Here is a 114,395-nt window from a genome sequence, read left to right on the forward strand (position 1 = left end):
GCAACCCGCACCGTAGCGCCGTTGCGGGCATTGATGGGCTCGAGGGTGTTGTTCACAGCCTCGAGTACCGAGGGCGCGGGGTACTCGGTTTGTGCAGATCGCACTACCTTGAAAGTGAGGGGCGCAGAGGTGGACAACAGAGTGGGCACATCACGAGGGGTAGACATCGTTGGCTCCCGGGGTATGCCAAGGGAATGCCTGGAGTCTGAACCCACGGATGCGCTGGCGAAACTGACAAAAATGATAGGTGCCGCGAGGTTGGTCTTTAAGTGTGGTTGTGAAAGGGCTGGCTTGTTAACGCAATTACTGTGGGAGCGGGCTTGCCCGCGAAAGGAACACCGCGATGCATGGCACCGGCTACGCCGGTGATCGCGGGACAAGCCCGCTCCCACAGTAACACCGCAGTATTCAGAAGTTGCGGAGCTGGCCTTTAGATTTTGAGCAAGGCAGTTGCCCCTACAAGGGGCAGGCATAAGTGTCTGGTATTCCTAGCATCCGCAATGCGTGTCTCATTGGTCGAAAAATCAGAAAAGATACCTTTCCTGTAGTCCATTTCCCAAAGATACTCCTACCGCCTTTTTTCCGTTGCGGCCCCTGGGGCAGCGCTCTAGTCTCGGCGCGTCGTTGCACATCAACGACACAGCTTTGACAGGCTGTGATGGAAAATCGTATGCGGCTAGTCCTTTATGGCAGCTGTACGTGCGGGCACGCTTGCGTGCGCCGGAACTTTACGATTTTCACCGGTCTGTCAACCCACGTACGGCTGCCACCCTTCTGTTTGACAGCAGACAGGTGGATGCTCCGCAGAGGAAAATCGTAATGTTAAAGATCGTTCCCGACCCACCCCACAACAACCACTCCCTCGAAGACACCATCATCCAAGCCACCGAGTACGCACTCTGCGCACAAACCGTGGCCCATCAAGCGGTCCTCCTCCAACCCAAGTCGCCCGTCTCGCTCCTGATAATGGCTGCCATCCATGAAATGGAAGCGCTGAGGATTTTGCTGGAGTCGGCTTTGATACAGGTTCAGATGCCGGCAGAGCCGCAGACGGCTCATTAAGAGGCTTTCAGGGAGATGAAAGGATGGATACAAACGACACCACACCGAACACCACCGTCGGCAAAACACGGTTCTACCAAGGCAAGGGGCTGACCCAGCCGCTGTTCTGTATCGAGCCGGGCATCCCGTGCGAGCGGGCACGTGAGCAGGCTTCGGAGTTGATGGGGTATGTGCGCGACATGACCTTGAGCGGGGTGATGGAGGAGAACCCGCAACTGGTCTGGGCTTCGTATTACCTGAGCGCATTGGCCAAAGCATTGATGGACGATGCGGAGCTGGGGATGCGCCGGTAAAGGCGGGTTTATCGGACCTGGAGTTGAGTGGGTTGTGGGAGCGGCGGTTCGCCGCTGCGACTGGTCCCGCGATGGCAGCACCGCGGTGCATGGCACCGGCTATGCCGGTGATCGCGGGACAAGCCCGCTCCCACAGGGATTGGGCTGGTCTTTAGATTTTGATCAAGACACTTGCCCTCACAGGGATTGGGCTGGCTTTCGGATTTTTGGATAAGGCCGTTGCTCCGGCAAGCAACAGGCAAGCTGGATCTCAAGCTCTGCAACTACCACCTGAGCTGCCGCTCGCCCTTGGCCGCCTCCTGCCCTAGCCACTGGGCGCCGCGCAACAGGGGCGTCAGCGCAGCATCAGGCTGCACCTCGAATCCGACCCGGGCGCGTCGGTCCAGCAGGTCGGCGTCAAAATCGAGCTGGTGTTGGCCTTGCAGCGCCAGTGCGCCCTGTAAACGCCAGTCACCGGCACAGCGCATTTCAAGCCAGCCCTGCCCCAACCCCAACGACCACGGCGAGACCAGCGCCAGGTCGTTCACCTGCAAACGCCCCTCGGCACCGACGCACCGCTGCCACACACCCTGCACCGCGACACGCCCCTGCCAGTGCCCCGCCAGGCGATAAGCCAGCGGTACACTCGGCGCCGCTTCGAGCGCCTCGACATCCGCCCGCCAGCGCCAGGGCCAACCACTCAGCCGGGCCAACCAATCCTGCCCCTGATAACCCAAGCGGATTTGCGCCTGCTGCTGCCAGGGTTGCCACTGCCAACTCAGCGGCCCGACATCCCCCACCTGTTCAGCCTGCCCTTGCCAGAGGCTGCCGCTGACCGCCCGGCCTGGCACCAGCCAGCTCGCCGGCAACTCGACCAGCAGCGTGACCACGCACACCAGCACCGGCCACAACAGCACGCGCACACTCATGGCCGAACCTGCAGGTCGAAGCGCAGGCGCTTGCCCTGCTGCTCCATGCCCCACTGCAGCGGCTGCGCGCCCTCGCTCTGCAAAGCCTGCAACCACGCCAGCAGCACATGCTCGTCCGCGACCGAGCCGCGCACCTGCCAGCCCTCATCCTGCGGCTCGATCTCCGTCAGCTCGATATGCCGGGCCTGGGCGGACTGGCGCAGGTGCTCCAGGCTCAACGCAGGCCCGCCCTCAAGGCCGGCCGCCACTTCGGCCAGCTCGCGCCACTGGCTCATCTCGGCCCAGCGTGCACCCACCTCACGCACCAGGATGACGATCAGCAACAGCGCGATCAGCCCCCAGGCCACGCGCATGCGCTGGCGCTGCGAAAATGCGCGGATCATGAACTGCTCCCCAGATCGAACACCGCGCCCTGAGCCTGCACCTGCACCGCAGCGCCGACTGCAGCGGCCATTTCATGCCACGGCGCCAACGTGCCTTCGCCATCCAGTTGCAGATGCCAGCGCTGCCCATCGAAGCGCACAGCGCGCAAGCGCCACTGCGGATGCGCGCGCAACCAGGCCTGCAACTGCTCCTGCAAGCCGTCGAGCCGACGCAGACGCAAAGCCCGCTCGCCGTCGGTGTCACGCAGCCGTTTGAGCGCCTGCGCGGCCTGGCGCGGCGTAGCCTGCGGGCCGGTGACCGCCATCACCTGCTCGCGATACAGCTGGGCCTGACGCCATTGCTGGCTGCTCCACAGACCGCCCCAGACAGCAGCGAGTACCAGGCAAGCGGCGATCAAGCGCTTTTGCCGGCCCGTGACCTTCAATGACCGGCGCGGGCGACGCGTTTCCCGTAGCGTCGGCAAGGTATCGAGATCGGCAATCCGCTGTGGCCAGCGTCCATCGACCTGCTCAAGCGCCTGGGTATCCCACGGCGCAGGTGCGCTACCCAACACCTGTGGCCAGGCCAGCCAGTGTTCTGCGCCATCCTCGTCGACCCGTGCATACAAGGTCGATTGCTCCTGCCGCCATTGCCATCCACACCCGCGGTCGAGCACCGGCAAGAGCTGGAACTGCGCCCAGCAACGCTCCACCTCCAGGACCCATTCCACGCACTGGGCCAACCAGCCGTCGAGCCGCTCACGCGCCACCACCACCAACCGCAGTTGCCCCGCCGCACGCCCGATGCAGGCGCAGTGAACTTCATCGCTGCCTTGCAGTAGACGATCTTCCAGCAGCAGCGGCCATTCCTCACGCTTGAGCCCGGGCGGGGCGGGCAACTGGAAAAAGCTGCATGCCTCGCCCGGCACCACCACGGCAACCCTGGCGCTCAGGTTCTGCGGCGGCCGGCCCTGCCCTTCGTCACGCAGCACGCCGCTGTCCAGCAGGCACCAGTGCCAACCGCCGTCAGCCAGCGGACGCAACAGCAACCAGGGCCGCGCTGGCGAGCGCCGTCGCCATTCAAACTTCATGAGCGCCCCCAGGGCAGGACGAATGTGCAGACATAAGGTGCTCCGTCACGCTGCAGATGCAGGCGCACGCCACGACCGGGGTGCGCCGGTTGATCGGAAGGCCAGGCCAGCCAACTGCCGCCCTGGAAATACAGGATGCTCATCTCGCTGACCCGCTCCAGGCGCTCGCGGACCACCCAGCGCGGCTTGTCGGCGGCGTAGAGATCGGCGGAGGTTTCCAGCAGCACGCGCTGCTCCCGGGGCTCGAAACGCAGGCGCTGACGCTGCAAGCGCGAACCCCCTTCGGCCTGCGGCCAGGCCGCAGCAGCGACCCACAGCAACTGCTGGTTTTGCGCCTGCCAATCGAGCCAGCGCGTGGCCAGCGGCAGGCGCTGCTCGTACACCTGGCGCAGTACCGGGCTGTCGAACCGGCGCTCCAGCGCCAGGCAGAACTCCAGCACACCGGGCTCGTTCTGCTGGTCGGTGAGACGCTCGCGCACCGTGAGCCAGCCATGCACCAACGCCGCCAGCAGGATGCCCAGCACGGCGGTGAGCGCCAGCGCGACCATCAACTCGATCAGGGTCAGCCCCGCCTGGCGCCGCTTCATGGGCGCTCCAGAAACAAGGTGTACAAACCCAGCGGCACGCGCTGATCGCGGTCGGCGAACAGGCGGAGCTCGCCACGGCGCAGATCGCGCACGCCGGTGTTGCGTAGTTGCAGGTCCCAGTGACACACCTGCCCACCCTGGTGCAGCTCCCCGGCAGCGCGATTGCTGCCTGGCCAGTACTGCTCGACGGCAAACCGTGCCTGCAGCTCGCGTGCGCACAGGGCGCCAAAGCGGTGCTGTTGTACGCCGTCCTGCACCGCCAGGCGCTGGCGCAGTACCTGGCTGGTGATCACCGCCAGCACCGCGGCGATACCGAGCGCCACACTGACTTCGAGCAAGGTGAAACCACGCTGACGACGCTTCATGGCAGCACCGCGACTTGCAGCCGCCCTTCGCGGCCCCAGCTCCAGCGCTGGCCACCTTCGGCACTCCGCCAGTTCACCTTGCCGGGCCTTGCCCAGCCTTCGGGGGTGAACACCAGTTGCGGCGCTGCTGCGCCTTGCCAGTCTGGGCGCAGGTCCTGCGGCCAGTCACCCAGCGTGACCGATTCCACCACCCAGCCGGTGCCGTCATGGCGAACGAACTCAGGACGCTTGCCGTTCCAGCGCAGGCCACGCAACTGGCCGGTGTGGCGCGCCACGGCAGACTGCTCGCGGGTCGCGGCAAGCAGCCGCTGCATGGCCTGGTCCACCCGCGTACGTCCGTTGTCGAGCCAGGCCACGCTCAAGCCGGTCATCAGCCCGGCGATGGCCAGCACCACCAGCAGTTCGAGCAGGCTGAAGCCGCGCTGGGAGGGCAAGTCAGAGCTCCCAGTTGCCCAGGTCGGCATCCAGCCCTTCGCCACCGGCCACGCCATCGGCGCCGAGCGAATAGACATCGACACGACCATGCTCGCCCGGCATGCGGTACTGGTACGGCGTGCCCCACGGGTCTTCCGGCAGGCGACGGATGTAGCCATCGCTGCGCCAGGCACGCGGCACCGGCTCCTGGGCCGGTTTCTTCACCAATGCAGCGAGGCCTTGCTCGCTGCTGGGAAAGCGCAGGTTGTCGAGCCGGTACATATCCAGTGCCTGCTCGAGGGTGGCCAGGTCAGCCATCACTTTCTGGCGCATGGCCTTGTCCTGGTTGCCCAGCACGCTGGGCGCGACCACCGCGATGAGCAGGCCGATGATGAAGATCACCACCATGATCTCCATGAGGGTGAAGCCGCGCTGACGCTTGGCGCGATACTGCATGCAAAGACTCCTTTTCACAGTTGCAGACCCTGGTTGAGCTGCATGATCGGCAACAGCACCGCCAGCACGATGAACAGCACCACGCCGCCCATCACCAGGATCATCAGAGGTTCGAAGAGCGCCATGGCGGTGTCGACCTGGCGGGCGAAGCCGCGCTCCTGGTCGTCGGCCACGCGCTCGAGCATGTCGGCCAGGGTGCCGCTGGCCTCGCCGCTGCCGACCATGTTCACCAGCAGCGGTGGAAACTGGCCGCTGGCATCCAGCGCCCGATGCAGGCTGGTGCCGCCCTGGACCTGCAGGCGCACCTGCTCCAGGGCCAGGCGGATACGCTGGTTGGCAACCGTTTCGCTGGCCACCTGCAGGGCTTCGAGCAGGGCCACGCCACTGCCGCAGAGAATCGCCAGGCTGCGCGCCAGCCGTGCGCTCTCCAGCACTTGCAGCAAGCTGCCGATACGCGGCAGGCGCAGCAGCAGGTCGTCGCGGCGCAGGCGCCAGTGCGGCTTGCGCAACAGCCAGCCGCTCAACAGCGTCAGCGGGAGCGCTGCACCCAGCAGCCAGGGGCCGGCACTGGCCAGGCCCTGGCTGATGGCGATCAGCAGCGAGGTGATCAGCGGCAGCGCCTGCCCGGAATGGGCGAACTGCTCGGTCAGCTTGGGCACCACGAACGTCATCAGCCCCACCACCACCGCCAGCGACACGCCCATCAGCACGCAGGGATAGATCAGCGCAGTGCGCGCCTTGTGCTGTTGGCGCTGGACCTGCTCCAGGTGATCCGCCAGGCGCGTCAACACCTGCGCCAGGCGCCCGGAGCGCTCGCCCGCTTCGACCAGTGCGCAGTACAGCCCGGTGAACGGCGCACCTTGCCGGGCAAAGCTGCGGGCCAGCCCCAGGCCTTCGGCAAGCGCGCCGCGCACCGACACCAGCACGGCCTGCAAGGCAGGCGCGCGCAATTGCCGTTCGAGCGTGGCCAGGGCATCGACCAAGGGGATGCCAGCGCCGGTCAGCGTGGCCAGTTGGCGGGTCAGCTCGCACAGCTGGACACGGCTCAAACGCTGACGGCGCGGTTGCCGCAGGCTGCCTTCGTGGCGTTGCAGCTTGCGCGCGAACAACCCCTGCTCACGCAACAACTGGCGGGCATGGCGCTCGCTGTCGGCCTGCACGCTGGCCTTGTGCGGCTTACCTGCCAGGTCCAGGGCCTGGTAGCGATAGGTCGGCATATTCAGCCCTGCACCACGCGCAGCACTTCGGCCAGGCTGGTCTCGCCACGGGCCAGACACTCGCTGGCCATGGCCACCAGGCTCTGCCGACGCGTGGCCAGATGTGCCTGCATCGTCACTTCGCTGGCGCCCTCATAAAGCAGGGCGACCAATCCTGCATCCAGCTCGATGAATTCATACAGCCCCAGGCGCCCGACATAACCGCTGCCCTCGCAACTGTCGCAGCCCACGGGGTGGTGGGTGGCGTGCAACGCTGCCAGTTCCGGCCACAGACGCCGCTCGGCGGCGAGCAACGGGCGCGGCTCGGCACAACTGCACAGGCGTCGGACCAGGCGCTGGGCCAGCACCCCGCGCAGGCTGGAAGCGATCAGGAAGGGCTCGATGCCCATGTCACGCAGGCGCGTCACTGCGCCGACGGCGCTGTTGGTGTGCAGGGTCGAGAGCACCAGGTGACCGGTCAGGCTGGCCTGCACGGCGATCTGCGCAGTCTCCTGGTCGCGGATCTCACCGAGCATGATCACGTCCGGATCCTGGCGCAGGATCGCGCGCAGGCCGGTAGCGAAGGTCAGCCCGGCACGCGGGTTGATCGCGGTCTGGCCGATACCGGCGATGGCGTACTCCACCGGGTCTTCGACGGTAAGGATATTGCGGCTGCCGTCGTTGAGGCTGTTGAGGCTGGCGTACAGCGTGGTGGTCTTGCCGGAGCCGGTGGGCCCGGTGGACAGCACGATGCCATTGGGCCGCGCCAGGCACGCGCGCAGGCCCTGCAGCGCCGCTGCCGGCATGCCGAGGTTGTCCAGCGCCAGCAGGCTGGCCTGCTTGTCGAGCACGCGCATCACCACGCGCTCGCCGTGGATGCCGGGCAGCGTCGAGACCCGCACGTCCACCTCACGCCCGGCGGCGCGCAGGGTGATGCGTCCGTCCTGGGGCTGGCGTTTCTCGGCGATGTCCAGGCGCGCCATGACCTTGATCCGCGACACCAGCATGGCCGACAGCGCACGCGGCGGGCGCAACACTTCACGCAGGTGCCCATCGACGCGCAGGCGCACCACCAGGCTCTGCTCGAAGGTTTCGATGTGGATGTCCGAGGCACGCAGGCGCAGGGCCTGGCCGAACAGGCCGTTGATCAGGCGGATCACCGGCGCTTCGTCGTCGCTTTCGAGCAGGTCTTCGATGCGTGGCATTTCGCTCATCAGGCTGTCGAGGTCAACCTGTTCGCCGATGCCTTCGATCAATGCGGCGGTGGCCGAGTCGGCAGCCTGGTAAAGCTGGCCCAGGCGCTCGTCGAAAGCGGCGCGATCGAGGCGCTCCAGGCGCAGTGGCTGGCCATGCACGCGTAGCAGCTCTTGCACCTGATCGCTGTCGGCATCCTTGCGCAACCATAGCTGCCAGCCCTGATCGTCCTGGGCCATGGCAACGCCAGCCTGACGCGCCAGGCGGTAGCCGAGCATCACCAGTCACCGCCTTCAAGTCGCGCGCGACTGGCCGGAAACGCCTTGAGCAAGGCGCCACCTTCGGCGAGTTCCGGCATCTGCAAGGCGGTGTCCTGCTGCAGGCTGCGGTACTTTTCCTGGCTCAACCCGGCAAGGCTCGGCCCGTCGCGCATGATCCGCGGGCGGATGAATACCATCAGGTTCTGCTTCACGTTGCGGTTGCTGTCGGAGCGGAACAAGCGGCCCAGCACGGGGATGTCACCGAGCAACGGCACGCGCTGGTTGCTGGTGGTGGATTCGTCGCTGATCAGGCCACCGAGAATCACCAGGCCATTGTCATCGACCATGACCTTGGTCTTGATCTCGCGCTTGTTGGTGATCACATCGCTGGCGGCGCGCGAGTCGGCGATCGAGGACACTTCCTGGACGATGTCCAGGCGTACGCTGTTGTCGCTGTTGACCTGCGGCTTGATGCGCAGCTTCACCCCCACCTCCTTGCGTTCGATGGTCTGGTAGGGGTTGGCGTTGTTCTGGGTCACGGAGCCGGTGACGAAGGGCACCTCCTGGCCGACCAGGATCGACGCCTCGGCGTTGTCCAGGGTCAGCAGGGTCGGGGTCGACAGCAGGTTGAAACCGCTCTTGCCCTTGAGCGCATTGATCAGCATGGCGAAGTTGAAACCGCCGCCGAAATGGCCGATGCCGGCGGTGGCGCCGGTGGTGGCCGAGAGCAGTTTGCCCAGTTCCTTGTTGTCGCCGCTGGCAGCAGCGCCCGCGATGTTGGCGATGTTCACGCCGTTGCTGCCGAAGTTGACGATGCCGGCGCCGAACTTCTCGTCGGCGAACAGCCATTGCACGCCTAGCTCCTGGGCGCTGCTGTCGGACACCTCGGCGATGATCGCCTCGACCACCACCTGGGCGCGGCGGATATCGAGTTGCTCGACGATGTTGCGATAGGCCGCAAGCTCGCTGTCAGGGCCAACCATGACCACCGCGTTGGCGCCTTCTTCATACTCCAGGCGCACGCCCGAATCGCTGGCCGTACGTACCGGCACCTCCTTGCCTTCGCCTGTGGGCGCATCGGGCACCCCGCCCTCCTGGCCGAGACCGCGCAGCACCTTGACCACTTCCGCAGCATTGGCGTGACGCAGGTAGATCACCTGGGTGTTGCTGCTGTGCAGGTTGTCGCTGGGCCGGTCGAGTTGACCAAGCAGCGCACGCACGCGCTCGCGGCTGTCGGCGCTGCCGCGCACCAGCAGCGCATTGCTGCGCGGGTCGGCCACCACCTGGGCACTTTCGGCGCCCTGCTCGCGGGCCAGCAGGCGGGTGACCAGGGGCGCGGTGTCGGCGGCGCTGGCATGCTTGAGTGGCATCACCTGCAAGGGTTCGTCGCTGACCTGGTCGAGCTGGCGTAGCAGCTTGTCGATGCGCTCCAGGTTGCTGCGCCAGTCGGTGACCACCAGCAGGTTGGCGGCAGGGTATGGGGTGATCACCCCGACGCGCGGGTCGATCAGCGGCTTGAGGATGCCGAGCATCTGTTCGCTGGCGGCGTTGCGCACATTGAATACCCGGGTCGCCACGCCGTCGCTGCCCTTGCTCTGCTTGCCGGCGTTCTCCACCGGCACCGGCTCCAGGCGCGCGGCCTGGTCGGGGACGATCTTCACGCTGCCGTTGGGCAGGTCGACGGCGGCAAAGCCCTGGGCACGCAACTGGGCGAGGAAGATGTCGTAGATGGCTTCGGCGTCGTGGCGATCGACGGTGCGTACCGTGACCTTGCCGGTGACCCGCGGATCGACGATGAACGTGGTGCCGGTGATGCGCGAGACGCTGTCGATGAACTCGCCCATGTCGGTATCGACGAAGTTCACCTCGTATTGGGGCACGCCCTCTTCGTCGACTTCAGGGTCTTCGGCCCACGCCTGCGCAAAGCACAGGCCGAGGCTCAGCACGCAGGCCACAGCGTATCTTGCGATCATTGCTCATCCTTGCCGCTTGAAGCCGGTCACGGCAGGCCGTGGCGGCCAGGGCAGGCGCTCGCGCCGCCCTTGGTTGTCGAAAATCAGGCCATCGGCATCGATGTCCTGCAGCACGATCCCTGGCGCCAGGCGCTGGCCACGACCCAGGGTGCGGACCTGCTGGCCGAAGCGCAGCACCACCACGGTGGCGGACAGCGGCTCGGCCTTGAGCCCGCCGAGGTATTGCAGGGGCAGGCGTGTCAGGGGGATGCCGCCTTCTTCGGGTGGCGCCTGCCAGTGACCGGCCATCAGGCCTGGCAAGGTGGGTGTCTGTTCGCGCGGGACACTGAGCGGTTGCGGCTGGCGACTCAGTTGCAGGATGCACTGGGCAGCGAGCCAGCCGGCCAGGGTCAGCAGCAGCACGTTGGGCAGGCGCGACAGCCCGATCACGAGGCCACCTGGCGCGGATGCCACCCCGGATGCCCCTGCACATAGCGCACCTGGGGCAGTTGCAGCGGCGCCAGTTGCCAGTTCGGCTCCTGGCGCGCCAGCCAGGCCTCGACCTTCTGCCACAGCGGCTCGCCGGCCTGGGCATCGAAGTGCAGGCCGAAGGTGCGGCACAGGCCCTGCACCGTGGGCAGCCCGGCGACACGCTTGCCCATCGGGCTGTAGCTGACCTGCCAGGCATGGCCTTGCCAGCGCGGCAGGTCCTGGCTGTTGTCGAGCAGCAGCGGGTCGCCGAACAGTTGCTCGGCGGCATTCTCCAGCACCTGCTCCACCTGGCGTGCGGGGGCTTCGACCACCGGCGCCGGGTAGCCGCCGGTGAGGCTGATCAGGTGCTCGCGGGTGATCGCCTGGCCTGCTGGCAGCGGATGGTCGTAACGCAGGCCGGGCAATAGCACCGGCATGCTCGAGTCGTCGGCCAGGGCCTGGTGCAGGAGACGGTCCCAGCTGCCGCCACGGGTGTCGCGGCGCCACAGGGGCTGCGGCGCACGGGCCAGCGGCTGGTCGAGCCAGGCGGCATGACCGGCGCGTTGCTGGCGCAGCGTGCTGCGTAACTGGCTGGCACGCGCCTGGGCAGTGGGCGAAAGTTGATCGTCGAAAGCGGGCACGAAGCGCGCCTCGAATCGCCACTGCCCGGCGGTTTGCTGGCAATGCAGGCGATAGACGCCACTGGCGCGGCACCCGGCGAACAGCACCGGCACCTGGCGCCCCGACGCTTGCGTGACAGGTACCGGAGTCGGCCACAGATCCTGGCCACGGGCACACAGCAGCACATCGATTTCGTCGATCCGCTCGGCAAGCCACAGGCCGGGGCCAGTGCCGACATCCGCCAGGGCGACCACCAGATCGGCCTCGCGCCGGGCTTGTTGGAAGCTTGGCAGCAATGATTGGTACCACTGCTTGAGCGAGGCTTTCTGATCCTGGGCGTAAGGGTCAGTCACACCGACCACCGCAATGCGCACGCCGCCGCGCTCGAACACGCGCAGGGGCTCGACGCCCAGGCCCTTGGCCTGTTCAGCGCCAAGACCAGCGCCGAGCGTGATCGCAGGGGACTGGCGATAGAGGGCGGCGCAGCGTTGTGGCCACAGGACGCGCTCATCACTGCTCACGCGCACGTCGCTGGCCAGCATGCGGCTGCCTTGCACGCCGCTATCGCCTTGGGTCAGGTAGGCCAGGCCACTGCCATTCCAGTTCTGGCCGTTCTCCAGGGTCAGGCAGCGCTCGGCGCCGGCCTCGTTGCGCATCTGCTCCATCAGTGCGGCCAATACGGCATAACCGCCGAGGCGCGCCTGGCTGGCCTGGCCGGCATCGAGCAATGGCGCGAGCTCGGCATGTCCGCTACTGGCATGGCTGCCGGTCATCCACGGAGCACGCCCCAGATGGCTGACCGGCCCCAGGCGCGTGGCCGGCACCACGGGCAGGCCAGGCTCGCGGGCATCGAGGGTGTCGGCGACATAGAGCAGTTCGAGCGACGCATCGCCGCCGCGCTGACCGGGGATCGCGGAGCAGGCGCCCAACAAAGGTGCCAAGGCCCCGACGCCCATCCAGCCAATCACTTCGCGTCTGCGCACACTGCTCGCCATCGACCCCGCCATCCCTAACCTGAGTTCACGTTCGGCCCCGGATATTGGGGTGGCTGCGTGACAGTTTGATGGCAGAAATCCGACAGCCGATGCGGTAAAGCTCTGACAAATCTTGTTACTAATAGCGCTAGGTTTTAAAACCCCGTTAATATTTTTGCCAATCAATCATCACACTTGCCCCCTACAGTCGCGGTTCCTCTTACTCAGCCATTACAAGGACACCCTGATGAGTCGAGAAACCGGCGATAACCTGGACCGGAACCAGAGCGGCAACCTGCCGATGGCCAGTGTGATGGACACCTACCTGAGCCGTCGTACCGTGATGCGCGGCAGCCTCGGCGCGGCCATCGCGATGATCGCAGGCACCGGCCTGACCGCCTGTTTCGACGGTGGTGGCGGCAGCTCCCATCACGATGATCCGGTCACCGAGCCGCCTGTGACCGAACCGCCAGCCAAGCTCAAGCTGGGCTTCCAGTCCATCGCCGGTTCGCGCACCGACGCTTGCGTCATTGCCGCCGGTTACAGCGCCTACGTGATCGCGCCGTGGGGCACGCCGCTGAACAGCAACGGCAATCCGTGGAAGTCCGACGGCAGCAATACCTCGACCGACCAGGCCAACGCCATGGGCATGAACCATGACGGCATGCACTTCTTCCCCATCAACGGCAGCTCCGACGATGGTTTGCTGGCGATCAACTTCGAATACATCGAAGCCGACGCGCTGCACCCGAACGGCCCGACCACCGATGGCACTGGCAAGCGCCCGGTCGAGGAAGTGCGCAAGGAGATCAACGCCCACGGCGCCGGCGTGGTACGCCTGAGCAAGGTCAACGGCCGCTGGCAGGTGATGCAGAACGACCCGCTCAACCGCCGCTTCACCACCGCTTCGCTGATGGACATCGCCGGGCCCCTGCGCGGCACCGATCACGTCAAGACCAAGTTCTCGCCGACCGGCACCCAGGCACGCGGCACCAACAACAACTGCGGTAACGGCTATACGCCGTGGGGCACGTACCTGACGTGCGAAGAAAACTGGCCTGGCATCTTCGTCAACAAGGGCGTGCGCCCGGCAGACCAGGTGCGCATCGGCGTCAGTGCCAGCAGCGGCCAGTACAAGTGGGAGACGGCTGCCGGTGATGCCAGCGAGGTCAACGGTGAGTTCACCCGCTTCAACGTGACCCCGACCGGCGCCAGCGCCACCGACGACTACCGCAACGAAGCCAGCACTTATGGCTACATCGTCGAGATCGACCCGTACAACAGCGCCACCCTGGCAGTGAAACGCACCGCCCTTGGTCGCTTCCGCCACGAGGGCTGCTGCCCGGGCCTGGCGGTCGCTGGCAAGCCGCTGGTGTGGTACACCGGCGACGACTCGAACAACGAGTACCTGTACAAGTTCGTCTCCGACGCCGTCTGGGATCCGGCCGACGCCACCCCGGCCGACCGCCTGGCCACCGGTGCCAAATACATGGACAAGGGCAAGCTCTACGTGGCCCGCTTCAATGCCGACGGCAAGGGTGTGTGGCTGCTGCTGGACGTTGCCACCCCCACCACCGCCGGCAGCACGCTGGGTGCACTGTACGGCGACCTGCCGGGCATCATCCTCAACACCCGCGGTGCGGCTGACGCGGTCGGCGCCACGCCGATGGACCGCCCTGAGTGGACCGCCGTCAACCCGCTCAACGGCGATGTCTACCTGACGCTGACCAACAACAGCGCGCGTACCGCCGCCAAGGTGGATGCGGCCAACCCGCGCGGCCCGAACCGTCACGGCCACATCATCCGTTGGCACGACAGCGACGATCACAAGAGCTTCACCTGGGATATCTTCGTGTTCGGCGCCAACGCGGCCGGTGCACCGGATATCAACCGCTCGGGCCTGACCGAACTGAACCAGTTCGCCAGCCCCGACGGGATGAGCTTCGATAGCCGCGGGGTGTTGTGGTTCGAGACCGACAACGGTGAGACCACCTTGACCAGCTACACCAATGACCAGTTGCTGGCAGTGATCCCGACCGACCTGGTCGATGCCACTGGCAAGCAGATTCCGGTCAACGCGCAGAACCAGGTGGACCTGCGGCGCTTCTTCGTCGGCCCTAACGGCTGCGAGGTGACGGGGATCAGCTTCACGCCGGACAACAAGACGCTGTTCATCAACATCCAGCACCCGGGGAACTGGCCCTATACCGACAAGGCGACGGATGTGACACCTGCGGGGAGCCGAGTGCGACCACGGGCGTCTACCGTGGTGATTCAACGCAATGATGGCGGTGAGATCGGAACGGCCTGATCCGGAGCCTGTCGTCCGCGGTGCTCAAAGCCCGCGGATTGCCTGCCCAGCTCACCATCGCCGGGGCCGCCTTGCGGCCCCATCTGGCTTCGGCGCTTGAACGCTAGAACACTGGCTCGCGCCCGCGAATCCGAACCTGTTGCGCCGGCACCCGCGCATGCCACTGCACCACCCCCAACGCCTCGACCTGAAACTGGCTGCGCACCACTCGCCCGTCTTCCTCGAACGAAAGCTGCAACAGGAAGAACCCGCTGTTGAGTAACAATCCCTCGCTCAACCGAGCAAAGCTCTCGTCATCCAAAGCGCCCAGTGCCTGGCGTAACCCTCCCGCATCGACATAACCCGACGCCGGCCGATTGGTGATGATCCGGCTGAGCAGCGAGCGGGAAAAATGCCCCTCGTAGAGTGCCTCCAGCAACGGCAGGTGCTCCAGGTTCAAGGCATTGGCATTGAGCCGCCAACCGCTGGTCTGCGGCAATGCGCACAGCATCGGATAGCGCCCCTGGCGCCCGGCATCGGGCTCCAGCAGCAGGTTCAACTCGCTCGGGTCGAGCATCGCCTGGTTGGCTGCCAGACGTGGTGGCTGCTGGCGCAGGTACTGGCCGCTCTCGGCACCTTGCAGGCGGGGGTCGCTGTCAGCGTCCAGCCAATCGGCCAGGGCGTCGACCAGTCGCTCGGCAGCCATGTCGTCGCCGAGCAATCTACGCAACTGGCGCTCGGCACGCTCGGCATCTTCCCCCAGCAAGGCATTGACGTTGAAGCAGGTGTGCTGGTCGCGCACCTGCAGGCGCGCCTTGCCTGCACCAAAGTCATACTCCAGCGCCTGGCCGCGCAGGGCCTGCCAGAACAGGGGGCTGGCGCGCCAGGTCGGATCGCGCAGGGCCTGGCTGGCATAGGCAAGGCCAGCCTGCTCCATCGCCCGCACCTGCACGCGCTGGCGCAGCAAGCGCGTCTCATCGACCTGCCGACGCCCCTCCTCCACCAGCCAGGCCAGGCCGGCCGCAAGCATCGCCAGCGCCACCATCACCATCAGCAACGCTGCACCCTGTTGTCGTCCACCACCCATTGCACCGCGCCTCGTCATCCGTGGAGGCGCCAGTCAACACGGTGCGTGTTGCAAGCACATGGCAACGTTTCCCGACAGTCACGTTGGCGTCATCTGAAGCAGGCAGGATTGGCCTTCCTTTTCATGACCTTACAGGAGTTCTCGCACATGGGCGGTATAGGCATCTGGCAACTGGTGATCGTGCTGCTGATCGTTTTCCTGCTGTTCGGCACCAAGCGCCTCAAAGGCCTGGGCAGCGATGTCGGCGAAGCGATCCAGGGTTTTCGCAAGTCGATGGGCGGTGACGACAACAGCAGCGCATCACCCAACGCACAGGTTCAACAGCAACAGCCAACGGATCGCCAGGGCTGATGTTCGAGATCGGTTTCAGCGAACTGCTACTGGTTGGCGCCGTCGCTCTGCTGGTCCTGGGGCCCGAACGCCTGCCGGTGGCGATGCGCACCGTCGGGCGCGGTCTTGGGCAGGCGCGGCGGGCCATGAACATGCTGCGCGCCCAGGTCGAGCGGGAAATCGACATGCCAGCCCTGGACGATGCGGCGCTGCGCAAACTGGAGCAGGATATCCGCCAGGGTGTCAGCCTCGATGAAGCACCCGCCAGGGAACGTACATCATGAGCTTCGCTGTCCACGGAAGGTCGGCAATGCCGCTGACCGAACACCTGCGTGACGCGCGCAAGCGCCTGGTGCGTTGCCTGCTGGCCATCGCCCTGGCGTTCGCTGTGTTGTTCCCCTTCGCCCAGACCCTCTACACCCTGGTCTCCGAGCCGCTGCGCCGCTTCCTGCCCGAGGGCGCGAGCATGATCGCAACCAGCGTCACCTCGCCGTTTCTCACGCCCTTCAAGCTGACGGCCATGTGCGCGCTGTTCATCAGCATGCCAGTGCTGCTGCATCAGGCTTGGGGCTTCATCGCGCCGGGGCTTTATCGGCGGGAGAAACGCATCGCCCTGCCGCTGCTGGTGTCGAGCATCCTGCTGTTCTACGGCGGCATGGCGTTCGCGTTCTTCCTGGTGTTTCCGATGATGTTCGGCTTCTTCGCCAGCGTGACCCCCGAAGGCGTGGCAATGATGACCGACATCAGCCAGTACCTGGACTTCATTCTCGCCCTGTTCCTGGCGTTCGGCCTGGCATTCGAAATTCCGGTGGCAACCTTCATCGTGGTCTGGGCAGGCCTGACCGATGTCGCCAGCTTGCGCCGTAGCCGGCCCTACGTGATCGTCGGCTGTTTCGTGGCCGGTATGATCCTCACGCCTCCTGACGTGTTCTCCCAGACCATGCTCGCCATCCCGATGTGGTTGCTGTTCGAGATCGGCCTGCTGGCCTGCGGGGCCCTTCAGACGCGCACCCGCCTTTCGTAGCGCCTACAGCGGGAGGCGTTGCCTGCTCCCTCTTGCACCACGCGGCTCACATGCTGGGGACTCCGTCAATTGATGAGTCCCCAGCATGATCCCACTAAGCCTGCACACCCGCTTCGCTCTTGATCGACTCACCGAAATCAGCCGGCCACTCTCAGCACAGGCCTTCCGCGAAATGCTCATCCCTGTGTTCGGTGACGACGTGCCAGACAGTTGCTATCAGCAGCTGCAGGACGCACTACGCGACGGCACGCTGAGCAACCCTTTACACCAGGTGAACCCACAGGTGGCAGGCAAAGCCTGCTACGACAATGCCACGCGTATCATCCACCTGCACCCCGAGGTGATCGCTACCGCGCTGCTGCAGCCACAGGCGGCCTGTGAACTGGCGACCATCCTGCTGCACGAGTTCGGTCATCACCTGGACAACCTTCTGCGCCAAGACTTCGCGAAAGGCCTGGACGATGGCTTTGCCTCGATCGCCGAGGATGCAGAGCTCGAGGAAGGTGCGCGCTTCGCCTACCTGATCGGCTGCATGGAGTCAGGCCCAAGCGGTGAGCTGCAGATCGCCCAACTGACCGAAGCAGGCCGAACCATCACCCTGCGAGCCGATGACCAGGCCATGCGTCTGTTCATCCGCCAGAGCCAGGATGAACATGCGCAACGCGCCAACACCAATGAAGGCAGCACCGAGGGCTTTTCTGCGGGCAAGGGCGACAAGAAAAACCCTGAAATGTCCTGGGGGCATGAGTCGATCGAGGAAGACCTCAAGTACGCCGGGTTCAATGAGCAACAACGCAAGGCGATCTATTTCGGCAACTGGCTGCGCGACTACTCGCAGTTGCTCGATCCCAAGCTGGTCCGTGCCGAAGACGCGCCCAAAGAGTTCCCGCGCAAGCTCTCCCGGAAAGTCCTGACCCAACTCGTAGACCTGCTGGCGCTCAAGGCATTTCCCAGCCTGCAATCCACGCCGCAAGAGCGCGCGCACTACATGGTCACACCGCAGATGCTCGGGGTGTATCGTCCTACCGAGCACATCGACAATCCCTACAACCCCAACCCGTCAGCGACTGACCCAAGCACCATCGATGCAGACTTCGAGCCGCCTGTCGCACAGGACGATCCGCGGTTGCAGGTCGATCCGGATACGTCCATGAAGCGCCACATCTTCAGTTCGGTCGATTACATGTGCGAACGACTGCGCGAGGCAATGGCGGCGGGCCCGACCCCTGAGGGCCTGCGCGAATTCGGTGCAGCACTGCACGTGCTGGAAGATTACTTCGCCCACTCCAACTACGCCGAATTGAGCCTGCACAAGCAGGGTCACGACACGGTACTGACCTGGACCGCACAAGCCGACTGCAAGCACCGCTGGCCCATCGTCACCGGCATGTTCGCCGGCAGCGATGTGATAGCCAGCCTGGCCGAGCCGATGGCCAATGCACTCTTCGCCCCCTCCGGCGACTTCGAGAACATCACGCCAGGGCAGCGCTCGGACACTGAACTGGCGCTGTTGATCCTGCTTCAGGACCACCCCGATCCGCAGTGGCAGGAATACCTGAACAACGCACTCGAAGTTCGCGACACGTTGGCGGACCTGCCAGGGTTCAATATGGCGAGGCGCATTTCCTGGATCACGGGCTCACCGCTGCGCCTTGCAACCGACCTGCCCAAGGTTGGCTACCGGGCCATCCTCAACCTGATCGGCAACTCGGTCGACGATATCCAGACGTACAGAATGGGCAATCCCATGCTCACCGGCTCGACCAATCCGACCCACTCCCAGCTTGCCAAGGACCATGACGTGCATCCGCTGCATACCCTGGCCACCCTGATGGCCCGGGTTGCAGTGCGCGAAGTCGGTTTCGCCATGTTCAAATACTGGGAGGGGGGGCGGTTGCGCGATCCGATCAAGATAGCGCGCAGCTACTTTACCCACCCCAACGACAGCGAATGGCAGGACGAACTGGTCAGCAAGTGGGCAAGCGAGCACCCCAAGGAAATTCAGAAATCCAGCGACCCTGCTGTCTTCGAAGCGCTCAACCACGATCATGAGGCGCCAGCGGTGGATGAAAGCGCCTGGGAACGTCTGAAAGGGCTGTTCAGTTAAAACCTGTAGAAACGACAAGCCCCGGCAGAAGACTGCCGGGGCTTGTCGATGTGCAGCAGCAAAATTTCAGCGCACTCAGATGTCCAGCAAAGGCCAGACCTCATACGCCGGCGTTTCATAAGGGTGGCTCTGTTTCAATGCGGCGACCACCTGGCGAACCCGCTCATCGGCCACCACCAGCTCCACCTTCCACTCCTCCACCACCTCGACCTGGCCCACCTGCCCGAGGAATGGCTGGCTGCCATCCAACGGGCGGAACTGACCCTGGCCAAGTGTCTGCCAGGCACAGTGATCGTAGTCACCGATACGCCCGCCTCCGGCGGCGAACACGGCGGCCTTGACCACCTCGACGTGGCTGGCGGGGACGAAGAAGGCGAGCTTGTGCACCGCTTAGTTCACCCACACCCGCGCGTTGCGGAACATGCGCATCAGCGCGGCGTCTTCCTGCCAGTCATCCGGACGCCAGGAGTTCTGCACGGCGCGGAACACACGCTCAGGGTGCGGCATCATGATGGTGACGCGACCGTCGCGGCTGGTGAGGCCGGTGATGCCCCGTGGCGAACCGTTCGGGTTGGCCGGATACTGCTCGGTGACCTTGCCGTGGTTGTCGACGAAACGCAGGGCCACGCAACCGGACAGGTCGGCTTCCAGCAGTGCCTCTTCGCTGGCGAACTCGGCATGGCCTTCGCCGTGGGCGATGGCGATCGGCATGCGCGAACCGGCCATGCCCTGCAGGAAGATCGAGTTGGACTTCTGCACCTCGACCATGGCTACACGCGCTTCGAACTGCTCCGAGCGGTTGCGCACAAAGTGCGGCCAGTACTCGGTGCCCGGGATCAGCTCGTGCAGGTTGGACATCATCTGGCAACCGTTGCACACGCCCAGGGCGAAGCTGTCGGTACGCTCGAAGAAGGCCTGGAAGGTATCGCGGGCACGGCTGTTGAACAGCGCCGACTTCGCCCAGCCTTCACCGGCGCCCAGTACGTCGCCGTAGGAGAAGCCACCGCAGGCGACCAGGCCCTTGAAGGCTTCGAAGTCGACGCGACCGGCGAGGATGTCGCTCATGTGCACGTCGATCGCGGCAAAGCCTGCACGGTCGAAGGCTGCAGCCATCTCGACCTGGCCGTTGACGCCCTGCTCACGCAGGATCGCCACTCGCGGACGCACACCCTTCTTGATGTAGGGCGCGGCGACGTCTTCGTTGACGTCGTAGCCGAGCTTGACCGACAGGCCTGGATTGTCCTCTTCGAGCAGGACGTCGAATTCCTGGTCGGCGCAGTCGGCGTTGTCGCGCAGGCGCTGGATCTGATAGCTGGTCTCGGCCCACTGGCGCTGCAGCATGCGACGGTCATCGTCGAACAGCACTTCGCCGTTCAGGCTGATGGACACCTCACCGTTGTTGACCGGCTTGCCGATCACCGCGACGCACTCCTCGCCCAGGCCCGCGGCGCTGAACTGGGCCAGTACGTCTGGCGTAGCGTCCTGGCGAACCTGGATGACCGCACCCAGCTCTTCGTTGAAGAGGATGGCTGGCACGTCGCCCTTGCTGTCGGTCAGCGGATCGAGTTGCAGGTCGAGGCCGCAATGGCCGGCGAAGGCCATTTCCAGCACGGTGGTGACCAGGCCGCCGTCGGAACGGTCGTGGTAGGCCAGCAGATGGCCGTCGGCGTTCAGACCCTGGATCACGGCGAAGAACGCCTTGAGGTCTTCGGCGTCGTCGACGTCCGGCGCCTGGGCTGCGATCTTGCCGTAGGTCTGGGCCAGGATCGAGGCGCCCATGCGGTTCTTGCCGCGGCCCAGGTCGATCAGGATGAGGTCGGTCTCGCCCTTGTCCATGCGCAGTTGCGGGGTCAGGGTCTTGCGGATGTCAGTGACCGGGGCGAAGCCTGTGATGATCAGCGACATCGGCGAGGTGACGCTCTTCTCGACGCCCTCTTCGCTCCACTTGGTCTTCATCGACATCGAGTCTTTGCCGACCGGGATGGTGATGCCCAGCTCGGGGCACAGCTCCATGCCGACAGCCTTGACGGTGTCGTACAGGCGCGCGTCTTCGCCTGGGTGGCCGGCAGCGGACATCCAGTTGGCCGACAGCTTGATGTCGGACAGCTTGTCGATGCGCGAGGCGGCCAGGTTGGTGATGGTTTCGCCGATGGCCATGCGCCCGGATGCCGGGGCATCCAGCAGTGCCAGCGGAGTCCGCTCGCCCATGGCCATGGCTTCGCCAGTGTAGACATCGAAGCTGGTGGCGGTGACGGCGCAGTCGGCCACCGGTACCTGCCACGGGCCGACCATCTGGTCGCGGGCGACCAGGCCGGTGATGGTGCGGTCGCCGATGGTGATCAGGAAGCTCTTGCTGGCCACGGCCGGGTGGCTCAGCACGCGCTGCACGGCGGTGTCCAGGTCCAGCCCGCTCGGGTCGAAATCATCGCCCAGCTCGGCTTCGCGGGTGACCGAGCGGTGCATGCGTGGCGGTTTGCCCAGCAGCACGTCGAGCGGCATGTCGACCGGGGTGTTGTCGAAGTGGCTGTCGGTGACGGTCAGGTGCTGTTCTTCGGTGGCTTCGCCGACCACGGCGAACGGGCAGCGCTCACGCTCGCAGATGGCCTTGAAGCGCTCGAAGTCGACAGCGCTGACGGCCAGCACGTAACGCTCCTGCGATTCGTTGCTCCAGATTTCGTGCGGGGCCATGCCCGGCTCGTCGTTGGGCACGTTGCGCAGCTCGAAGCGACCACCGCGGCCACCGTCGTTGACCAGTTCCGGGAAGGCGTTGGAGATGCCGCCGGCGCCGACGTCGTGGATGAAGGCGATCGGGTTGTCGTCGCCCAGCTGCCAGCAGCGGTCGATGACTTCCTGGCAACGGCGCTCCATTTCCGGGTTTTCGCGCTGGACCGAGGCGAAGTCCAGGTCAGCCGAGCTGGCACCGGTGGCCACCGACGAGGCAGCGCCGCCGCCCAGGCCGATCAGCATGGCCGGGCCGCCGAGCACGATCAGCTTGGCGCCGACGGTGATCTCGCCCTTCTGCACGTGGTCTTCACGGATGTTGCCCATGCCGCCGGCGAGCATGATCGGCTTGTGGTAGCCGCGCACTTCTTCACCGTGCGGGGTGTTGATGCTCTGCTCGAAGGTACGGAAGTAGCCGGTCAGGGCCGGACGACCGAATTCGTTGTTGAACGCGGCGCCGCCCAGCGGGCCTTCGATCATGATGTCGAGGGCGTCGACGATGCGCTCAGGCTTGCCGTAGGCCTGCTCCCATGGCTGTTCGAAGCCCGGGATGCGCAGGTTGGATACGGTGAAGCCGGTCAGGCCGGCCTTGGGCTTGGCGCCACGGCCGGTGGCGCCTTCGTCGCGGATTTCGCCGCCGGAGCCGGTGGAGGCGCCGGAGAACGGGGCGATGGCGGTCGGGTGGTTGTGCGTCTCGACCTTCATCAGGATGTGCACCGGCTCCTGCACCGCACCGTACTGGCGGGTTTCAGGATTCGGGAAGAAGCGGCCGGCGACGTTGCCGACGATCACCGAGGCGTTGTCCTTGTAGGCCGACAGCACGCCTTCGTTGTGCATCTGGTAGGTGTTCTTGATCATGCCGAACAGGCTCTTTTCCTGAGCCTGGCCGTCGATGTCCCAACTGGCGTTGAAGATCTTGTGGCGGCAGTGCTCGGAGTTGGCCTGGGCGAACATCATCAGCTCGATGTCGTTCGGGTTGCGCTTGAGCCCCTGGAAGGCGTTGACCAGGTAGTCGATCTCGTCTTCGGCCAGGGCCAGGCCCAGGTCGACGTTGGCCTGGGCCAGGGCGGCGCGGCCACCTGCGAGAATGTCGACCGAGGTCATCGGCTTGGGCTGGGCGTGGCTGAACAGGTCTGCAGCCTGCTCCAGCTGAGTCAGCACGCGCTGGGTCATGCGATCGTGCAGTTCGGCGGACACCTGCGCGACGTCGGCGTCGCTGAGCGAGCCGGCCACGTAGTAGGCGATGCCGCGCTCCAGGCGCTGGATCGACTGCAGGCCGCAGTTATGGGCGATGTCGCTGGCCTTGGAGGCCCAGGGCGAAATGGTGCCCAGGCGCGGCACGACCAGGAACAGGCGGCCGCTCGGCTCCTGTACCGGCACGCTCGGGCCGTACTTGAGCAGACGGCCCAGCACCTGCTGCTGGTCGGCGGTCAGCTCGCCGTCGACGTCGGCGAAGTGGGCGAATTCGGCATACAAACCAGTAACAGCGGGGACTTTCTGGCTCAGTTGCTCGAGTAATTTACCGTGGCGAAAGGCAGAAAGGGCAGGAGCGCCGCGCAGGATCAACATCGTCGGGACAGCCTCAGGAAGGGGTGTGCTTAGAGGCCGTGCATTCTAGCCTAATTCGACGGCTTTCGGCACCCGCCAGAGGGCAATGCTGCCGGGCGGTGGAACCGGACCTGGGGGTCAGAATTCTGCAGGCTGGCCGGAGGGGTTTTCACTGGGCGATCCTCCGAAGGCAAGCCCCCGCAAACACACGACCCGCTACCAGACAAGCTAACGGTTGTCGAGATATGGCGCGGGCGGTCCTTTGCGTATACTGCAACCTATGTTCGCCCACACTGCTTTGCGCCAGCGCTGCGCCAGATGGCTCTTCGCAACCGGACTCTTGCTGATGCTCGGTGCCTGTGTTGAAAAACCCAGCACCCTCGAGCGCGTGAAGGAGGACGGCGTGCTGCGCGTCATAACCCGCAACAGCCCGGCCACCTACTTCCAGGACCGCAACGGCGAAACCGGCTTCGAATACGAGCTGGTCAAACGTTTCGCCGACGATCTGGGCGTCAAGCTGGAGATCGAGACCGCCGACAACCTCGACGACCTGTTCGACCAGTTGGGCAAGCCTTCCGGTCCGGTGCTGGCAGCCGCCGGCCTGGTCAGCAGCGAGCAACGCACCACCCAGGCGAAGTTCTCCCACCCGTATCTCGAAGTCACCCCCCAGGTCATCTACCGCAATGGCCGTTCCCGCCCCACCGAACCCAAGGATTTGATCGGCAAGAAGATCATGGTGCTCAAGGGCAGCAGCCATGCCGAACAGCTGGCTGAACTGAAAAAGCAGTATCCGACGCTTGAATACGAAGAGTCCGACGCTGTTGAGGTGGTCGACCTATTGCGCATGGTCGACGAAGGCCAGATCGACCTGACCCTGGTCGACTCCAACGAACTGGCGATGAACCAGGTGTACTTCTCCAACGTGCGCGTGGCCTTCGACCTGGGCGATGCCCGCGACCAGCGCTGGGCCGTGGCGGCCGGCGAAGACAACAGCCTGCTCAACGAGATCAACGAGTTTCTCGACAAGGCGCAGAAGAACGGCACGCTTCAGCGCCTGAAAGACCGTTATTACGGCCATGTCGACGTGCTTGGCTACGTCGGCGCCTACACCTTCGCCCAGCACCTGCAGCAGCGCCTGCCCAAGTATGAAAAGCACTTCAAGAGCTACGCCAAGGTCGAGCAGGTCGACTGGCGGCTGCTGGCGGCGATCGGTTACCAGGAATCGATGTGGCAGCCCGAGGTGACATCGAAGACCGGCGTACGCGGCCTGATGATGCTGACCCAGCGCACCGCCCAGGCCATGGGCGTGTCCAACCGGCTGGACCCCAGGCAAAGCATCATGGGTGGGGCGAAATACTTCATGCTCATCAAGGAGCAGCTCGACGACAGCATCCAGGAACCGGACCGCACCTGGTTCGCCCTGGCCGCCTACAACGTCGGCAGCGGCCATCTGGAAGACGCTCGTACCCTCGCCAAGCGCGAAGGCCTGAACCCGAACAAGTGGCTGGACGTGAAGAAGATGCTGCCACGCCTGTCGCAGAAGCAGTGGTACAGCAAAACCAAGTACGGCTACGCCCGCGGCGGCGAGCCTGTGCACTTCGTGGCCAACATCCGCCGCTACTACGACATCCTCACCTGGGTGACCCAGCCGCAGCTCGAGGGACAGGTGGCCGAGGGCAACCTGCATGTGCCTGCGGTCAACAAAGACAAGCCGGCGGAGCAATCACCGCCGATGTAACCCTGCAGCGGCCTCTTGGCGGGCAAGTCAGGACTTGGCCCGGCGCGCCTTGAAGAAGTCGCTGAGAATCTGCCCGCACTCCTGCGCCAGCACGCCCCCCTCCACCAACACGCGATGATTCAAAAAGCCCTGGGTGAAGAACTGCCCCTGGCTCTGCACCACCCCCGCCTTGGGCTCCAGCGCCCCATACACCACCCGCTCTATCCGCGAATGGACGATCAGGCCCGCACACATGCTGCAGGGCTCGAGGGTCACATACAGGGTGCTGCCCGGCAGCCGATAGTTGCTGACAGCCTTGGCTGCATCGCGAATGGCGACCATTTCGGCGTGGGCGCTGGGATCATTGTCGGTGATCGGTCGGTTGAAACCACGGCCGATCACCTGCCCCTGCTGCACCAGCACCGCACCTACCGGCACCTCCCCCAGCAAAGCGCCTTCAGCCGCCAGTTCCAGCGCCAACTGCATGAATGCCTGATCGCCGCTGCGATCGATGATCCGCGGACGCATCAGACCACCGCGATCGCGGCCATCAGGCCGGTTTCCATGTGGTCGATCACATGGCAGTGGAACATCCAGGTGCCTGGGTTATCCGCTACCAGCGCCACCTGGGCACGCTCGTTCCTGCCCAACAGGTAGGTGTCGGTGAACCAGGGCTCGGTGATCTTGCGGCGATTGGAGGCGATCACCTTGAAACTCATGCCATGCAGGTGGATAGGGTGCTGGTACTGGGTCATGTTCTTCAGCTCGAAGATATAGCTGTTGCCCTTTTTCAGCGTGGCAATCGGCCGGTCGGCGCAGGTCTTGTCGGTGATGTCCCAGGCCTGACCGTTGATCTGCCACAGACTCGGTGGCTTGCCGTTGTCGGTGTTCACCGAAACCTGGCCCGCCCATTCGAAATTGAAGTTCAGCTTCTCGGCCTTCTCCAGGTCCGGCTCGGCGATCGGGTTCGGCGGCAGCGCCTTGGGCCAGTCGCTCGGTGCCTCGCTGCTGGCGACCGAACGGAGGGTGCCCAGGCGCACGAAGCCGTCGCGCAGGGAAATCTCCTCGCCGGCCTCGGGAATTCGGATGGCCAGGCAGATGCGCATGCCGGGGCCAAGCCAGTAGTCGTCCTCGAGCGGCCTCGGGGTCACCGGGTTGCCATCGAGCGCATAGATCATCGCCTCGCAGTTGCCCTTGAGGTTGATGCGGTAGGTCCAGGTGTTGTCCAGGTTGAGCAGCCGCACACGCACCACTTGGCCGGCGGGCAACTCGGTGACCGCCTCGGCCTCGCCATTGATGGTGATCAAGCGCCCAGCGGTGCCATTGCGCGCGGCCTCGCGAGGCACGCTGAACGGCATGAACTCGCCCTGCTCGTCCACGTGCCAGGTCTTCAGGCTCAGGGTGCGTTCATGCAGGAAGCCGGTCGGCTCGCGCTCCTCGACGATCAGCGGCCCGACCAGCCCACGCCCCAGCTCCTCGGAACTGCTGACATGCGGGTGGTACCAGTAACTGCCGGCATCGGGCACGCGGAACTTGTAGTCGAAGAACTCACCCGGCTTGACCGGCAGTTGCGACACATAGGGCACACCGTCCATTTCCAGCGGCAGGCGGATGCCGTGCCAATGGATGGTGGTTTCAACCGGCAGGTGATTGATGAAGCGTACCCGCAACCAGGTGCCCTGGCGCACCCGCAACTCGGTGCCGGGTGCCGAGGGCCCGAAAGCCCAGGCTTCGGTCTTGAAACCGGGAACCAGCTCGACATCCAGGGGCGCCGCGATCAGCTCGTAGTCGTGCCCGGCATTGTCGTCCTCGACCTTGCCCAGCCAGTAGCGAGCCGCGCCTCCGGCGCCCAGGCCAACCACGACGAGGCCGGTCAGGCCCTTGAGCATTTGTCGACGGGTAAAGGACATACGTGCAGGTACCTCGTTTTGCGCAATCAAGCTGCCAGCACCGCTGGCAATGAAGGGCGAATACGATACACCTGCAATTGAGAAAGATTAAGTGAACTGTTGTCGCGCTGCTGCACGAGGCCGGCTTCAGCGGGACCTTCAAGGGCTGGGTGGCCTATCGTGGCTGACGCGCGGGAACGCGAGGGTGAAACAGGTCGCCCCCTCGCTGCTGTCGGCCCAGCAGCGTCCCTGGTGCAATTGCATGATCGAGCGCACGATCGACAGACCCAGCCCGCTGGACTGTGACGAATGCTGGCGCGAGGCATCGACCCTGTAGAAACGTTCGAACACGCTTTCCAGGTGCTCAGGGGCGATTGCCTGCCCACGGTTGCGCACCCGGATCAACACCTCATCGCCCTGCTCACCGGCGGTCACTTCGATGACACTGCCCGGTTCGGCAAAGCGCACCGCATTGGCCAACAGGTTGGCCAGCGCCCGGCGCAGCAACGCGGCGTCGGCCCACACCGAGCCTTCGCCATGCCACGCCAGCCGTACGTCGCGCTCGCAGGCGAGGTCTTCGAAGTAATCGCACAAACGCCCCAACTCCTGGGCCAACTCCAGGCCGGTGCGATCGATAGGGTGATCGGCATGCTCGGCGCGGGCCAGGAACAGCATGTTGTCGATCATCCGCGACAGCCGTTGCAACTCCTCGAAGTGCGAGCCCAGCAGGCGCTGGTAGTAATGCGGCTCACGCACCTGACCGAGGCCGACCTCAGTCTGGCCAAGCAGATTGTTGATGGGTGTGCGCAAGTCATGGGCCATGTCGGCACTGACCTGCTTGAGTTGTTCGAAACCGCGTTCGAGCCGCGCCAGCATGGCATTGAACTGCTCGATCAGGGCATCCAGCTCGGCGGGTGCATCGTCGCGCTGCAGCCGCTGCGACAAGGTGCCGACGCCAATGGTTGCCGTCTGGCGCGCCAACCGGCGCAGTGGCGACATGCCGCGGCGGGCAAGCAGATAGGCCAGGGCTGCCGCCAGCACGGCCATCACCGACGAGAACAGGATGATGTTGTCGCGATACTCGCGCAGGATGCGGGTGCGCTCGGTCAGCAAGCGCCCCGACAGAATTTCCAGTGCCGCACCGCCACCCGGTGGCTCGCTGAGTACTGCGGTATAGATGAAGGGCGTGCCATCGGCGGTGGTGCTGCGCTGCACCGCATCCAGCCCCAGTGCTTCCCCCGCAGGCAGAGGCGTGACCTGCGGCACCTCGCGGCGCCCTGGATTGACCTCCAGCAGCGGCGCCCCGGCGACCGGCCGGATGACCAGCAAGGATTCGGTATTGCCCAGCATGTTGGCGAACAGCTGCGGCTTGTCACGCACCAACGCGCGGGCGTCCATGTCACGCAGCAGGGTACGGATCTGCTCGACGCGGGTCAGCAGCGCGCCGTCGTCACGCAGCGCCAGTTGCTGCCCGAGTGCGACATACAGCGCGCCGCCCAGCAGAGCCAGGGCGACGAACGAAAAGGTTGCCAGCAACACCGCCAGGCGCACGGTCAGCGACAGGCGCCTCATGCCTCGAGCTCGCAGCGATAGCCGACGCCGTGCACGGTATGGATCAGGCGCACCGCGAAGGGTTCGTCGACTTTCTGCCGCAGGCGCCGCACCGCGACATCCACCACGTTGGTGTCGCTGTCGAAATTCATGTCCCACACTCGTGATGCGAGGAAGGTGCGCGACAGCACCTGCTCGGGATGCTGGAGAAAACACGCCAGCAACTTGAACTCCTTGCTGGTCAGGTCGATGCGCATACCTGCGCGTTCGCAGCGGTGCTTGCCCAGGTCCAGGCGCAGGTCACCCAGGCTGAGGATCTCTTCATCCGGCTGCGCATGGCCGCGGCGCAGGATGATGCGGATGCGCGCCAGCAGTTCGGCGAAGGAGAATGGCTTGACCAGGTATTCGTCGGCGCCCAGCTCAAGGCCACGCAGCCGATCTTCGAGCGTGCCACGGGCGCTGAGGAACAACACGGGGGTACGGGTCTGTGCGCGCAGTTTTTGCATCACGGCCCAGCCATCGAGCCCAGGCAGCATCACGTCGAGCAGGATCAGGTCGTAGGGTGTCTCGCGGGCCATGTGCAGGCCATCGATACCATTGTCGGCATGATCGACACTGTAGCCGGCCTCGCCCAGGCCACCGGCCAGATAGTCGGCGGTCTTGGCTTCGTCTTCGATGATGAGGATTTTCACTGACCCGCGTCTCCAACCCGCCTGCCGGCACCGACGCAGTATAGCGTGGTGCCAGGCCGGGCTGGCTCAGTTGCCTGGAACATGCGCGGCTTGCAGGATCAGCTTGGCCACCGCTTGCGGCTGGGAAATCAGCGAGACGTGGCTGGCATCGAGCTCGACGGTGTGGGCGTTCATGCGCTTGGCCATGAAACGCTGCTGCTCGGTGTTGATGGTACGGTCCTGGGTCGAGACGGCGTACCAGGTGGGCTTGTCTTTCCATGCCGCGACGGTGGTCTTGGCGGTCTTGATGCCAACACCGATGGGCTGCTGGACGGCGTAGTAGGTTTCGGCCTCGGCCTTGGGCAGGTCGCCGGCGAAATCGTTGACGAAGGCATTTTCGCTGAGCATGCCGTAACCGTCGGCGGACCACTGCAGGCCAGCCCCCGCCGGCGCTGCCGGGAAGCGCTTGGTCAGCGCCGGGTAGTCTTCGCCCGCTTCCGGAGCACGGGCGGCGATGTAGACCAGACCTTTGACCTTTTCCGAATCACCGGCCTGGCTGATGACCATGCCGCCGTAGGAGTGACCGACCAGGATCACCGGGCCGTCCTGCTGGGCCAGCGCCCGGTTGACAGCTGCGACGTCGTCGTCGAGCGAGGTGGTCGGGTTCTGGACTGCGGTCACGTGCAGGCCTTTGGCTTGCAGCAACGGAATCACCTTGGCCCAGCTGGACGCATCGGCGAACAGGCCGTGAACCAGCACGATGTTCTTCACTTCCTGCGGCGCGCTATCGGCGGCCCAGGTGGAAGTGGCGGCGAAGGCCGCACCGGTGAGTGACAGGGCAAGGACGAGCGAGCGGAGTTTCATGGCGGTTTCCTCTGGATGCGTACGGGAGTGAGCTCACTGTACGAAGCCAGGGGAAACCGGGGCATGACCCGGTCATTACAAAAGAATGACGGAGCTGGGCACGCCTGTGCCGGCCTCATCGCGGGACCAGCCCGCTCCCACAGAATGGACTGCCCCCAAGAAGTTGGACACCAATCCAACCTTTGGGGGCAGCTCAGAGGCACCATGATCTTGCGCCTGTGGGAGCGGCGGTTCGCCGCTGCGACTGGTCCCGCGATAGGGCCGGAACAGGCTACATAACCCCCACCAGCAGGTGCACGACCCCACCCACCAGCACCATGACCCCGGGGACCCCGGTCGCCTTCAGCGCGCCCTCGTCCAGCCGCGCCGGATCCAGCAACTGCACGCGCACGCGGGTCAATGCGACGCGCTGCTGCGACTGGAGATTTCCTGCCCCACCCAATGCCGCCGACACCTCTTCAAGTTCTACCTTTCGGATATAGCGCGGCGGTAGGCCTTGGCCTCCTGTGGCCCATCAGCGCACAAGCTGAAATAGATACCGCGGGGCACCACCTGCGCTCGGCCACGCTTGCAACCCCATTCAGCCACGAGTCGACACCCATGGGTTTGCAACTGTTGATGCCCCACGCCGAGCAGGAACTGCGCGATCTCGCCGAGTCCCTGGTCGCAGCCTGCCCCGACATGCGCCAGATGGCCCGCGATACTGCGGCATCAATCCTGCGCAAACACGGCCACCCCGATCTGGACCCCGATCACGTGCACCTCAACCGCTTCGAGGCCGCCCAGAGCAGCCCGAGAACCTTCAGCGGCTGGGAGCACCACGATGCGCCATACCAGTCGTTCACCCTGCCGCAATTGGTGATGCACCGTTTCGATGTCCATGACCAGGACAACAGTGACCTGCTCGGCTACCTGAGCGGCTTCTACTGCGACGGTCCGGGACAGGCGGTCTATGACGAGCACAACGAGATCGCGCTGCAGCCACAGGATGTACTGGAGGATTTCTGGGACATCGACTTCAGCACCCTGTTCCAGGAAAGATTGGCGACTTTCTGGCGCGACCATGCAGATGACTACCGTCTACTGGCGAAGGTCAACTTCCTGAGCAAGGTGATCGAAACCTGTGCGGCCGACCCCACCAGCGAACTGGCGGTCCGTGCCCGACGCGTGGCCAAGGCCATCACCGGGCTGAGCCTGCAGACCCCGACACTCACCCAGTTACGCCAATCCAACGTTGCAGAAAGCGGCTATCGCGTCTGTACGTTCGATATCGCAGGCTACATCGCGAGCGACTGGCTGCGCATCGAAATGGAAGATGGCCAGCAACTGCTCTATACCCCAGGTGACGAGGAGGCGCTGCACCTGTTTGCCACCCGCAAGGACTTGTACTGGTGGGTACTGAACAACACCAATCACGCCGACAACCGCACGCGTTTCATGAGCCACTTCCCGCTATCGGCCAATGACCAGTCCGGTGATTCGGTCGGTCTCAACCACATGATCGACCTGCTGTTCTACAACTGGGGTGGGGATGATCATCACTGCCTCAACCAGGTCGATCGCACCATCGCCGGTGATGCGTTCAGCCATCTGCGTGACAGTGCACGGCAACGCATGAACGACGACGCGCACTTTGCCCTGCGCTCCAATGGCGACCTGCGCAAGCAGATGTGGATCGGCTACCTGGCGGCATTCGCCAAGGTGTTCGGGCCCATAGCGGCGATTGACTGGCCGATCGCGCTGGCCGCAGTGGGGGCGGGTATCGCCGACATGGGGCTGAACATCGATCAAGCGGTCAACGGCCATACCACAGGGGAACGTCAGGCTGGGGTCAAAGGGGCAATATTTGCGGCCATCGATACACTCTTCAACGCCACCATGCTGCACAGTGCCGCCGGCAAAATCGAGTCTGTGAGCGAGTTGGCGGGTGAGGCCGAGGCAGCAAGCGGAACGGAGCCGGCAGTACAGCCGGAGCCGTCTGCTGAAACAGAACCGGTTGAAGAACTCGAAACTGCAACGGTCGAGGATGTCCAGGCCTGGGTGCCGGAATCCTTCAGGCCAGCCGAGAAGCGGGTGATGCTCGAGCCCTATGAAACCAACATCATACTGAGCGCCCCTGAAGGCAGCGGTGGTCAACCCGGCATCTATCTTCAACATGGCAATTTCTATGTACTGATCGACGACGAGCCGTATCAGGTCCGCTATGTGAACGAGATGCGCGGCTGGGTCGTGATCGATCCGCAAAACCCCTACTCCTTCTACCGCAACATCCCCATCGCCATGGATGACCAGGGGCTATGGCAGCCATTGGAGCGACCGGGCCTGAAGGGCGGGATGATGCCGCGCAAACTTCTCAAGCTCTGGGGAAGGGTGACATCCCCATCGATGCCCGAACCCCTTCCAACCTCCGCCTACGACATACCAGCCGACATGCGTCCCAGGCTCGAGAGCTCGGCGAACAGCCCCGGTGACGAGCGCGTCCTGAACGGTACGATGTTCAACCCTGACCCGGAAATCGAAAGGGCGAACGGTGTATTTCGGGAAACCAGGGATCGCCTGGCCGCCGATGCAAAGGGATACCTCGCCTCGGTGCAGACCCCACCGCGTCCCAAACTGCCCGAACTGGCACGCGAGGCGACGCCCAAGCAAATCATCCGTGGTGTTTTCGAGAACAGCCAAGGCATGGTCATCGGCGAAGCCCACTCACAGGTCGGCAGCAAGAAATTCCTGATCGACAACATGGCGCTGCTGAAGCGGGAAAAGGTGAAGGTGCTTTACCTGGAACACTTCATGACCGACTTCCAGCAGACCGACCTCGACCTGTTCAACCGCAGCGGCGAGATGCCCGCGACGTTGAAAACCTATGTGCGCAGCCTGGACCTGGGTTTTCGCCTGCACGGGTTTGAGCGATATACCTTCGAGAACCTGCTGCTCGAAGCCCAGAGAAATGGCATTCGCCTGCAGTCCATCGATTGCATGGCGAGCTACCGGCAAGCATGGGCTCAAGCACCTTCACCGGTGATCCGCCAGCAGATGATGAACTTCTATGCCCACGAGGTCATCGCCGCGGATCAAGGGCGCGCAGCCAGCAAATGGGTCGCATTGGTCGGCAATTCGCACGCCAATACTTTCGAGCAGGTGCCGGGGATGAGCGAACTCGAGGGCGTGACGGGCATGCGTGTGGAAGACATTGCCCTCGACCAGCCAGGTGGGATCGGCAATGACCCAGGGCTCACCGTGGTGCAGGATGATCTTTCGGTTCGGCGGGTAAAAAGCGACCTGCGCCTGCAGGTACCTGTTCGCCAACCCGAGCCTGCGGGCAGGAACTTCGAGCAGACATTGCGCAACATCGGCAGCTTTACCATCGATAGCCAGGACAACGTGTTGCAACTGATCCATCGCAGCAACAGCGGACAATTGCAATACACGCCGATCCTGGAGGAAGGATCCCGTTTCTACATCGACAAGCCGAACTGGCCCTGGATCAGCGGCCGTCGTCTGCGCGACCTGCAGGAACTGCGTACCGCCCTGACCAACAGAGGGCTGCGCTACGTCTGGATCTGATGCGAGGCCGTTACGGTCAGAGGCCTTAAGTACAGAAGCCCGCTATTACGCGGGCTTCTGTGCATTTAACGCGGGTTGTATTCGCGCGGGATCATTCCCACTCGATCGTCGCCGGCGGCTTGCTCGACACGTCGTAGGTCACCCGCGAGATGCCTTCGATCTCGTTGATGATACGACCGCTCACAGTCTCCAGCAGCTCGTACGGCAGGTGCGCCCAGCGTGCGGTCATGAAGTCCACCGTCTCGACGGCGCGCAGCGCGACGACCCAGGCGTAGCGACGGCCATCGCCGACCACGCCGACCGATTTGACCGGCTGGAACACCACGAACGCCTGGCTGGTCTTGTGGTACCAGTCGGCCTTGCGCAGTTCTTCGATGAAGATGTGGTCGGCGCGACGCAGGAGGTCGGCGTACTCTTTCTTCACTTCACCGAGGATGCGCACGCCCAGGCCTGGGCCCGGGAATGGGTGGCGGTAGACCATGTCGTACGGCAGGCCCAGTTCCAGGCCGATCTTGCGCACTTCGTCCTTGAACAGTTCACGCAGCGGCTCGACCAGCTTGAGGTTCATTTCCTCCGGCAGGCCACCGACGTTGTGGTGCGACTTGATCACGTGGGCCTTGCCGCTCTTGGCGCCAGCCGACTCGATCACGTCCGGGTAGATGGTGCCTTGGGCGAGGAACTGGATGTTCTCGAGCTTGCTGGCTTCGGCATCGAATACGTCGATGAAGGTGCGGCCGATGATCTTGCGCTTCTTCTCCGGATCGGCTTCGCCTTCCAGGTTGCCGAGGAACTGTGCTTCGGCATCGGCACGGATCACCTTGACGCCCATGTTCTCCTTGAACATGGCCATCACCTGGTCGCCTTCGTGCAGACGCAGCAGGCCGTTGTCGACGAATACGCAGGTCAGCTGATCGCCGATGGCGCGGTGCAGCAGCGCGGCAACCACCGAGCTGTCGACGCCGCCAGACAGGCCCAGCAGGACGTTGGCCGAACCGACTTGCTCACGCACCTGGGCGATGGCGTCTTCGACGATGTTCGATGGGGTCCACAGGGCTTCGCAGCCGCAGATGTCCTGGATGAAGCGCGAGAGGATGCGACCGCCCTGCTTGGTGTGGGTCACTTCCGGGTGGAACTGCACGCCGTAGTAGCCGCGGGCATCGTCGAACATGCCGGCGATCGGGCAGCTCGGGGTGCTGGCCAGCACGTGGAAGTCGCCCGGCATCTGGGTGACCTTGTCGCCGTGGCTCATCCACACGTCCAGGCCCAGCACGCCGTCAGCGTCGATATGATCTTCGATGCCGTCGAGCAGGCGGCTCTTGCCGACCACGTCGACGCGGGCGTAGCCGAACTCGCGCAGCTCGGAACCTTCGACCTTGCCGCCCAGTTGCTCGGCCATGGTCTGCATGCCGTAGCAGATGCCCAGCAGCGGTACGTTAAGGTCGAACACGGCCTGCGGCGCACGCGGGCTGTTGGCTTCGTGGACCGACTCGGGGCCACCGGCCAGGATGATGCCGCGCGGGTTGAAGGCGCGGATCGCTTCATCGTCCATATCGAACGGGTGCAGTTCGCAGTAGACACCGATCTCGCGCACGCGGCGGGCGATCAGCTGGGTGTACTGGGAACCGAAATCGAGGATCAGGATTCGGTGAGCGTGAATGTCGAGGGCCATGACTCAATCTCGTCAGTGGAAATCGGAAACGACGCGGGGCTGTTCGTGACAGCCCCGCTCTCGGTTGTTGCTGAAGCCTCAGCCTACGCGGTAGTTAGGGGCTTCCTTGGTGATCTGCACGTCGTGCACGTGGGACTCGGCCATGCCGGCACCGGTGATGCGCACGAACTCCGGCTTGGTGCGCATCTCTTCGATGGTCGCGCTGCCGGTGTAGCCCATGGAGGAACGCAGCCCGCCCATCAGCTGGTGGATGATCGCGGCCAGGGCACCCTTGTAAGGGACGCGGCCTTCGATACCTTCCGGAACCAGCTTCTCGGCACCGGCCGAGGAGTCCTGGAAGTAGCGGTCCGAAGAACCCTGCGCCTGTGCCATGGCACCCAGCGAACCCATGCCGCGGTAAGCCTTGTACGAACGGCCCTGGAACAGCTCGACTTCACCCGGGGCTTCTTCGGTACCGGCGAACATCGAGCCCATCATCACGCACGAAGCGCCGGCAACGATGGCCTTGGACAGGTCACCGGAGAAACGGATACCGCCGTCGGCGATCAGTGGCACACCCGTGCCTTCCAATGCTGCGGCGACGTTGGCGATGGCGCTGATCTGCGGCACGCCGACACCGGCGACGATACGGGTGGTGCAGATCGAGCCTGGGCCGATGCCGACCTTGACAGCATCGGCGCCGGCCTCGGCCAGGGCCTTGGCGGCGGCACCGGTAGCGATGTTGCCGCCGATCACCTGCACCTGCGGGTAGTTCTCCTTGACCCAGCGAACGCGGTCGATCACGCCTTTGGAGTGGCCGTGGGCGGTGTCGACCACCACCACGTCAACACCAGCGGCAACCAGGGCGGCTACGCGCTCGCCGGTGTCCTTGCCGGTGCCGACTGCAGCGCCGACGCGCAGGCGACCCTGGTCGTCCTTGCTGGCCAGTGGGTAGGCCTTGGCTTTTTCGATGTCCTTGACGGTCATCATGCCCTTGAGGGCGAACTTGTCGTCGACGATCAGGACTTTTTCCAGGCGGTGCTTGTGCAGCAGCTCGCGGACTTCGTTCTTGTCGGCGCCTTCACGGACGGTGACCAGACGCTCCTTGGGAGTCATCACGTCGCGCACTTTGGCTTCCAGACGCGTCTCGAAACGCACGTCGCGGGAGGTGACGATACCGACCAGGTCACCGTTTTCCAGCACCGGAACACCCGAGATGTTGTTCAGGCGGGTCAGGTCGAACAGGTCGCGCACGGTGGCGTCGGCATCGATGGTGATCGGATCCTTGACCACGCCAGCCTCGAACTTCTTGACCTTGCGTACTTCGCCGGCCTGCTGTTCGATGGTCATGTTCTTGTGGATGATGCCGATGCCGCCTTCCTGAGCCATGGCGATGGCCAGGCGCGCTTCGGTCACGGTATCCATGGCGGCGGAGACCAGTGGAATGTTCAGCTCGATGCCACGGGTCAAACGGGTCTTGAGACTGACTTCATTAGGCAGTACCTCGGAGTAACCAGGTACAAGGAGGATATCGTCGAAGGTCAGGGCTTCTTGGCTGATACGCAGCATCGCGGGGGCTCCCGGGCGGGAAAAATGGAAGCGCGCCATTATACTCATCCATGGCGCGCCGCTCAATGCAAAAAAGGGGCCTTCGGTCCAGTTCCTGCCGCTCAGGCCACCTTCACCTGCACCACGGCGACCGGCTGATCCAGCCAGTCGGCGAAACTGTCGAGGAACGCCTGGGTAAACCCGGCCTCGCCCCAGTTGTTGAAGATGAACCCCAGGTTGGAAAAGGCACAGGGTTGCAGATAAAGAAAGCCGTTGATGTCGTCCTCGAAGCCGCACAGGGGGCAGGTGAAGTTGTCACTGACGCCGGGCATCCACTCTTCCAGGCTTTCGAACAGCGGCTCGCCGACCTCACGCCGACACTCAGGGCACCCCGCTTCCTCGCGAAAACCGTCGGTGGGGGTATAGATGCAGCGCTTGAGCATCACCTCCAGGCCGTTGACCGGCTCGCCGAAGGGCAGTTTCTCGGGATGCAGCGCCACCTTGCGCGCGCCTTGGGCCAGGGCATGCCCCATGCGATTGCCGGTGCGCCCGCAGGTGCTCAGTTGCTCCTCGACGATCTTCTCGCGCACCAGCCAGCGCAGGATCGCCCTGGCACGGGCCTCGTGAACCGGAACGGTGGACTGCTTGGGGACGATGATGCTCTGGGTGTTCATGAACGGGACGGGCCTGAAAACTGCGGTAATCGCGTAATTCTACGCCCTGCTCAGCCGCTCAGGTAGCGACCGATCAGCGCCACCCCGCTGGCCAGCACCAGCCAGGTGACCAGCCGCACGAAGGCTTCGCGGGACAGTTTCAGGCTCAGGCGCCTGCCGACCCAGAGCCCTGCGAACATCACCGGCAGCAGGCAGGCTGCCAGCATCAACAGGCTGGCGTCGGCATAGACCCCGGCGATCAGGAACAGCGACAGGCGCACCAGGGTGCTGCAACTGATCAGCGCGCTCTGGGTAGCGCGTACCTGCTCCTTCACCTCCAGCCGGGCGCTCAAGTAGATCGCATAGAGGAAGCCACCGCTGCCGAACAGTGCCCCGAACAGCCCGCCAATCGTGCCCATCGGCACCGCCCACAGCCCGGACAGCTTCGCCGGCCGCACCTTCACCGCCAGGCTGTAGATGGCATAGGCGGTAACGAACAGGCCCATCAGCAACAACAGCAGGTCGGATTTCAGGTGCAGCAGGAACACCACGCCCAAGGTACAACCCACTGCCATGCACGGCAGCAAACGCAGCAGTTCGCCGCGAACCACATCGCGGCGCGAGGGCAGCAGGTTGCCGAAGGCGGCGACGAAGTCCAGCAGCACCAGCAGGGGGATGATCCGCGACAACGGCATGAAGTGGATCAGTACCGGGCCGGCCACCAAGGCGGTACCGAAGCCGGCGATGCCGAAGACGATGTAGGCGGCGGCGATGGCCAGCAGGATGGGGAGCCATTCCAATGGGGTGGCGGGGAGAAGTTCGAGCATCGTGCCGAGTCCTGAGGTAGTCCTTTGGGGGTGGGCGGGAAATACACTGGAGCTTACAGGATTTGACCTTGATAACCCCCCCACCCTGCCCCTTATCATGCCCGGCATGATCAGAGACCCTTTCGAACGACTCGGCCTGGACCGCGAGGTCCTCACCGTCAGCCAGCTCAACGGCCGCGCCCGTGTGCTGCTCGAAGACGTGTTCCGCAGTGTCTGGGTGGAAGGCGAGATATCCAACCTCGCCCGCCCGGCCTCCGGCCACCTGTACTTCACCCTCAAGGACAGCGGCGCCCAGATCCGCTGCGCATTGTTCCGGCAGAACGCTGTCAGGGTCCGCCAGGCCCTGCGTGACGGCCTGGCGGTCAAGGTGCGCGGCAAGGTCTCGCTGTTCGAGGGGCGCGGTGATTACCAGTTGATCGTCGATACCGTCGAGCCCGCCGGTGACGGCGCCTTGCGCCTGGCTTTCGAAGCCTTGAAGGAAAAGCTCGGCAACGAAGGGCTGTTCAGTGCCGAACGCAAGCAGCCGCTGCCGGCTCACCCGCGACGCATCGGCATCGTCACCTCGCCCACCGGCGCGGTGATCCGCGACATCATCAGTGTATTCCGCCGCCGTGCACCGCAAGTCGAACTCAACCTGATCCCCACGGCAGTGCAGGGGCGCGAAGCCATTGGCCAGATCGTGCGGGCCTTGCAGCGGGCCGACAGCCTCGGCTTCGATGCACTGATCCTGGCCCGTGGCGGCGGCTCGCTGGAAGACCTCTGGTGCTTCAACGAAGAAGCCGTCGCACGTGCCATCGCCGCCTGCGTGACACCCGTCGTCAGTGCGGTGGGCCATGAGACCGACGTGTCGATCAGCGACTTCGTGGCCGACGTGCGCGCACCGACGCCTTCGGCGGCCGCCGAACTGCTCGCGCCTGACAACAGCGGCCTGCAACAGCGTCTCGACAGCCTGCAACGCCGCCTGCTGCTGCGCATGCAGCACCGCCTGAGCCACGATCGCCTGCGCCTGGAAGGCCTGGCCCGTCGCCTGCGTCACCCCGGTGAACGCCTGCGCCAGCAGGCCCAACGCCTGGATGACCTGGACATGCGCTTGCGCCGCGCCTTCATGCTCGACATGAACCAGCGCCAGCAACGCCTGAGCCGCCTCGACATGCGCCTGGCCGCGCAGCATCCCGGGCGCACCCTCAAGCTGCTCGGACAGCGCCTGGACAGCCTCGCCGAGCGCCTGCCGCGAGCCATGCGCGAAACGCTCAAGGACCGTCGCCAGCGCTTCCAGGCGCAATTGCAGACGCTGCAAGTGGTCAGCCCGCTGGCCACCCTGGCTCGCGGCTACAGCATCCTGCTCGACGAGCGCGGCCAGGCCATCCGCAGCGCCGCCCAGACCCGCAACGGCCAGCGCCTGACCGCACGCCTGAACGAAGGCGAACTGCAGGTCCGGGTCGAAGACAACCACCAGACTCCGGTCACCCTCTCCCTACTGGACTGACACATGCCCCGCCTGCTTGCCCCCCTGCTCGCACTCTGCGCCCTGCTGCTGGCCGCCACGGCCCAGGCCAGCTACATCACCCGCACCCTCAACAAGCCAGTCCCCGGCGGCGTGGCGGTGGTCGACCTCGGCCCCGCCACCAGCGCACCGAGCGCGCGCTTCGACGGCAAGCCGGTGCTGGTGGTCAAGGAACAGGACACCTGGCTGGCCATCGTCGGTATCCCGCTGACGCAGAAACCCGGCACAGCCACCCTCAGCCAAGGCGCACGCACCCTGTCCTTCAACGTGGGCAGCAAGAAATACCCCGAGCAGCACATCACCCTGAAGAACAAGCGCCAGGTCAATCCCGAGCCGGATGACCTCAAGCGCATCGACCGTGAACTGGCCGAACAGGTCAAGGCCTACCGCAGCTTCAGCCCGGGCGTGCCGAGCAACCTGATCCTCGACAAGCCGGTCAACGGCCCACTGTCGAGCAAGTTCGGCGTGCGCCGCTTCTTCAATGGCGAAGAGCGCAACCCCCACGCCGGGCTGGACTTCGCCGTACCCGCCGGCACCCCGATCAAGACACCGGCCAACGGCAAGGTGATCCTGGTTGGCGACTACTTCTTCAATGGCCGCACGGTGTTCGTCGACCATGGCCAGGGTTTCATCAGCATGTTCTGCCACATGTCCAAGGTCGATGTGCGACCGGAACAGGTGCTGCGCCGCGGCGACGTGGTCGGCAAGGTTGGCTCCACGGGCCGGGCCACCGGGCCGCACATGCACTGGAACGTCAGCCTGAACGATGCACGGGTGGACCCGGCGATCTTCATCGGGGCGTTCCAGCCCTGAGATCGGTGACAAGCCCGCTCACACCGGGGATTTCCTGTGGGAGCGGGCTTGTCCCGCGATGGCCGCGCCGCAGACGCACCACCTTGCGCGGCAGCAAACCTCTGCACAATAAAAAATCAATAAAAACCAAGCTGCAGCCATAAAATCTCACCCAAATGCTTTTTTTAAGCATTCCTCTCAATTTTTCTTGAACACTTGCCATCTCCCACTCCCACTGGTTAGGGTTGAGGGCATGAAAACCTCGATCACCCTCATTCTGCTCCGCCAACACCGCAGCCTTTGCCTGGTCAGTGCACGACTACCTGGGTGAACCGCGTCGCCTCGCCTCTTCATCTCGTTATTGCTTGGCAGGCCCGATCAGGCCGCACATTAAAGGATTGCTCCAAATGACCATGCTCAAAGATCCGTCGAAGAAATACCGCGCCTTCCCGACCATCGATCTGCCAGACCGTACCTGGCCATCGAAGGCCATCACCCAGGCGCCAATCTGGTGCAGCTCCGACCTGCGTGACGGGAACCAGTCGCTGATCGAGCCGATGGACGCCGAGAAGAAGCTGCGTTTCTGGAAAACCCTGGTGCAGGTTGGCGTGAAAGAGATCGAGGCGTCGTTCCCGTCTGCCTCGCAGACTGACTTCGACTTCGTGCGTACCCTGATCGAAGATGGCCACATCCCCGACGACACCACCATCCAGGTACTGACCCAGGCCCGTGAAGACCTGATCGCCCGGACCTTCGAGTCCCTGCGCGGCGCGAAGAAAGCCATCGTGCACCTGTACAACGCCACCTGCCCGGCGTTCCGCCGCATCGTCTTCAACCAGGACAAGCAAGGCGTGAAGGACATCGCGGTGAACGCCGCCAAGCTGTTCGTCAAGTACGCCGCCCAGCAGCCCGAAACGCACTGGACCTTCCAGTACTCGCCAGAAACCTTCAGCGCCACCGAGCTTGAGTTCGCCAAGGAAGTGTGTGACGCGGTGATCGAGGTGTGGAACCCGACCCCTGAGCACAAGATCATCCTCAACCTGCCGGCCACCGTGGAAGTCGCCACGCCAAATGTCTACGCCGACCAGATCGAATGGTTCTGCCGCAACGTCAACCGCCGCGACAGCGTGATCATCAGCCTGCACACCCACAACGACCGTGGCACCGGCATCGCCGCCACCGAGCTGGGCCTGATGGCGGGTGCCGACCGCGCCGAAGGCTGCCTGTTCGGCAACGGTGAGCGTACCGGCAACGTCGACCTGGTCACGCTCGCGCTGAACCTCTACACCCAGGGTATCGACCCGCAACTGGACTTCTCCGACATCGACGGCGTGCGCAAGGTCGTCGAAGAGTGCAACCAGCTGCCGGTGCACCCACGCCATCCGTACGTTGGTGACCTGGTGCATACCGCTTTCTCGGGCTCGCACCAGGACGCCATCCGCAAAGGCTTCGCCAAGCAGCAGGACGGCGAGCTGTGGGAAGTTCCGTACCTGCCGATCGACCCGGCCGACATCGGCCGCAGCTACGAGGCGGTCATCCGCGTCAACAGCCAGTCCGGCAAGGGCGGTATCACCTACCTGCTCGAACAGGAATACGGCATCAGCCTGCCGCGCCGCATGCAGATCGAGTTCAGCCAGGTGGTTCAGGGCGAGACCGACCGTCTCGGCCTGGAAATGACTGCCCAGCAGATCTACAGCCTGTTGCACAAAGAGTATCTGCAGGCCAACGCCCCTTACGCCCTGGTCAGCCATCGTCTGCAGGAAGAGAACGGCAGCAGTGCCGTGGAAGTGGAAGTCGCCGGCGAAGGCGAGACCACCCTGCACTGGCGCGGCAAGGGCAACGGTGCCCTCGAAGCCCTGGTAGCTGGCCTGCCGATCGCGGTCGAGATCATGGACTACAACGAGCACGCCATCGGTGCAGGTACCAATGCCAAGGCCGCAGCCTACATCGAACTGCGTGTGGCCGGCGGTCGTCCGGTGCATGGCGTGGGTATCGATGAGAACATCACCACCGCAAGCTTCAAGGCACTGTTCAGTGCGTTGAACCGCTCGCTGAGCCAGCAGGCCGCCAAGGCGGCGTAACCGCACGCGCAGCACACGGAGCCCGCATCGGTCGATGCGGGCTTTTTCATTTCATGGTGGGCCATGATGGAGGCAAAACCTGCACATAAAAAAAGGGGCGCCGACCAAGCGCCCCACAAGCCGTACAGCACACAACGAAATTCGTATCAGTCCAGCAGTGCCATCGCCTCGGCGCTGCAGGCTTCGATCCGCGCCCAGTCACCGTTCTTGATCCAGCTGCTGTCCAGCATCCAGGTCCCGCCCACGCACATTACATTCGGCAACGCCATGTAGTTGCGCGCGTTGGCCGGATTCACACCGCCGGTGGGGCAGAAGCGGATATCGCCGAACGGGCCGCCGTAGGCCTTGATCGCTGCCACGCCGCCAACGATCTCGGCGGGGAACAGCTTGAAGCGACGATAGCCAAGTGCGTAGCCCGCCATGATTTCCGACGGCGTGCTGATTCCCGGCAGCAGCGGAATATCACTCTGCACACCGGCTTCGAGCACCTCGCGGGTAATTCCCGGAGTCACCACGAATTGCGCACCCGCCGCTTCCACGGCCGCGAACATCGCAGGATCGAGCACGGTACCGGCACCGATGCACAGCTCTGGACGCTGCTCACGCAGCACCTGGATGGCCTTGAGGCCGTGCTGCGAACGCAGGGTCACCTCCAGGGTACGGATACCACCGGCTGCCAGGGCGTCGGCCAGCGGCAGAATGTCTTCCTCGCGGGCGATGGTGATCACCGGCAGGATGCGCGCCTTGCCGCAGATCTCATCGATCCGGGCGGCTTTCTCGGCCATCGAGAGCAAAGGTTGTGGGCGTTCAAGCGTGGTCATGACAGTGGATCCTTGGCTCATGGGCACCAGTAGATGTCCAGGGGGTCGTGAAGAAAGGCGCGAATGGGCATTTGCTTGAGGTCGTCGCCAGCCAGAGCGGCGCGCAGGGTAGCGAGTTTGCCTGGCCCCTGCACGGACAGTGCGACGAAAGCAGCGCTCGACAGCAGCGCACGGGTCATCGACAAGCGCTGGTGTGGCACGCTCGGTGCCAGCAATGGCAGGCAGCGGCGCTTGCTGTCCGGATCGAGGCCCTCGGCCAGGTTCGGGCTGTCCGGGAACAGCGATGCGGTATGGCCATCGTCGCCCATGCCGAGCACCAGCACGTCGATCGGCGGCAGGTCGGCAAGCACCTGGTCGACCTGTTGGGCCGCGGCGTCGAGGTTGTCGGCGCGCTGGTACAGGCCCATGAACCGCGCCTTGGCCGCCTCACCCTTGAGCAGGTGCCGGGCCAGCAGCCCGGCATTGCTGTCGGCGTGCTCGACCGGCACCCAGCGCTCGTCGGCCAGCGACACGGTCACCTTCGACCAGTCGAGTTTTTCCAGGGCAAGTTGCTCGAGAAACGGTACGGGGCTACGCCCGCCAGAGAGCACTACGCAGGCCTGGCCCTTGCTGGCGATGGCGGCGCGCAGGCGCTCGGCCACGTCACTGGCCAGCGTCGCGGCCAGGCGCTTGGCGTCTGTCAGCGTGTGAACCTTCACGGTCGCCGGCAGTTGCAGTTCAGATATCGCCATACCAGGCTCTCCCATCGCGTGTGATCAGTGCAATCGAGCTCATCGGGCCCCAGGACCCGGCCGCATACGGCTTGGGCGCGTCACCGGCGTTCTTCCAGCCGGCGATCAACTGGTCGCACCAGGTCCAGGCGTACTCGATCTCGTCCTTGCGCACGAACAGGTTCTGGTTGCCACGCATCACTTCGAGCAGCAAACGCTCGTAGGCATCCGGAATCCGCGCGCTGCGCCAGGTGTCGGAAAAATTCAGTTGCAGCGGGCCGCTGCGCAGTTGCATGCCCTTGTCCAGCCCCTGCTCCTTGGTCATCACCCGCAGCGAGATACCTTCGTCGGGTTGCAGACGGATGATCAGCTTGTTGCCAATCTGCAAACGCTGCTCCGGCGCGAAGATGTAGTGCGGCGTCTCCTTGAAGTGGATGACGATCTGCGACAGCTTCTGCGGCATGCGCTTGCCGGTACGCAGATAGAACGGCACGCCCGACCAACGCCAGTTGCGAATGTCGGCGCGCAGGGCGACGAAGGTTTCGGTGTCGCTCTGGGCGTTGGCGTTCTCTTCTTCCAGGTAGCCCGGCACTGGCGTGCCGTCGCTGTAGCCGGCGATGTACTGGCCGCGCACGACACGGGTGCTCAGCCCCTCGCCGGTGATCGGTGCCAGCGCCTTGAGCACCTTGACCTTCTCGTCGCGGATGCTGTCGGCCGACAGATCGCTGGGCGGGTCCATGGCGATCAGGCACAGCAGTTGAAGCAAGTGGTTCTGGATCATGTCGCGCAGTTGGCCGGCCTTGTCGAAGTAGCCCCAGCGGCCTTCGATACCGACTTTCTCGGCAACGGTGATCTCCACGTGGGAGATGGAGTTCTGGTTCCACTGGGTTTCGAACAGGCTGTTGGCAAAGCGCAAGGCGATGAGGTTCTGTACCGTTTCCTTGCCCAGGTAGTGGTCGATGCGATAGACCCGGCTTTCGGGGAAGAAGCGCGCCACGGCGTCATTGACCCGACGCGACGACTCCAGGTCGTGCCCGATGGGTTTTTCCAGCACGACGCGAGTGCGCGATGCCAGGCCGGCCTTGTCGAGGTTTTCGCAGATGGCTCCGTAGACCGCCGCCGCAGTGGCGAAATAGGCGATCAGTGGCTGCCCTTCACCGGCCTGCTCGGCCAGGGCCTGGTAGCCTTCGGGCTGGACGAAGTCCAGGTGCAGGTAGTTCAGGCGGTCGAGAAACCGTTGCAGGGCCTGGGGTTCGATATCGGCCGCCGGCACGAAGCGGCGCAGCTGGGCTTCGATGTTCGCCAGGTGCTGCTCGGGAGTACCGGCTTCGCGGGCCAGGGCCAGCAGCCGGGTATCCGAATGCAGCAGGCCGGCGCGGTCCAGTTCGTAGAGGGCAGGAAACAGCTTGCGCAACGCCAGGTCGCCAAGGGCGCCAAAGAGGGCGAATGTGCAAGGTTCTACACTGATAGCAACCATGATGTTGGTTCTTTTATTAAAGTTGGCCTAGAAATACCGTTTTCGATGACAATTTTCAAGCGCGATGTAGTAAAAATAACAACATCTCGTACGGCGATTACAGACAAGTGGTACGACAATCCCACCATCAGTACGATAGACAACCGTGCAAAAAGCCGACTGTTCCCTCAGCCGGCCGTCTTTCCGACCCAAGGACATCCCATGGACCGTGTGCGAAACCTCCTGGAACAGATCCAGGGCCGCCTCGACGAGTTGAACAAGGCCGAACGCAAAGTCGCCGAAGTCATCCTCCTCAACCCGCAACAAGCCACCCGTTTCAGCATTGCCGCCCTGGCCCAGGCGGCCAAGGTCAGCGAACCGACCGTCAACCGCTTCTGCCGCTCGTTCGGCGTCAGCGGCTACCCCGAACTCAAGCTGCAACTGGCGCAGAGCCTGGCCAGTGGCGCCGCCTACGTGAGCCGCGCAGTGGAAGCCGACGACGATCCGGCGGCCTATACCCAGAAGATCTTCGCCAGCGCCATCGCTTCGCTCGACAGCGCCTGCCAGCAGATCGACCCGCAGCAGGTCAGCCGCGCCGTGGACATGATGATCCAGGCCCGGCAGATCCACTTCTTCGGCCTGGGCGCCTCGGCCCCGGTGGCCATGGACGCCCAGCACAAGTTCTTCCGCTTCAACCTGGCGGTGTCGGCGCATCCTGACGTGCTGATGCAGCGCATGCTGGCGTCGGTCGCGCACACCGGTGACCTGTTCGTGATCATTTCCTACACCGGGCGCACCCGCGAACTGGTCGAAGTGGCGAAGCAGGCCAGGGAAAACGGCGCCTCGGTGCTGGGTATCACGGCCGCCGGCTCGCCACTGGCCAAGGCCTGCAGCATGAGCCTGCACCTGCCGTTGCCGGAGGACACCGACATCTACATGCCGATGACCTCGCGCATCATCCAGTTGACGGTCCTCGATGTGCTGGCGACCGGCATGACCCTGCGCCGCGGCTCGGATTTCCAGCCACACCTGCGCAAGATCAAGGAAAGCCTCAACGCCAGCCGCTACCCTGCCGAAGACAGCTGACTCAGCCGAGCCGATGCGCCTGCAGCCGCAACTGCGCGCGCTGCCCAGGCGCCAGGCTCAGGCCCTCGCCGCTGCCACTGGCAGCCTCGACGCAGACGAAGCCCTGGCTCTCGCGCCCGCTCACTCCCATCAATGGGCGATTACCCGGGTGCCAGACCACCGTGTCGTCGCTGTCGCTGGTGTCGATGCACAGGTCACGCCCCCAGGCCGAGTCATGCAACTGCACTTTCGGTGTCCCGGGGTAGACCTTCTGGCACCCCCCGTTGAGCGTGAGCACGCCGTCTTCCCGGCAGGCCTGGCGGTTGAGGCGGTCGTAGCCGTCGATATCCTCAAGGCCTGACAAGGCAATCTGCGACACGTCGCTGATGCGCCAGAACGCGAGCAATGCGTGGCTCAGCTGGCAGGGTTCGCTGTCCTGGTGCTCGGTGCACAGGCGCAGTTCCATGCTCGAGCCCAGCCGAGCGTGCAAGTCGACTTGCCAGTCGCACAGGTCCAGGCGCCACTTGAGCGTGACGCCCTCCTCGTCCTCGCGGCTGTCGAGCAGCTTCCAGTCCAGCAAACGCCCCCAGCCGTGGGCCGGCCACAGGTCCTCGCTGGGATGACGGCCATACCAGGGCCAGCACACCGGCACGCCACCACGGATCGCACCGACCTGTGGCCATTGCTCGGCGCACCACAACCAGGGTTTCTCGCCGCTCGGCTGAAAGTGCAGCAACTGTGCGCCCTGGCGGCTGAACACCGCCTGGCAGCGCGGGTGATCGATGATCAGGACATCGCGCTGCTGGTAACGCTCCCACTCGAAAACCGGCCGGGGCCGCTGCGAAGTGAAAAAGCGATGGAGCGGATGTTCAGACATGTTCAGAAAGCTCTTGTTGTTTGAGATAGCGCTGTCTTTACCCAAGCCCGAGATCCACTGCAGAACAGTGGAACTCGGGGGGTGGGGATGAATGGCGTAAATTTACAACAATTTTTCTCAGAATGACGACTGAATCTTCAAGCCTGCGACCAACGCGTTGTCGACATCGTCCACACCGCCCGGGCTCTTGATGTACTGCAGGTTCGGCCGCACGGTCAGCCAGTTGGTGACGTGGAAGCCGTAGTACAGCTCGGCGTTGTACTCGGTGCGCTGCAGCGGTACGAAGCCAGGGTTGTCGTAGTCATTGATACCGCTCTGGGCGTTGAGCAGCTCAGCGCGCTTCTTCACGTCGTCATTGACGTGAATGCGGGCGATGCCGAAGCCGATATCATCCTTGGGCCGTGCATCGAAGGCGCCCTTGTAGACCATCCCTACCTGCTGGTAGTTGTCGACCACGTTGGTCGCCTTGTCGTGCACGGTGAAGTTGGCGAACAGGCTCAGGCCGCGGTTGGCATCGCCGTTGTGCGCGGTGACCTGCTGCTGGGCCACGACCCACCAGCCATGTTTGCTCGAGTGCGACTTGAAGGCTTGGCCAGTCAACGCCTGCGGGTTGCCGTTGATGTCGTCGTAGACGTCGTCGGCCTTGGCGGTGCTGTAGTAATAGCCCAGGCGGTATTCGCCCGGCAGGCCGTTGACCTTCGGCGACCAGACCATCTCCACCGGCAGGATCGCGCCCTTGGTCCCGCTGCCACTGAGCTTGAAGCCGTTGCCGGTCTCGAGGTTGGACGGGTTCTGCTCGTAGGCACCGACTTGGACGAAGAACTCCGGCGTGATGTTGTACTTCACCCGCAGTGCCCACTGGCTGACCGGCCAGTTGTACCAGATGCCACCCACCCAGTTACCCACCTGCGAACCGCAGAACGCCAGGTTCTGGAAGTCGCAAGGGAAGCTGTTGAAGTCCTCGCCTTCCCCGAAGCGGCCGACCTTCACGTCCAGCGCGCCGTCGAAGTACTTCTGCTTGACCCACATCTGCGTCAGGCGCCAGGTCTGGCCGCGGCCCCAGACTTCCTGTACCGAGCTGAACTGCCCGGCGCGCGGATCGCTGATGCGGTCGTTGGACAGGTTGCGACCGCTACGCTCGGTGATCGCCAGCTTGAACTCCGCATCGTGCCAGCCGAGGATCTTCTGCAGGTCCAGGTGCGCGCCGAGGGCGAACTGGTCGCTGTAGCGCGCGGTCTTGTCGTTGTTGTAGCCACCGTGCAGGTTACCGGCCACTTCACCGACATAGTCGACGGTGAAGTCATAGCCTTTTTCCAACAGCTCGGTGCGAGCCCCACCCCAGTCGCCAGTCATCCATTTCGACTCGCTGGAGAAAGCCTCGGCAGCATGCGCGCCATTGCTGCCAACGAGGGCGAGCAGGGTCAGCGAGCCTAGTGCCTTGATACGCTTGCGATGGTCCATCCCTTGTTTCCTCTTTTCTTGTTATCGATGGTTTGCTTGCTTCAACGTCCCTTGATACGTGTCACGTTGTCCTTGGCTGGAGCGTCCGCTGCCGGCAGGTCGAGGCGTTCGCCGCTGCTCGCGTCGAACAGCAGGACCCGCGCCGGATCGAACTGCAGGTTGAGGCTGTCGCCGACATTGCAGGCGACGTCCGGCGCCAACCGGCAGCAGACCTTGGTCTGGTTGAGGGTGACGAACACCAGCAGGTCCGGCCCGGTAGGTTCCAGGACCTGCACTTCTGCACGCACCGCCGGCAAGCCGTTGCCTTCGGCGCTACCAAGTGCGATCTGTTCAGGGCGCACGCCGAGGATCACTTCGCGGCCGTCCAGCGCTTCGCTGGCAGCGCCCAGGGGCAGTTCGCAGCGGGCCTGGCCGCTGTCGAGCAGGGCGAACAGGCGCCCGTCCTGCTTGCTGATGCGCACCGGGATGAAGTTCATCGGTGGCGAACCGATGAAGCTGGCGACGAACAGGTTCGCCGGATCGTTGTAGATCTGCTGGGGCGTACCGAACTGCTGGATGATGCCGTCCTTCATCACCGCAACCTTGTCACCCAGGGTCATGGCCTCGATCTGGTCGTGGGTCACGTACACCGTGGTGGTTTTCAGACGCTGGTGCATCAGTTTCATTTCGGTGCGCATCTCGACCCGCAGCTTGGCGTCGAGGTTCGACAACGGCTCGTCGAACAGGTAGATCTTCGGCCTGCGCGCCAGCGCCCGGCCCATGGCCACGCGCTGTTGCTGGCCACCGGAGAGCTGGCCAGGCTTGCGATTGAGCAGGTGCTCGATCTGCAGCAGCTTGGCCACCCGCGCGACCTCTTCGTCGATCGCCGACTGCGGCATCTTGCGGATCTTCAGGCCGAACTCGATGTTCTCGCGCACGCTCATGGTCGGGTACAGCGCGTAGGACTGGAACACCATGGCGATGTCACGATCCTTCGGGCTCATGCCGGAGACGTCCTGGTCATCGATCAGGATCGCACCCCCTGTGATGTTCTCGAGGCCAGCGATGCAGTTCATCAAGGTGGACTTGCCGCAGCCGGAAGGGCCGACCAGGATCAGGAACTCGCCATCCTTGATGGCCAGCTGGATATCCTTGAGGGTGTCCGGCAAGCCGGTGCCGTAGGTCTTGTTTACATTGCGAAGTTCGAGCGTTGCCATGACTTACCCCTTGACTGCGCCGGCGGTCAGCCCACGCACGAAATACTTGCCTGCGACCACATAGACCAGCAGGGTTGGCAGTGCGGCGATCATTGCCGCGGCCATGTCGACGTTGTATTCCTTGGCACCGGTGCTGGTGTTGACCAGGTTGTTCAGGGCCACGGTGATCGGTTGCGAATCGCCGCTGGAGAACACCACGCCGAACAGGAAGTCGTTCCAGATCTGGGTGAACTGCCAGATCAGGCAGACCATGATGATCGGCGTCGACATCGGCAGGATGATGCGGCGGAAGATGGTGAAGAACCCGGCACCATCCAGGCGTGCAGCCTTGACCAGTGCCTCGGGAATGCTCACGTAGTAGTTGCGGAAGAACAGCGTGGTGAAGGCCAGGCCATAGACCACGTGCACCAGCACCAGCCCCGAGGTGGTGCTGGCAAGTCCCAGCTTGCCAAGGGTGAACGAGGCCGGCAGCAGCACGGTCTGGAATGGCAGGAAGCAGCCGAACAGCAGCAGACCGAAGAACAGTTGCGAGCCACGGAAGCGCCACATCGACAGCACGTAGCCGTTCAGCGCGCCGATGGCCGTGGAGATCAGCACCGCCGGCACGGTGATCAGGATCGAGTTCCAGAAGTAGCCGCTGACCGTGGCCCAGGCCTTGACCCAGCCAATCGTGGTGAACAGCTCGGGCCAGCTCAACAGGTTGCCGGTGCTGATGTCTTCCGGGGTCTTGAAGCTGGTCAGCAGCATCACTACCAGCGGCACCAGGTAGAGCAGCACCGCCAGCAGCAGCACCGCGTGGATGGCGATGCGGCCCAGGCTGAGGGCCGGTTTGTCGAGGTTAGTGGTCATTGCGTTTGGTCCTCAGCTCGGAATACAGGTAAGGCACGAGGATCGCGAGGATCGCACCGAGCATCAGGATCGCGCTGGCAGAACCCATGCCCATCTGCCCGCGGCTGAAGGTGAACGAATACATGAACATCGCTGGCAGGTCCGAGGAATAGCCAGGGCCACCGGCGGTCATCGCGGCCACCAGGTCGAAGCTCTTGATGGCGATGTGCGAGAGGATCATCAGCGAGCTGAAGAACACCGGGCGCAGGCTTGGCAGCACCACGGTCCAGTAGATGCGCGGCATGCTCGCGCCGTCGATTTGCGCAGCACGGATGATCGACTGGTCGACACCGCGCAGCCCGGCAAGGAACATCGCCATGATGAAGCCCGAGGCCTGCCATACCGCGGCGATCACCAGGCAGTAGACGACCCGGTCCGGATCGATCAGCCAGTCGAGGCGAAAACCCTCCCAGCCCCAGTCGCGCAGCAGCTTGTCCAGGCCCATGCCGGGGTTGAGCAGCCACTTCCAGGCGGTACCGGTCACGATCATCGACAGTGCCATGGGGTACAGGTAGATGGTGCGGATTACCCCTTCGCGGCGGATGCGCTGGTCGAGGAACACCGCCAGCAGCACGCCGATCACCAGGGTGATGCCGATGAACATCCCGCCGAAGACCAGCAGGTTCTTGCTCGCTACCCACCAGCGGTCGTTGTCGAACAGCCGCGCGTACTGGGCCAGGCCCGCCCATTTGTAGGTGGGCAGGAAGGTCGAGGTGGTGAACGACAGGACGAAGGTCCAGAGGATGTAGCCGTAGAAGCCCACCAGCACGATGAACATGCTCGGCGCCAGTACCAGTTTCGGTAGCCAGCGCTGGAGCGCGTCCAGGGGTGAGGCCCGCAGTTGGGCGGTGGTCGTAGTCATGAGTGGGATACCCGGATGAAGTAACAGCACATCACCCTGTGGGAGCGGGCTTGCCCGCGAAGCAGACACCGCAGTGCCTGCCACCGGCTATGCCGGTGTTCGCGGGCGAGCCCGCTCCCACAGAGATCTCACCGATCTCGGCGATCGGTCATTGGGCAGCCTTGACCGCTGCGTTGAGCTTCTTCGCCGCATCGGCCGGATCGGCCTTCGGATCGTTGATGTAGTTGGTCACCACATCGAAGAACGCCCCCTGCACGGCGAGCGTGGTCGCCATGTTGTGCGCCATGCTCGGTTGCAGGCCACCCGACTTGGCGTCTGCCAGGAAGTCCTTGGCAGCGGTCTGGGCGCAACTGTCGAAGCCATACTTGCTCATGTCGGCCAGCATGTCGTTGCGCACCGGGATCGAGCCCTTGTTGATGCTGAAGGTCTTCTGGAAGTCTTCACCCAGTACACGCTTGGCGATGTCCTGCTGACCTGCGGTGGTGCCTTCGTTCTTCTGCTTGAACACCGCCAGCGAGTCGATGTTGTACAGGAAGCCCTTTTCGGTGCCAGGGAAGGGTACGCACTGGTAGTCCTTGCCCGCGGTCTTCTTGGCCAGGGTCCACTCGCTCTTGGCCCAGTCGCCCATGATCTGCATGCCGGCCTTGCCGTTGATGACCTTCGCGGCCTCGAGGTTCCAGTCCTGGCCCTTGCCGTCAGGGTCCATGTAGGTGGCGACCTTCTTGAGCTCGGTCAGCGCCTTGACCATCTCCGGGCCGGTCAGGGCTTTTTCGTCGAGGTCGACCAGGGCCTTCTTGTAGCCCTCCACGCCCATCACCGCGAGCACCACGTTCTCGAACACGGTGCTGTCCTGCCATGGCTGGCCACCGTGGGCCAGGGGAATGAAGCCTGCGGCCTTGAGCTTGTCGGCTGCGGCATAGAATTCGTCGAGGGTGGTCGGCGCCTTGTCGATACCGGCCTTCTTGAACACCTCGGGGTTGATCCACAGCCAGTTGATGCGGTGGATGTTCACCGGCACGGCGACGTAGTCACCTTCGTACTTGACGGTGTCGGCGACTTTCTTGTCGAGCAGGCTGTCCCACTTCTCCTGCTTGGCGACGTCCTTGAGCACATCGCTGTCGAGCAGGCCGGTGGCGGCCCAGTCCTGGATATCGGGGCCCTTGATCTGGGCGACGCCTGGCGGGTTGCCGGCGACGGCGCGACTCTTGAGCACGGTCATCGCGGTGGAACCACCGCCACCGGCCACAGCGCCGTCCTTCCAGGTGAAGCCGTCTTTCTCGACCTGGGCCTTGAGGACGTCGACAGCAGCTTTCTCGCCGCCGGAGGTCCACCAGTGCACCACCTCGACGCTGCCTTTGGATTCGGCGGCGAAGGCGCTGAGGGGCATGAGCGAGGCGAGGGAAATAGCGGCGGCGAGACGCAGAGTGGAATTCATCGGTATACCTTTCTTGTTGTTATGCGGTGCAAGTCGTTCGCTTGCGTTGCATGGAGTCTAATGAGCGCGCAGACCAGGGCAGGTAACGAAGCGATGCGCGAATGTCATCACTTGGTTACATTGCCCAGGGCCAGCGCAGTGGCCAGGCTGGGTGCCAACGGCAGGCGCGGCAGGAGCACCGCCTGGTAGGCGTGGTAAAGATCGGGCTTGCCGCCCCAGATGCTTGCGCCAGGGCGGTTCTGCGGGTCCAGCTCATGGTGCCAGCTGCCGTGGACGGGATCGATGAAATGGCTGTCGATGAAGTCCCAGAAACGCCGGTACCACTGCTCGTATTCACCTTCCCCGGTACGACGCAGCAACGCTGCAGCCGTCGCACAGGCTTCGGCGTGGGTCCAGTGCAGGCGCGCCCGCACTACTGGCCGGTTCTGCCAATCGAGGGTGTAGACGATGCCCGGCGCGCCATCAGCGTGCCAGGCGTGACGGCAGGCATTGGCGAACAGCCCCCGCGCGTCGTCCAGCAGCCACTGCGGGGCGGGCAGACCGGCGCGCTGGCGCGCGGCTTCCAGGTGGAGAACCAAGCGTGCCCACTCGAAGGCATGGCCGGGTGTGGTGCCGTAGGGGCGAAAACCGTCGGTGGGGTTGTCGTGGTTGTAGTCGTGCAGTGCCTGCCACTGCACGTCGAAATGCTCGATGACACCGAAGCCGTTAGCCGCGGCATGGGTATGGATGATCCGCTCGACGATGCGCAGGGCGCGGTCGAGCCAGTGCGTGTGGCCGGTGACATCGGCCAGGGCGAGGAAGGCCTCGGTGGCGTGCATGTTGCTGTTGGCGCCACGGTAGGCTTCCGGCTGCGTCCAGTCATGGGCGAAGGACTCGCGCAGGGCGCCCTCTTCCTCGCTCCAGAAGCGCGTCTCGATGACCGCGACGGCCGCCCCGAGCAACTGCTCGGCGCCAGGTGCGCCGGCGACCACCGCGGAACTGGCGGCCAAGGTGACGAAGGCATGCAGGTAGGCGGTCTTGCCGGTATCGCCCTCGCCATCGGCGCGGGCGAACCAGCCATCATGCCGCGCATCGCGCAGCGATCCTGCGAGCAGTGCCGCGACACCGTGCTCCACCAGCGGCAGGCAGCCAGGGATGCCCTGCACATGCGCCATGGCGAAGCAATGGGTCATGCGCGCAGTGTGCAGGGTTTCGGCGATTGCGCCGTCGGGCAGTCGGCCCTGGGCATCGAGGCTGCCAAAACCGCCAGGCAGGCGCGAGGCCTTGGCGAAGGTCACCAGGCGCTGGCCCTCGGCGACCAGCCAGGCGTTGTGAACCGGGGAGTCGAGCCAACTGCAGAAAGGGAAATCGACGCTGTCCATCACCTGCTCAATCCTTGCCAGGGACAGGCCGGGTGCCTGTCGTCAGCGAATTCTAGCCAGCCGTCCCGGCGGGCATGTCACGAAGGCCTGTGTGAATGTCACCGTACCGTGACAATTTCAGTGGCCTCATCGCGGGACAAGCCCGCTCCCACAGCTCCCTGTGGTAGCGGGCTTGTCCCGCGATAGGGCTGGCCCAATCAATCGATATTCCGGGGCAGGAACAAGGTCACACGCAACCCACCCTCACGCAGGTTCAACAAACTCACCTCACCGCCATGGCTGTGGGCGATGTTACGCGCAATCCCCAGCCCCAGCCCATACCCCTGCTGCTGCCCCGCCAGACGAAAATGCGGCTCGAACACCTGCTCCAGACGCTGCTCCGGCACGCCGGGGCCCTGGTCGTCGACCTGCAGCACGAAGGCCTCGGCGTTGTCGATGATGCGCAGGTGCGCACGCTCGCCGTACTTGATGGCGTTATCGATCAGGTTGCCGATGCAGCGCCGCAAGGCCAGTGGCTTGCCCGGATAAGGCGCCAGCACACGCCCTTCGACCGTGATTCGACCATCACGCAGGTAGGGTTCGGCGAGGATTTCCAGCACCTGGTTGAGGTCGATCGGTTCGATGTTCTCGTGGATGTCGGTATCTTTCACGCACTGCAAAGCGCCCTTGACCAGCAGCTCCAGCTCGTCGAGATCGCGGCTGAACTTGGCTTGCAGGTGCTCGTCTTCGAGCAGTTCCACCCGCAGGCGCAGGCGGGTGATCGGCGTGCGCAGGTCGTGGGAGATGGCGCTGAACAGCTGCGAGCGTTCGGTCAGGTAGCGGCTGATACGCTCACGCATGGCATTGAACGCGCGCCCTACCTCGACCACCTCGCTGCCGCCACCTTCGGCCACCGGCGGCACGTCGGCCCCCAGTGACATCTCCCGCGCTGCCCGCGCCAGGCGCTTGAGCGGCCAGCTCTGCCAGTGCACCAGCAAGCCGATGAACAACAGCAGCAACAGGGTGGTCAGGGCGATGAAGCCGATCTGCTGGCGCGGCAGACGCTCGGGTTCAAGACCGGTATAGGGCTCGGGCAGCAGCGAGGCGATGTACAGCCACTCGCCTTCGTCCAGGCGGATCTGGGTGACCAGCACCGGCGGATTGAGCGGTTCGAGGGTCAACGCGTAGTGGGCCCAGGAACGCGGCAGCTCGTCGAGCTTCAGGCCGCTGTTGAAGATGCGCAGGTCGTCGGGGCTAACGAACTCGACGGAGATTTCCATCTGCTGGCCCAGGCGTTCGTGCAGCACCTGCTGGAACACCTCGATCACCGCTTGCTTGCGCGGGGTGATGGGCAGCACCGGCATGTCCAGCGGCTTTTCGTTGAGCGAGACGAAAAAGCGCGTACCGCCCATGCTGCGCAGCTGGTCGAGCACCATCGGCCGGTAGGCCACCGGCAGGGAGCGGAAGTAGCTGACGCTGGCGCTCATCGAGTGCGCAAGGCTGCTGGCGCTGGCGCGCAGGCCCTGCAACTGGCTGGCCCGCAGCTGGGCGACCCAGATCACGCTCGACAGCCCCTGGGCGATCAGCACCACCAGCAAGGTGAGCAGCAGCATGCGCCCGAGCAACGAGCGCGGCAGCAGGCGCCAGCGGCGCTCGACAGCCTGCTCAGCCGGCACAGCTGACATTCGCGGCAAGCAGGTAGCCGCTGCCGCGCACGGTGCGGATCAGCCGCGGCGGCTTGTCGGTATCACGCAGGCGCTGGCGCAGGCGGCTCACCGCCATGTCGACGATGCGGTCCAGCGGCATCGGCTCACGCCCGCGGGTGGCATTGCCAATGGTGTCGCGGTCGAGGATCTGCTGGGGATGGTCGAGAAACAGCTTGAGCAGGGCGAAGTCGGCACCGGAGAGAATCACTTCTTCGCCATCGCGGTGGAACAGACGATGGCTGACCGTATCCAGGCGCCAATCTTCGAAGGTAAGCACCGCGCTGGCAGGGGTGGCCGTGGTGAAGTCGCAGCGACGCAGCAGGGCCTTGATTCGCGCCTGCAGTTCGCGCGGGCTGAAAGGTTTGCCCAGGTAATCGTCGGCGCCCAGTTCCAGGCCGATGACACGGTCGGCTTCATCGGAGCTGGCGGTGAGCATGATGATCGGCACCCGCGACTGACGCGGATGCTGACGCACCCAGCGACACAGGCTGAAGCCGTCCTCGTCAGGCAGCATCACGTCGAGGATCACCAGGTCGTAGTTGCCGGCATCCAGCGCGCGGCGAAAGCCCTGGCCGTCGGGTTCGGCATGGACCTGGAGGCCGGAGCGGCTGAGGTAGGTCTGCAGCAACTCGCGAATGTCCTGATCGTCGTCGACCATCAGGATGGTTTTACCGGCAGTGCTCACAATGAATTCCCTTTGGTCGTTACAGGTCTTGATGCCTGTTGTGGCGACATTCTATCGGTGTCGAGGCCATTCGCGGGCAAGCCCGCTCCCACAGTGCCTTGTGGAAACGGGCTTGTCCGCGAATGGCAGCACAACCGACCTTCAGTGGTCCAGCATCTGCTGCAAGGCCACACCGGCTCCAAGCAACCCGGAAAACTCCGCCGTCACCAGCCACACCGGCACACCCGGGAAGTAGCCGCTCATGCAGCCCTTGTCGGCAAAGCTTGCCGCGAACCCGCTGCGCAGGAACAGCTCGGCGAAGCGCGGCACCACACCGCCAACAATATAGACCCCACCGCGCGCGCCCAGGGTCAGCACATTGTTACCCGCTACACGCCCGAGAAAGCGTGAGAACTGTTCGATCACCGCCAGGGCCTGCGGTTCGCCGCCCAGCGCAGCATCGGTGATCTGCGCAGGGGTCTTGTGACGGGGTGTAGCGCCATCCAGCGCACAGATCGCCTGGTACAGCCGCACCAGCCCACCACCACTGAGAACGGTCTCGGCGCTGACATGGCCGATCTGGCTGTGGATCTGCTGGTGGATCGCCGCCTCACGGGCATTGCCCACCGGCAGGTCGACATGCCCGCCCTCGCCCGGTAGCGCCATCCAGTGCTGCTCGCCAAGGCTCAGCAAGGTGCCAACACCAAGGCCGGTGCCCGCACCGATGACCAGCGCCGGGCGCGCGGCGTCCGCCTGACCGGGGCACACCTCGACGAACTCGCCAGGCTTGAGGCGGGTCATGCCCAGCGCCATGGCGGAAAAGTCATTGATCAGCGCCAGGCGCTCGACCTGCAGCACCTTGCAGAAGGTCGAGCGGCTCAGGCGCCAATGATTGTTGGTGAAGCGAAATTCGTCGCCATCGACAGGGCCTGCCACCGACAGGCACACGTCCGAGACGTCGCCACGTTCGAGGCCCTGGTCCTTGAGATAGGCCTCGATAGCCTGCTCGGGGCTGGAATAGTCCGCCGTCGCCAGCACCTGCACCGCGTGCAGGTCATTGTCACGCCACAGGGCAAAGCGGGCGTTGGTACCGCCGATGTCACCGACCAGCGAGGCCTTCATTTGAAACGCTCCAGGGCAGAGGTAAAGGCGCTGGCGCCCTGCTCTGCCGGGCTGAACGCGACGCGCATGAAGCCGAACAGCTCGCGCCCGCACCCCAGGTCATTACCCTGGGGTGCATCAGGCTGATCGCGACTGGCCAGTTCCTCGGCCGACACCATCAGTTGCAGCGTGCCTTCGACACCGTCGACGCGCACGATATCACCATCGCGCACCCGTGCCAGCGGGCCGCCGTCATAGGCTTCGGGGCACACGTGGATCGCCGCCGGGATCTTGCCCGAAGCACCGGACATGCGTCCGTCGGTGACCAGCGCGACCTTGTAGCCGCGGTCCTGCAGCACACCGAGGAACGGCGTGAGCTTGTGCAGCTCGGGCATGCCGTTGCAGCGCGGGCCCTGGAAGCGCACCACGGCGACGAAATCGCGCTCCAACTCGCCAGCCTTGAAGGCATCGGCCAGCGACTGCTGATCGTGGAAGACTCGCGCCGGAGCCTCGACCACCTGATGTTCCGGCGCCACGGCAGAGACTTTCATCACCCCGCGCCCCAGGTTGCCTTCCATCACCCGCAACCCGCCCTCGGCCGAGAATGGCCGGGCGACCGGGCGCAGGATGCTTTCGTCCAGGCTGTGCTGCGGCCCTTCGCGCCACACCAGCTTGCCGTCGTCGAGGAACGGTTCCTGGGTGTAGCGGCGCAGACCTTGGCCGGCCACGGTATTGACGTCCTCGTGCAGCAGCCCGGCGTCGAGCAGTTCGCGGATCAGGAAGCTCATGCCGCCTGCGGCCTGGAAGTGGTTGATGTCGGCCTTGCCGTTGGGATAGACGTGAGACAGCGTCGGCACCACCTCGGAGAGGTCGGCCATGTCCTGCCAGGTCAGCTGGATCCCGGCAGCCTGGGCAATCGCCGGGATATGCAGGGTGTGGTTGGTCGAGCCGCCGGTGGCGTGCAGAGCGACGATGGAGTTGACCAGCGCCTTCTCGTCGACGATCTCGCCCAACGGCATGAAGCTGCCGCTGGCCTTGGTCATGCGCGTGACCTGCTGCGCCGCCTCGGCGGTCAGCGCATCGCGCAATGGGGTGTAGGGGTTGACGAACGAGGCGCCCGGCAGGTGCAGGCCCATGACTTCCATCACCAGCTGGTTGGTGTTGGCGGTGCCGTAGAAGGTGCAGGTGCCGGGGCTGTGGTAGGACTTCATCTCCGACTCCAGCAACTCCTCGCGGCTGGCCTTGCCCTCGGCGTAGCGCTGGCGCACGTCGGCCTTTTCCTTGTTGGAGATGCCCGAAGGCATCGGCCCGCCAGGCACGAAGATGGTCGGCAGGTGGCCGAAGCGCAACGCACCCATCATCAGGCCGGGCACGATCTTGTCGCAGATGCCCAGCATCAGCGCGGCATCGAACATGTTGTGCGACAGGGCGATGGCCGTGGACATGGCGATCACTTCGCGGCTGGCGATCGCCAGCTCCATGCCAGGTTCACCCTGGGTCACGCCATCGCACATGGCCGGTACGCCACCGGCGAACTGGCCGACCGAGCCGATATCGCGCAGCGCCTGTTTGATCTGTTCGGGGAAGTGCTGGTACGGCTGGTGCGCCGAGAGCATGTCGTTGTAGGCAGAGACGATGGCCACGTTGGCAGCGTTCATCATCCGCAGGCTGTGCTTGTCCTGGCTGCCGCAACCGGCCACGCCGTGGGCGAAGTTGGCGCACTGCAGGCTGGCGCGCATCGGGCCGTCGCTGGCCGCGCCGCGAATGAGCTCAAGGTAGCGTTCACGGGTGGCACGGCTGCGTTCGGTCAGCCTTGCGGTGACCTCAAGGATGCGCGGATGCATGTACTGGACTCCAGGCTATGTGTAAGGGCGACCTGAACCGGCATTTCCACTCCAAACGATTGCGACCTAGGCTCAAGGCAGGGGCCGGAAAGGTCGTTGGCGTGGAAGGCTCGATCACTCGTTGTAGGTTTACCAAAATATTGCCACTAAAAATGCTTGTTTTCTATCTTGGAGTGAATAATCTTGTAATTCCAATAACAAAACCGTTTCAGTGAAGCCTCATCCCATTTTGTGCCACAGGCTTCACCCGAACTGCCAGAGGTAATGCCAATGACCCTTCGCATCGCGATCAACGGATTCGGCCGCATCGGACGCAACGTCCTGCGCGCACTCTATACCCAAGGCTACCGCCAGGACCTGCAGGTCGTCGCCATCAACGACCTGGGCGACAGCGCGATGAATGCCCACCTGCTCAAGTACGACAGCGTACATGGCACCTTCGATGCCACCGTCGAGGCCGATCATGAAAGCCTGACGGTCAACGGCGATCGCATCGCCGTCAGCGCCATCCGCAACCCCGCCGAACTGCCCTGGAAAGCCGAAGCCATCGATGTGGTGTTCGAATGCACCGGGCTGTTCACCGACCGCGCCAAGGCGGCGGCCCATATCACCGCTGGCGCCGGCAAGGTGATCATCTCGGCGCCGGCCAAGGGCGCCGATGCTACCGTGGTGTATGGCGTCAACCACGACGTGCTGCGCGCCTCGCACCAAGTCATCTCCAACGCCTCGTGCACCACCAACTGCCTGGCGCCGATCGCCCAGGTGCTGCAGCGTGAGTTCGGCATCGAGCAGGGGCTGATGACCACCATCCACGCCTACACCAACGACCAGGTGCTGACCGACGTCTACCACAGCGACCCCTACCGGGCCCGCTCGGCCACCCAATCGATGATCCCGAGCAAGACTGGCGCCGCCGAAGCCGTGGGCCTGGTGCTGCCGGAACTGGCCGGCAAGCTCACCGGCATGGCGGTACGGGTGCCGGTGATCAACGTGTCGCTGGTCGACCTGACCGTCAACCTCAAGCGCGAAGCCAGTGCCGACGAGGTCAACCGCTTGTTCCTCGAAGCCAGCCGCCATTCGCGCGTGCTCGGCTACAACAGCCTGCCGCTGGTCTCGTGCGACTTCAACCACAACCCGCTGTCGTCGATCTTCGATGCCAACCACACCCGCGCCAACGGCCGCATGCTCAAGGTGCTGGCCTGGTACGACAACGAGTGGGGCTTCTCCAACCGCATGCTGGACAACTGCCTGGCGCTGTCCCGGGCACAATGAAAAGGCCTTGGGGCTGCCTGGCGGCCCCACCTTTACCCCTTCATGACATTTCTCTGCTTGACCTGACGCATGGATGATAAGCATTATCATTCACCCCTCATCGGCCAGGTTTCCCCGTGAGTCAGTCCCGGTTCAACTCTGTCTTCCTCACCCAGCGCCTCACCCTGCTGCGCACCTTGCAGCGCATGGTCGGCAACCCCAGCACGGCGGAAGACCTGCTGCAGGAAACCTACCTGCGGGTTACCCGTGCGCTGGGCGAGCGGCCTATCGAACACCTCGAACCCTTCGTGTTCCAGACCGCCCGCAACCTTGCCCTCGACCACTTGCGCGCGCGTCGCGTGCAGTCACGCACACTGGTCGACGACGTGCCCGAGCAGGTGCTGCACAATGTCGCCGCGCCGCTGGGCAACAGCGAGGATGCGGTGCATGCCGAGCAACTGCTCAAGCGCCTTAGCGTCAGCCTCGGCCAGCTCACCGCACGCCAGCAGCGCATCTTCATCCTCAGCCGCCTGCACGGTGCCAGCTACCTGGAAATCGCCGAGCAGTTGCAGGTCTCGGCCAGCACCGTGCAGAAGGAACTGAAGCTGATCATGGCGATCTGCATGGGTGTAGCCGATCGCCTCAAGTGAGCGACCGCTCGCCACCTGGGCAGGTCCTGGCTCTTGCCATGCCTGTCCACAGCGCCGATCATCTGCAAAAAACGCCATGCAAGGATCCCCCGTGAGCAACCCTGCCCCTCGCCCATCGCCCGCCGAGCCAGATGCCCGCGCCCGTGCCATGGACGAAGCGCAGGACTGGTTGATCCGCCTGCAATGCCCCACCGAGCAGGACACCCAGGACTTCGAAGCCTGGCTGGGCGCTGCCGAACAGAACGCCGAAGCCTATGTCGAAGCCGAGGCGCTGTGGAATGGCGCCGCCCTGCGCCATCTGGCGGGCGATCTGCACCAACAGCGCCGCACCTCGCTGCGCGGACGCCTGCGCCGCCACTGGAAACCACTGGCCACCGCAGCCGTGCTGCTGGTCGGGCTGTTCACCTTCGGCAACCTGCCGGTGCGCCTGCAGGCCGATCACCTGACCGTGGTCGGCGAACGCCAGCGCCTGCAGCTGGACGATGGCGCCAAGGTGCTGCTCAACACCAACTCGGCCTTTGCCAGCGACCAGCGCGACGGGCGCCAGGTTGCACGGCTGTTGCAGGGCGAGGCCTATTTCGAAGTGCCCGGCGGCAACCAGCCACCGCTTGAAGTCCAGGCCGGCCCCTTGCGTGCACAGGTGCGCGACACCAACTTCGCCGTACGCTACCTCGATGGCCAGGCGCAGGTACGTGTGCAGCGCGGCGACGTCGACCTGCAGGCCGCCAGCGACCAGCGCATCCGCCTGAGCGCCGGAGACAGCATCAGCGTCGGGCCAGACGGTTTCGGTCAGCGCCAGCGCGCCGACCTGCACAAGGAACTGGCCTGGATCGATGGCCGCCTGGTGTTCGAGAACTGCCCGTTGAGCCAGGTGCTCGCCGAACTGCGCCGCTACTACCCGGGCTGGATCATCAACCGCAACGACCATCTGGAACAGGTGGCCGTTACCGGCAACTACCGCCTGGACCAGCCTCTGGAGACCCTGCGAGCCCTGGCCCATATCACCTCGGCGCAGTTGCACGAATACCCGGCGGTGGTGATTCTCAACTGAGTGGCGCCGCTCCCACAGGGAGTGGGCAGACCTGAGATTTTTGAGCAAGACAGTTGCTCCCACCAATTATTTTTACGCGACTCCCATCCCACGCCCGTCTCGTTATAGCCAATGCAATTGATTCTTGTTCGAAAACAAGAACTGCACTCACCTATAACAGTTCGCGCGACAGGGAGCGCTTCCGATGTCCTCAGGTCCAACCCGCCCTTCCCCCTCTTCCCGACGCATGGGACAACTGTCCCTGCTGACCCTGGCCCTGCTGGCCAGCGGCGCCTGCAGCCTGCCGGCGCTGGCAGCAGAGCCGGCGCAGGCCGCCAGCCCGCGGATGGGCGACTATCGCTTCGCCATCGCCCAGCAACCACTGGTCTCGGCGATCAACGCGTTCAGTGAAGTCACCGGCTGGCAGGTCGGCTTCTCCGCCGATCTGGCCGAGGGCGTGGCTTCGCCGGGCGTGCAAGGGGCACTGGCGCCGGAAGCGGCACTGCAGAAACTGCTGCACGGCACAGGCCTGGGCTTTCGCAAGATCGGCAACGGCAACGTCGTGCTCGAGCGCCAGACCGCAGGCAACGCCATTGCCCTGCAACAGCTGACCGTCAGCGCCACCCGCAGCGCCCAGGACGTGAGTCAGGTACCGAGCACCGTCAGTGTGCAGACCCGCGAGCAACTGGACCGCCAGAACGTCAACGACATCAAGCAACTGGTGCGCTACGAGCCGGGTGTCTCGGTTGGCGGTGTCGGCCAGCGCAGCGGCCTGAACGGCTACAACATCCGTGGCATCGACGGAGAGCGAATCCTCACCCAGGTCGATGGCGTATCGATCCCCGACAGCTTCTTCTACGGCCCCTACGCCCAGACCCAGCGCAACTACGTCGACCCCGAAATCGTCAAGCGCGTCGAGATCCTGCGTGGTCCGGCCTCGGTGCTGTACGGCAGCAACGCCATCGGCGGCGCGGTGAGCTACTACACCCTCGACCCGGACGACATCATCAAGCCTGGCAAGGACGTGGGCGCGCGCCTGAAGACCGGCTACAGCTCGGCCGACGAAAGCTGGCTGACCTCCGCCACCGTCGCTGGCCGCCAGGGCGACTTCGACGGCCTGCTGCACCTGAGCCAGCGCAACGGCCACGAGACCGAATCCTACGGTGGCCACGGCGGCACCGGCCTTGGCCGCACCGAAGCCAACCCGGAAGACGTGCGCACCACCAACGTACTGGCCAAGCTGGGCTGGAACTACGCAGACGACGCGCGCCTGGGCTTCACCTACGAGCACTACAAGGACGACCGCGACCAGAACATCCTCAGCGCGGTGGGCGGCCCGTTCATCCCTGGCCGTGGTGCGTCGAACATGTATCGGATGCGTGAAGGCAATGACACCGTCACCCGCGAGCGCTTCGGCATCAACCACGAATTCGGCCTCGACAGCCTGGTCGCAGACCACGTGAAGTGGAGCCTCAACTACCAGATCGCCAAGACCGACCAGCGCACCGACGAACTCTATTTCGCCTCCGGTCGCCAGGTGTTCCGTGATCGCCAGACCACCTACAAGGATCGCCAATGGGTGTTCGATGGTCAGTTCGACAAGGCCTTCAGCATCGGTGAGACCGATCACCTGCTCACCTACGGCACCACCCTCAAGCACGAAAAGGTCACCGGCTCGCGCAGCGGCACCGGCACCTGCCTGAACATCGGTGGCACCTGCCGCGCCATCGGCCAGAACAGCGTGAGCGATAGCCAGGCGCTGGTCAGCGACTTCCCGGACCCGACCATCAACACCTACAGCCTGTTCGCCCAGGACGAGATCCGCTGGAACAACTGGACCTTCCTGCCGGGTGCGCGTTACGACTACACCCGCATGGAACCGAAGATGACCGCAGAATTCCTGCGTGGCATCCAGGGCACCGGCGCAGCGCCGTCCAGCGTCGATGACGGCGACAAGAAATGGCACCGCGTCTCGCCCAAGTTCGGCGTCACCTATGCCTTCAACGACAACTACACCTGGTACGGCCAGTACGCCGAGGGTTTCCGTACCCCGACCGCAAAGGCCATGTACGGGCGCTTCGACAACCCGACCCTGGGCTACAGCGTCGAACCCAACCCCAACCTCGAGCCTGAAAAGAGCAAGAGCTACGAGACGGGCGTGCGCGGCAACTTCGAGGCCGGCAACTTCGACGTGGCGGTGTTCTACAACAAGTACCGCGACTTCATCAACGAAGACGCCGTGCAGTCGGCCAACCTGGGCTCGACCTTCCAGGCCAACAACATCAAGCACGCGACCATCAAGGGTGCCGAGTTCAAGGGCCGCCTGAACCTCGATCACTTCGGCGCGCCGCAAGGCCTCTACACCCAAGGCTCGCTGGCCTATGCCCATGGCCGCAACGACGACAATGGCCAGCCGCTGAACAGCGTCAACCCGCTGACCGCGGTGATGGGCCTGGGCTACGAGCAGCAGAACTACGGCGGCCTGCTCAGCTGGACACTGGTCAAGCGCAAGACCCGCGTCGACGACAGCACCTTCTTCGCCCCGGATGGCGCCAGCTCGCAGTTCCGCACGCCGGGCTACGGCGTGCTCGACCTGACCGGTTTCTACAAGGTGACCGAGGATGTGACCGTCAACGCAGGCCTCTACAACCTCACCGACAAGAAGTACTGGCAGTGGGATGACGTGCGCGGCTACGACGGCCTTGGCGAGGCGGCGGTGACCCAGCCGGCCAACCTCGACCGCCTGACCATGCCGGGACGCAACTTCGCCATCAATGTGGTCTGGGATATCTGATCCCGGTACCCGCGGGGGCGGCCTTGTGCCGCTCCCGCAACCTCCTCCCGAACACAAATGCCTCCCACTCCCAGGTGAGGTTTTTTTACTGTCCTGCGTCTTCTCTTTCGTCTTGTACCTAGACAGCCCCATTTCCCAAGGATGCCCCCATGACCAGCCACACCTCCGAGCGCGCCGCCCTGCGCTCGCAACGCCTGAACCAGGTCACTCACGCACCGCACACCGAGCTGGACGCTCTGGTCAAGTCGCACGCGCCGTTCGACAGCCGCGAGAGCTTCGCCCGCTTCGTCGTCGCCCAGTACCTGTTCCAGTCCGAACTGCAGGCGCTGTACACCGACCCGGCACTGATCGCCATCGTCCCTGACCTGGCCGAGCGTTGCCGGGCCGAACAGGCGCGCCTGGACCTGGCCGACCTGAACACCGAAGTACCGGCCCCGGTCGCAGGCGCCCTGGTCAAACCAAGCCTGGGCGAAGCCCTGGGCTGGATCTTCGTCTCCGAAGGCTCCAAACTGGGCGCCGCGTTCCTGATCAAGCGTGCCGTGGCCCTGGACCTGTCCGACAGCTTCGGCGCCCGTCACCTGGGCGAGCCCGCCGGTGGTCGTGCAGAGGGCTGGAAACAGTTCACGCGCATCCTCGACAGCCTGGAACTGTCGGCCGAAGAGGACGCTGCCGCCGAGCGTGGCGCAGTCGCGGCCTTCGAGCGCTTCACCGAGCTGCTCAAGCACGCCTACGCCACGGATGCGGCGCTGGCCTGAGACGCACCTGCCGGCCACCATTCGGGTGGCCGGACCGCTTTGCAGTGAGACCATGACCCGACTTGCCCGCTCCCGACTGTCCCGCCTGCTGTATGCGATCCTGGCTTATGTCAGCCTCGGGATAGGTCTGGTCGCCATCGTCATTCCCGGCCTGCCCACCACCGAGTTCATCCTCCTGGCCGCCTGGGCCGCAACCCGCAGCTCTCCGCGCCTGTCCGCCTGGCTGGAAAACCACCGGCTGTTCGGACCGATCCTGTGGAACTGGCGCAACGGCAAGGTGATCCAGCGCCGCGCCAAGGTCAGCGCGACCATCAGCATGCTGCTGTGCGCAGGGTTGATGCTCACCATGCTCGAGCACCACTGGCCAGTGTTTCTTGCCATCGCCGGCATGACCCTGGGCAACCTGTGGATCTGGTCGCGCCCCGAACAACCCACCGCGCCACTGCCCGCCCAACTGCAACGCTGAGCATTTGCATCCCAGCGCGGGATGTACTGCAATAGGATCCACCAAGGAGGATCCTGCATGCCCCAGTTGCTCGACACCATCGTCCGTGAACTTGACCTCGACCACGCCGCCCTGCGCTGGCACGGCGTTGGTGGGCTGCCCTCGACGTTTGCCGTCACCGACCTGGCCGCCGCGAGCATGGCCGCTGCCGGGCTGGCACTGGCCAGCCTGCTGCAGCGCCAGACCGACAACTGCCCGCTGGTCAGCATCGATCGGCGCCTGGCCTCGTTCTGGTTCGCCACCAGCCTGCGCCCACATGGCTGGCAGCCCCCTCCCCTGTGGGACGCCGTCGCCGGTGACTATCCCACCCGCGATGGCTGGATTCGCCTGCACACCAACGCCCCCCATCATCGTCAGGCCGCACTCGGCGTGCTGGGTAGCCCCGCCGATCGCCAGGCGGTCGCGGCCCAGGTCCTGCGCTGGGACGGTGAGGCGCTGGAAAGCGCCGTGGTCGAAGCCGGAGGCTGTGCGGCGAAGATGCGCAGTTGGGCGCAATGGTGCGAACACCCGCAGGGGCAGGCAGTGAACAAGGAGCCCTTGGTGCTGCGCGAGCAGTTCGACGCGGCAGCGCCATTGGCCTGGCAAGGCTGTGAAACACGTCCGCTGGCCGGTATCAAGGTGCTGGATCTGACGCGTATCCTCGCTGGCCCCACCGCCAGCCGCTTGCTGGCCGCCTTCGGCGCCGAAGTGCTGCACATCGACCCATTCGGTTGGGATGAGCCGGCGGTGGTCGCCGAAGTCACCCTGGGCAAGCGCTGTGCGCGCCTGGATTTGCGTGCGACGCCTGACCGCGAGGTGTTCGAACGGCTGCTGGGGGAGGCCGACATTCTCCTGCATGGCTATCGCGCCGATGCACTGGAGCATCTGGGTTTTGGCGCGCAGCACAGGCGCCAGCTCAACCCAGGCCTGATCGATGTAAGCCTCAACGCCTACGGCTGGAGCGGCCCCTGGCAAGCACGCCGCGGCTTCGACAGCCTGGTGCAGATGAGCAGCGGCATCGCCCGCGAAGGCATGCGCTGGCAACAAACGGACAGACCTGTACCTTTGCCAGTGCAGGCGCTCGACCATGCAACCGGGTACCTGATGGCAGCCGAAGCGATCCGCGGGCTGGAGCAGCGCCTGGCTCATGGCGCCGGTTACCGGGCACGGCTGTCCTTGGCTCGCACCGCCAAGCTGTTGGTGGAGCATGGAACGATGGCGGATGACTTGCCCCTGGCAGCAGAAACGCCGGAGGATCTCGACCCGCATCTGGAGCAGACGCCCTGGGGGCCCGCGCAAAGGATCAAGGGGCCGTTGAAGGTGGGGCAGGCGTCGATGCACTGGGCACGTGGGGCTTGCGAGCTGGGTTCGGCTCAAGCGCGTTGGTGACGGTTGTGGCCTCATCGCTGCGACTTGTCGCGCGATGAGGTCGCAACAACCGCCACCCACTTACAAACTCAGCGCCCCCGAGTACAGCGCATAAGCCGCTACTCCTGCGCCCACGAGTACCGCCGCGAATATCAGCTTCTCCCAATGGCTGAACAATGCCTGCCCCTGCTCGTGCCTGGCCCGGGCGAACAGGATCACTCCCGGGGCATAGAGCAGGGCCGACAGCAACAGGTACTTGAGCCCCCCGGCATACAGCAGCCACACCGCATACAACAGCGCCAGCAGCGCCACGGCCAGATCCTTGCGCCGCAGCCCCGCCTGCCCGGCATAGCTATCGCCCCGCCAGGCCAGCAGCACGGCATAGGCCGCCGACCAGAAGTACGGCACCAGGATCATCGACGACGCCAGGTAGATCAGGCTGGTATAGGTGCCAGCCGAGAACAGGGTGATCAGCAGGAACCCCTGGATCATGCTGTTGGTCAGCCACAGTGCATTGGCCGGTACATGATTGGCATTTTCCCTGGCCAGAAAACGCGGCATGGTCTTGTCGCGAGCGGTGGCGAAGAGAATCTCGGCACACAGCAAGGCCCATGACAGCAGCGCCCCAAGCAACGAAACCGCCAACCCGATGCTGATCAGCATCGCCCCCCAGGGCCCGACGATATGTTCCAGCACCGACGCCAGCGACGGGTTCTGCAACCCCGCCAGTTCAGGCTGGGTCATCACCCCCAGCGACAGCACGTTGACCAGCACCAGTAACGCCAGCACCCCGAGAAAGCCGATCACCGTGGCCTTGCCGACATCCGAACGGTGCAGCGCACGCCCGGAATAGACACTGGCGCCCTCGATGCCGATGAACACGAACACCGTCACCAGCATCATGTTGCGCACCTGCTCCAGGACGCTGCCGAACTTCGGGTTGCCCAGCCCCCAGATATCGCGGGTGAAGATATCCGCGCGGAAGGCGAAGGCCGCGATGACGATGAAGATCAGCAGCGGTACGACCTTGGCCACCGTGGTGACCTGGTTGATGAAGGTCGCTTCCTTGATGCCACGCAGCACCAGAAAATGCACTGCCCACAGCAACAGCGAAGCGCAGCCGATGGCTATCGGCGTATTGCCCTCACCGAATACGGGAAAGTAGAAACCCAGGGTGCTGAACAACAGCACGAAATAGCCGACGTTGCCCAGCCAGGCACTGATCCAGTAGCCCCAGGCCGACGAGAAGCCCATGTAGTCGCCAAAGCCGGCCTTGGCGTAGGCGTAGACGCCCGAATCCAGGTCGGGCTTGCGGTTGGCCAGGGTCTGGAACACGAAGGCCAGCGCCAGCATGCCGACCGCAGTGATGCTCCAGCCGATCAGTACTGCGCCAACATCGGCACGGGCGGCCATGTTCTGCGGCAATGAAAAGATCCCGCCGCCGATCATCGAACCGACCACCAGGGCGATCAGCGCCCCCAGGCGAAGCTTATGTACCGGTTCGCCCATCTGCAGCTCCCTTACGCCTGTCGCCTGTATGAAACATAACGGCCATTACATATAAATGTTACAGCTTGTTTATTAATCAACGCCATTAAAGCTATAGCACTCATAACGCATTTGTCTATATGACAACCGCCGTCAATACGGACATTGTCGAGCAACTCGCAAATTCGCGACGCCCTGTCGAATGACACGTGAAAAATTTGCGAAACCGCTAAAAACGACTAGCTTCAGATTTCGCGAGCCAAACAGAGCGTTTGCTCTAGAAGTACATGGAGGTGCCAGCGCACAAGGCTTGCAGCAAAGCCGTCGGCACTCTCCAGGAGACCCGAGCAAGAATTTTCTCACGCTGTCGCGCCATGAACTGATCCACATCAGCGAATGACTACAGCGCGGGATTTATTCTGTCGTCAACTTTCTCCTGGCATGGAGTTGTTAAATGTCTGATTCTCCCGGAAAACTTAAACTCGGCGCATTAGTTGCACTTGTCGTGGGCTCGATGATTGGTGGCGGGATCTTCTCCCTGCCGCAAAACATGGCCGCCAGCGCAGGCGTCGGTGCCGTGCTGATCGGCTGGGCCATCACCGCCGTCGGCATGCTCACCCTGGCCTTCGTGTTCCAGACCCTGGCCAACCGCAAACCCGACCTCGATGGTGGCGTGTACGCCTATGCCAAGGCCGGCTTTGGCGACTACATGGGCTTCTCGTCAGCCTGGGGCTACTGGATCAGTGCCTGGCTGGGCAACGTCGGCTACTTCGTCCTGCTGTTCAGCACCCTGGGGTACTTCTTCCCGGTCTTCGGTGAAGGCAATACTCCGGCGGCAGTGATCGGCGCATCGCTGCTGCTGTGGGGTGTGCACTTCCTGGTCCTGCGCGGCATCAAGGAGGCGGCGTTCATCAACCTGGTCACCACCGTGGCCAAAGTCGTGCCACTGGCGCTGTTCGCACTGATCTGCCTGTTCGCCTTCAAACTCGATGTGTTCACCGCCGACATCTGGGGCCTGGGCTCGCCCGACCTCGGCAGCGTGATGGATCAGGTGCGCAACATGATGCTGGTCACCGTGTGGGTGTTCATCGGCATCGAGGGCGCAAGCATCTTCTCCTCGCGGGCGGAAAAACGCTCCGACGTGGGCAAGGCCACGGTCATCGGTTTCATCACCGTGCTGCTGTTCCTGGTGCTGGTCAACGTGCTGTCGATGGGCGTGATGACCCAGCCGGAGCTGGCCAAGCTGCAGAACCCGTCGATGGCCGCGGTGCTGGAGCATGTGGTCGGTCACTGGGGCGCGGTGCTGATCAGCGTCGGCCTGATCATCTCGCTGCTGGGGGCACTGCTGTCATGGGTGCTGCTGTGCGCAGAGATCATGTTCGCCGCCGCCAAGGACCACACCATGCCCGAGTTCCTGCGCCGCGAGAACGCCAACCAGGTGCCGGCCAACGCCCTGTGGCTGACCAATGCCATGGTGCAGATCTTCCTGGTCATCACCCTGTTCTCCAACAGCACCTACCTGTCGCTGATCTACCTCGCCACCTCGATGATCCTGGTGCCCTACCTGTGGTCGGCGGCCTACGCAGTACTGCTGGCGGTGCGCAGCGAAACCTACGAACAGGCCCTCGCCGAACGCAAGAAGGACCTGATCATCGGCGGTATCGCCCTGTTGTACGCGATCTGGCTGCTGTATGCCGGAGGCGTGAAGTACCTGCTGCTGTCGGCCCTGCTCTACGCCCCTGGCGCGATCCTGTTCGCCAAGGCCAAGCGCGAGGTCGGCCAACCGATTTTCACCAACGTGGAAAAACTGATCTTCGCCGCTGTGATCGTCGGCGCCCTGGTGGCGGCCTACGGGCTGTACGACGGCTTCCTGACCCTTTGACCACGTCTTCGTATGATTGGAGGAATCATCATGTCCACGGAAAAACAGAAATACGGCGTGCACTCCGAAGCCGGCAAGCTACGCAAGGTGATGGTCTGCGCCCCGGGACTGGCGCACAAGCGACTGACCCCCAGCAACTGCGATGAACTGCTCTTCGACGATGTGATCTGGGTCGACCAGGCCAAGCGTGACCATTTCGACTTCGTCACCAAGATGCGCGAGCGCGGCGTCGATGTGCTGGAAATGCACAACCTGCTGACCGACATCGTGCAGAACAAGGAGGCTCTGGCCTGGATCCTCGATCGCAAGATCACCCCCAATACCGTCGGCGTTGGCCTGACCAATGAAGTGCGCAGCTGGCTCGAAGGCCTCGATCCGCGCCACCTGGCCGAGTTCCTGATCGGCGGCGTGGCCGGCCAGGACCTGCCGCAGAGCGAAGGCGCCGATGTGGTGAAGATGTACAACGACTACCTCGGCCACTCCAGCTTCATCCTGCCGCCCCTGCCCAACACCCAGTTCACCCGCGACACCACCTGCTGGATCTACGGCGGCGTCACGCTGAACCCGATGTACTGGCCGGCACGACGCCAGGAAACCTTGCTGACCACTGCCGTGTACAAGTTCCACAAGGAATTCACCGGCGCCGACTTCCAGGTCTGGTACGGCGACCCTGACAAGGAGCACGGCAGCGCCACCCTGGAAGGCGGCGACGTCATGCCGATCGGCAAGGGCATCGTGCTCATCGGCATGGGCGAGCGCACCTCGCGCCAGGCCATCGGCCAACTGGCGCAGAACCTGTTCGCCAAGGGCGCAGTGGAAAAGGTCATCGTCGCCGGCCTGCCCAAGTCGCGTGCCGCGATGCACCTGGACACCGTGTTCAGCTTCTGCGACCGCGACCTGGTCACGGTCTTCCCGGAAGTGGTACGCGAGATCGTCCCGTTCATCATCCGCCCCGACGAAAGCAAGCCCTACGGCATGGATGTGCGCCGTGAAAACAAGTCGTTCATCGAGGTGGTCGGCGAGCAGCTCGGGGTGAAGCTGCGCGTGGTCGAGACCGGCGGCAACAGCTTCGCCGCCGAACGCGAGCAATGGGATGACGGCAACAACGTGGTGGCCCTGGAGCCAGGCGTGGTCATCGGCTACGACCGCAACACCTACACCAACACATTGCTGCGCAAGGCCGGGATCGAGGTCATCACCATCAGCGCCGGTGAACTGGGCCGAGGCCGCGGCGGCGGCCACTGCATGACCTGCCCGATCGTGCGCGACCCTATCGACTACTAACGCCCTCAATCCGGCCCACGCTTACGAGGCGTGGGCCGGGCACTCACCGCATTCAAGGAGACACTGTCATGGCGTTCAACATCCACAATCGCAACCTGCTCAGCCTCGAGCACCACACGACCCGTGAGCTGCGCTACCTGCTGGACCTCTCCCGCGATCTCAAGCGCGCCAAGTACACCGGCACCGAGCAGCAGCACCTGAAGGGCAACAACATCGCCCTGATCTTCGAGAAGACCTCGACCCGCACCCGCTGCGCCTTCGAAGTCGCCGCCTACGACCAGGGCGCCAACGTCACCTACATCGACCCCAACTCCTCGCAGATCGGCCACAAGGAGAGCATGAAGGACACCGCCCGCGTGCTCGGGCGCATGTACGACGCCATCGAGTACCGCGGCTTCAAGCAGGAAATCGTCGAAGAACTGGCCAAGTTCGCCGGCGTGCCGGTGTTCAACGGCCTGACCGACGAGTACCACCCGACGCAGATGATCGCCGATGTGCTGACCATGCGCGAACACAGCGACAAGCCGCTGCACGACATCAGCTATGCCTACCTGGGCGATGCGCGCAACAACATGGGCAACTCGCTGCTGCTGATCGGTGCCAAGCTCGGCATGGACGTGCGCATCGCTGCGCCCAAGGCGCTGTGGCCGCACGACGACCTGGTGCAGCGCTGCAAGCAGTACGCCGAGGAAAGCGGCGCGCGCATCACCCTCACCGAAGACCCGAAGGCGGCGGTCAAGGGCGTCGACTTCGTCCATACCGACGTCTGGGTGTCGATGGGAGAACCTGTGGATGCCTGGGGCGAGCGCATCGAACAACTGCTGCCCTATCAGGTGAACAAGGAACTGATGAAAGCCACCGGTAACCCGCGCAGCAAGTTCATGCACTGCCTGCCGGCGTTCCACAACTCCGAGACCAAGGTCGGCAAGCAGATCGCCGAGAAATACCCGCACCTGGCCAACGGCATCGAAGTGACCGATGACGTGTTCGAGTCGCCAGCGTGCATCGCCTTCGAGCAAGCGGAGAACCGCATGCACACGATCAAGGCGATCCTGGTGTCGACCCTGGCTGATCTCTGACGGCAACCCCTGCAGGGGCGGGCTTTTGTGGGAGCGGGTTTACCCGCGAACACCGGCATAGCCGGTGCCATGCACCGCGTCGCTGGCTTCGCGGGTAAACCCGCTCCCACAGGCCTTGCCCGACCCTTGAACATTTTCTGAAGGACATTCCCCATGCGTATCGTTGTTGCATTGGGCGGCAACGCCCTCCTGCGCCGCGGCGAGCCAATGACCGCCGACAACCAGCGCAGCAATATCCGCACTGCCACCGAGCAGATCGCCAAGATCCACCCCGACAACGAACTGGTCATCGCCCACGGCAATGGCCCGCAGGTCGGCCTGCTGTCGCTCCAGGGCCAGGCCTACAAACCCGACGAAGCCTACCCGCTGGACGTGCTCGGTGCCGAGACCGAAGGCATGATCGGGTACATGATCGAACAGGAGCTGGGCAACCTGCTCGACTTCGAGGTGCCCTTCGCCACCCTGCTGACGCAAGTCGAGGTCGACGCCAACGACCCGGCCTTCAAGGATCCGACCAAGTTTATCGGCCCGGTCTACGCCAAGGACGAGGCCGAGCGCCTGGCCAAGGAGAAAGGCTGGGTGGTCAAGGCCGACGGCGACAAGTACCGCCGTGTGGTCGCCAGCCCCAAACCCAAGCGCATCTTCGAGATCCGCCCGATCAAGTGGCTGCTGGAAAAAAGCAGCATCGTCATCTGCGCCGGCGGCGGCGGCATCCCCACGATGTACGACGAAAACCGCAAGCTCAAAGGCATCGAGGCGGTGATCGACAAGGACCTGTGCTCGGCGCTGCTGGCCGAGCAACTGGACGCCGACCTGCTGATCATCGCCACCGATGTCGATGCCGCCTACATCGATTTCGGCAAGCCGACGCAAAAAGCCATTGCCCAGGCGCATCCTGACGAGCTGGAAAAACTCGGCTTCGCAGCGGGTTCGATGGGGCCGAAGGTGCAGGCCGCCTGCGATTTCGCCCGCCACACGGGCAAGGTCGCGGTGATCAGCTCGCTGGAAAACATCGAAGAGATCGTCAAGGGCACTGCCGGTACGCGGGTGTCGACCGCCAAGCCAGGTATCAGCTACCGTTGAGTGCAGTTGGCCGGTGCACGGCGCCGGCCATTTTCAACCTTCCGGAGGACGCCATCATGGCCCAGTACCATCCTGGTCATGTTCATATCGAGCGCACGGCGCTGAACGAGACCGACCACAGCTACGACCTCAACATCGAGTACGAAGCCACCCAGGATCCCACGGAAGGCCGCGGTATCCAGTTCCGCATGCATGGCAGCATCGAAGGCAAGTCTGTCGACGAGAAGTTCTTCCTGGCCAGGGACCAGGTGCTGCCGAGCTTTCTCATGCAGTTGAGCCGCAAGGCCCAGTCGTACCTGCCGGCGCCGAAGAAATTCGAAAACCTGGGCTCGCCGCACAAGCTCTACGACCATATGTTCGACGACATCCGCCAGAAGCTGGACGTGAAGTCCGGGGATCCGATCAAGCCTGAACACCTGGGTAATACCTGATACCGCCACCGCCGAGCAGGCCCGCTCGCACAGGCACGCTGGAATACCTGTGCAAGCGGCGGTTCGGCGCACCGACTTGCGCCGCGATTGGGCCTTCCCCCTGGCCAATGGCATACTGCGCCCTTTCCCCCACGCCCGTTGCCCCCATGCGCATCCACGTCAGCTTCATCGACCGCGTCGGCATCACCCAGGAAGTCCTGGCCCTGCTCGGTGCCCGCAACCTCAACCTCGATGCCGTGGAGATGGTGCCACCGAACGTCTACATCGACGCTCCCACGCTCAGCCCCGCCGTGCTCGAAGAGTTGCACGACGCGCTGTTCGAGGTGCGCGGCGTGCAGTCGGTGGAAGTGGTCGATATCCTCCCCGGCCAGCGCCGACACTTGCAACTCGACGCCCTGCTCGCGGCCATGAGCGACCCGGTGCTGGCGGTGGACAGCGCTGGCAAGGTGCTGCTGGCCAACCCGGCGCTGATCGCCCTGTGCGGACGCGAATCGGCCGGTCGCTCGGTGGGCGAGCTGTTTGGCGACAGCGGGCTGCTCCAGGCCTTGCTCGACAACAACTTCCACTTGCCGATGCGCGAGATGCAGCTCAATGGCCAGAGCCTGCTGCTGGATGCAACGCCGATCACCAATGCCGGCGGCCTGCTCACCCTGTATCCGCCCAATCGCATGGGCGAACGTCTCTCGGCGCTGCACCATGATCACGCCGAAGGCTTCGATGCCCTGCTCGGCGACTCCCCGGCGATCCGCACCCTCAAGGCCCGCGCCCTGCGCGTCGCCACACTCGATGCGCCCTTGCTGGTGCACGGCGAGACCGGCACCGGCAAGGAGCTGGTGGCCCGCGCCTGCCACACCATCAGCAGTCGTCACGCAGCACCTTTCCTCGCACTGAACTGCGCCGCGCTACCCGAAAGCCTGGCCGAGAGCGAACTGTTCGGCTATGCCCCGGGCGCCTTCACCGGCGCACAACGTGGCGGCAAGCCAGGGCTGATGGAACTGGCCAACCAGGGCACGGTGTTTCTCGACGAGATCGGCGAGATGTCGCCCTACCTGCAGGCCAAGCTGCTGCGCTTTCTCAGCGACGGCAGCTTTCGCCGGGTCGGTGGCGACCGTGAGGTGAAGGTGGACGTGCGTATCATCAGCGCCACCCACCGCGACCTCGAACGCATGGTCGCCGAAGGCACTTTCCGCGAAGACCTGTTCTACCGCCTGAACGTGCTCAACCTGCAGGTCCCGCCGCTGCGCGAACGCGGCCAGGACATCCTGTCGCTGGCGCACTTCTTCATGCAGCAGGCCTGCACGCAGATCCAGCGCCCTCCGTGCCGCCTGACCCCAGCCACCCATCCGGCACTGCTGGCCAACCCCTGGCCAGGCAACGTGCGCCAGTTGCAGAACGTGATCTTCCGCGCGGCGGCAATTTGCGAGAGCAACCTGGTGGATATCGGTGACCTGGATATCGCCGGTACCTCGGTGGCACGTGGCCAGGATGGCGAGGTGAGCAGCCTGGAGCAGGCAGTGGGCGACTTCGAGCGCGAGCTGCTGCAGCGCCTGTATGCAAGCTACCCTTCGACTCGGCAGCTGGCGGGAAGGCTGCAGACGTCGCATACCGCGATTGCGCAGCGGCTGCGCAAATACGGGATTCCAAGCAGAAACTAAGGCCCATCAGCGCCCGAGCAGCTCGGCATCTTCAGAATTTCCCTACGCCTCGCCCCAGGCGCGTGCCACTTAGAATGTCGGCCGTTTGACCGCACGCGTGCTCCGGGTGCCTCTTCGAAAGGCCCTGCGCACGCTCGAAAGAGTGCCCAGGAGCACCTCTTTCAAAGTGACAATGAGTAGGTTTTCAATGCTCGAGCTCGACTTCTACGGCACTCTCGTGGCCGCTTCACTGGTACTTCTACTTGGACGTTGTCTTGTCGCCCGCGTCGGATTTCTACGCACCTACAACATTCCCGAACCGGTAGCTGGCGGCCTGGTGGTCGCGCTGGTGCTGGTGGCGTTGCGCGCGGTTGGCGTGCACATCCAGTTCGATACCACCCTGCAAGCGCCATTGATGCTGGCGTTCTTCGCCACAATCGGGCTGAGCGCCGATATCGGCAGCCTGAAACGAGGTGGGCGCAGCGTCGGCTTGTTCCTGCTGGTCGTCACCGGATTCCTGCTGGTGCAGAACGCCATCGGCATCAGCCTCGCCCAGCTACTGGGCCTCGATCCGCTCATGGGGCTACTGGCGGGCTCGATTTCTCTATCCGGTGGTCATGGCACCGGCGCTGCCTGGGGCTCGACCTTCAGCACTCAGTACGGACTGGCTTCGGCCAGCGAACTGGCCCTGGCCTCTGCCACCTTCGGCCTGGTGCTGGGCGGGCTGATCGGTGGCCCTGTAGCACGGTTGCTGGTCAGCCGCGTCCAGCCCCCAGGGCTGGAACCGGAAACGCCGCGCGTGCCGAAAGGCTTCGAACAGCCCAACAAGGAACGCCTGATAACCCCGTTTTCGATGATCGAAAGCCTGGCGCTGATCTCGATCAGCCTATTGACAGGCACTCTGTTGAACAGCCTGTTGCGCGGCACACCGTTCGAACTTCCGACGTTCGTCTGCGTGCTGTTCGTAGGTGTCGTGCTGAGGAACGGGCTGTCCGCCGGGGGCTTGTACCAGGTGTTCGAGCGCGAAGTTCTGGTGTTGGGCAACGTCGCGCTATCGCTGTTCCTGGCCTTGGCGCTGATGTCCCTGAAACTGTGGGACCTGGCCGCCCTGGCGCTGCCCTTCCTCATCCTGCTGGGTGTACAGACGCTGGTCATGGCACTGTTCGCGATCTTCGTCACCTTCAGGGTCATGGGGCGCAATTATGATGCAGCGGTATTGGCAGCCGGGCATTGCGGGTTCGGACTCGGCGCCACGCCCACTGCCATCGCCAACATGCAAGCCGTGACCCAGCGCTACGGCGCTTCGCAGATCGCCTTTCTCGTCGTGCCCATGGTGGGGGCGTTCTTCATCGATATCGTCAACGTCATCGTGATCAAGCTGTACCTGGCGCTGCCGTTTTTCACTGGCGCATGACCTTGAACGCTCCGTATCGATATCAATACATCGTATTGATATCGATACGGAGCGTTCTGCGTCCACATCTACAAGGGTTTGATCAGACAATCCTTTTCCCGGCATCCCAGCCTGTATTGATTTCATTCCATTGCCAGGGAAAATCTTTCTGGATAAGCAGTCAAGCCATTGAATTTCAATGCTTTTACTCACATGGCCACATTCTTGCTAAGGAAAACCCAACCTCAAGAGCGCGGACCAACCGCGCCCAACGCCCTGCTTCCCGAGGATTTCCCATGAGCGAGTTGCGTTTCACCGAAGATCACGAATGGCTGCGCGTCGAAGCTGACGGCAGCGTCACCGTAGGTATCACCGCCTATGCCCAGAACGCCCTTGGCGATGTGGTCTTCGTGCAACTGCCGGACCTGCAGCAGTATGAAAAAGGCGCCGAAGCCTCCACCGTCGAATCGGTCAAGGCTGCCAGCGGCGTATACATGCCGCTGACCGGTGAAGTGGTCGCGGTCAACGAAGGTCTCAACGACAACCCCGAGCAGGTCAACGAAGACCCGCTGGGCGAAGGCTGGTTCTTCCGCTTCGTTCCTGCAGACATGAGCGAGGTGACCGCCCTGCTCGACCAGGATGCCTACGACCGCCTGCTCAAAGCCAACGACGACGCCTGAGGACCACGACCATGACCATCAACCTCGGCACCGCCAACGAATTCATCGCCCGTCACATCGGCCCACGCAGCACCGACGAACAGGCCATGCTGACCACCCTGGGCTTCGACTCTCTCGACGCCATGACCGCCGCCGTCATTCCCGACAGCATCAAGGGCACCAGCGTGCTCGGTGACGCCGACGGCCAGAGCGAGGCCGATGCCCTCGCCGCCCTCAAGGCGATCGCCGGCAAGAACCAGCTGTTCAAGAGCTTCATCGGCCAGGGCTACTACAACACCCACACGCCAGCGCCGATCCTGCGCAACCTTCTGGAAAACCCGGCGTGGTACACCGCCTACACCCCTTACCAGCCGGAAATCTCCCAGGGTCGCCTGGAAGCGCTGCTGAACTTCCAGACCCTGATCAGCGACCTCACCGGCCTGCCGATCGCCAACGCCTCGCTGCTCGACGAAGCCACCGCCGCTGCCGAGGCCATGACCTTCTGCAAACGCCTGTCGAAGAACAAGGGCAGCCATGCCTTCTTCGCCTCCGTGCATTGCCACCCGCAAACCCTTGACGTGCTGCGTACCCGTGCCGAGCCGCTGGGCATCGAGGTCGTGGTCGGTGACGAGCGTGAACTGGGCGATGTCAGCGCCTTCTTCGGCGCCCTGCTGCAATACCCGGCAAGCAACGGTGATGTGTTCGACTACCGCGAGCTGGTACAGCGTCTGCACGGCGCCGGCGCCCTGGTGGCCGTGGCCGCCGACCTGCTGGCCCTGACCCTGCTGACCCCTCCGGGCGAATTCGACGCCGACGTGGCCATCGGCAGTGCCCAGCGCTTCGGCGTACCGCTGGGCTTCGGCGGCCCGCACGCGGCCTACTTCGCCACCCGGGATGCGTTCAAGCGCGACATGCCGGGCCGCCTGGTCGGCGTTTCGATCGACCGCTTCGGCAAGACCGCCCTGCGCCTGGCCATGCAAACCCGCGAGCAACACATCCGCCGCGAAAAGGCCACCAGCAACATCTGCACCGCGCAGGTCCTGCTGGCGAACATTGCCAGCATGTACGCCGTCTACCATGGCCCGGCGGGCCTCAAGCGCATCGCTGAACGTACCCACGCCCTCACCGCGATTCTCGCTGTGGGTCTGGCCAAGCTCGGCGCCAAGGTCGTTACCGGTGAATTCTTCGACACCCTGACGCTGGCCACCGGTGCCGCCACCGCCAACCTGCACGAGCAAGCGCGCGCCAAGGGCTTGAACCTGCGCCAGGTCGACACCGCGCATCTGGGGCTGTCGCTGGACGAAACCAGCACCCAGGCAGATGTCGAGGCGCTCTGGGCATTGTTCGCCAATGGCCAGGCGCTGCCGGACTTCGCTACCCTCGCCGCCAACCACAGCCCGCGCCTGCCAGCTGCACTGGTGCGCCAATCGGCGATCCTCGAGCACCCGGTGTTCAACCGCTACCACAGCGAAACCGAACTGATGCGCTACCTGCGCCGCCTGGCCGACAAGGACCTGGCGCTGGATCGCAGCATGATCCCGCTGGGCTCGTGCACCATGAAGCTCAATGCCGCCAGCGAAATGATTCCGGTCACCTGGGCCGAGTTCGGCAACCTGCACCCCTTCGCCCCGGCCGCCCAGAGCCAGGGCTACCTGCAGATGACCACCGAGCTTGAAGCCATGCTCTGCGCCGCCACCGGCTACGATGCCGTGTCGCTGCAGCCCAACGCCGGTTCCCAGGGCGAGTACGCAGGCCTGCTGGCGATCCGCGCCTACCACCGTAGCCGCGGCGAAAGCCACCGCGACATCTGCCTGATCCCGTCGTCGGCACACGGTACCAACCCGGCCACCGCACACATGGCCGGCATGCGCGTGGTGGTCACCGCCTGCGACGCCCGGGGCAACGTCGACATCGACGACCTGCGCGCCAAGGCCCTCGAACACCGCGAGCGCCTGGCCGCGATCATGATCACCTACCCCTCGACCCACGGCGTGTTCGAGGAAGCGATCGGCGAGATCTGCGCGATCATTCACGACAACGGCGGCCAGGTGTACATCGATGGCGCCAACATGAACGCCATGGTCGGCCTGTGCGCTCCGGGCAAGTTCGGTGGCGACGTGTCGCACCTCAACCTGCACAAGACCTTCTGCATCCCCCACGGTGGTGGCGGCCCGGGCGTCGGCCCGATCGGCGTCAAGTCGCACCTGGCGCCGTTCCTGCCCGGCCATGCCGCGCTGGAAAACACTGCCGGTGCGGTCTGCGCTGCACCGTTCGGCAGCGCCAGCATCCTGCCGATCACCTGGATGTACATTCGAATGATGGGTGGCGCAGGCCTCAAGCGTGCGTCGCAGATGGCGATCCTCAACGCCAACTACATCGCCCGTCGCCTGGAAGAGCACTATCCTGTGCTGTACACCGGTGGCAACGGCCTGGTCGCCCACGAATGCATCCTCGACCTGCGTCCGCTCAAGGACACCAGCGGCATCAGCGTCGATGACGTGGCCAAGCGTTTGATCGACTTCGGCTTCCATGCTCCGACCATGTCGTTCCCGGTGGCGGGCACGCTGATGATCGAACCGACCGAAAGCGAGTCCAAGGAAGAACTGGACCGTTTCTGCGATGCGATGATCCAGATTCGCGAAGAGATTCGCGCCGTGGAGAACGGCAGCCTGGACAAGGACGACAACCCGCTCAAGAACGCCCCGCACACCGCGGCGGAACTGGTCGGCGAATGGTCCCACGGCTATAGCCGCGAGCAGGCGGTTTATCCGCTGCCGAGCCTGGTCGAGAGCAAGTACTGGCCACCGGTCGGTCGGGTCGACAACGTGTACGGCGACCGCAACCTGGTCTGCGCCTGCCCGTCGATCGAGAGCTATCAGGACGTCTGATAGCTTCTTGGCCCGCCCTCTGATAAAGGTGTGTTCCTCTGTGGGAGCGGGCTTGCCCGCGAATGCGATGTTGGCCACGCCGACGCATTCGCGGGCAAGCCCGCTCCCACAGGGTTCAGCATCTGCCCAACCCACCTGGCAGGAGGTCATCATGTCTTTGAGCGTCTTCGACCTGTTCAAGATCGGCATCGGCCCCTCCAGTTCGCACACGGTCGGCCCGATGCGTGCCGCCGCGCGCTTCGCCGAGGGCTTGCGCCGCGATGGCCTGCTGGCCAGCACGACCAGCGTCAAGGCCGAGCTCTACGGCTCGCTCGGTGCGACCGGCAAGGGTCACGGCAGCGACAAGGCTGTGCTCCTGGGGCTCGAGGGGGAACACCCCGACACCGTCGACACCGAATCCATCCCCGAACGCCTGCAGGTAATCCGCGCCAGCGGCCACCTGCACCTGCTTGGCGAACACCGGATCGACTTCGTCGAGAAACAGCACCTGGCGATGATCCGCAAGCCACTTGACTACCACCCCAATGGCATGATTTTTCGTGCCTTCGATGCTGCCGGGTTGCAGATTCGCAGCCGCGAGTACTACTCGGTGGGCGGCGGCTTCGTCGTCGACCAGGACGCAGCCGGCCAGGACCGCATCGTCGAAGACAACACCGCCCTGCCTTACCCCTTCACGACGGCCAGGCAACTGCTCGGCCATTGCGTCGAGCAGCACCTGTCGTTCAGCCAGGTGATGCTCGCCAACGAAGCCGCCTGGCGCCCCGAACAGGAAACCCGAGCCGGCCTGCTGCGCATCTGGCAGGTCATGCAGGATTGCGTCGAAGCGGGCTGTCGCCATGAGGGCATCCTGCCGGGCGGTCTCAAGGTCAAGCGCCGCGCCCCTGCCTTGCACCGCCAGCTCAGCCGACACCCGGAAGCCAGCCTGCGCGATGCGCTGTCGGTACTCGATTGGGTCAACCTCTACGCCTTGGCGGTCAACGAGGAAAACGCCTATGGCGGACGCGTCGTCACCGCACCGACCAACGGCGCGGCGGGTATCGTCCCGGCGGTGCTGCACTACTACATGCGTTTCGTTCCCGGCGCCAGCGAAGACGGCGTGGTGCGTTTTCTGCTCACCGCGGCCGCCATCGGCATCCTCTACAAGGAGAACGCCTCGATTTCCGGCGCCGAGGTCGGCTGCCAGGGCGAAGTGGGGGTGGCCTGCTCGATGGCGGCGGGCGCCCTCTGCGAAGTCATGGGCGGCACCCCGCAACAGGTGGAGAACGCCGCCGAGATCGGCATGGAACACAACCTGGGCCTGACCTGCGACCCGATCGGTGGGCTGGTCCAGGTGCCCTGCATCGAGCGCAACGCCATGGGCTCGGTCAAGGCGATCAATGCGGTGCGCATGGCCCTGCGCGGTGACGGGCAGCACTTCGTCTCGCTCGACAAGGTCATCCGCACCATGCGCCAGACCGGCGCCGACATGAAAAGCAAGTACAAGGAGACCGCCCGCGGCGGTCTGGCCGTCAACATCATCGAATGTTGACCCGAACAAAAACCAAGGAGTTACCGATGTCCGATACGTTGCTCAAGACCCCGCTGCATGCCCTTCACCTGGAGCTGGGCGCGCGCATGGTGCCGTTCGCAGGCTTCGACATGCCCGTGCAGTATCCGCTGGGTGTGCTCAAGGAACACCTGCACACCCGCGAGCAGGCCGGTCTGTTCGATGTGTCGCACATGGGCCAGATCGTGCTGCGTGGCAGCGACGCGGCCAAGGCTTTGGAAAGCCTGGTGCCAGTAGACATCATCGACCTGCCGGTGGGCATGCAGCGCTACGCCATGTTCACCAATGAGCAAGGAGGCATCCTCGACGACCTGATGGTGGCCAACCTGGGTGACGACACACTGTTCCTGGTGGTCAATGCCGCCTGCAAGGATCAGGACCTGGCTCACCTGCAAAAGCACATCGGCCAGCACTGCGAGATCCAGCCTTTGTTCGAGGAGCGCGCCCTGCTCGCCTTGCAGGGCCCGGCTGCGGTCAAGGTGTTGGAACGCCTGGCGCCGGAAGTGGCCGGCATGACCTTCATGCAGTTCCGCCCGTTGCAGTTGCAGGGTGAGGACTGCTTCGTCAGCCGCTCGGGCTACACCGGCGAGGACGGTTACGAAATCTCGGTACCGGCCACTGCTGCCGAAGCTCTGGCGCGACGCCTGCTGGCCGAGCCTGAGGTGCAGCCGATCGGCCTGGGTGCCCGCGACTCGCTGCGCCTGGAAGCCGGCCTGTGCCTGTACGGCCACGACATGGACACCGAGACTACGCCGATCGAGGCCAGCCTGTTGTGGGCGATCTCCAAGGTTCGTCGCGCCGACGGAGCACGGGCCGGTGGTTTCCCGGGCGCCACCCGCGTATTTGCCCAACAGCAGCAGGGCGTGAGCCGCAAACGCGTGGGCCTGCTGCCACAGGAACGCACGCCGGTTCGCGAGGGCGCCGAGATTGTCGATGCGCACGGCACGCCGGTCGGCAAGGTGTGCAGCGGTGGTTTCGGCCCGACCCTCGGCGCACCCGTGGCAATGGGGTATGTCGATAACGAACATGCCGCGCTGGAAACGCCGTTGTTTGCGGTCGTGCGCGGCAAACAAGTTGCCCTGAAAGTCAGCAAAATGCCTTTCGTGGCGCAACGTTACTACCGAGGTTGAAAGCAATCTCACAACAGCGCGCTTATTCGATTACGAACCTGCGCAATAACTTTTGAACATGGCGCCAGGCCAGGCGCCATGCCGTTTCCGACAATTTTGTCGGTAATCGGCAAAAGCCTTGATCCCTGCGCCGTGCGGGGCTTGTTTTTGTCGCTGGAGTTGGCGTAGAGTCTTCTCACTGTGTTTGCATGGGTCGCAACAGTTCGTGACCTGGGCCAGTAGCCGCAATTTGCTACAACCCGTTCGACGTCTCTTACTTTCCTGCAACCCAGCCCAGTACTCTTTCGCCTGTGATGCGAAAGAAACTGAAATCACTATCTAAAGATTCATAGGAAATAAGAAAATGGCTGAGCGTCAGAACGGTACCGTCAAGTGGTTCAATGACGAGAAAGGTTACGGCTTCATCACCCCAGAGAGCGGTCCGGATCTGTTCGTTCACTTCCGTGCCATCCAAGGCAACGGCTTCAAGAGCCTGAAAGAAGGCCAGAAAGTCACCTTCGTTGCAGTGCAGGGCCAGAAAGGCATGCAGGCTGACGAAGTACAAGCAGAAGGCTGATTTCTGTGAAAAAGCCCCTGCGTTGACGCGCAGGGGCTTTTTTGTGCCTGCAATTTCATAGAATGAGGACTTTCCACCCGGAGCCCTCCTGCATGTCCAAGCGTTCTCTCACCCCCCAGGGCGATTTCCCGCCCGCAGGCCTGGGGCGCCGTCTGGCGGCAATGTTCTATGACTTCCTCCTGTGCACCGCCCTGCTGATCGTCACGGCAGGTCTCTACAAGTTGGTGCAGATGTCGATCATCGGCGAGGCTCGCATGCGTGAGCTGACCGACGCCGGCGCGCTCGATGGCGATCCGCTGTTGTCCACCGTCCTGTTGTTTGCCCTGTTCGGCTTCTTTGCCAAGTTCTGGACCCACGGCGGCCAGACCCTGGGCATGCAGGTGTGGGGCGTGCGTGTACAGAATGCCGACGGCAGCGCGATCAGTTTGTGGCAGGCGCTGTTGCGCTTCGTGGTGTCTATTGCTTCGTGGTTGTGCCTGGGGCTGGGGTTCATCTGGTCGTTGATCGACAAGCGCAAGCGCAGCTGGCATGACATCTACTCGGAAACCCAATTGGTGCGGATTCCGAAGCAGAAGAAATGACCCTGGGCTGCGATAAAGCCAACTTCGAGCCACAAAAAAGCCGACCCTGGGGTCGGCTTTCTCATTCACGCCTGGCTCATCACCCTGCCCGACGCAACAACCACACACCGGCCAGTGCGCAGATCCCGGCTGGAATCACCACCGCCAACAGCGGCGGGAAGCCGAACACCTGGCTTGACGGCCCCAGCAGGTCCTGGGCGATGCGGAACACGAAGCCCACCAGCACGCCGGTAAACACGCGCTGACCCAGGGTCACCGAGCGCAGCGGGCCGAAGATGAAGGAAATCGCCATCAGGACCAGTGCAGCGGTCACCGCGGGTTGCAGGATCTTGGTCCAGAACGCCAGCCAGTAACGGGCGTTGTTCAGGCCCTGGTCGGCCAGGTAGTGGATGTATTCCCACAACCCGGTGATCGACAACGACTCGGGAGGCAGCACCACGGTATTGAGCAATTCCGGCGTCACCGACACGTCCCAGATTTCTTCCGGTGCCTGCACCACTTCGGTGTGGTCGCCACGGAAGAACGTGGTGCTGACGTCGTGCAGCACCCAGCGCTGATCCTGGTACAGCGCGCGGCGGGCGAAGCTGGAAGCGACGATCTTGCGTTGTTCGTCGAAACGGTAGCGGGTCACACCGAGCAGCAAGCCGTTGGGCTGTACCGAGTTGATGTGCACGAACTCTTCGCCCTGGCGGTGCCACATGCCGCGCTTGGAGCTTTGCGCCTCACCACCGCCCTGCGCCAGCGAGCGCTCGGCCTGGGCCTTGTTCTCGGTGACCGGTGCGACGTATTCGCCAATCAGCAGACCGACCAGCATCAGCACCAGCATCGGCTTCATCACCGCCCAGACGATACGACCGATGGACACGCCCGCAGCACGCATGATGGTCAGCTCGCTGCTGCTGGCCAGGCTGCCCAGGCCGATCAGGCAGCCGATCAGCGCAGCCATCGGCAGCATGTCATACAGCCGACGCGGCGCGGTGAGCAGCACGTAGCTGCCGGCGTCGAGCAGGGTATAGGTATCGCTCAAATCGCCCATCTCGTCGATGAAGGCGAACAGCGAGGCCAGGCCGAGGATGATCCCCAGCACGGCCAGGATGGCCAGCAGTACGCTCTGGCCGATATAGCGGTCGATCTTAACCATGGGCCACCCCCGCACGGCGCGCGGCCATCTTCAGGCGCAGCGGCTCCCAGTACATCAGCGCCAGGCCGATGAGCAGGAACAACGCGTGCACCCACCAGATGCCCAGGGAGATCGGCAACTTGCCCTTCTCGAGGGCGCCGCGAACGGAAATCAGCATCGTCAGGTAGGCCATGTACAGGAGGATCGCCGGCAGCAACTTGAGGAAGCGGCCCTGGCGCGGGTTGACCTTGGCCAGCGGCACGGCCAGCAGGGTCACGATGAATACCAGCAGCGGCAGCGACAGGCGCCATTGCAGTTCGGCGCGCTCACGCAGGCCGTCATGCCCGAACAGGTCGGTGGTCGGGATGGCTTCACGCTCGGTGACTTCCTCGCTCACCTCAGGCTTGGGCAGCAGTACACCGTAGGTGTCGTACTTGATCGCCCGATAGTCGGCCTGGCCGGGGTTGCCGTCGTAACGGTAACCGTTTTCCAGGATCAGGTAGCGGTTGCCATCAGGCTGCACCTCCTGATGGCCTTTTTCCGCCACCAATACCGACGGTGCGCGGTCCTTGGTCTTGTCCTGGTTGAAGCGCTTCTCGGAAATGAACACCCCGCCCAGGTTGACGCGGTCGTCGGACATCTGCTCGGTGTAGGTGACGCGCGTGCCGTCACGCAGGGTCTGGAAACGACCCGGCACGAGCGTATCGAACTCGGTCAGGGCATCCTGCTGGGCGATGATCTTCTGCACCTGGGCCACACCTTGGGGGGCCAGGCTCAAGCTCAGCCAGGCAACCACCAGCGCAACCAGCGCAGCCGGCGCCAGCGTCAGCGTCAGCAGACGCTGCTGACTCATGCCGGTGGCCGAGAGCACGGTCATCTCGCTTTCGAGATACAGGCGCCCGTAGGCCAGCAGGATACCGAGGAACAGGCCCAGCGGCAGGATCAGTTGCAGGAAGCCCGGCAGGCGGAAGCCCATGATCAGGAACAGCACGCCCGGGTCGAGCGCACCCTGGGCCGCCTGGGCCAGGTATTTGATGAAGCGCCCGCTCATGATGATCACCAACAGCACTGCGCTGACGGCGCTCAAGGTCACCAGGACCTCGCGGGACAGATAACGAAAGACGATCAAACCAGACACTCCTGGGTTGTCAGGGGCGGATTGCCAGACAATGACTGAGTAAAGCCAAGACCTATGCCGGTTCGCCTCAAGCGAACCTCCATGTAAAAGTGCGCGCATTATCCTGTGATTGGGCGCGCCTGTCACTTGGCGGCGCATGACAGCGGACGTCATGACCGTAAAAGTGCGACAAAGCCCCGCCATTGAAGCAGGCGCTGCCCTGCAAAAGCATAGACCGGGGTTGTCAGCAAGGCGGCGGCAGGCTCAAACTGGCCGCTTTTCAACTGGCACGCAAGCACGCGGCCAGGCCTGTCGCACTCACCCTGCGGCAGTGGCCAACAACAGAGATCATTCGGGGACCCTGACATGGAACTGGTTGTAAAGACCGTAGCCGCAGCATCCGTGAAAACCGCCACCCTGGTCGTGCCGGTCGGCGAAGGCCGCAAGCTTGGCACCGTGGCCAAGGCCGTTGATCAGGCGACCGATGGCGCCATCAGCGCCATCCTCAAGCGCGGCGACCTGGCCGGCAAGCCGGGCCAGACCCTGCTGCTGCAGAGCCTGCCGGGCCTCAAGGCCGAGCGCGTGCTGCTGGTTGGCAGCGGCAAGGATGAAGCCCTGGGCGATCGTGCCTGGCGCAAGCTGATCGCCAGCGTTGCCGGGGTGCTGCGCAACCTGGCAGGCGGTGACGCCGTGCTGGCCCTGGACGACATCGCCGTGGCCAACCGCGACGGTCATTACGGCAAATATCGCCTGCTGGCCGAAACCCTGCTCGACGGCAGCTACGTGTTCGACCGTTTCAAGAGCCAGAAGGCCGAACCGCGCGCCCTGAAGAAAGTCACCCTGCTCGCCGACAAAGCCGGCCAGGCTGACGTCGAGCGTGCGGTCAAGCATGCCACCGCCATCACCACCGGCATGAGCCTGACCCGCGACCTGGGCAACCTGCCGCCAAACGTCTGCCACCCGAGCTTCCTCGCCGAGCAGGCCAAGGAACTGGGCAAGGCGCACAAGGGCGTCAAGGTCGAAGTGCTCGACGAGAAGAAGATCAAGGACCTGGGCATGGGCGCGTTCTACGCCGTAGGCCAGGGCAGCGATCAGCCGCCACGCCTGATCGTCATGCAATACCAAGGTACCAAGAAGACCGACAAGCCGTTCGTGCTGGTCGGGAAGGGCATCACCTTCGATACCGGCGGCATCAGCCTCAAACCCGGTGCCGGCATGGATGAAATGAAGTACGACATGGGCGGCGCCGCCAGCGTGTTCGGCACCCTGCGTGCAGTGCTCGAGCTGCAGTTGCCGATCAACCTGGTGTGCCTGCTGGCCTGCGCCGAGAACATGCCCAGCGGCGGCGCAACCCGCCCGGGCGACATCGTCACCACCATGAGCGGGCAGACCGTCGAGATCCTCAACACCGACGCCGAAGGCCGCCTGGTGCTGTGCGACACGCTGACCTATGCCGAGCGCTTCAAACCGCAGGCGGTGATCGACATCGCCACCCTCACCGGCGCCTGCATCGTCGCCCTGGGCAGCCACACCTCGGGCCTGATGGGCAACAGCGACGATCTGGTCGGCCAGTTGCTCGACGCTGGCAAGCGTGCCGACGACCGCGCCTGGCAACTGCCGCTGTTCGACGAGTACCAGGAACAACTGGACAGCCCGTTCGCCGACATCGCCAACATCGGCGGCCCTAAAGCCGGCACCATCACCGCGGGCTGCTTCCTGTCGCGCTTCACCAAGAACTACAGCTGGGCCCACCTGGACATCGCCGGTACCGCATGGGTCAGCGGTGGCAAGGACAAGGGTGCCACCGGCCGTCCTGTTCCGCTGCTGACCCAGTACCTGCTGGATCGCGCGGGCGTTTGATGGCGTAAGACCATGGCGGCCCTGTCGCGGGCAAGCCCGCTCCCACAGATCAGCACTGCAGCGAACCTGTGGGAGCGGGCTCGCCCCGCGACAGGGCCGTCACGGCCCCTCCACCTTCAAGCTCAACATACCTGACCATGAGCAAAGTCGATTTCTACATCCTGCCCACCGACTCGCTGTCGGCGCGGCTGGATTTCGCCTGCAAGCTGTGCGAAAAGGCCTGGCGCCTCGGCCACCGGGTCTACCTGCATTGCCAGGACGACGAACAGCGAAACGCCCTGGATGAACGCCTGTGGCACTTCAAGGGCGAGGCTTTCGTGCCCCATGACCTGGCCGAGCAACACGCCGATGCCAGGGTCGCATTGGGCCTGGGCGACACTGCTGGCGAGCACCGCGACCTGCTGATCAACCTGGGCGGTGATGTGCCAGGGTTCGTCGGCCAGTTCGAGCGGGTCGCAGAGATCGTTGTCGAAGAGGCGTCCATTCGCCAGTTGGCCCGCGAGCGATTCCGTTTCTACCGCGAACAGGGCTATGCTCTGCAAGACCACCGCTTACAGCGACTTTGACGACGATGGACAAACCCTCCTCACTGACACAATCCGCCCACCTGCTCGACGATCTCGAGTCGATCCGCCAGTTGCTTGGCGACGCCGACCTGCAGCCGCCGCTGCTGACCGAAACGGTCGAGCAGATTCCCCTGCTGCTCGATGAGCCGACCGGCAACGCGACAACCGCCGTCGAACCTGCCCAGGCCAGCGCGCCGGAAGAAGATGCCCAGACTCGCCGCCAGGACACCCTGCTGCACCTGGACACCGAACTGCGCGCTGCGGCGCAATCGATCATGCAGGATGTGATCAACGACTTCGTTCCGCACATCGAGACAGAGGTCAAGCGTCGCCTCGAAGCGCGGATGGAACGGTTGATCAAGCGTTCCGAGTAACACTCGCCTTTTGCGGCGTCCTTTTCGCGGGCAAGCCCGCTCCCACAGGCACACCACAGCCTCGAGAACTGTGGTGTGCCTGTGGGAGCGGGCTTGCCCGCGAAAAGCACACCATCGTCGTGCAATATAACGATCCCATGTCCCCTGGGCCCTGCCCGTTGTATACTCTTCGGCTTTTCCGTATTTATGCCTAAGGGTCCCGCCGCGCATGGATAAGACCTACCAGCCGCACGCCATCGAAACTTCCTGGTACAACACCTGGGAGTCCGAGAACTATTTCGCCCCGCAAGGTGCAGGCGAGTCCTACACCATCATGATCCCACCGCCGAACGTGACCGGCAGCCTGCACATGGGTCATGGGTTCAACAACGCGATCATGGACGCCCTGATCCGCTTCCGCCGCATGCAGGGGCGCGACACCCTGTGGCAGCCGGGCACCGACCACGCCGGCATCGCCACGCAGATGCTGGTGGAGCGCCAGCTCGAGGCGAAAGGCCAGAACCGCCACGACCTGGGCCGCGAAAAGTTCCTGGAGAAGGTCTGGGAGTGGAAGGATCAGTCCGGTGGCAACATCAGCCGCCAGATCCGTCGCCTGGGTTCGTCGGTCGACTGGAGCCGCGAACGCTTCACCATGGATGACGGCCTGTCCGAAGCCGTCAAGGAAGCCTTCGTGCGCCTGCATGAGGATGGTCTGATCTACCGCGGCAAGCGTCTGGTCAACTGGGACACCAAGCTGCACACCGCGATTTCCGACCTCGAAGTGGAAAACCACGACGAGAAAGGCCACCTGTGGAACCTGCGCTACCCGCTGGCCGATGGGGCCACCACGGCCGAAGGCAAGGACCACCTGGTCGTTGCCACCACCCGCCCGGAAACCCTGCTCGGTGACGTCGCCGTTGCCGTCAACCCGACCGACGAACGCTACCAGGCGCTGATCGGCAAGTTCGTCGAGCTGCCGCTGGTCGGACGCCGCATCCCGATCATCGCCGACGACTACTGCGATCCCGAGTTCGGTACCGGCTGCGTGAAAATCACCCCGGCCCACGACTTCAACGACTATGAAGTCGGCAAGCGCCACAACCTGCCGCTGCTGAACATCTTCCACAAGAACGCCACCGTGCTCGCCGCGGTCCAGGCGTTCAACCTCGATGGCAGCGTCAACGAAAACCTCGACACCTTGCTGCCTGCGCAGTACGCCGGCCTCGACCGCTTCGTGGCGCGCAAGCAAATGGTTGCCGACCTGGACGCGCAGGGGCTGCTGGTCAGCGTCGATGACCACGCCCTGAAAGTGCCGAAAGGCGACCGCTCGGGTACAGTCATCGAGCCGTGGCTGACCGACCAGTGGTACGTCTCCACCAAGCCGCTGGCCGAGCCAGCCATCGCCGCCGTTGAAGACGGTCGCATCCAATTCGTGCCGAAACAGTACGAGAACATGTACTTCTCCTGGATGCGCGACATCCAGGACTGGTGCATCAGCCGCCAACTGTGGTGGGGCCACCGCATCCCGGCGTGGTACGACGAGGCCGGCCAGGTCTATGTCGGCCGCAACGAGGAAGAAGTGCGGACCAAGCACGGCCTGGGCAGCGATGTGGTCCTGCGTCAGGACGACGACGTGCTCGACACCTGGTTCAGCTCGGGCCTGTGGACCTTCTCCACGCTCGGCTGGCCCGAACAGACCGAGTTCCTGAAGAAATTCCACTCCACCGACGTACTGGTCACGGGCTTCGACATCATCTTCTTCTGGGTCGCCCGGATGATCATGCTGACCATGCACCTGATCAAGAACGAGGATGGCACCCCGCAGGTCCCGTTCAAGACCGTGTACGTGCATGGCCTGGTGCGCGATGGCCAAGGCCAGAAGATGTCCAAGTCCAAGGGCAACGTGCTCGACCCGCTGGACATCGTCGACGGCATCACGCTCGAAGCGCTGCTGGAAAAACGTACCAGCGGCCTGATGCAGCCCAAACTCGCCGAGAAGATCGCCAAGCAGACCAAGGCCGAATTCCCCGAGGGTATCGCCAGCTACGGCACCGATGCCCTGCGCTTCACCTTCTGCTCGCTGGCCTCCACCGGCCGTGACATCAAGTTCGACATGGGCCGCGTCGAAGGCTACCGCAACTTCTGCAACAAGATCTGGAACGCTGCTCGCTACGTGCTGGACAAAGGCGAGGACTGCGGCCAGAACGGCGAGGCCTACGAGTTGTCACTGGCCGATCGCTGGATCATCTCGCAACTGCAACGCACCGAAGCGGAAGTGACCCGCCAGCTCGAGCAGTTCCGCTTCGACCTGGCCAGCCAGGCGCTGTACGAGTTCGTCTGGAACCAGTACTGCGACTGGTACCTGGAGCTGTCCAAGCCGGTACTGTGGGATGAGAATGCGCCCATCGAGCGCGCCCGCGGTACTCGCCGTACCCTGGTCCGCGTGCTGGAAGTGGTACTGCGCCTGGCGCATCCGTTCATGCCGTTCATCACCGAAGAAATCTGGCAGCGCATCGCGCCGCTGGCGGGCGTCCAGGGCAAGACCATCATGCTTCAGCCTTGGCCGGTGGCCAATGAGAGCCGCATCGATGCCGGCGCCGAAGGCGACATCGAATGGCTCAAGGAGCTGATGGTCGGCCTGCGCAACATCCGCGCCGAGATGAACATCGGCCCGGGCAAGCCCCTGCCGCTGTTCCTGAAGAACGCCAATGCCGACGACCAGCGTCGCCTGCAGGAAAACGAAGCGCTGCTCAAGAAGCTGGCCAAGGTCGAGACCTTCACCGTACTCGGCGAGCAGGACGAAGCGCCGCTGTCGGCCACCGCACTGGTGGGCGATCTGCAGGTACTGGTACCGATGGCCGGCCTGATCGACAAGGACGCCGAGCTTGCACGCCTGAACAAGGAAATCCAGCGCCTGCAGGGTGAGGTCCAGCGTGTCGGCGGCAAGCTGTCCAACGCCGCCTTCGTCGACAAGGCACCGCCTGCGGTGATCGAGAAGGAACGCGCCAAGCTGGCCGAGTCCGAACAGGCCCTGGCCAACTTCACCGAGCAGCATGCGCGGATTGCAGCGCTGTAACCTGACATTGCTGAACTGACCGGCGAGGGCTTCGCCCTCGTTCGCGGCCAAGGCCGCTCCCACAGGAATGGGCTGCCCTCAAGGAGCCCACTATCCTGAGGGAGCGGCCTTGGCCGCAAATGGGCCGCCCTGCGGCCTCTGGCCAGTGCAAGCGACACCGGACACGAGCATGACCCAGAACAAACCCACCCTGCATCCGCGCAATCGCCACCAGGGCCGCTACGACTTCCCCAGCCTGATCAAGGCCCATCCTGACCTGGCCCGGTTCACCATCACCAACCCCCACGGCAAACCCAGCATCGACTTCGCCAACCCCGAGGCCGTGCGCGTGTTCAACCGTGCCTTGCTAAAGGCCCATTACGGCATCCAGCACTGGGACATCCCCGCGGACTACCTGTGCCCGCCGATCCCAGGACGCGCCGACTACATCCACGTGCTCGCCGACCTGCTGGCCGAAGACAACGGCGGGCAGGTCCCACGCGGCGCCCAGGTGCGCGCGCTGGACGTCGGCGTCGGCGCCAACTGCATCTACCCGCTGCTCGGCCATAGCGACTACCGCTGGCGCTTTCTCGGCTCGGATATCGACGCCACGGCGCTGGCCTCGGCCAAGGCGATCGTCCAGGCCAATGGCCTGAACAAGGCCATCACCCTGCGCCAGCAGGCCAACCGCAAGCACATCCTCAGCGGTCTGCTGCAGGACGACGAGCGCTTCGACCTGACCCTGTGTAACCCGCCCTTCCACGGCTCGCGCGAGGAGGCCACCCGTGGCAGCCAGCGCAAATGGAAGAATCTGGGCAAGCAGGATCCCACCCGCAAGTTGCCAGTGCTGAACTTCGGCGGGCAGAACAACGAGCTGTGGTGCGAGGGGGGCGAGATCCGCTTCGTCACCCAACTGGTGAACGAAAGTGCGCAGTATGGCGAGCGGGTGCTGTGGTTCACCAGCCTGGTGTCCAAGGTCAGCAACCTGCCGGGGATCGAAGCGGCGCTCAAGAAAGCGGGCGTGAAAGCCCAGCGCGTCGTAGAGATGGGCCAGGGCCAGAAACAGAGCCGCATGGTGGCCTGGAGCTTCCAGGACGACGCCATGCGCAGCGCCTGGCATGCCGCGCGAGGCAAGGCGCAGGCGTGAAAAAACCGCGCCCGGACAAGCCGGGCGCGGTTTCAATGAAGCATCGACAATTACTTGTTGATGGCGTCGTTCAGGACCTTGGCTGGTACGAATTTGACGACTTTCTTGGCAGCGATTTCGATGGCAGCGCCAGTCGAAGGGTTACGGCCAGTGCGGGCAGGACGCTCGGAGACTTTCAGCTTGCCGATGCCTGGCAGGGTGATTTCAGCGCCGTTTTCCAGTTGGTCAGCGACGATCTGGCCCAGTTGCTCCAGAGCGTTGCGCGCGGTGGTTTTCGGCGCGTCGATGGCTTCGGCGATGTCGGCAATCAGTTGGTCTTTGGTCAATGCCATGGTGGTGTTCCTTCCCTATCAAATCAGAGGTATGCAGCGTGCTTCATCGTTATCGGGCCTGCACGGAAGGTCCGGCGAGCCTCGCCAATCGCGTATGTAGATACGAAAATCAGCGTTTGGTTCGACACGACGCAAGCGAGCTGCCAGCAATGCGCCACCCCAAGGGGCGCAAGACGGCGCAAAGCTAACACAGGAACCAGGAAATATCCGCTGTCGACCGTGATTTTATTGAGGTTTTTCGGGGGTTTGCCCGAAAAGCGCAGATTTTTGAACAAAAAACGAACAACTGTCATTTCCGCCAACATCTGGCCACTGCATCACCCCTGCCCTGCGGTAAACTGAGCCACTTTGCAGCGCGGTATCGCACCGCCCATCCTTTCAGAGAATTCCATGCCAATCCGTCATTGCATCGTTCACCTGATCGACAAGAAGCCCGACGGCAGCCCCGCCGTGCTCCATGCGCGAGACACCGAACTGGCGGCGTCGGACGCCATCGAGAACCTCCTGGCCGACCTCAACGACAGCTATAACGCCAAACAGGGCAAGGCCTGGGGCTTCTTCCACGGAGAGTCCGGCGCCTACCCGCTCAGTGGCTGGCTCAAGCAGTATCAGGAAGAGGAAAAGGACTTCACCACCTTCAGTCGCATCGCAGTCGAGCACCTGCAGAAGCTGATGGAAGAGTCGAACCTGTCCACAGGCGGTCATGTGCTGTTCGCCCATTATCAGCAAGGCATGACCGAGTACCTGGTCATCGCCCTGCTGCACCACAGCGAAGGCGTGGCGGTGAACGCCGAACTCGACGTCACCCCGTCGCGCCACCTGGACTTGGGGCAACTGCACCTGGCCGCGCGAATCAACCTGTCCGAGTGGAAGAACAATCAGCACTCGAAGCAGTACATTTCCTTCATCAAGGGTAAGAACGGCAAGAAGGTGTCGGACTACTTCCGCGATTTCATCGGCTGTCAGGAAGGTGTCGATGGCCCTGGTGAAACCCGAACCCTGCTCAAGGCGTTCAGCGACTTCGTCGAAAGCGAGGATCTGCCCGAGGAAGCGGCGCGCGAGAAGACCCAGACCCTGGTTGACTATGCCACCAGCCAGACCAAGCAGGGCGAGCCGATCACCCTGGAGGAACTGTCGAGCCTGATCGACGAAGACCGCCCCAAGGCGTTCTTCGACCACATCCGCAACAAGGACTACGGCCTGTCGCCGGAAATTCCTGCGGACAAACGCACCCTGAACCAGTTCCGCCGTTTCACTGGACGTGCCGAGGGTCTGTCGATCAGCTTCGAGGCCCACCTGCTGGGCTCGAAGATCGAGTATGACGAAGAAGCCGGAACCCTGGTGATCAAGGGCCTTCCGACACAACTGATCGATCAGCTCAAGCGCCGCAAGGACTGAGTTCGAGCGTCGCCCCACCCTGCGCGAAGGAGGCGACCAGCGCCTCCTTCGCCGATTTACGCAGCTTTTTCACCAGCCGCTCCTGACGCAGGGCTTCGCCTTTGTCCGGCCACTGCTCGACATAGACCAATGCCTGCGCCGGGCTGGTCTTGAAATATCGCGCGCCCTGCCCTTTCTGATGCTTCTGGAAGCGTCGCTGCGGATCGTCACTGATGCCGCAATACAGCGAGCCATTGGCCGCCCGCACGAGGTACACGTACCAGGGCTTGGCCTCCCGTTCGGGAATATCTTCACTCGCCACAGGGATCCTGAGTGTCATTAGTTTGGAGAGCCCATCCATATCCAGGGCTCTACCATGTTGAAAAAATGTTTCCGGCTGCTAGCCACAGCTGCGCTGCTAACGCCATTCCTGGCCCAGGCGTCCCTCGGCGAGCGAACCGCTGCGCAGATGCAGGAAAACTATGATGCTGCACCGGTTGACTGTGGGGGTTCGGCCATTCCGGCCCACGGTTGTTCGGGCGTACTGATCCGCGCGACCAAACCATCCCCCAAGTATCACACCTGGCATCATAGCCCGAACAACAAGGAAAAAGGCGGCGTCTCGTTCTCCTACCTGCGCACCGACCTGCCGATCACAAGCCTGGCTGCCGACGCCCGCAGCGGCTTTACCCTGTACCCGCGCATGCAGCGCCCGGCAGGGTCGATCACCTATCAGGTGCTGTGCGCCTGGCCAACCGATGGCGATACCTGGACTCGCGAACAACAAGGCTGTGGCAACAACAGCCAAACCACCTCGACCGAGCGCCTGTGCCATGAGCAAGGCATCACGACCGCGCAGGCCTGGATCGACGAGTTCCGCCGCTCCGGGGACTACAAGCGCCAATGCGCATTCGATGTCCGTGACGTCCGCAAGAGCGAGCGGGCCGACGCCTTCTACCAGAGCCTGACGGCACAGCGAATGTTCGCCTCCGAACTACCATTCCCTTGGAATGAAGTCATCGTTCAAGCCTGGGAAGAGGACCAATCCCACAGACTGCCGATCCAGTCGTTCTTCCACATCGAAGGCATGTGGGGGGCGCTCGAGCAAGCACAGGCGGACCAGAAGGACTGGTACGAGACCTACGGCGCCTACATCCCGATCATCCGCATCCGCATGCCGCAGCAGGCCCATGACAAGGCCACGTTCAGCTATCACAGTAACGAACAGGCGGTTCCCACGTCCTGAAAAAGCGATCAGCGCGCCTGGAATGCCCGCAGGCCCTTGGTGGCCTGCTGGCGGACCTTGTTTCTTACCAGAGGGCTCCACCCCAGTATCAGACCAGGCGTACCAAGGGCTTGGCGCGACCAACGCCACAGGTCGAAACTGTCGTCATGCTGACAGATCAAACCGTCACGGAACACGAAACGAGCCTGGATATCATTGACCACGGTACGGCCGGTCTGGCTGAACAGGTAAGTGGCGACCCAATGGGCACTACCACCCTGTGCATCCGCGTGCACGCTGTCGAAGGTCAGGGAGAAGTCCTTGGCGCGGGTGGTCAGCATCCGCCACATGTCACCCACGTCCTGGCCGCGCAAGGTACCGAAGGCCGGATCGCTGAAAACGATGTCATCGCTGTAGCAGGCCACCATGGCCTCGGCGTCCAGGCGCTGGAAGGCCTGATAAAAACGGGTGATCAGGGCGCTGTTGGCGTCACTCATGGGGCAGGTCCGTCCAGTGAATCGAAAGCTGCACGATAATCCGCGCCCCGCCTTCGCGCCATGGTCATTTGCGCCATGAATGCATCCAGCGTCGCACCGGTTTCACACCCGCTCGCTGACGACCTGCACATGCAGCGCCCGCCCGGCCCCCAGACCGAAGACGATCGCCCCAAGCCCCAGCACCGCGAAGATCCAGCCAACCGCTGCCCAGCCATCGGTGAGGTCATGTACCAATCCGACCGCGAACGGGCCCATCGAAGCCAGCGTGTAGCCGACGCCCTGGGCCATGCTCGACAAGTTCGCAGCCACGTGCGAATCCTTCGAACGCAGCACGATCAGGGTCAAGGCCAGGGCGAAAGTACCGCCTTGCCCCAGCCCCAGCAGCACCGCCCAGCCCCACAGCCCCGAGATTGGCGCATACAGGCATCCGAACAAGCCGCCGAGGGTGACCAGCATCACCACCACGATCGCCAGCCGCTGATCCTTGCCGCGGGTCGCCAGCCAGGGCGCACTGAGCGAGCTGATCAGCTGCACCAGCACCGACCCCGAAAGCACCAGACCGGCTTGCGTGGGGCTCAGGCCACGACCGATGAGAATCGACGGCAGCCAGCCGAACACGATGTAGGCCAGCGAGGACTGCAGCCCCATGTACAACGTTACCTGCCAGGCCAACCGATCCCGCCACAGCCCCCGCACCCGATAGGCCACCTGGTGCGCGCCATGCCCTTGGCGCGCCTGGGGCGCCCACACCAGCATCGCCAGCAGCGCGGGCAACAGCCAGAAGCCCAGCCCCATGGCCCAACTGTCGCCGAAGTACTGGCTCAAGGGCACGGTGCTGCCCGCGGCCATCGCTGCGCCAAGGCACAGGGCCATGGTGTAGACGCCCGTCAGGGTGCCGGCATGAGCGGGGAAATCACGCTTGACGATGCCCGGTAGCAGCACGCCGATGATGCCGATGCTGGCACCGGCGATCAGGCTGCCGACGAATACCCCGGTCGCACCGAGTGCACTGCGCAGCAGGATCCCCAGCGCCAGGGTCAGGAGGATGCCCAGAATCACCCGCTCGCTGCCAAAACGACGCGCCAGGATCGGCGCCAGTGGCGCGAACAGGCCCAGGCACAGGACAGGCAAGGTCGTCAGTAAACCTGCCGCGGAAGCATTGAGCCCCAGCCCCTCGGACACCTGGCCCAGCACCGGCGCCATGCTCGACAGCGCCGGGCGCAGGTTCAACGCGACCAGTACCAACCCCAGCAACAGCAACCAAGGTCGGCGCAGCATCACCGGCTGCTGCTGGACCTGTTCGTCGTCAGCCTCGGCATCGATCAGCAGCTCATCGAGTTCAGGGTCGTGCTTGGAGTGGTTGGACGTCAGTTGTTCAGGCATGGGGCACTCGGGCTCAAGATTCGATGAGGGCCCGGCTCAGGCGCTTGGCCGCGTCCGGGTCGCGTTGTTCGATGGCGTCGAGGATCTGCACATGCAGGTCGAACACTCGTTGACTGCGGGGAAGCGCACTCATGTTGTGCTGCACCGCTGCAGCGACGACGCTGGAAAAGTAGCGGTACAACTCGCTCAGTGCGGGGTTGTGCGCTGCGTCCACCAGACGCTGGTGGAACACCAGGTCACAGGCCACATAGGTGTCCAGATCGCCGTGAAAGTGCCCACAGCTGCGCTCCAGGGCCTCGCGCAAGTCGCGCAGATCATCGTCGGTGCGCCGCAGGGCGGCGAGGCCGATGGCCTCGGCTTCGAGGATGCAACGGGTCTCGCGGGCCTGCTCGACCGTGCAGCGCGAGATGGCCTGCACTGCCTGCAAGGGGTCTTGGGCGGTGCGCAGATAGCTGCCGTCGCCCTGGCGCACTTCTACCAGACCACTGAAGGCCAGCACACGCATGGCTTCACGCACGGTATTGCGGCTGATGCCCAGTTCCAGGGCCAGTTCCGGCTCGGTGGGCAGGCGCTGCCCCACAGCCCACGCGCCCTGGGCAATGCGCTCGCGCAATTGGTCCACGGCTTGCTCCACCAGGGAGCGCTTGATCAACAGGGACATACTAACGTCCAGTCATCGGATGAATTTACAAGTGGCAACAATAGCGCTGAAAAGCATCGCGGGGCAAGTCGGATCGCTGCATCGCCGCTCCGACTTGCCCCGCGACAGGAACGACGCGAACTACCCGTTCAACGCATCGATCAACGCCTGGTTCATCTCCGGCGTTCCAACGGTGATCCTCAGGAACTGCGCGATCCGTGCCTGCTTGAAGTGCCGCACGATCACCCCCTGCTCACGCAGGCGCGCCGCCAGTTCAGCCGCATCCTGTTGCGGGTGCCGGGCGAAGATGAAGTTGGCCGCCGATGGCAGCACCTCGAAGCCCCGCGCCGTCAACTGCTCGACCAGCGCCTCGCGGCTGTCGATGACCTTGCGGCAGGTCTCGTCGAAGTAAGCGCGATCTTCGAACGCTGCCGCCGCACCGACGATCGCCATGCGATCGAGCGGATAGGAGTTGAAGCTGTTCTTGATCCGCTCCAGTGCCTCGATCAGGTCCGGATGCCCCACGGCCAGCCCCACCCGCAGACCCGCCAGCGAGCGAGACTTGGACAGGGTCTGGGTCACCAGCAAATTGTCGTAGCGGTCCACCAGTGCGATGGCGGTTTCGCCGCCAAAGTCGATGTAGGCTTCGTCCACGACCACCACCGAGTCGCGATTGGCCTGGAGCAAGCGCTCGATGGCCTCGAGCGGCAGCAGGCAGCCAGTCGGAGCGTTAGGGTTGGGGAAGATGATCCCGGCATTGGGCTTGTTGTAGTCCTCGATGCGGATCTGGAACTGCTCGTCCAGCGCCACCTGCTCGAAGTCGATACCGTACAAGCCGCAGTACACCGGATAGAAGCTGTAGCTGATATCCGGGAACAGCAGCGGCGCGCCGTGCTGGAACAGGCCGTGGAAGATGTGCGCCAGCACTTCGTCCGAACCGTTGCCGACGAAGACCTGCTGCGGGGTGACCTTGTAGTAATCAGCCACAGCCTGCTTGAGCCGGTCGCTATTCGGATCCGGGTACAGGCGCAGGTTGTCGCTCAACTCGCCACGCATGGCCTCCAACGCCTTGGGCGAAGGCCCATAGGGGTTTTCGTTGGTATTGAGCTTGACCAGGCGAGCCAGCTTGGGCTGCTCACCCGGCACGTAAGGCACCAGGTCCTTGACGAAGGGGCTCCAGAATCGACTCATGTTCAGTTCCCCTTCTCGTTGAGGATGCGGTATTCGGCGCTACGGGCGTGGGCGGTCAGCGACTCGCCACGGGCCAGTACGGATGCAGTGTGACCGAGCTCGGATGCGCCCTGCTCGGAGCAGAAGATGATCGACGAACGCTTCTGGAAGTCATACACCCCCAGCGGTGAAGAGAACCGTGCGGTGCCGGATGTGGGCAACACGTGGTTAGGGCCTGCACAGTAGTCACCCAGGGCCTCGCTGGTGTGGCGGCCCATGAAGATCGCGCCGGCATGGCGGATCTGCGGCAACCAGGCCTGCGGGTCGGCGACCGACAATTCGAGGTGTTCCGGGGCGATGCGGTTGGCAACCTCGATGGCCTGCTGCATGTCACGTACCTGGATCAGGGCGCCTCGACCGTTGATCGACTTCTCGATAATCTCGGCGCGCTCCATGGTGGGCAGCAGCTTGTCGATGCTGGCCGCCACGCGGTCGAGGAAGGCCGCATCAGGGCTGACCAGGATCGCCTGCGCATCTTCGTCGTGCTCGGCCTGGGAGAACAGGTCCATGGCGATCCAGTCCGGGTCGGTCTGGCCATCGCATACCACGAGGATTTCCGATGGCCCGGCGATCATGTCGATGCCGACCTGGCCGAACACATGGCGTTTGGCGGTGGCTACGTAGATATTGCCGGGACCGACGATCTTGTCGACCTGCGGCACGCTCTCGGTGCCGTAGGCCAACGCCGCGACTGCCTGCGCGCCACCGACGGTGAACACGCGATCGACGCCGGCGATACAGGCCGCAGCCAGCACCAGCTCGTTGATCTCTCCACGCGGGGTCGGCACCACCATGACCACCTCACCGACACCGGCCACCTTGGCGGGGATGGCATTCATCAGTACCGATGACGGGTACGACGCCTTGCCGCCAGGCACGTACAGCCCTGCGCGATCGAGCGGGGTGACTTTCTGGCCGAGCACGGTGCCATCAGCCTCGGTGTACTGCCAGGAATCCTGCTTCTGTCGTTCGTGGTAGCTGCGCACGCGGTTGGCGGCAGTTTCCAGCGCCTCGCGCTGGGCTGCGGAGATCCGAGTCAGGGCCAGTTCCAGGCGCTCGCGACCCAGGATCAGGTCATCGATGGACTTGGCATCAACGCCATCGAAACGCTGGGTGAACTCCACCAGCGCCGCATCGCCACGCTCGCGCACGGCCTTGATGATGTCGAGCACCCGCTGGTTGACCGCGTCATCGGACACGCTTTCCCAGCTCAGCAGATGATCCAGATGTCGCGCGAAATCCGGATCAGCAGCGTTGAGACGGGCAATTGCAGTGGACACGGTCATGACGAGGGCCTCGTTTTATTGGCGAATGCTCAGGCGCCCTAGGCTACCAGTCCATCCGCGCGGGCACCCGAGAAAAGTGGCTATGACGCGGATAGACGGGCGCGACAGCGAAGGTCGCGCGCAGAAGTCAGCCGCGGTGTCGCGATTCGACAGCCTTGCGCAGGGTGTCGATGAGATTCTGGATACGGGCGTGCTGCATCTTCATGGAGGCCTTGTTCACCACCAGGCGCGAACTGATCGTGGCGATCAGCTCCTGTGGCTCGAGGCCATTGGCGCGCAGGGTGTTGCCGGTATCCACCACGTCGATGATCTTGTCGGCGAGGTTGATCAGCGGGGCCAGCTCCATGGAGCCATAGAGTTTGATGATGTCGACCTGGCGGCCTTGTTCGGCGTAATAGCGCTTGGCTACGTTGACGAACTTGGTGGCCACACGCAGACGCCCCTTGGGCTCGGGTGCACCAACGACGCCAGCGGTCATCAACTTGCACTTGGCGATCTGCAGGTCGAGCGGCTCGTACAGACCTTGGCCGCCGTATTCCATCAACACGTCCTTGCCGGCCACACCCAGGTCGGCGGCACCATGCTCGACGTAGGTCGGCACGTCGGTGGCACGCACGATGAGCAGGCGCACGTCGTCCTGCGTGGTGGGGATGATCAGCTTGCGGCTCTTGTCCGGGTTCTCGGTCGGCACGATACCGGCCTCGGCCAGCAGCGGCAGGGTATCGTCGAGAATACGGCCTTTGGAAAGCGCGATGGTCAACATTGCAACGTCGGTCCTTAAGCGGCTACAGCCGGCCAAGTCATCGACCTGGCCGTGTTCGATTCGGCTGGCACGTCCGTGTGCCGATCACAGGCAGAGAGCGCGACTAGCCCGGTACGCGACGGATCTTCGCGCCCAGCATCTGCAGTTTTTCCTCGATGCACTCGTAACCACGGTCGATGTGGTAGATGCGGTCGATCAGGGTATCACCTTCGGCGACCAGCGCAGACAGCACCAGGCTCGCCGAAGCGCGCAGGTCGGTAGCCATCACGGGCGCACCCTTGAGCGCCTTGACCCCGGTGACGATGGCGGTATTGCCCTCGACCTGGATCTGCGCGCCCATGCGGTGCATCTCGTACACGTGCATGAAGCGGTTTTCGAAAATCGTCTCGATCACCGCGCCCGTGCCTTCGGCAATGGCGTTGAGGGAGATGAACTGTGCCTGCATGTCGGTCGGGAATGCCGGATACGGCGCGGTACGCAGGTTGACGGCCTTGGGCCGCTTGCCGTGCATGTCCAGCTCGATCCAGTCTTCACCGGTCGTGATGTCGGCGCCAGCTTCCTTGAGCTTCTCGAGGACGGCTTCGAGGATGGTCGGATCGGTGTCCTTGACCTTGACGCGACCGCCGGTAACAGCAGCAGCGACGAGGTAGGTACCGGTCTCGATACGGTCGGGCATCACACGGTAGCTGGCCGAGTGCAGGCGCTCGACACCATCGATGGTGATGGTGTCGGTACCGGCGCCCTGGATTTTCGCACCCATGGCGATCAGGAAGTTGGCCAGGTCGACCACTTCAGGCTCGCGCGCGGCGTTCTGCAGCACGCTGCGGCCCTTGGCGAGCGCAGCAGCCATCATGATGTTCTCGGTACCGGTCACGCTGACCGTGTCGAAAAAGAAGTGCGCACCACGCAGGCCGCCTTCAGGGGCCTTGGCCTTGATGTAACCACCTTCGACTTCGATCTTCGCGCCCATTGCTTCAAGGCCACGGATGTGCAGGTCGACCGGACGCGAACCGATGGCGCAGCCACCTGGCAAGGCGACTTCGGCCTCGCCGAAGCGGGCGACCATCGGGCCGAGTACCAGGATCGAGGCGCGCATGGTCTTGACCAGCTCGTAGGGCGCAACCAACGTCTTGATGGTGCGCGGATCGATCTCCACCGCCAGCTTCTCGTCGATCACAGGCTCGATGCCCATGCGCCCGAACAGCTCGATCATGGTGGTGATGTCGTGCAAGTGCGGCAGGTTGCCGACGGTGACCGGGCCATCGGCCAGGAGCGTGGCCGACAGAATCGGCAGGGCGGCGTTCTTCGCGCCGGAAATGCGGATCTCGCCGTCGAGGCGCGCGCCGCCAGTAATAATCAGTTTGTCCATTTCAATCTCGCCGCCAACGTTGGCTCAGGTGCGCTCAGCCCAGGCTGCGCTGCTGAAAAATTTCATCGTTACCGCATGGATGCTGCCGTTGGCGATCCACGGATTCAGGTGAGCATAGATCGCCTGCTGACGCTTGACCGGGCTCTGGCCGGCCAGCTCGTCGCTGATCACGTTCAACTGGAAGTTGCAGCCTTCGCCTTCAACTTCGACCCGGGTTCCCGGCAGTTTTTCTTCAAGGAAGCTCTTAACTTCTAAGGCCTGCATGCTCAACCTCAATCGGCGCCCAGTGCGCGCGGGTCGGCCATGATACAAAAAAGCCCCTCGCCTGCGAAGCCCATACGAGGACGCGCTGACCGAGGGGCCTTCCCTTGATGACGGGCCATCAGCCCGCCAGCACTTCATCGAGGTCGTAGACCTCGGCGATTTCACGCATGTCTGCAGGCATGCCGCGCACTTCCCAGGCCTTGCCAGCAGCCTGGGCATCACGCATGAACGCCAGCAACAATGACAACCCCACGCTGCTGGACTTGCTCACGGCCGAGCAGTCGAGCACCAGCCGCTGCTCGCAGCTGGCGGCGATCAAGGCCTTGCCCTGCTTGCGCAGGGCCGGCCCGCTGCGATAGTCCAGCACACCGGCCAGGCGCAAGACACCCGGCTCGGTCATCGTCATGTCGGCTTCACTCATTTGACCGTCTTCTCGGGAGAGCTGTCGGCAGCTTCCTTGGCCTTGGCCACTTCGCCAGCCCAGCCGTCGATGGTCTTGTCGAGGTTGTTGCCATTACGGTTCATCGCGTCGGCGAACTGGTCGCGGAACAGCTTGCCGATATTGATGCCATTGACGATGACATTACGCACCTTCCACTCACCACCGATGTTTTCCAGGGTGTACTGGACCGGGTATACCGCGCCATTGTTGCCAGACACCTTCATGCCCACCGAAGCACGCTGGCCATCATCCGGCTTGGCTGGATCGACGGTGATGCCCTGGTTGTCGTATTCAAGCAGTGCGTTGCCGTAGAACTGGAACAGGCTGCGGCGGAAATTCTCCTGGAAGCGCTGCATCTGCTCCGGCGTGGCCTTGCGCGAGTACTTGACGGTCATGATGCTCCGGGAGATGCCGTCAGCATCGACCACCGGGCCAAGGATGCGATTGAGCGCATCATAGAAAGCGGTCGGGTTGGACTTGTACTGCGCCTTGTTCGCCTTGAGGTCGGACAGCAGTTCAGTGGTGGTGCCCTGAACCACGTCGCGCGGAGACTGGCCCGGCGCCGCCAGGGCCATCAGGGGGAAGGCCGCCAGCAGGACCAGCAGGCCACGTCGCAGGATCGAAATCATGGAAACTCCTCAATTAGCTGGTTGGGCTTCTTTCGGTTCCTTGCCAACGGAGTTGAGCAGGAACTTGCCAATCAGATCTTCCAGCACCAGGGCCGACTGGGTGTCGTGGATGGTGCTGCCATCCTTGAGCACCTGCTCTTCACCGCCCACGCTGATGCCGATGTACTTCTCGCCGAGCAACCCGGCGGTCAGGATCGAAGCAGTGGAATCGGTCGGCAGATTGTCGACCGACTTGTCCAACTGCAAGGTGACCCGACCGGTATAGGAGTCGCGATCCAGATCGATGGCCGTGACCTTGCCGATGGTCACACCGGCCATGGTCACTTTAGCTCTGACAGTCAAACCGGCGATATTGTCGAAGTACGCATAAACTTTATAGGTGTCGCTGGTCGGACTGGCCGACAGGCCGCTGACACGCAGGGCCAGCAGCAGCAGCGCCAGGATCCCGGCCAGGAGGAACAGGCCGACACCGATTTCCAGGGTGCGGTTTTGCATCAGAAATCTCCAAACATCAAGGCGGTCAGAATAAAGTCCAGACCCAGGACTGCCAACGAGGCATAGACCACGGTCCTGGTGGTGGCACGGCTGATCCCCTCTGAAGTGGGTTCGCAGTCATACCCCTGGAATACGGCGATCCAGGTGACGACGAAGGCAAACACCAGGCTTTTGATCAGCCCGTTGATCACGTCATCGCTGAAAGAAACACTGTTCTGCATGTTGGCCCAGAACGAGCCCTCGTAGACCCCCAGCCAGTCCACGGCCACCCACGATCCACCCCAGATGCCGACCACGCTGAAGATCAGCGCCAGCAGCGGCAGCGAGATGAAGCCGGCCCAGAGGCGCGGGGCGACGATGTACTTGAGCGGGTCGACACCGATCATCTCCAGGCTGGAGAGCTGCTCGGTGGACTTCATGTTGCCGATCTCGGCCGTCAGCGCCGAACCCGCACGCCCGGCGAACAGCAGCGCCGTGACGACCGGTCCCAGCTCGCGCAGCAGCGTCAAGGCGACCATCTGGCCGACGGCCTGCTCGGAGCCGTACTTGGTGAGGATGCTATAGCCCTGCAGGGCCAGCACCATGCCGATGAACATGCCGGATACCACGATGATCGCCAGCGACAGCACACCCACCGAATAGAGCTGCTTGGTCAACAGCTGGAAGCCGCCACCGATGCCGCCGCGTCCGGCCAGGGCATGGAAGAGGAACAGGCACGAGCGCCCGAGCACGGCCAGCACGTCGATGGCGGCGCGCCCGAACAGGCGAATGCGTTCGAGTATGGATTTTCTGCGCATCAACGCGTCCCCAGCAGATCGGCGCGGTAGTCTGGCGCAGGAAAGTGGAATGGCACCGGACCGTCCGGATCGCCCTTCATGAACTGGCGGATACGCGGGTTGTCCGACCCCATCAGTTCGTCCGGTGTGCCCTGCCCCAGTACCTGGCCATCACCGACCACATAGATGTAGTCGGCAATGCTCGCGGTCTCGGCCAGGTCGTGCGAGACGACGATACTGGTGATGCCCAGGGCGTCGTTGAGCAGGCGGATCAGGCGCACCAGAACGCCCATGGCGATAGGGTCCTGGCCGACGAAAGGCTCGTCGTACATGAGAATCTGCGGATCCAGCGCAATCGCCCGGGCCAGCGCCACACGGCGCTTCATGCCGCCTGACAGCTCGTCCGGCATCAGATCGATGGCACCGCGCAGGCCCACGGCCTGCAGTTTCATCAGGACGATGTCGCGAATCATCTCGTCGGACAACTGGGTGTGCACGCGCAGCGGGAAGGCCACGTTCTCGAAGACATCCAGGTCGGTAAACAGCGCACCGCTCTGAAACAGCACCCCCATCTGCTTGCGCGCATCGAACAGGTCGCTGCGCGACAGGGCCGGCAGGTTCTGCCCGCCTACCCAGACTTCGCCACTGGAGGGGCGCAATTGCGCGCCCATCAGGCGCAGCAGAGTTGTCTTGCCGCACCCGGAAGGCCCCATGATGCCAGTGACCTTGCCGCGGGGGATACGGATGTCGACATTGCTGAAAATGCTGCGCGAACCGCGTTTGAAGGTGACGCCCTTCAACTCGACCGCGTAGGCGCTATCCGAACTCATCTAGACTCCTTGCAATGCAGCCTCGTCTACATGGACGCCTGCCTTCATCATGAAGGCACACGCATCCCTGGCGGGCCGAATAGCGGCGAACTATAGCACCGCGCAAAGTTGTCCCCAAGGCCATTTCCCCGAGTCGTTCAGGCACCGTACAGCAATTTTGCAACTGCCTACGACAACTCGAAGGTGAGCGTTTCAAACATTGCCGCTATAATCGGCGCCTTTTCATCAGGCATTGCTTTTTCGACATGAGCCAATCCAGCGAGCTGATCCAATCCGCCCAGCGCACCCTGCGCCTGGAACTCGAGGCCGTAGAAGGCCTGCGGGCCCGTATCGACGGCAATTTCGTCAAGGCCTGCGAGCTGATCCTGGCCAGCAAGGGGCGGGTTGTCGTGGTCGGCATGGGCAAGTCCGGCCATATCGGCAACAAGATCGCCGCCACCCTCGCCAGCACCGGCACCCCGTCGTTCTTCGTGCACCCGGCCGAAGCCAGCCACGGCGACATGGGCATGATCACCCGCGACGATGTCATCCTCGCCCTGTCCAACTCCGGCAGCACCGCAGAGATCGTCACGCTGCTGCCGCTGATCAAGCGCCTGGGCATCCAGATGATCAGCCTGACCGGCAAGCCCGACTCACCACTGGCACAGGCTGCAGAAGTCAACCTCGACGCCAGCGTCGCCCAGGAAGCCTGCCCGCTGAACCTGGCACCCACCTCGTCCACCACCGCCGCCCTGGTCCTGGGCGATGCCCTGGCCATCGCCCTGCTCGAGGCACGAGGCTTCACCGCCGAGGACTTCGCGTTCTCCCATCCGGGTGGCGCCCTGGGCCGCCGCCTGCTGTTGAAAGTCGAGAACGTCATGCACGCAGGCGACGAACTGCCCCAGGTGCAGCGCGGCACACTGCTCAAGGACGCCTTGCTGGAAATGTCGCGCAAGGGCCTGGGCATGACCGTGGTCATGGAGCACGACGGCCGCCTGGCCGGCGTCTTCACCGACGGCGACCTGCGTCGTAGCCTGGATCGCAACATCGACGTGCACAAGACGCTCATCGACGAAGTCATGACCGTTCACGGCAAGACCGCCCGCGCCGAAATGCTCGCCGCCGAAGCCTTGAAGATCATGGAAGACCACAAGATCAGCGCACTGGTAGTGGTCGATCACCAGGATCGTCCGACCGGCGCCCTGAACATGCACGACCTGCTGCGCGCCGGAGTGATGTAAATGGCCCAGGACCTGATGCAACGCGCCCAAGCCATCAAGCTGGCCGTCTTCGACGTGGACGGCGTGCTGACCGACGGCCGCCTGTACTTCCTCGAGGATGGCAGCGAATTCAAGACCTTCAACACCCTCGATGGCCACGGCATCAAGATGCTCATGGCCTCGGGCGTAACCACCGCGATCATCAGTGGACGCAAGACCCCCGTGGTCGAGCGCAGGGCAAAGAACCTGGGCATTCCACACCTGTTCCAGGGCCGCGAAGACAAGCTGGTGGTGCTGGACGGCCTGCTCGCCGAGCTGGGCCTGAGCTACGAGCAGGTCGCCTACCTGGGCGACGATCTTCCCGACCTCCCGGTAATCCGCCGGGTGGGCCTGGGCATGGCCGTGGCCAATGCCGCGACCTTCGTCCGCGAGCACGCCCACGGCGTCACCCAGGCACGCGGCGGCGAAGGCGCAGCCCGCGAGTTCTGTGAATTGATCATGCAGGCCCAGGGTACCCTGGACGCTGCCAACGCCCATTACCTGTAGGCCACGCCATGCTCAGCAAGAAACTTCGAAATGCCGTGCTGCTGGCAGCCATCGCTGCGCTGCTGGTGGCGGTCGGCTACTGGAACATCAGCCCCGAGAGCTTCCTCGACAAGCCCACGGCACAGGTCGACGAAAGCGCCATCGACTACTATGCGATCAACGCCCACAGCGTACAGTACCTGCCCGACGGCAGGCTGCAATACGAAATGACCGCGGACAAGGTCGAGCACCTGAAGGCCAGCGAAGTCACCCTGGTGACCACGCCAGACATGCACATCTACCGTGGGACAGCTTTCCCATGGCATGTGCAGAGCGTGCGCGCCGAGGTCAACCCGGACGGTACCGAGGTCGAACTGATCGACAACGTGCGGATCGCCCGCACCGACGAAAAACAACGCGACACCCTGATCACCAGTAGCCGCATGACGGTGTTCCCGCAGAAGCAATATGCGCAGACCGCCCAAGCCGTTAGAATCGACGGCGCCGGTGGCACGACTACGGGTGTAGGAATGAAAGCATATTTGGAAGACGGCAGGATGGACCTGCTGTCCAACGTAAGAGGACAGTATGAGGCTCGTTAAAACCCTCCCCCTTTTGCTCAGCCTGAGCGCAGCACTGGGAAGCGCGAGCGCCTTGGCCCTGCCGAACGACCGTGACCAGCCAATCCGCATCCAGGCGGACAACGCGCATCTGGACGACAAACAGGGCGTTGCCACCTACACCGGCGATGTGATCATCACCCAGGGCTCGATGATGATCAAAGGCAACACCGTGACCATGACTCGCGCCGCCTCCGGCGACATCGACGTCGTGACCTCGGTGGGCAACCTGGCCTACTTCGAGCAACAGCAGAGCGCTGCAAAACCCGACAAGATGAAGGGCTGGGCCGTCACCATCCAGTACCAGGCGCAGAAGGATATCGTCATCCTCACCGACCGCGCCAAGGTCGAGAACGAAGGCAACACCACCGAAGGCGAGAAGATCGTCTACAACACCAAGACCCAGGTGGCGACCGCTGGCCGTGGTGGTAACGTGACCGCACCTCGTCAGCGTATCGACATGGTGATCCAACCGAAGAAAAAGGCCGAGTAAATGGCAACCCTCAAAGCCCAGCACCTGGCCAAGAGCTACAAGGGCCGCCAGGTCGTCCGCGACGTCAGCCTGTCGATCGACAGCGGCCAGATCGTCGGCCTGCTCGGCCCCAACGGCGCCGGCAAGACCACCTGCTTCTACATGATCGTAGGGCTGGTCCAGGCCGACCAGGGCCGCGTGCTCATCGACAGCAACGATGTCAGCCATCAGCCCATGCATGGCCGGGCCCAGGCAGGCATCGGCTATCTGCCGCAGGAAGCCTCGATCTTCCGCAAGCTGTCGGTCGCCGACAACATCATGGCCATCCTCGAGACACGCAAGGACCTGGACCGCGATGGACGGCGCAAGGAGCTGGAAAGCCTGCTGCAGGAGTTCCATATCAGCCACATCCGCGACAACCTCGGCATGAGCCTGTCCGGTGGCGAACGCCGTCGCGTCGAAATTGCCCGCGCCCTGGCGACTGCGCCGAAATTCATCCTGCTGGACGAACCCTTCGCCGGCGTCGACCCGATTTCCGTGGGCGATATCAAACAGATCATCCACCATCTGAAGGCCAAGGGCATCGGCGTATTGATCACCGACCACAACGTGCGCGAAACCCTCGACATCTGCGAGACCGCCTATATCGTCAACGATGGTCAACTGATCGCCGAAGGCGACGCCGAGACCATCCTGGCCAACCAGTTGGTCAAGGAAGTCTACCTGGGCCACGAGTTCCGACTCTGACGCCCGGGAGCTGCCTGGAGCATTGGAAATGCCTGGTGAAACGGGCTTAAGTGTTACAGTGCTCTAGGCAAACGCTACAATTTCAGGCATATAACTTGCTTAAGATTTGGCGCTCCGGCGCCCTGTAGTGGATGGCGCATGCGCGCCGGCGAACAAGGTATTAAGCCCCAGCCATGAAACCATCGCTCGTCCTAAAAATGGGCCAGCAACTGACGATGACCCCGCAGTTGCAACAGGCCATCCGTCTGCTCCAGCTCTCCACCCTGGACCTCCAGCAGGAAATCCAGGAAGCGCTGGAGTCCAATCCGATGCTCGAACGTCAGGAAGACGGCGACGACTTCGACAACAGCGATCCAATGGCGGAAAACGGCGAAAGCAAACCTGCCGCCGAAGCCCAGGACAACAGCTTCCAGGAAACTACCGTCAGCACGGAAAACCTCGAAGAAGGCGAGTGGAACGAGCGCATCCCCAACGAATTGCCGGTCGACACGGCCTGGGAAGACATCTACCAGACCAGCGCCAGCAGCCTGCCCAGCAACGATGAAGACGAGTGGGACTTCACCACCCGCACCTCTGCCGGCGAAAGCCTGCAGAGCCACCTGCTGTGGCAGCTCAACCTGGCACCGATGTCCGACACCGACCGCCTGATCGCGGTCACCCTCATCGACAGCATCAACGACCAGGGCTACCTGGAAGACAGCCTCGAGGAAATCTGCGCCGGGTTCGATCCCGAGCTGGACATCGAGCTGGATGAAGTCGAAGCGGTGCTGCACCGCATTCAGCAATTCGAGCCGGCCGGCGTCGGCGCCCGCAACCTGGGCGAATGCCTGCTGCTGCAACTGCGCCAGCTGCCGGCGAGCGTGCCGTGGATGGCCGAGGCCCAGCGCCTGGTTACCGACTACATCGACCTGCTCGGCAGCCGCGACTACAGCCAGCTGATGCGTCGCATGAAGCTCAAGGAAGACGAGCTGCGCCAGGTCATCGAGCTGGTGCAAAGCCTCAATCCGCGCCCAGGTTCGCAGATCGAATCCAGCGAGCCGGAGTACGTGATCCCGGACGTCATCGTACGCAAGGACAGCGACCGCTGGCTGGTCGAATTGAACCAGGAGGCCGTGCCTCGCCTGCGAGTCAATCCGCAGTATGCAGGCTTCGTCCGCCGCGCCGACACCAGCGCCGACAACACCTTCATGCGCAACCAGCTGCAGGAAGCGCGCTGGTTCATCAAGAGCCTGCAAAGCCGCAACGAGACGCTGATGAAAGTGGCCACGCAAATCGTCGAACATCAGCGCGGCTTCCTCGATCATGGCGACGAAGCCATGAAACCGCTGGTGCTGCACGACATCGCCGAAGCGGTAGGCATGCACGAATCGACCATTTCGCGGGTCACCACACAGAAGTACATGCACACCCCCCGTGGCATCTACGAATTGAAATACTTTTTCTCGAGCCATGTGAGCACCGCCGAAGGCGGCGAATGCTCGTCTACGGCGATCCGCGCGATCATCAAGAAACTGGTGGCCGCGGAAAATCAGAAAAAGCCATTGAGTGACAGCAAGATCGCTGGTTTACTGGAGGCACAAGGCATCCAGGTAGCCCGCCGTACCGTCGCCAAGTACCGCGAATCGCTGGGGATTGCCCCGTCGAGCGAGCGCAAGCGATTGATGTAGCGCCGGGATGTGCCACAGCGTTTCAGTGGCAGGTGCAATACCTGCCTCTTTATGCACGGGCAACAAAGGAGAAGCTGTATGCAAGTCAACATCAGTGGCCAGCATGTAGAAGTCACCCAACCACTGCGCGAATACGTGCTCGAGAAGCTCGCCCGCGTGGAAGGACATTTCGACAAGATCACCAATGCAACGGTGATCATGAAAGTCGAAAAGCTGCAGCAGAAGGTTGAAGCGACACTCCAGATTCCCGGCGGCGAAGTGGTCGCCAACGCAGAACACCAAGACATGTATGCCGCGATCGACGCACTGGCTGACAAGCTCGACCGCCAACTGAAAAAACACAAGGAAAAACAGCAAAGCCTGCTGCAAGGTGCAGCTGCCCGCTGATCCCCCTC

At 63.8% G+C, this 114,395-nt stretch carries 104 protein-coding genes and 1 pseudogene; 47 read left to right on the forward strand and 58 right to left on the reverse strand.

Features of this window, described 5'->3' with window-relative positions:
* Nucleotides 1-819: 819 nt before the first annotated feature.
* Both F6X62_RS02650 and F6X62_RS02655 read left to right on the forward strand, forming a co-directional pair.
* Complete coding sequence (locus F6X62_RS02650) at nt 820-1,062, forward strand: hypothetical protein (protein WP_054894680.1); 243 nt, start codon at nt 820-822, stop codon at nt 1,060-1,062.
* Nucleotides 1,063-1,085: 23 nt separating this feature from the next.
* The gene (locus F6X62_RS02655; protein WP_153772619.1) at nt 1,086-1,355 is read left to right on the forward strand and encodes a DUF3077 domain-containing protein; all 270 of its coding nucleotides are present in this window, start codon (nt 1,086-1,088) and stop codon (nt 1,353-1,355) included.
* 263 nt (nt 1,356-1,618) lie between these two features.
* On the opposite strand, the gene F6X62_RS02660 is transcribed toward F6X62_RS02655, so the two are convergent.
* Genes F6X62_RS02660 through F6X62_RS02715 form a run of 12 tightly spaced genes read right to left on the reverse strand, consistent with a single transcriptional unit; the run spans nt 1,619 to nt 12,227 of the window.
* Nucleotides 1,619-2,263: a general secretion pathway protein GspN gene (locus F6X62_RS02660; RefSeq protein ID WP_153772620.1), complete on the reverse strand. Its 645-nt coding sequence runs from the start codon at nt 2,261-2,263 to the stop codon at nt 1,619-1,621.
* A complete protein-coding gene (gspM, locus tag F6X62_RS02665) occupies nt 2,260-2,646 on the reverse strand; it encodes a type II secretion system protein GspM (protein ID WP_153772621.1) in 387 nt (128 codons plus the stop codon). Before gspM ends, F6X62_RS02660 begins: the two co-directional genes overlap by 4 nt.
* Nucleotides 2,643-3,716: a type II secretion system protein GspL gene (locus tag F6X62_RS02670; RefSeq protein WP_153772622.1), complete on the reverse strand. Its 1,074-nt coding sequence runs from the start codon at nt 3,714-3,716 to the stop codon at nt 2,643-2,645. The genes gspM and F6X62_RS02670 overlap by 4 nt, the downstream gene beginning before the upstream one ends.
* Nucleotides 3,713-4,303: a type II secretion system protein gene (locus F6X62_RS02675; RefSeq protein ID WP_153772623.1), complete on the reverse strand. Its 591-nt coding sequence runs from the start codon at nt 4,301-4,303 to the stop codon at nt 3,713-3,715. Before F6X62_RS02675 ends, F6X62_RS02670 begins: the two co-directional genes overlap by 4 nt.
* Nucleotides 4,300-4,668 carry a type II secretion system protein gene (locus F6X62_RS02680; RefSeq protein ID WP_153772624.1) on the reverse strand — a complete coding sequence of 123 codons (369 nt, stop codon included), beginning with the start codon at nt 4,666-4,668 and terminating at the stop codon, nt 4,300-4,302. The genes F6X62_RS02675 and F6X62_RS02680 overlap by 4 nt, the downstream gene beginning before the upstream one ends.
* A complete protein-coding gene (gene gspH, locus F6X62_RS02685; RefSeq protein WP_153772625.1) occupies nt 4,665-5,102 on the reverse strand; it encodes a type II secretion system minor pseudopilin GspH in 438 nt (145 codons plus the stop codon). The genes F6X62_RS02680 and gspH overlap by 4 nt, the downstream gene beginning before the upstream one ends.
* Before the next feature lies 1 nt (nt 5,103).
* Nucleotides 5,104-5,538, reverse strand: coding sequence for a type II secretion system major pseudopilin GspG (gene gspG, locus F6X62_RS02690; protein ID WP_125930627.1), 435 nt, complete (start codon nt 5,536-5,538; stop codon nt 5,104-5,106).
* A gap of 14 nt (nt 5,539-5,552) precedes the next feature.
* On the reverse strand, nt 5,553-6,755 hold the full coding sequence (gspF, locus tag F6X62_RS02695; RefSeq protein ID WP_153772626.1) for a type II secretion system inner membrane protein GspF: 1,203 nt from the start codon (nt 6,753-6,755) through the stop codon (nt 5,553-5,555).
* A 2-nt stretch (nt 6,756-6,757) separates the two neighbouring features.
* Nucleotides 6,758-8,206: a GspE/PulE family protein gene (locus tag F6X62_RS02700; RefSeq protein ID WP_153772627.1), complete on the reverse strand. Its 1,449-nt coding sequence runs from the start codon at nt 8,204-8,206 to the stop codon at nt 6,758-6,760.
* Nucleotides 8,206-10,161 carry a type II secretion system secretin GspD gene (gene gspD, locus F6X62_RS02705; protein WP_153772628.1) on the reverse strand — a complete coding sequence of 652 codons (1,956 nt, stop codon included), beginning with the start codon at nt 10,159-10,161 and terminating at the stop codon, nt 8,206-8,208. Before gspD ends, F6X62_RS02700 begins: the two co-directional genes overlap by 1 nt.
* A gap of 3 nt (nt 10,162-10,164) precedes the next feature.
* Nucleotides 10,165-10,590, reverse strand: a complete 426-nt coding sequence (locus F6X62_RS02710; RefSeq protein WP_065863186.1) for a pilus assembly protein PilZ — start codon at nt 10,588-10,590, stop codon at nt 10,165-10,167.
* Nucleotides 10,587-12,227, reverse strand: coding sequence for a lipoprotein UxpA (locus F6X62_RS02715; protein ID WP_153772629.1), 1,641 nt, complete (start codon nt 12,225-12,227; stop codon nt 10,587-10,589). Before F6X62_RS02715 ends, F6X62_RS02710 begins: the two co-directional genes overlap by 4 nt.
* Before the next feature lie 226 nt (nt 12,228-12,453).
* Between F6X62_RS02715 and F6X62_RS02720 the strand changes: the two genes are divergently transcribed.
* Entirely contained in the window at nt 12,454-14,517 is a 2,064-nt protein-coding gene (locus F6X62_RS02720; protein ID WP_153772630.1) for a PhoX family phosphatase, read from the forward strand.
* Nucleotides 14,518-14,620: 103 nt separating this feature from the next.
* On the opposite strand, the gene gspK is transcribed toward F6X62_RS02720, so the two are convergent.
* Nucleotides 14,621-15,583 carry a type II secretion system minor pseudopilin GspK gene (gene gspK / locus F6X62_RS02725; RefSeq protein ID WP_153772631.1) on the reverse strand — a complete coding sequence of 321 codons (963 nt, stop codon included), beginning with the start codon at nt 15,581-15,583 and terminating at the stop codon, nt 14,621-14,623.
* A gap of 147 nt (nt 15,584-15,730) precedes the next feature.
* Between gspK and tatA the strand changes: the two genes are divergently transcribed.
* The 4 genes from tatA to F6X62_RS02745 all read left to right on the forward strand — a co-directional run bounded on the left by tatA (nt 15,731) and on the right by F6X62_RS02745 (nt 19,044).
* A complete protein-coding gene (gene tatA, locus F6X62_RS02730) occupies nt 15,731-15,934 on the forward strand; it encodes a twin-arginine translocase TatA/TatE family subunit (protein ID WP_054894695.1) in 204 nt (67 codons plus the stop codon).
* Complete coding sequence (gene tatB / locus F6X62_RS02735; RefSeq protein WP_153772632.1) at nt 15,934-16,197, forward strand: Sec-independent protein translocase protein TatB; 264 nt, start codon at nt 15,934-15,936, stop codon at nt 16,195-16,197. Before tatA ends, tatB begins: the two co-directional genes overlap by 1 nt.
* Complete coding sequence (tatC, locus tag F6X62_RS02740; protein ID WP_153772633.1) at nt 16,194-16,937, forward strand: twin-arginine translocase subunit TatC; 744 nt, start codon at nt 16,194-16,196, stop codon at nt 16,935-16,937. The genes tatB and tatC overlap by 4 nt, the downstream gene beginning before the upstream one ends.
* An 85-nt stretch (nt 16,938-17,022) precedes the next feature.
* Nucleotides 17,023-19,044, forward strand: a complete 2,022-nt coding sequence (locus F6X62_RS02745; RefSeq protein ID WP_153772634.1) for an HET-C-related protein — start codon at nt 17,023-17,025, stop codon at nt 19,042-19,044.
* 75 nt (nt 19,045-19,119) lie between these two features.
* On the opposite strand, the gene F6X62_RS02750 is transcribed toward F6X62_RS02745, so the two are convergent.
* The gene (locus F6X62_RS02750; protein WP_151925310.1) at nt 19,120-19,431 is read right to left on the reverse strand and encodes an NGG1p interacting factor NIF3; all 312 of its coding nucleotides are present in this window, start codon (nt 19,429-19,431) and stop codon (nt 19,120-19,122) included.
* 3 nt (nt 19,432-19,434) lie between these two features.
* On the reverse strand, nt 19,435-23,334 hold the full coding sequence (gene purL, locus F6X62_RS02755) for a phosphoribosylformylglycinamidine synthase (protein WP_153772635.1): 3,900 nt from the start codon (nt 23,332-23,334) through the stop codon (nt 19,435-19,437).
* 259 nt (nt 23,335-23,593) lie between these two features.
* Between purL and mltF the strand changes: the two genes are divergently transcribed.
* Nucleotides 23,594-25,051 carry a membrane-bound lytic murein transglycosylase MltF gene (gene mltF, locus F6X62_RS02760; RefSeq protein ID WP_065863195.1) on the forward strand — a complete coding sequence of 486 codons (1,458 nt, stop codon included), beginning with the start codon at nt 23,594-23,596 and terminating at the stop codon, nt 25,049-25,051.
* A gap of 27 nt (nt 25,052-25,078) precedes the next feature.
* On the opposite strand, the gene tadA is transcribed toward mltF, so the two are convergent.
* The 6 genes and pseudogenes from tadA to F6X62_RS02790 all read right to left on the reverse strand — a co-directional run.
* Nucleotides 25,079-25,558, reverse strand: a complete 480-nt coding sequence (tadA, locus tag F6X62_RS02765; RefSeq protein WP_054894702.1) for a tRNA adenosine(34) deaminase TadA — start codon at nt 25,556-25,558, stop codon at nt 25,079-25,081.
* Entirely contained in the window at nt 25,558-26,940 is a 1,383-nt protein-coding gene (locus tag F6X62_RS02770; protein WP_153772636.1) for a multicopper oxidase family protein, read from the reverse strand. The genes tadA and F6X62_RS02770 overlap by 1 nt, the downstream gene beginning before the upstream one ends.
* A gap of 138 nt (nt 26,941-27,078) precedes the next feature.
* On the reverse strand, nt 27,079-28,491 hold the full coding sequence (locus F6X62_RS02775; protein ID WP_153772637.1) for a heavy metal sensor histidine kinase: 1,413 nt from the start codon (nt 28,489-28,491) through the stop codon (nt 27,079-27,081).
* A complete protein-coding gene (locus tag F6X62_RS02780; protein ID WP_112897546.1) occupies nt 28,488-29,162 on the reverse strand; it encodes a heavy metal response regulator transcription factor in 675 nt (224 codons plus the stop codon). Before F6X62_RS02780 ends, F6X62_RS02775 begins: the two co-directional genes overlap by 4 nt.
* A 66-nt stretch (nt 29,163-29,228) precedes the next feature.
* Complete coding sequence (locus F6X62_RS02785) at nt 29,229-29,912, reverse strand: alpha/beta fold hydrolase (RefSeq protein WP_253781984.1); 684 nt, start codon at nt 29,910-29,912, stop codon at nt 29,229-29,231.
* A gap of 364 nt (nt 29,913-30,276) precedes the next feature.
* Nucleotides 30,277-30,462, reverse strand: a pseudogene (locus F6X62_RS02790) (PTS glucose transporter subunit IIB); the annotation flags it as partial.
* Between the two features lie 143 nt (nt 30,463-30,605).
* Between F6X62_RS02790 and F6X62_RS02795 the strand changes: the two are divergent.
* A complete protein-coding gene (locus F6X62_RS02795) occupies nt 30,606-33,569 on the forward strand; it encodes a membrane-targeted effector domain-containing toxin (RefSeq protein WP_178117515.1) in 2,964 nt (987 codons plus the stop codon).
* Between the two features lie 91 nt (nt 33,570-33,660).
* Here F6X62_RS02795 and guaA read toward each other — a convergent pair whose 3' ends face one another.
* The 4 genes from guaA to F6X62_RS02815 form a co-directional block, all read right to left on the reverse strand.
* Complete coding sequence (gene guaA / locus F6X62_RS02800) at nt 33,661-35,238, reverse strand: glutamine-hydrolyzing GMP synthase (RefSeq protein WP_063543246.1); 1,578 nt, start codon at nt 35,236-35,238, stop codon at nt 33,661-33,663.
* A gap of 78 nt (nt 35,239-35,316) precedes the next feature.
* Nucleotides 35,317-36,786 (reverse strand): IMP dehydrogenase, encoded by a 1,470-nt coding sequence (gene guaB, locus F6X62_RS02805; protein ID WP_054895167.1) that lies wholly within the window; start codon nt 36,784-36,786, stop codon nt 35,317-35,319.
* 101 nt (nt 36,787-36,887) lie between these two features.
* Entirely contained in the window at nt 36,888-37,439 is a 552-nt protein-coding gene (locus tag F6X62_RS02810) for a hypothetical protein (protein WP_054895166.1), read from the reverse strand.
* 50 nt (nt 37,440-37,489) lie between these two features.
* Entirely contained in the window at nt 37,490-38,245 is a 756-nt protein-coding gene (locus tag F6X62_RS02815; protein WP_054895165.1) for a sulfite exporter TauE/SafE family protein, read from the reverse strand.
* 106 nt (nt 38,246-38,351) lie between these two features.
* Here F6X62_RS02815 and xseA point away from each other — a divergent pair, with 106 nt between their 5' ends.
* The 3 genes from xseA to leuA all read left to right on the forward strand — a co-directional run bounded on the left by xseA (nt 38,352) and on the right by leuA (nt 42,622).
* Nucleotides 38,352-39,731 carry an exodeoxyribonuclease VII large subunit gene (gene xseA / locus F6X62_RS02820; RefSeq protein ID WP_153772639.1) on the forward strand — a complete coding sequence of 460 codons (1,380 nt, stop codon included), beginning with the start codon at nt 38,352-38,354 and terminating at the stop codon, nt 39,729-39,731.
* Between the two features lie 3 nt (nt 39,732-39,734).
* Nucleotides 39,735-40,562, forward strand: a complete 828-nt coding sequence (locus tag F6X62_RS02825; protein WP_153772640.1) for a M23 family metallopeptidase — start codon at nt 39,735-39,737, stop codon at nt 40,560-40,562.
* 386 nt (nt 40,563-40,948) lie between these two features.
* On the forward strand, nt 40,949-42,622 hold the full coding sequence (gene leuA / locus F6X62_RS02830; RefSeq protein WP_125930649.1) for a 2-isopropylmalate synthase: 1,674 nt from the start codon (nt 40,949-40,951) through the stop codon (nt 42,620-42,622).
* Between the two features lie 146 nt (nt 42,623-42,768).
* Here the strand turns inward: leuA and F6X62_RS02835 are convergent, their stop codons facing one another.
* The 3 genes from F6X62_RS02835 to zwf are packed head-to-tail and all read right to left on the reverse strand — an operon-like array spanning nt 42,769 to nt 45,630.
* A complete protein-coding gene (locus tag F6X62_RS02835; protein ID WP_054895162.1) occupies nt 42,769-43,443 on the reverse strand; it encodes a bifunctional 4-hydroxy-2-oxoglutarate aldolase/2-dehydro-3-deoxy-phosphogluconate aldolase in 675 nt (224 codons plus the stop codon).
* Nucleotides 43,444-43,460: 17 nt separating this feature from the next.
* Nucleotides 43,461-44,174 (reverse strand): 6-phosphogluconolactonase, encoded by a 714-nt coding sequence (pgl, locus tag F6X62_RS02840; RefSeq protein ID WP_153772641.1) that lies wholly within the window; start codon nt 44,172-44,174, stop codon nt 43,461-43,463.
* A complete protein-coding gene (gene zwf, locus F6X62_RS02845) occupies nt 44,161-45,630 on the reverse strand; it encodes a glucose-6-phosphate dehydrogenase (RefSeq protein WP_054895160.1) in 1,470 nt (489 codons plus the stop codon). Before zwf ends, pgl begins: the two co-directional genes overlap by 14 nt.
* Nucleotides 45,631-45,840: 210 nt before the next feature.
* Here zwf and hexR point away from each other — a divergent pair, with 210 nt between their 5' ends.
* Complete coding sequence (gene hexR, locus F6X62_RS02850) at nt 45,841-46,695, forward strand: DNA-binding transcriptional regulator HexR (protein ID WP_200604055.1); 855 nt, start codon at nt 45,841-45,843, stop codon at nt 46,693-46,695.
* Between the two features lies 1 nt (nt 46,696).
* Here hexR and F6X62_RS02855 read toward each other — a convergent pair whose 3' ends face one another.
* From F6X62_RS02855 to edd, 11 genes are all read right to left on the reverse strand, one after another.
* Nucleotides 46,697-47,551 (reverse strand): D-hexose-6-phosphate mutarotase, encoded by an 855-nt coding sequence (locus F6X62_RS02855; protein ID WP_153772642.1) that lies wholly within the window; start codon nt 47,549-47,551, stop codon nt 46,697-46,699.
* Nucleotides 47,552-47,668: 117 nt separating this feature from the next.
* Nucleotides 47,669-49,012, reverse strand: coding sequence for a carbohydrate porin (locus F6X62_RS02860; protein ID WP_153772643.1), 1,344 nt, complete (start codon nt 49,010-49,012; stop codon nt 47,669-47,671).
* A gap of 41 nt (nt 49,013-49,053) precedes the next feature.
* On the reverse strand, nt 49,054-50,208 hold the full coding sequence (locus F6X62_RS02865; protein WP_063543235.1) for an ABC transporter ATP-binding protein: 1,155 nt from the start codon (nt 50,206-50,208) through the stop codon (nt 49,054-49,056).
* A gap of 3 nt (nt 50,209-50,211) precedes the next feature.
* Entirely contained in the window at nt 50,212-51,057 is an 846-nt protein-coding gene (locus F6X62_RS02870; protein WP_063543233.1) for a carbohydrate ABC transporter permease, read from the reverse strand.
* Nucleotides 51,047-51,958: a carbohydrate ABC transporter permease gene (locus F6X62_RS02875; RefSeq protein WP_054895154.1), complete on the reverse strand. Its 912-nt coding sequence runs from the start codon at nt 51,956-51,958 to the stop codon at nt 51,047-51,049. Before F6X62_RS02875 ends, F6X62_RS02870 begins: the two co-directional genes overlap by 11 nt.
* A 148-nt stretch (nt 51,959-52,106) precedes the next feature.
* Complete coding sequence (locus tag F6X62_RS02880) at nt 52,107-53,393, reverse strand: ABC transporter substrate-binding protein (protein ID WP_063543231.1); 1,287 nt, start codon at nt 53,391-53,393, stop codon at nt 52,107-52,109.
* Nucleotides 53,394-53,500: 107 nt separating this feature from the next.
* Nucleotides 53,501-54,754, reverse strand: a complete 1,254-nt coding sequence (locus tag F6X62_RS02885; protein ID WP_153772644.1) for an AGE family epimerase/isomerase — start codon at nt 54,752-54,754, stop codon at nt 53,501-53,503.
* 197 nt (nt 54,755-54,951) lie between these two features.
* Nucleotides 54,952-56,418: an ATP-binding protein gene (locus F6X62_RS02890; RefSeq protein ID WP_112897536.1), complete on the reverse strand. Its 1,467-nt coding sequence runs from the start codon at nt 56,416-56,418 to the stop codon at nt 54,952-54,954.
* Nucleotides 56,399-57,097 (reverse strand): response regulator transcription factor, encoded by a 699-nt coding sequence (locus tag F6X62_RS02895; RefSeq protein ID WP_232233528.1) that lies wholly within the window; start codon nt 57,095-57,097, stop codon nt 56,399-56,401. The genes F6X62_RS02890 and F6X62_RS02895 overlap by 20 nt, the downstream gene beginning before the upstream one ends.
* Nucleotides 57,098-57,265: 168 nt before the next feature.
* Nucleotides 57,266-58,225, reverse strand: a complete 960-nt coding sequence (locus tag F6X62_RS02900; protein ID WP_153772645.1) for a glucokinase — start codon at nt 58,223-58,225, stop codon at nt 57,266-57,268.
* Nucleotides 58,222-60,048 (reverse strand): phosphogluconate dehydratase, encoded by a 1,827-nt coding sequence (gene edd, locus F6X62_RS02905; RefSeq protein WP_153772646.1) that lies wholly within the window; start codon nt 60,046-60,048, stop codon nt 58,222-58,224. Before edd ends, F6X62_RS02900 begins: the two co-directional genes overlap by 4 nt.
* 270 nt (nt 60,049-60,318) lie before the next feature.
* Here edd and gap point away from each other — a divergent pair, with 270 nt between their 5' ends.
* The 7 genes from gap to F6X62_RS02940 all read left to right on the forward strand — a co-directional run bounded on the left by gap (nt 60,319) and on the right by F6X62_RS02940 (nt 68,401).
* On the forward strand, nt 60,319-61,320 hold the full coding sequence (gene gap / locus F6X62_RS02910) for a type I glyceraldehyde-3-phosphate dehydrogenase (protein ID WP_153772647.1): 1,002 nt from the start codon (nt 60,319-60,321) through the stop codon (nt 61,318-61,320).
* 116 nt (nt 61,321-61,436) lie between these two features.
* Nucleotides 61,437-61,949, forward strand: coding sequence for an RNA polymerase sigma factor (locus F6X62_RS02915; protein ID WP_054895146.1), 513 nt, complete (start codon nt 61,437-61,439; stop codon nt 61,947-61,949).
* Between the two features lie 148 nt (nt 61,950-62,097).
* On the forward strand, nt 62,098-63,000 hold the full coding sequence (locus F6X62_RS02920; RefSeq protein ID WP_231100319.1) for a FecR domain-containing protein: 903 nt from the start codon (nt 62,098-62,100) through the stop codon (nt 62,998-63,000).
* 184 nt (nt 63,001-63,184) lie between these two features.
* The gene (locus tag F6X62_RS02925; protein ID WP_153772648.1) at nt 63,185-65,773 is read left to right on the forward strand and encodes a TonB-dependent receptor; all 2,589 of its coding nucleotides are present in this window, start codon (nt 63,185-63,187) and stop codon (nt 65,771-65,773) included.
* A gap of 149 nt (nt 65,774-65,922) precedes the next feature.
* Entirely contained in the window at nt 65,923-66,528 is a 606-nt protein-coding gene (locus F6X62_RS02930; RefSeq protein ID WP_151925712.1) for a biliverdin-producing heme oxygenase, read from the forward strand.
* Between the two features lie 52 nt (nt 66,529-66,580).
* Nucleotides 66,581-66,994, forward strand: coding sequence for a YbaN family protein (locus tag F6X62_RS02935; protein ID WP_054895168.1), 414 nt, complete (start codon nt 66,581-66,583; stop codon nt 66,992-66,994).
* A 57-nt stretch (nt 66,995-67,051) separates the two neighbouring features.
* Nucleotides 67,052-68,401, forward strand: coding sequence for a CoA transferase (locus tag F6X62_RS02940; protein ID WP_153772649.1), 1,350 nt, complete (start codon nt 67,052-67,054; stop codon nt 68,399-68,401).
* Between the two features lie 60 nt (nt 68,402-68,461).
* Here F6X62_RS02940 and arcD (F6X62_RS02945) read toward each other — a convergent pair whose 3' ends face one another.
* On the reverse strand, nt 68,462-69,889 hold the full coding sequence (gene arcD, locus F6X62_RS02945; RefSeq protein WP_153772650.1) for an arginine-ornithine antiporter: 1,428 nt from the start codon (nt 69,887-69,889) through the stop codon (nt 68,462-68,464).
* A 433-nt stretch (nt 69,890-70,322) separates the two neighbouring features.
* Between arcD (F6X62_RS02945) and arcD (F6X62_RS02950) the strand changes: the two genes are divergently transcribed.
* From arcD (F6X62_RS02950) to F6X62_RS03010, 13 genes are all read left to right on the forward strand, one after another.
* Nucleotides 70,323-71,750 (forward strand): arginine-ornithine antiporter, encoded by a 1,428-nt coding sequence (gene arcD / locus F6X62_RS02950; protein WP_054925695.1) that lies wholly within the window; start codon nt 70,323-70,325, stop codon nt 71,748-71,750.
* A gap of 30 nt (nt 71,751-71,780) precedes the next feature.
* Nucleotides 71,781-73,034, forward strand: coding sequence for an arginine deiminase (gene arcA / locus F6X62_RS02955; protein ID WP_054895516.1), 1,254 nt, complete (start codon nt 71,781-71,783; stop codon nt 73,032-73,034).
* A 68-nt stretch (nt 73,035-73,102) separates the two neighbouring features.
* A complete protein-coding gene (locus F6X62_RS02960) occupies nt 73,103-74,113 on the forward strand; it encodes an ornithine carbamoyltransferase (RefSeq protein ID WP_054895515.1) in 1,011 nt (336 codons plus the stop codon).
* Between the two features lie 153 nt (nt 74,114-74,266).
* Nucleotides 74,267-75,196: a carbamate kinase gene (arcC, locus tag F6X62_RS02965; RefSeq protein WP_153772651.1), complete on the forward strand. Its 930-nt coding sequence runs from the start codon at nt 74,267-74,269 to the stop codon at nt 75,194-75,196.
* A gap of 56 nt (nt 75,197-75,252) precedes the next feature.
* Nucleotides 75,253-75,627, forward strand: coding sequence for a DUF5064 family protein (locus F6X62_RS02970; protein ID WP_153772652.1), 375 nt, complete (start codon nt 75,253-75,255; stop codon nt 75,625-75,627).
* 146 nt (nt 75,628-75,773) lie between these two features.
* Complete coding sequence (locus F6X62_RS02975) at nt 75,774-77,282, forward strand: sigma-54-dependent transcriptional regulator (RefSeq protein ID WP_153772653.1); 1,509 nt, start codon at nt 75,774-75,776, stop codon at nt 77,280-77,282.
* Nucleotides 77,283-77,469: 187 nt separating this feature from the next.
* Nucleotides 77,470-78,675 carry a sodium/glutamate symporter gene (gltS, locus tag F6X62_RS02980; protein ID WP_153772654.1) on the forward strand — a complete coding sequence of 402 codons (1,206 nt, stop codon included), beginning with the start codon at nt 77,470-77,472 and terminating at the stop codon, nt 78,673-78,675.
* A gap of 275 nt (nt 78,676-78,950) precedes the next feature.
* A complete protein-coding gene (gcvH, locus tag F6X62_RS02985; protein ID WP_054895511.1) occupies nt 78,951-79,334 on the forward strand; it encodes a glycine cleavage system protein GcvH in 384 nt (127 codons plus the stop codon).
* Between the two features lie 11 nt (nt 79,335-79,345).
* Complete coding sequence (gcvP, locus tag F6X62_RS02990) at nt 79,346-82,201, forward strand: aminomethyl-transferring glycine dehydrogenase (protein WP_153772655.1); 2,856 nt, start codon at nt 79,346-79,348, stop codon at nt 82,199-82,201.
* Between the two features lie 151 nt (nt 82,202-82,352).
* A complete protein-coding gene (locus F6X62_RS02995; protein ID WP_153772656.1) occupies nt 82,353-83,729 on the forward strand; it encodes an L-serine ammonia-lyase in 1,377 nt (458 codons plus the stop codon).
* Nucleotides 83,730-83,755: 26 nt separating this feature from the next.
* Complete coding sequence (gcvT, locus tag F6X62_RS03000; protein WP_153772657.1) at nt 83,756-84,877, forward strand: glycine cleavage system aminomethyltransferase GcvT; 1,122 nt, start codon at nt 83,756-83,758, stop codon at nt 84,875-84,877.
* 343 nt (nt 84,878-85,220) lie between these two features.
* Nucleotides 85,221-85,433 carry a cold-shock protein gene (locus tag F6X62_RS03005; RefSeq protein ID WP_046854299.1) on the forward strand — a complete coding sequence of 71 codons (213 nt, stop codon included), beginning with the start codon at nt 85,221-85,223 and terminating at the stop codon, nt 85,431-85,433.
* A gap of 92 nt (nt 85,434-85,525) precedes the next feature.
* Complete coding sequence (locus F6X62_RS03010) at nt 85,526-86,014, forward strand: RDD family protein (protein WP_153772658.1); 489 nt, start codon at nt 85,526-85,528, stop codon at nt 86,012-86,014.
* 79 nt (nt 86,015-86,093) lie between these two features.
* Here the strand turns inward: F6X62_RS03010 and lptG are convergent, their stop codons facing one another.
* Together lptG and lptF are read right to left on the reverse strand one after the other, a co-directional pair.
* Nucleotides 86,094-87,155 (reverse strand): LPS export ABC transporter permease LptG, encoded by a 1,062-nt coding sequence (gene lptG, locus F6X62_RS03015; protein WP_054895506.1) that lies wholly within the window; start codon nt 87,153-87,155, stop codon nt 86,094-86,096.
* Nucleotides 87,148-88,263 (reverse strand): LPS export ABC transporter permease LptF, encoded by a 1,116-nt coding sequence (lptF, locus tag F6X62_RS03020; RefSeq protein ID WP_153772659.1) that lies wholly within the window; start codon nt 88,261-88,263, stop codon nt 87,148-87,150. Before lptF ends, lptG begins: the two co-directional genes overlap by 8 nt.
* A gap of 354 nt (nt 88,264-88,617) precedes the next feature.
* Between lptF and F6X62_RS03025 the strand changes: the two genes are divergently transcribed.
* The 5 genes from F6X62_RS03025 to rlmF all read left to right on the forward strand — a co-directional run bounded on the left by F6X62_RS03025 (nt 88,618) and on the right by rlmF (nt 95,232).
* On the forward strand, nt 88,618-90,111 hold the full coding sequence (locus tag F6X62_RS03025) for a leucyl aminopeptidase (RefSeq protein WP_153772660.1): 1,494 nt from the start codon (nt 88,618-88,620) through the stop codon (nt 90,109-90,111).
* 137 nt (nt 90,112-90,248) lie between these two features.
* Nucleotides 90,249-90,677: a DNA polymerase III subunit chi gene (locus tag F6X62_RS03030; RefSeq protein ID WP_054895503.1), complete on the forward strand. Its 429-nt coding sequence runs from the start codon at nt 90,249-90,251 to the stop codon at nt 90,675-90,677.
* Nucleotides 90,678-90,682: 5 nt separating this feature from the next.
* On the forward strand, nt 90,683-91,051 hold the full coding sequence (locus F6X62_RS03035) for a DNA polymerase III subunit chi (RefSeq protein ID WP_153772661.1): 369 nt from the start codon (nt 90,683-90,685) through the stop codon (nt 91,049-91,051).
* 208 nt (nt 91,052-91,259) lie between these two features.
* On the forward strand, nt 91,260-94,106 hold the full coding sequence (locus F6X62_RS03040) for a valine--tRNA ligase (RefSeq protein ID WP_153772662.1): 2,847 nt from the start codon (nt 91,260-91,262) through the stop codon (nt 94,104-94,106).
* Nucleotides 94,107-94,275: 169 nt separating this feature from the next.
* A complete protein-coding gene (rlmF, locus tag F6X62_RS03045; protein WP_153772663.1) occupies nt 94,276-95,232 on the forward strand; it encodes a 23S rRNA (adenine(1618)-N(6))-methyltransferase RlmF in 957 nt (318 codons plus the stop codon).
* A 50-nt stretch (nt 95,233-95,282) separates the two neighbouring features.
* Here rlmF and F6X62_RS03050 read toward each other — a convergent pair whose 3' ends face one another.
* Both F6X62_RS03050 and F6X62_RS03055 read right to left on the reverse strand, forming a co-directional pair.
* On the reverse strand, nt 95,283-95,564 hold the full coding sequence (locus F6X62_RS03050) for an HU family DNA-binding protein (protein ID WP_054894359.1): 282 nt from the start codon (nt 95,562-95,564) through the stop codon (nt 95,283-95,285).
* Nucleotides 95,565-95,587: 23 nt separating this feature from the next.
* Nucleotides 95,588-95,869 carry a hypothetical protein gene (locus tag F6X62_RS03055; protein ID WP_151925722.1) on the reverse strand — a complete coding sequence of 94 codons (282 nt, stop codon included), beginning with the start codon at nt 95,867-95,869 and terminating at the stop codon, nt 95,588-95,590.
* A gap of 85 nt (nt 95,870-95,954) precedes the next feature.
* Between F6X62_RS03055 and yejK the strand changes: the two genes are divergently transcribed.
* Nucleotides 95,955-96,962 (forward strand): nucleoid-associated protein YejK, encoded by a 1,008-nt coding sequence (yejK, locus tag F6X62_RS03060; RefSeq protein WP_063543191.1) that lies wholly within the window; start codon nt 95,955-95,957, stop codon nt 96,960-96,962.
* On the opposite strand, the gene F6X62_RS03065 is transcribed toward yejK, so the two are convergent.
* Complete coding sequence (locus F6X62_RS03065) at nt 96,943-97,281, reverse strand: GIY-YIG nuclease family protein (RefSeq protein ID WP_153772702.1); 339 nt, start codon at nt 97,279-97,281, stop codon at nt 96,943-96,945. The two genes, yejK and F6X62_RS03065, sit on opposite strands and share 20 nt — an antisense overlap.
* A 36-nt stretch (nt 97,282-97,317) precedes the next feature.
* Between F6X62_RS03065 and F6X62_RS03070 the strand changes: the two genes are divergently transcribed.
* The gene (locus tag F6X62_RS03070; RefSeq protein WP_153772664.1) at nt 97,318-98,187 is read left to right on the forward strand and encodes a hypothetical protein; all 870 of its coding nucleotides are present in this window, start codon (nt 97,318-97,320) and stop codon (nt 98,185-98,187) included.
* Nucleotides 98,188-98,195: 8 nt separating this feature from the next.
* Here F6X62_RS03070 and F6X62_RS03075 read toward each other — a convergent pair whose 3' ends face one another.
* The 13 genes from F6X62_RS03075 to F6X62_RS03135 all read right to left on the reverse strand — a co-directional run bounded on the left by F6X62_RS03075 (nt 98,196) and on the right by F6X62_RS03135 (nt 108,770).
* Nucleotides 98,196-98,663, reverse strand: coding sequence for a nuclear transport factor 2 family protein (locus tag F6X62_RS03075; protein ID WP_153772665.1), 468 nt, complete (start codon nt 98,661-98,663; stop codon nt 98,196-98,198).
* 102 nt (nt 98,664-98,765) lie between these two features.
* The gene (locus F6X62_RS03080; protein WP_153772666.1) at nt 98,766-100,046 is read right to left on the reverse strand and encodes an MFS transporter; all 1,281 of its coding nucleotides are present in this window, start codon (nt 100,044-100,046) and stop codon (nt 98,766-98,768) included.
* Between the two features lie 13 nt (nt 100,047-100,059).
* Entirely contained in the window at nt 100,060-100,707 is a 648-nt protein-coding gene (locus tag F6X62_RS03085) for a FadR/GntR family transcriptional regulator (protein ID WP_054894365.1), read from the reverse strand.
* A 120-nt stretch (nt 100,708-100,827) separates the two neighbouring features.
* Nucleotides 100,828-101,877, reverse strand: a complete 1,050-nt coding sequence (hisC, locus tag F6X62_RS03090) for a histidinol-phosphate transaminase (RefSeq protein WP_153772667.1) — start codon at nt 101,875-101,877, stop codon at nt 100,828-100,830.
* A gap of 2 nt (nt 101,878-101,879) precedes the next feature.
* Nucleotides 101,880-103,202 carry a histidinol dehydrogenase gene (gene hisD / locus F6X62_RS03095; protein WP_054894367.1) on the reverse strand — a complete coding sequence of 441 codons (1,323 nt, stop codon included), beginning with the start codon at nt 103,200-103,202 and terminating at the stop codon, nt 101,880-101,882.
* Nucleotides 103,203-103,329: 127 nt separating this feature from the next.
* The gene (hisG, locus tag F6X62_RS03100) at nt 103,330-103,965 is read right to left on the reverse strand and encodes an ATP phosphoribosyltransferase (RefSeq protein WP_063543179.1); all 636 of its coding nucleotides are present in this window, start codon (nt 103,963-103,965) and stop codon (nt 103,330-103,332) included.
* A 103-nt stretch (nt 103,966-104,068) separates the two neighbouring features.
* Complete coding sequence (gene murA / locus F6X62_RS03105) at nt 104,069-105,334, reverse strand: UDP-N-acetylglucosamine 1-carboxyvinyltransferase (protein WP_065863244.1); 1,266 nt, start codon at nt 105,332-105,334, stop codon at nt 104,069-104,071.
* A 24-nt stretch (nt 105,335-105,358) separates the two neighbouring features.
* Nucleotides 105,359-105,598, reverse strand: a complete 240-nt coding sequence (locus F6X62_RS03110) for a BolA family protein (protein WP_054894370.1) — start codon at nt 105,596-105,598, stop codon at nt 105,359-105,361.
* Nucleotides 105,599-105,716: 118 nt separating this feature from the next.
* Complete coding sequence (locus F6X62_RS03115; RefSeq protein ID WP_153772668.1) at nt 105,717-106,019, reverse strand: lipid asymmetry maintenance protein MlaB; 303 nt, start codon at nt 106,017-106,019, stop codon at nt 105,717-105,719.
* Nucleotides 106,016-106,669, reverse strand: a complete 654-nt coding sequence (locus F6X62_RS03120; RefSeq protein ID WP_063543175.1) for a phospholipid-binding protein MlaC — start codon at nt 106,667-106,669, stop codon at nt 106,016-106,018. Before F6X62_RS03120 ends, F6X62_RS03115 begins: the two co-directional genes overlap by 4 nt.
* A gap of 9 nt (nt 106,670-106,678) precedes the next feature.
* Nucleotides 106,679-107,164, reverse strand: a complete 486-nt coding sequence (mlaD, locus tag F6X62_RS03125) for an outer membrane lipid asymmetry maintenance protein MlaD (protein ID WP_054894373.1) — start codon at nt 107,162-107,164, stop codon at nt 106,679-106,681.
* Nucleotides 107,164-107,961 carry a lipid asymmetry maintenance ABC transporter permease subunit MlaE gene (gene mlaE / locus F6X62_RS03130; RefSeq protein WP_063543173.1) on the reverse strand — a complete coding sequence of 266 codons (798 nt, stop codon included), beginning with the start codon at nt 107,959-107,961 and terminating at the stop codon, nt 107,164-107,166. The genes mlaD and mlaE overlap by 1 nt, the downstream gene beginning before the upstream one ends.
* Nucleotides 107,961-108,770 carry an ATP-binding cassette domain-containing protein gene (locus F6X62_RS03135; RefSeq protein ID WP_054894375.1) on the reverse strand — a complete coding sequence of 270 codons (810 nt, stop codon included), beginning with the start codon at nt 108,768-108,770 and terminating at the stop codon, nt 107,961-107,963. Before F6X62_RS03135 ends, mlaE begins: the two co-directional genes overlap by 1 nt.
* Before the next feature lie 245 nt (nt 108,771-109,015).
* Between F6X62_RS03135 and F6X62_RS03140 the strand changes: the two genes are divergently transcribed.
* The 7 genes from F6X62_RS03140 (at nt 109,016) to hpf (ending at nt 114,387) form a co-directional block, all read left to right on the forward strand.
* Complete coding sequence (locus F6X62_RS03140; protein WP_153772669.1) at nt 109,016-109,990, forward strand: KpsF/GutQ family sugar-phosphate isomerase; 975 nt, start codon at nt 109,016-109,018, stop codon at nt 109,988-109,990.
* Nucleotides 109,991-110,515: an HAD family hydrolase gene (locus F6X62_RS03145; RefSeq protein WP_153772670.1), complete on the forward strand. Its 525-nt coding sequence runs from the start codon at nt 109,991-109,993 to the stop codon at nt 110,513-110,515. It abuts the gene before it with no gap.
* A gap of 8 nt (nt 110,516-110,523) precedes the next feature.
* A complete protein-coding gene (lptC, locus tag F6X62_RS03150; RefSeq protein ID WP_054894378.1) occupies nt 110,524-111,096 on the forward strand; it encodes an LPS export ABC transporter periplasmic protein LptC in 573 nt (190 codons plus the stop codon).
* On the forward strand, nt 111,083-111,607 hold the full coding sequence (gene lptA / locus F6X62_RS03155) for a lipopolysaccharide transport periplasmic protein LptA (protein ID WP_054894379.1): 525 nt from the start codon (nt 111,083-111,085) through the stop codon (nt 111,605-111,607). The genes lptC and lptA overlap by 14 nt, the downstream gene beginning before the upstream one ends.
* Nucleotides 111,608-112,333 (forward strand): LPS export ABC transporter ATP-binding protein, encoded by a 726-nt coding sequence (lptB, locus tag F6X62_RS03160; RefSeq protein WP_054894380.1) that lies wholly within the window; start codon nt 111,608-111,610, stop codon nt 112,331-112,333. It abuts the gene before it with no gap.
* A 173-nt stretch (nt 112,334-112,506) separates the two neighbouring features.
* Nucleotides 112,507-114,000 (forward strand): RNA polymerase factor sigma-54, encoded by a 1,494-nt coding sequence (locus tag F6X62_RS03165; RefSeq protein WP_153772671.1) that lies wholly within the window; start codon nt 112,507-112,509, stop codon nt 113,998-114,000.
* A gap of 78 nt (nt 114,001-114,078) precedes the next feature.
* The gene (hpf, locus tag F6X62_RS03170) at nt 114,079-114,387 is read left to right on the forward strand and encodes a ribosome hibernation-promoting factor, HPF/YfiA family (protein ID WP_054894382.1); all 309 of its coding nucleotides are present in this window, start codon (nt 114,079-114,081) and stop codon (nt 114,385-114,387) included.
* Nucleotides 114,388-114,395 lie beyond the last annotated feature (8 nt).

It is taken from the genome of Pseudomonas sp. MNR3A, assembly GCF_009650575.1.
Lineage (GTDB): Bacteria > Pseudomonadota > Gammaproteobacteria > Pseudomonadales > Pseudomonadaceae > Aquipseudomonas > Aquipseudomonas machongensis.

Excerpts from the sequence above, each read along its gene's own strand:
- gcvH (WP_054895511.1), top strand. The coding sequence starts at position 78,951 with ATGAGCGAGTTGCGTTTCACCGAAGATCACGAATGGCTGCGCGTCGAA.
- F6X62_RS03070 (WP_153772664.1), top strand. The coding sequence starts at position 97,318 with ATGTTGAAAAAATGTTTCCGGCTGCTAGCCACAGCTGCGCTGCTAACG.
- gspF (WP_153772626.1), bottom strand. The coding sequence starts at position 6,755 with ATGCCGACCTATCGCTACCAGGCCCTGGACCTGGCAGGTAAGCCGCAC.
- hisD (WP_054894367.1), bottom strand. The coding sequence starts at position 103,202 with ATGACCGTGTCCACTGCAATTGCCCGTCTCAACGCTGCTGATCCGGAT.
- tatA (WP_054894695.1), top strand. The coding sequence starts at position 15,731 with ATGGGCGGTATAGGCATCTGGCAACTGGTGATCGTGCTGCTGATCGTT.
- F6X62_RS03145 (WP_153772670.1), top strand. The coding sequence starts at position 109,991 with ATGGCCCAGGACCTGATGCAACGCGCCCAAGCCATCAAGCTGGCCGTC.
- F6X62_RS02660 (WP_153772620.1), bottom strand. The coding sequence starts at position 2,263 with ATGAGTGTGCGCGTGCTGTTGTGGCCGGTGCTGGTGTGCGTGGTCACG.
- hisG (WP_063543179.1), bottom strand. The coding sequence starts at position 103,965 with ATGTTGACCATCGCGCTTTCCAAAGGCCGTATTCTCGACGATACCCTG.
- F6X62_RS03065 (WP_153772702.1), bottom strand. The coding sequence starts at position 97,281 with ATGACACTCAGGATCCCTGTGGCGAGTGAAGATATTCCCGAACGGGAG.
- arcD (WP_054925695.1), top strand. The coding sequence starts at position 70,323 with ATGTCTGATTCTCCCGGAAAACTTAAACTCGGCGCATTAGTTGCACTT.
- tatB (WP_153772632.1), top strand. The coding sequence starts at position 15,934 with ATGTTCGAGATCGGTTTCAGCGAACTGCTACTGGTTGGCGCCGTCGCT.
- mlaE (WP_063543173.1), bottom strand. The coding sequence starts at position 107,961 with ATGCGCAGAAAATCCATACTCGAACGCATTCGCCTGTTCGGGCGCGCC.
- tadA (WP_054894702.1), bottom strand. The coding sequence starts at position 25,558 with ATGCGTCCGCGGATCATCGATCGCAGCGGCGATCAGGCATTCATGCAG.
- F6X62_RS02655 (WP_153772619.1), top strand. The coding sequence starts at position 1,086 with ATGGATACAAACGACACCACACCGAACACCACCGTCGGCAAAACACGG.
- F6X62_RS03085 (WP_054894365.1), bottom strand. The coding sequence starts at position 100,707 with ATGTCCCTGTTGATCAAGCGCTCCCTGGTGGAGCAAGCCGTGGACCAA.
- F6X62_RS03050 (WP_054894359.1), bottom strand. The coding sequence starts at position 95,564 with ATGGCATTGACCAAAGACCAACTGATTGCCGACATCGCCGAAGCCATC.
- F6X62_RS02680 (WP_153772624.1), bottom strand. The coding sequence starts at position 4,668 with ATGAAGCGTCGTCAGCGTGGTTTCACCTTGCTCGAAGTCAGTGTGGCG.
- hisC (WP_153772667.1), bottom strand. The coding sequence starts at position 101,877 with ATGAGTCGATTCTGGAGCCCCTTCGTCAAGGACCTGGTGCCTTACGTG.
- edd (WP_153772646.1), bottom strand. The coding sequence starts at position 60,048 with ATGCATCCGCGCATCCTTGAGGTCACCGCAAGGCTGACCGAACGCAGC.
- F6X62_RS02775 (WP_153772637.1), bottom strand. The coding sequence starts at position 28,491 with ATGAGGCGCCTGTCGCTGACCGTGCGCCTGGCGGTGTTGCTGGCAACC.
- F6X62_RS02895 (WP_232233528.1), bottom strand. The coding sequence starts at position 57,097 with ATGGTCGACGACGATCAGGACATTCGCGAGTTGCTGCAGACCTACCTC.
- leuA (WP_125930649.1), top strand. The coding sequence starts at position 40,949 with ATGACCATGCTCAAAGATCCGTCGAAGAAATACCGCGCCTTCCCGACC.
- F6X62_RS03030 (WP_054895503.1), top strand. The coding sequence starts at position 90,249 with ATGAGCAAAGTCGATTTCTACATCCTGCCCACCGACTCGCTGTCGGCG.
- F6X62_RS03005 (WP_046854299.1), top strand. The coding sequence starts at position 85,221 with ATGGCTGAGCGTCAGAACGGTACCGTCAAGTGGTTCAATGACGAGAAA.
- F6X62_RS03165 (WP_153772671.1), top strand. The coding sequence starts at position 112,507 with ATGAAACCATCGCTCGTCCTAAAAATGGGCCAGCAACTGACGATGACC.
- yejK (WP_063543191.1), top strand. The coding sequence starts at position 95,955 with ATGCCAATCCGTCATTGCATCGTTCACCTGATCGACAAGAAGCCCGAC.
- gspM (WP_153772621.1), bottom strand. The coding sequence starts at position 2,646 with ATGATCCGCGCATTTTCGCAGCGCCAGCGCATGCGCGTGGCCTGGGGG.
- F6X62_RS03055 (WP_151925722.1), bottom strand. The coding sequence starts at position 95,869 with ATGTTGGCGGAAATGACAGTTGTTCGTTTTTTGTTCAAAAATCTGCGC.
- mlaD (WP_054894373.1), bottom strand. The coding sequence starts at position 107,164 with ATGCAAAACCGCACCCTGGAAATCGGTGTCGGCCTGTTCCTCCTGGCC.
- lptA (WP_054894379.1), top strand. The coding sequence starts at position 111,083 with ATGAGGCTCGTTAAAACCCTCCCCCTTTTGCTCAGCCTGAGCGCAGCA.
- hpf (WP_054894382.1), top strand. The coding sequence starts at position 114,079 with ATGCAAGTCAACATCAGTGGCCAGCATGTAGAAGTCACCCAACCACTG.
- F6X62_RS03110 (WP_054894370.1), bottom strand. The coding sequence starts at position 105,598 with ATGCAGGCCTTAGAAGTTAAGAGCTTCCTTGAAGAAAAACTGCCGGGA.
- F6X62_RS02890 (WP_112897536.1), bottom strand. The coding sequence starts at position 56,418 with ATGTCAGCTGTGCCGGCTGAGCAGGCTGTCGAGCGCCGCTGGCGCCTG.
- guaB (WP_054895167.1), bottom strand. The coding sequence starts at position 36,786 with ATGCTGCGTATCAGCCAAGAAGCCCTGACCTTCGACGATATCCTCCTT.
- F6X62_RS02675 (WP_153772623.1), bottom strand. The coding sequence starts at position 4,303 with ATGAAGCGGCGCCAGGCGGGGCTGACCCTGATCGAGTTGATGGTCGCG.
- purL (WP_153772635.1), bottom strand. The coding sequence starts at position 23,334 with ATGTTGATCCTGCGCGGCGCTCCTGCCCTTTCTGCCTTTCGCCACGGT.
- F6X62_RS02870 (WP_063543233.1), bottom strand. The coding sequence starts at position 51,057 with ATGACCACTAACCTCGACAAACCGGCCCTCAGCCTGGGCCGCATCGCC.
- F6X62_RS02930 (WP_151925712.1), top strand. The coding sequence starts at position 65,923 with ATGACCAGCCACACCTCCGAGCGCGCCGCCCTGCGCTCGCAACGCCTG.
- F6X62_RS02865 (WP_063543235.1), bottom strand. The coding sequence starts at position 50,208 with ATGGCAACGCTCGAACTTCGCAATGTAAACAAGACCTACGGCACCGGC.
- F6X62_RS03120 (WP_063543175.1), bottom strand. The coding sequence starts at position 106,669 with ATGATTTCGATCCTGCGACGTGGCCTGCTGGTCCTGCTGGCGGCCTTC.
- F6X62_RS02795 (WP_178117515.1), top strand. The coding sequence starts at position 30,606 with ATGGGTTTGCAACTGTTGATGCCCCACGCCGAGCAGGAACTGCGCGAT.
- gltS (WP_153772654.1), top strand. The coding sequence starts at position 77,470 with ATGCTCGAGCTCGACTTCTACGGCACTCTCGTGGCCGCTTCACTGGTA.
- F6X62_RS03075 (WP_153772665.1), bottom strand. The coding sequence starts at position 98,663 with ATGAGTGACGCCAACAGCGCCCTGATCACCCGTTTTTATCAGGCCTTC.
- F6X62_RS02995 (WP_153772656.1), top strand. The coding sequence starts at position 82,353 with ATGTCTTTGAGCGTCTTCGACCTGTTCAAGATCGGCATCGGCCCCTCC.
- F6X62_RS02720 (WP_153772630.1), top strand. The coding sequence starts at position 12,454 with ATGAGTCGAGAAACCGGCGATAACCTGGACCGGAACCAGAGCGGCAAC.
- F6X62_RS02815 (WP_054895165.1), bottom strand. The coding sequence starts at position 38,245 with ATGCTCGAACTTCTCCCCGCCACCCCATTGGAATGGCTCCCCATCCTG.
- lptC (WP_054894378.1), top strand. The coding sequence starts at position 110,524 with ATGCTCAGCAAGAAACTTCGAAATGCCGTGCTGCTGGCAGCCATCGCT.
- F6X62_RS02810 (WP_054895166.1), bottom strand. The coding sequence starts at position 37,439 with ATGAACACCCAGAGCATCATCGTCCCCAAGCAGTCCACCGTTCCGGTT.
- lptG (WP_054895506.1), bottom strand. The coding sequence starts at position 87,155 with ATGGTTAAGATCGACCGCTATATCGGCCAGAGCGTACTGCTGGCCATC.
- F6X62_RS02940 (WP_153772649.1), top strand. The coding sequence starts at position 67,052 with ATGCCCCAGTTGCTCGACACCATCGTCCGTGAACTTGACCTCGACCAC.
- rlmF (WP_153772663.1), top strand. The coding sequence starts at position 94,276 with ATGACCCAGAACAAACCCACCCTGCATCCGCGCAATCGCCACCAGGGC.
- F6X62_RS03080 (WP_153772666.1), bottom strand. The coding sequence starts at position 100,046 with ATGCCTGAACAACTGACGTCCAACCACTCCAAGCACGACCCTGAACTC.
- F6X62_RS02880 (WP_063543231.1), bottom strand. The coding sequence starts at position 53,393 with ATGAATTCCACTCTGCGTCTCGCCGCCGCTATTTCCCTCGCCTCGCTC.
- zwf (WP_054895160.1), bottom strand. The coding sequence starts at position 45,630 with ATGGTTGCTATCAGTGTAGAACCTTGCACATTCGCCCTCTTTGGCGCC.
- F6X62_RS02970 (WP_153772652.1), top strand. The coding sequence starts at position 75,253 with ATGGCCCAGTACCATCCTGGTCATGTTCATATCGAGCGCACGGCGCTG.
- gcvP (WP_153772655.1), top strand. The coding sequence starts at position 79,346 with ATGACCATCAACCTCGGCACCGCCAACGAATTCATCGCCCGTCACATC.
- F6X62_RS02935 (WP_054895168.1), top strand. The coding sequence starts at position 66,581 with ATGACCCGACTTGCCCGCTCCCGACTGTCCCGCCTGCTGTATGCGATC.
- F6X62_RS02900 (WP_153772645.1), bottom strand. The coding sequence starts at position 58,225 with ATGAAGGCCTCGCTGGTCGGTGACATCGGCGGTACCAACGCCCGCTTT.
- F6X62_RS02745 (WP_153772634.1), top strand. The coding sequence starts at position 17,023 with ATGATCCCACTAAGCCTGCACACCCGCTTCGCTCTTGATCGACTCACC.
- F6X62_RS02860 (WP_153772643.1), bottom strand. The coding sequence starts at position 49,012 with ATGGACCATCGCAAGCGTATCAAGGCACTAGGCTCGCTGACCCTGCTC.
- mltF (WP_065863195.1), top strand. The coding sequence starts at position 23,594 with ATGTTCGCCCACACTGCTTTGCGCCAGCGCTGCGCCAGATGGCTCTTC.
- F6X62_RS02835 (WP_054895162.1), bottom strand. The coding sequence starts at position 43,443 with ATGACCACGCTTGAACGCCCACAACCTTTGCTCTCGATGGCCGAGAAA.
- tatC (WP_153772633.1), top strand. The coding sequence starts at position 16,194 with ATGAGCTTCGCTGTCCACGGAAGGTCGGCAATGCCGCTGACCGAACAC.
- F6X62_RS02885 (WP_153772644.1), bottom strand. The coding sequence starts at position 54,754 with ATGGACAGCGTCGATTTCCCTTTCTGCAGTTGGCTCGACTCCCCGGTT.
- F6X62_RS02925 (WP_153772648.1), top strand. The coding sequence starts at position 63,185 with ATGTCCTCAGGTCCAACCCGCCCTTCCCCCTCTTCCCGACGCATGGGA.
- F6X62_RS03010 (WP_153772658.1), top strand. The coding sequence starts at position 85,526 with ATGTCCAAGCGTTCTCTCACCCCCCAGGGCGATTTCCCGCCCGCAGGC.
- gap (WP_153772647.1), top strand. The coding sequence starts at position 60,319 with ATGACCCTTCGCATCGCGATCAACGGATTCGGCCGCATCGGACGCAAC.
- F6X62_RS03040 (WP_153772662.1), top strand. The coding sequence starts at position 91,260 with ATGGATAAGACCTACCAGCCGCACGCCATCGAAACTTCCTGGTACAAC.
- xseA (WP_153772639.1), top strand. The coding sequence starts at position 38,352 with ATGATCAGAGACCCTTTCGAACGACTCGGCCTGGACCGCGAGGTCCTC.
- F6X62_RS02960 (WP_054895515.1), top strand. The coding sequence starts at position 73,103 with ATGGCGTTCAACATCCACAATCGCAACCTGCTCAGCCTCGAGCACCAC.
- F6X62_RS03135 (WP_054894375.1), bottom strand. The coding sequence starts at position 108,770 with ATGAGTTCGGATAGCGCCTACGCGGTCGAGTTGAAGGGCGTCACCTTC.
- F6X62_RS02770 (WP_153772636.1), bottom strand. The coding sequence starts at position 26,940 with ATGTCCTTTACCCGTCGACAAATGCTCAAGGGCCTGACCGGCCTCGTC.
- pgl (WP_153772641.1), bottom strand. The coding sequence starts at position 44,174 with ATGGCGATATCTGAACTGCAACTGCCGGCGACCGTGAAGGTTCACACG.
- F6X62_RS03035 (WP_153772661.1), top strand. The coding sequence starts at position 90,683 with ATGGACAAACCCTCCTCACTGACACAATCCGCCCACCTGCTCGACGAT.
- guaA (WP_063543246.1), bottom strand. The coding sequence starts at position 35,238 with ATGGCCCTCGACATTCACGCTCACCGAATCCTGATCCTCGATTTCGGT.
- arcA (WP_054895516.1), top strand. The coding sequence starts at position 71,781 with ATGTCCACGGAAAAACAGAAATACGGCGTGCACTCCGAAGCCGGCAAG.
- lptB (WP_054894380.1), top strand. The coding sequence starts at position 111,608 with ATGGCAACCCTCAAAGCCCAGCACCTGGCCAAGAGCTACAAGGGCCGC.
- F6X62_RS03115 (WP_153772668.1), bottom strand. The coding sequence starts at position 106,019 with ATGAGTGAAGCCGACATGACGATGACCGAGCCGGGTGTCTTGCGCCTG.
- F6X62_RS02875 (WP_054895154.1), bottom strand. The coding sequence starts at position 51,958 with ATGACTACGACCACCGCCCAACTGCGGGCCTCACCCCTGGACGCGCTC.
- F6X62_RS02825 (WP_153772640.1), top strand. The coding sequence starts at position 39,735 with ATGCCCCGCCTGCTTGCCCCCCTGCTCGCACTCTGCGCCCTGCTGCTG.
- gspK (WP_153772631.1), bottom strand. The coding sequence starts at position 15,583 with ATGGGTGGTGGACGACAACAGGGTGCAGCGTTGCTGATGGTGATGGTG.
- gcvT (WP_153772657.1), top strand. The coding sequence starts at position 83,756 with ATGTCCGATACGTTGCTCAAGACCCCGCTGCATGCCCTTCACCTGGAG.
- F6X62_RS02700 (WP_153772627.1), bottom strand. The coding sequence starts at position 8,206 with ATGCTCGGCTACCGCCTGGCGCGTCAGGCTGGCGTTGCCATGGCCCAG.
- F6X62_RS02920 (WP_231100319.1), top strand. The coding sequence starts at position 62,098 with ATGGACGAAGCGCAGGACTGGTTGATCCGCCTGCAATGCCCCACCGAG.
- gspD (WP_153772628.1), bottom strand. The coding sequence starts at position 10,161 with ATGATCGCAAGATACGCTGTGGCCTGCGTGCTGAGCCTCGGCCTGTGC.
- F6X62_RS02650 (WP_054894680.1), top strand. The coding sequence starts at position 820 with ATGTTAAAGATCGTTCCCGACCCACCCCACAACAACCACTCCCTCGAA.
- arcD (WP_153772650.1), bottom strand. The coding sequence starts at position 69,889 with ATGGGCGAACCGGTACATAAGCTTCGCCTGGGGGCGCTGATCGCCCTG.
- F6X62_RS02670 (WP_153772622.1), bottom strand. The coding sequence starts at position 3,716 with ATGAAGTTTGAATGGCGACGGCGCTCGCCAGCGCGGCCCTGGTTGCTG.
- murA (WP_065863244.1), bottom strand. The coding sequence starts at position 105,334 with ATGGACAAACTGATTATTACTGGCGGCGCGCGCCTCGACGGCGAGATC.
- gspG (WP_125930627.1), bottom strand. The coding sequence starts at position 5,538 with ATGCAGTATCGCGCCAAGCGTCAGCGCGGCTTCACCCTCATGGAGATC.
- F6X62_RS02975 (WP_153772653.1), top strand. The coding sequence starts at position 75,774 with ATGCGCATCCACGTCAGCTTCATCGACCGCGTCGGCATCACCCAGGAA.
- F6X62_RS03140 (WP_153772669.1), top strand. The coding sequence starts at position 109,016 with ATGAGCCAATCCAGCGAGCTGATCCAATCCGCCCAGCGCACCCTGCGC.
- arcC (WP_153772651.1), top strand. The coding sequence starts at position 74,267 with ATGCGTATCGTTGTTGCATTGGGCGGCAACGCCCTCCTGCGCCGCGGC.
- F6X62_RS02855 (WP_153772642.1), bottom strand. The coding sequence starts at position 47,551 with ATGTCTGAACATCCGCTCCATCGCTTTTTCACTTCGCAGCGGCCCCGG.
- F6X62_RS02715 (WP_153772629.1), bottom strand. The coding sequence starts at position 12,227 with ATGGCGAGCAGTGTGCGCAGACGCGAAGTGATTGGCTGGATGGGCGTC.
- F6X62_RS03025 (WP_153772660.1), top strand. The coding sequence starts at position 88,618 with ATGGAACTGGTTGTAAAGACCGTAGCCGCAGCATCCGTGAAAACCGCC.